This is a genomic window from Chromobacterium sp. LK1 (genome assembly GCF_001043555.1).
Classification (GTDB): Bacteria; Pseudomonadota; Gammaproteobacteria; order Burkholderiales; family Chromobacteriaceae; genus Chromobacterium; species Chromobacterium aquaticum.
In genome coordinates this window covers 1-112,876 of sequence record NZ_LDUI01000030.1, presented here as the reverse complement: position 1 = coordinate 112,876, position 112,876 = coordinate 1, and the positions used below count along the sequence as shown (strand labels likewise).

Below are 112,876 nucleotides of genomic sequence, written 5' to 3'. Positions count from 1 at the left end.
CCGGCGCTGCCATCGATGAAAGCCAATATCCGCAATCCGCTGGTGATCAATCTGCAAAGCCGCGTCGGCCTGCAAAAAGTGGGGCTGCAGTGCGACATCCTGCTGCATAACCGCTGATGCCGGCGCCCGCCCGCTGCGCCTGGTGCGGCGACGACCCGCTCTACGTCGCTTATCACGACCAGGAATGGGGACGGCCGGAGCGCGACGATAGCAAGCTGTTCGAGATGCTGATCCTGGAGGGCGCCCAGGCCGGCCTGTCCTGGATCACCATCTTGCGCAAGCGCGAGGGCTACCGCCGCGCCTTCCACGGCTTCGATCCGGTCAAGGTCGCGGCGATGGACGAGAACGACGTGGAGCGGCTGATGCAGGATGCCGGCATTGTGCGCAACCGTTTGAAGATCCGGAGCGCCATCCGCAACGCCAAGGTGTTCCTGCAGATGCAGCGGCAACACGGCAGCTTCGCCGGCTGGCTGTGGGCGCATGTGGACGGCCGGCCGCTACTGCGCCGCCACGACGACGAGCGGGTGCCCGCCAGCACCGAACTGTCCGACCGCGTCAGCAAGGCACTGAAGAAAGCCGGCATGAACTTCGTCGGCAGCACGGTGATCTACGCTTATCTGCAAGCCTGCGGCGTGGTCAACGACCACATGTCGGACTGCTTCCTCTGCCCCGATCGCGGCTGAACCCTCCAGATGCTAAAAAAGCCCGGAATCCCGGGCTTTTTTAGCGGCGGACCTGCGCTCAGGCAAAGCTCAGATGGCCGTCCCGCGCTTCCACCAGGATGGTGGATTTCGGTGGGTATTTGCCGGCCAGGATAGCCTTGGCCAGCGGGTTTTCCAACTCGCTCTGGATCGCCCGTTTCAGCGGCCGCGCGCCGTAGACCGGGTCGAAGCCGACTTCGGACAAGAGCGCCAACGCTTCCTCGCTGACCTGCAGATCCAGATCCAGCTTGGCCAGCCGGCCTTCCAGACTCTTGAGCTGGATGCGGGCGATGGATTTGATCTGCTGCTCGCCCAGGCCGTGGAACACCACCACCTCGTCGATGCGGTTGATGAACTCCGGCCGAAACTGGGTTTTCACTTCCACCATCACCGCCAGCTTGATCACCTGGTAATCGTCGGTATCCATGGTCTGGATCTGCTGGCTGCCGATATTGGACGTCATCACCACCACCGTGTTCTTGAAGTCCACGGTACGGCCCTGGCCATCGGTCAGCCGGCCATCGTCCAACACCTGCAGCAGGATGTTGAACACGTCCGGATGCGCTTTTTCCACCTCGTCCAGCAGGATCACGCTATACGGTTTGCGGCGAACCTGTTCGGTCAGATAGCCGCCCTCCTCGTAACCGACATAGCCCGGCGGCGCGCCGATCAGCCTGGCCACCGAATGCTTCTCCATATACTCGGACATATCGATGCGGATCAGATGATCTTCACTATCGAACATGAAGCCGGCCAAGGCCTTGCACAGCTCGGTCTTGCCCACCCCGGTCGGCCCCAGGAACAGGAAGGAGCCGTAGGGCTTGTTGGGGTCGGCCAGGCCGGAGCGGGAGCGACGGATGGCGTCGGCCACCGCGCTGACCGCCTCGTCCTGCCCCACCACGCGCTGATGCAGCACCTCCTCCATGCGCAACAGCTTGTCGCGCTCGCCTTCCAGCATCTTGGACACCGGAATGCCGGTGGCGCGGCTGACCACTTCCGCGATCTCCTCCGCGCCCACCTGGGTGCGCAGCAGGCGGTTGGGCTTGGCCTGCTCCCCAGCGCCTGCCGCTTCCGCGTCCTGCAGCCGCGCTTCCAGCTGTGGCAGCTTGCCGTATTGCAGTTCCGCCAGCTTCTGCCAATCGCCCTTGCGCTTCAAGTCCTCCATGTCCAGCTTGAGGCGCTCGATTTCCTCCTTGATGCTTTGCGAGCCCTGCTGCGCCGCCTTCTCCGCCTTCCAGATTTCATCCAGGTCAGCGTATTCGCGCGACAGCTCGGCGATCTCGTCCTCGATCAGCTTCAGCCGCTTTTGCGAGGCCTCGTCGCTTTCCTTGTTCACCGCTTCGCGCTCGATCTTCAATTGGATCAGCCTGCGGTCCAGCTTGTCCATCGCCTCTGGCTTGGAATCCAGCTCCATCTTGATGCGGCTGGCGGCCTCGTCTATCAGGTCGATGGCCTTGTCCGGCAGGAAGCGGTCGGTGATATAACGCTGCGACAGCTCGGCCGCGGCGACGATGGCCGGGTCGGTGATGTCGACGCCATGATGGATCTCGTACTTTTCCTGCAGGCCGCGCAGGATGGCGATGGTGTCCTCCACCGAGGGTTCGCCCACCAGCACCTTCTGGAAGCGGCGCTCCAGTGCCGCGTCCTTTTCGATATATTTGCGGTATTCGTCCAGCGTGGTGGCGCCGATGCAGTGCAGCTCGCCGCGCGCCAGCGCCGGCTTCAGCATATTACCGGCGTCCATCGCGCCCTCGGCCTTGCCGGCACCCACCAGGGTGTGGATCTCATCGATGAAGATCAGGGTCTGGCCGTCGTCCTTGGCCAGATCGTTCAGCACCGCCTTCAGCCGCTCTTCAAATTCGCCGCGGAATTTGGCGCCGGCGATCAGCGCCGCCAGATCCAGCACCAGCAGGCGCTTGTTCTTCAGGCTTTCCGGCACTTCGCCGTTGATGATGCGCTGCGCCAGGCCCTCGACGATGGCGGTCTTGCCGACGCCGGGCTCGCCGATCAGCACCGGGTTGTTCTTGGTGCGCCGCTGCAACACCTGGATGGCGCGGCGGATTTCGTCGTCGCGGCCGATCACCGGATCCAGCTTGCCCAAGCGCGCGCGCTCGGTCAGGTCCTGGGTGTATTTCTTCAGGGCTTCGCGCTGGCTTTCCGCATCCTGGCTGGACACGCTGGCTCCGCCGCGCACCGCGGCGATGGCGGCTTCGATCGCCGCCGGCTGGCCGCCGTGTTCCTTCAGCAAGCGCGCGGCTTCGCCCTTGTCCTGGCTCAGCGCGGACAGGAACAGCTCGCTGGCGATGTATTCATCGCCCAGCTTCATCGCCGCCTTGTCGCTCAGGTTCAATAAATTGGCCAACTCGCGCGACACGGTGATCTCGCCGCCAGTGCCCTGCACTCGCGGCAGCCGTTGCAGCGACTGGTTCAGCCCGGCCTTGAGCGCGGGCACATTGACGCCGGCGCGCGCCAGCAGGCCGCCGATGCCGCTGTCGGCGTCATCCAGCATCGCCAGCAGCAGATGCTGTGGCTCGATATAACCGTGATCGTGGGACAGGGCCAGGCTCTGGGCATCCCCCAGCGCCTGCTGGAACTTGGTGGTCAGCTTGTCGAATCGCATGGAGTGGCTCCTTCGGAACGTTGATAAGCTCTATCTGGGCATGACCAGTTGCTTTTCAAGTCCAAGGACCGCGCAGCGACGCCGCGCGGCCGTGGCCGGTCGCTCAGCGCAGCGAGCGCACCACCGAGCTGACCACGCCCCAGATTTCCGCGCCGTCCGCGACCGGCAGATCGGCAAAGCCAGGCTGGGCGGCGCGCAGGCAGGCCCGCTCCGGGCTCAAGTGCAGCCGGCGAACCAGGAATTCCTCGCCGCGCGCCGCGATCACCACATCGTTGTGGCGCGGCGTCAGCAGGCGGTCGACGATCAGCAGATCGCCATCGAAAATGCCGGCCCCGCTCATCGCGTCGCCGGCGACGCGGACGAAAAAGCTGGTGTCCGGGTGCTGGATCAGGAAATCGTTGAGATTGAGCGGTTGCTCGAGATAATCGTCGGCCGGCGACGGGAAGCCCGCCGCCACGCTGCCGTCAAACCACTGGATGTTGGCGCCGACGGCGCCGGAACGGCGCGCGCCGCCCACGCGCCCGGGCGCCAGCCGCGCTAGTTGCGCCAACGGCCGGTCGCGGGCCGCCAGCTTCAGTTCCTTCATGCCCGCGGCTCAGCGCACGACGATGCGGGCATCGCCGGCGGCCAGACGGCCGATCTTGGCCGCATAATCGAAGCCGGCCTCACGGAAACGCGCCAAGACTTCGTCTGCCTGCTCCGGCGCCACCGCCGCCAGCAAGCCGCCGCTGGTCTGCGGATCCGCCAGCAGGCGCAACTGCCATTCCGGCAGCCCGGCGCCGAAGTCCACGTGCGCGCCGAAGCTGGCCAAGTTGCGCTCGATCGCGCCCGGTCCATAGCCCTGCTCGGCAAACGATCTGGCCTCGGCGATCACCGGCACCTGCTGCATATCGATGTGCGCGGCCAGGCCCGCGCCCTTGCACACTTCCAGCGCATGGCCAAGCAGGCCGAAACCGGTCACGTCGGTCAGGGCGTGCACCCCGTCCATCGCCGCCAGTTCGGCGCCCACCGTGTTCAGCTTGGTGGTGGAGGCGATCAAGGCCTGGTAGCCGTCGTCGCCGAGCACGCCTTTTTTCATCGCCTGCGCCAGGATGCCGACGCCCAGGCCCTTGCCCAGGATCAGCACATCGCCGTCGCGCGCCTCGCTATTGCGCTTGAGCTGGTCCGGATGCACCACGCCCAGCGCCACCAGGCCATAGATGGGTTCGGGGGAATCGATGGAATGGCCGCCGGCGAGCGGAATGCCTGCCGCGTGGCACACCGATTCGCCGCCATCGAGGATCGCGCGTATGGTTTCCACCGGCAGCAGGTTCACCGGCATGCCAACGATGGCCAGCGCCATGATGGGCGTCGCGCCCATCGCATAAATGTCCGAAAGCGCATTGGTGGCGGCGATGCGGCCGAAGTCGCGGGCATCGTCGACGATGGGCATGAAGAAATCCGTCGTCGCCACAATGGCCTGGGAGGCGTTCAATTGATACACAGCCGCGTCATCGCTGGTTTCCGCGCCCACCAGCAGATTGGGGAAGGCCATCTTTTCCTTGGCCGTCGACAGAATGGATTCCAGTACCGAAGGCGCGATTTTGCAGCCGCAACCGCCGCCGTGAGACAATTGCGTCAATTTGATATCAGCCATTTGCGGACTCCGCCATATTTATGCTTTTCAAGGTCGCGAACGTATCACAGCTGGGGCAGTTTGACGAGATCATCGACGTGCGCTCCCCGGCAGAATTTGCCGAAGATCATATCCCCGGCGCCATAAACTGTCCGGTTCTGGACGATGAGGAGCGCATCCGCGTTGGCACCCTGTACAAACAGGTGTCCCCGTTCGAAGCGCGCAAGGTCGGCGCCGCGCTGGCGGCCAAGAATATCGCCCGCCATATCGAGGAGCGCTTCGCCGACCGTCCCAAATCCTGGCGGCCGCTGATTTGCTGCTGGCGCGGCGGCCAGCGTTCCGGTTCGATGGCGCTGATCTTCGCCCAGATCGGCTGGCCCGCCCATCAACTGGAGGGCGGCTATAAAGCCTACCGCCGCCAGGCGCTGCAATGGCTGGACGAACTGCCGGGCCAGCTCAAGCTGCGCGTGATCTGCGGCCCCACCGGCTCCGGCAAGAGCCGCTTGCTGCAGGCGCTGGCGCGCGCCGGCCATCAAGTGCTGGACCTGGAAGGTCTGGCCAATCACCGCGGCTCGGTGCTGGGCCGGCTGCCGGACCTGCCGCAGCCGCCGCAAAAGTGGTTCGACACCCTGCTCTTGCAGCAGATGCGCGGCCTGGACCTGGAACGCCCGGTGTTCATCGAATCGGAAAGCAAGAAAGTCGGCTTCGTCTCCCTGCCGGACGCCTTGTACCGCCAGATGCACCAAGGCGATTGCCTGCTGCTGGAGGTGCCGCTGGCGGAGCGCGTGCGCTTCCTGCTGGAGGACTATGACTTCTATCTGCAAGACCCGGAAGCGCTGATGCGCCAGCTCGGCTTCCTGAAAGGGCTGCATTCCGGCGAGCAGCTGGAGGCCTGGAACCAGTTGATCCGGGCCGGGCACTTCGACACGCTGGTGGCGGAGCTCCTGGCCAAGCATTACGACCCGCTGTATTACCGCTCGCTGGGCAAGCACTATCCGCAACTGGCCACCACCGCGCCACTGATGCTGGACAGCCTGGCGCCGGAACGGCTGGACCTGGCCGCTGCGCGCATAATCTGAACGGGCGCCGCGGCGGCGGCGCTCATCAGCGGCGCAAAACTGCGGTATCATCAGGACATCCTAATTCATCCGCGGCGCCGCGCCGCGCCCCGACTCCGCGCGCATGACCCCACACGCTCAACTCGACTGGCAAGACGGTCAACCCGTTTCCCTCGCCTTTGGCGATGTCTATTTCTCCCGCGCCTCCGGGCTGGACGAAACCCGCCATGTATTCCTGCGCCACAACCGCTTGGCGGAGCGTTTCGCCGCCTTGCCGGCGCATGGCCAGTTCACCATCGCCGAAACCGGATTCGGCACCGGTCTGAACTTTCTATGCGCCTGGGAGCACTTCCTGGAGCGGGCGCCGGCCGACGCCAGGCTGCATTTCATCAGCGCGGAAAAATTCCCGCTGACGCCACGCGACCTGGCCCAGGCATTGGCGCTGTGGCCGCAGCTGGCCGGGCTGGCTCAGCAATTGCTGGCCCAATACCAGTCGCTGCCGCCAGGTTGGCACCGGTTGCTGCTGAATCAGGGACGCGTCACGCTGACCTTGCTGATCGGCGATGTGCTGGAGGTGCTGCCCGAGGTGGACGCCCGCGTCGACGCCTGGTTCCTGGACGGCTTCGCCCCCTCCAAGAACCCCGACATGTGGCAGCCGCAGCTGTTCCAGACCATGGCGCGGTTATCCGCCCCCGGCGCCACCTTCGCCACCTTCACCAGCGCCGGCTTCGTGCGCCGCGGTCTGAGCGAAGCCGGCTTCGCCGTCAGCAAGACAGCCGGCTTCGGCCACAAGCGCGAGATGAGCCACGGCCATCTGCAGACACTGCCCGACGGCGGCTGGTCGCCTCCGTGGTTCGCGCGCCCGGCGCGCCGCCACGGCGAGCGTAGCGCCATCGTCATCGGCGGCGGCATCGCCGGCGCGGCCAGCGCTTACAGCCTGGCCTGCCGCGGCTGGCAGATCACCGTGGTGGAACGCCTGCCGGAACTGGCGCGCGGCGCCTCCGGCAACCCGCAAGGCGTGCTGTACGCCAAGCTGTCCCCGCATTTCACCCCGCTGACCCGCCTGATCCTGTCCGGATACGGCTACAGCCTGCGCACGCTGCGCGCCCAGTTGCCGGAAGACGATGCTCATTGGCGCGGCTGCGGCGTGCTGCAACTGGCGCATGATGCGGCGGAAGCGGAACGACACGACGGCCTGGCCGGCGCCGGCTTCAGCCCCGATGTCCTCAAGCGGGTCGACGCGCAAGAAGCCAGCGAACTGGCCGGCGTGGAACTGCCGCACGGCGGCCTGTTCTTCCCGCAGGGCGGCTGGGTCAATCCGCCGGCCCTGGTGCGCAAGCTGGTCGAACATCCCAATATCCAGGTCCGCACCAGCCGCACCATCGTCGAACTGGATTACAACCCGCTGGACAAGAGCTGGGTCGCCATCGGCGACGAAGGCTCGGTGGCGATAGGCTCGGTGGTCATCCTCGCCGGCGCGGCGGAAACCGGCGCCTTCGACGCCACCCAGCACCTGCCGCTGAAGAAAATCCGCGGCCAGGTCACCGTCGCCCGCGCCACCACTCAAAGCGAGGCGCTGCGCACCGTATTATGCGGCGAAGGCTATATCTCGCCCGCGCGCTTCGGCGAGCACTGCCTGGGCGCCACCTTCAAGTTCAATACCGAGGACCTGGGCGTCAATCTGTTCGAGCACCAGGAAAACCTGCACATGCTGGCCGGGCTGGCGCCCTGCCTGTACAAGGCCTTGGGCGGAGAAGCCCTGCTGGAAAAAGCCTTGTCCGGCCGCGCGTCGCTGCGCTGCACCAGTCCTGACTATCTGCCCATCGTCGGCCCGGTCGCCCACGCGCAAAGCCTGATCGACACCTATCTGCCGTTGAGCAAGGACGCCACGCTGCAATTGAACGACGCCGCGCCATGGATAGACGGCTTGTACGTCAACACCGCCCATGGCTCGCGCGGCATGATCACCGCGCCCTTGTCGGGTGAAATGCTGGCGGCGCTGCTGGAGGATGAGCCGGCGCCGGTGGCCCGCAGCCTGATGCAAGCCACCCATCCCAGCCGTTTCCTGATACGCGACCTGATGCGCAACAAGCTGCCACCGCGGGGCTGACGCCAGTTCCTCAGACGGAAGGCGCCGCAGCGTCAATCGCCGCGCGGATATCGTCGGGAATCGATACCGACTTGCCGGCCTGGTAATCCACCCACACCAGCGTCACCTCGCCGCTGGCATAGACCACGCCGGGATCATCCCGCCGATAGAAATGATGGCGCAGCTTCAGGCTGCTGCGGCCCAGCTTTTCCAGCTCTATGGTGATGTCCAATGTGGCGGGATAAGTGATTTCCTTGCGAAACACGCAGGCGGTGCCGGCCAGCACCGGGCCGCAGCCGGAAGGATCTATGCCATGGCCCAGGCTTTCCAACCAGTCCAGCCGGATCTGTTCCAGATAACGGAAGTAATAAGTATTGTTCAGATGCCCGACGGCATCCATATCGCCCCAACGCATCACGATGCTGCGGGTATCTATCACCGGATAATGCTTGTCCACACTGTTTCCCTTGGCTGTGCGGCCGCACCGGCCGCCTTCATATCATTTGCACCGCAACATGATAACGGCCAATCGGTCTCGGGTCACATAGCGTCACATAAAACACAACAAATCCAAATATCCCGCTTAGGAATGAATGGGCATACTGGTTTCCGTCAGCAGCCGGGACCCCGACCAAGGGTCCTGTATCTGGCAGGATCGACGCGCCTGTTTTGTTGGAAATTACCTACCCCTTCTGGCTGGCGCGTCGGTCTCCTGAGCGAAGGTGCAAATTGGGGCCCCGATCCGGGGCTCTTTTTTTGTCTGTTTGTTGCGCAAAGGCCAATTCATTGCGCAAGTGTTAAGCCCGCCTCGATTTCATCACAGCCCGTCACATAAGCCCCAACTAATCACTCTATTTGAGCGCTGTCGGCCGGCGCATACTGCGTCCATCGAATCCGCTCTCCCCCGAGGGCGGTTTCGATACGATCGAACATCTGCTTGTTGTGGATACACGCCCGCCGGCAGTCACGTCGATCACCTGAGCGAAGGTGCAATTCAGAGCCCCCTAAACCGGGGCTCTTTTTTTATCCACTGCCTCGCCAGCCCTTACCGCGCCCGCTCGGGCATGCACCATCAGGCCATGCCGCCGCCGAGCGGACAAAAAAAGAGGCCGCGCAAAGGCGGCCCAAACGGGGATTTCAATTCACCAACTCCAAGCCTGGGCTTGGCACGACAAAAATAGAGAAGGACGAACTACGTCAACTCGATGCCGGAAACAACGGAGAGGCGGCCAAACACTTCACAGTAATGCGTAGCGCCAGCGTGATCTCCCTGTAGGCTCCAAAGCTGTATGACTCGTATACTAACGATTCAGTCGGCGGACAAATATAAGATTATTCTTAAAATTCCATAGATTTCAGCCAAGATCGGCACGCTACCCCGCCTTGCGCCGGCGCGGCCTTTCTTGACAAGCGCCGCCAACGCTTTTCTAATCGCAAACTTCCCGCCATGCCGCAAGCGGCGGCGGCCCTCACAGATCACCACAGGAAACCTCCATGACCATTCGAGTCAACGGCATTGAAATCACCGAAGACATGGTGCAGGCAGAACAAGCCCACTACGCCGACGCGCCCAAACCGCGCGATGCCGCCGCTCAGGAATTGATCCTGCGCGAACTGCTGCTGCAAAAAGCCCAGTCCCTCGGCATCGACACCGCTGACCAAGGCGCAGCCATCGGCGCGCTGCTGGAGCGGGAGCTGCATGTCGACGCGGTGGACGAGGCCGCCTGCCTGGCCTTCTATAATCAGTATCCCGAGCGCTTCAGCAGCGGCGAATCCGCCGTTGCCAGCCACATTCTGTTCCCGCTGGGCGAAGGCCTGGCCGGCAGCTTGGCCAAGGCCAAGGCCGAAGGCGTGCTGGACGAAGTCAAGGCCAACCCGGCCCGCTTCGCCGACCTGGCGCGCGAGCATTCCACCTGCCCGTCCGGCCAGCAAGGCGGCAGCCTGGGCCAGTTTGGCCGCGGCCAGATGGTGGCGGAATTCGAACAAGCGGTGTTCAGCACCGCCGCCGGTGAAATCGCGCCGCAGCTGGTGCAGACCCAGTTCGGCTACCACATCATCCAGGTGCAGGAACGTCACGAAGGCGGCAAGGTGAGCTTTGAAGAGATCAAGGACCGCCTGCAGCAGTACCTGAACGATATGGCCGGCAACAAGGCGATGCAGGCCTATCTGGGTCAGCTGGTCGCCGCCGCCCAGATCGAAGGCTATGAGATGCCGGCGCTCTAAGCCACGATTCAAGCTCATCGAAAAACCGAGGCGCAGACGCGCCTCGGTTTTTTTTGCGCGCTTCAGTTACGGCCGCGAAGTGACGCGCCCACCGGCCGCGAGAATGGGAAGCCATCCTTGCGGTCCCAGTTGATGGACCAGCTCATCACGCCGCGCAAGCTGGGATAGGCCTGGCTCGGCTTGACGCCGCCGCAGTTTTTCATTGCCATCAGGCAATCCAGCGACTTGATCACGGTATCGGCGCTGACAAAGCCGGAATTGGCGGAACTGCGGCCGGAAGGCACGCCGAAGGCCACCTGGTCCGGCCGCAAGCCCTTGAAGCTGCCGGAAGCGCCATAAGCCAGCGGGAAGCCCTCGATCAGCATCTTGCTGCCGCCCACCAGCATGTCCACGCTGCCTTCCGCCAGCGCGGCGGTGGAATACGGCGTGTTCAAGCCGCCATTGTTGTAGTACTGCACATGGATCACGTTCAAATCCTCGCGCAGCGCGTCGATGATGGGCAGATAGGCGCCCCAGATGCTGCCGTAGGCGACATAGCCGCCCTGGACATAGGGATGCTCCGGCGCCATCGACAAGTAAAAGCCGGCCCCCAGCTTGGCCTTGAGCTGCCGCACCCCGCTGATCAGGTTGCCGATGATGGGCGCGCCCTGCGAGACTCCGCTTTCCAGGTCCAGATCTATGCCGTCGAAACCGTACTTGGCAATGATGGCGTAGAGGCTGTTGACGAAATTCTGCGTCTGTGCCGGCGAATTCAGGGTGACCGAGCCATTCTGCCCGCCCAGCGACAGCACCACTTTCTTGCCCTTGGCCTGCTTGGCGCGGATGTCTTGAATGAATTGCGCCTCGGAACCGGCCTTGGGGTCCAAGGTGAAGCTGAGATTGCCATTGCCGGCGTCGTCGGCGAATGCGACGACGATCACATCCCAGTCATCGCTGACCTGGCTGAGCGGATACGTATCGCCGCTGGGATTGGTGAAGTTATGCCAGTAGCCCACCAAGGCGTGCTTGGCGAACGGAGCGGACGGGCCCGGCTGCGGCGGCGTAGGATCCGGCCCCGGCGTCGGAGGCGCGCCGCAGCTCCCTCCGGCCTGCCACAGCGTGGGCGTGGCCGGCGGGTTCCAATTGGCGCCGACATAGGCGGTATGGGCGGCGCGCGCGGTGTAATTGGCCGCGGCATAGGCCACCACATCGCCCGTCTGATAAGTTGCGCCTTCCCGCCAGTCCGGGCACGCCGCGGCGCTGGCCGGTCCAGCACCCAGGGCCAGCGCGCACACGGGCGCCAACAGCATGGTTTTCCAATTCATGAGCATGCAGCATCCTCCTTTGGATTCGCGGCGGCGCATCGTCGCGCGCTGGCTGCGCGCCTCTTGTTGAGCCACCGGACCAGATCACAGCTGGTATTTGATTGGTATTACACCAAACCGACAATGTCAAAGGCATTTTTGAGCCGCCAAGCAGCAGGTCAATTTTCTACAATACGCCCTCGCTCCATCTGGCTACTGTGTCCGCATTGCCCACCCACCAGGAAACATCATGAATCAGACTCTCGCCATGGCCGGTTTCGCGCTGGCGGCCTCCATCACGCCGGGGCCGGTCAACCTCATCGCCCTCAGCGGCGGCGCCCAATATGGCGCGCGCGCCGCCATGCGCCACGTCGGCGGAGCTACCGCCGGCTTCACCTTATTGCTGCTGCTGACCGGATTGGGATTGGAACAGACCTTGCGGCAATGGCCGACGCTGACGCATGGGCTGCAGTGGGCGGGCGTGGCTTTCCTGCTTTATATGGCTTATCAATTGGCGCGCAGCGACGGCAGGCTGGAGTGGGAACAGAATGGCGCCCAGCCCAGCTGGTGGCGCGGCGCGGCGATTCAATGGCTGAACCCCAAGGCCTGGATCGCCGCGCTGGCCGGCTGCGCGGCGTTCACCTCGGGTCAGGACACCATGGCCTTATGGCGTTTCGCCGCGATCTACTTTCTGATCTGCTACGCCTCGGTGGCTTGCTGGGCGCTGGCCGGCGCCTGGCTGGGCCGGCAATTGAACTCGCCCAATCGGCTACGCCGCTTCAACCAGTTGATGGCCGCCCTATTGGGACTCAGCGCGCTGGGGCTGTTGACACCGGTCTAGCCCGCGCGGTATTGGCCCGGCGTGGCGGCGACATACTGCTTGAACACTTTTTGCAGATGCGCCTGATCGGAAAAGCCGGCATCCTGCGCCACTTGCGCCAGCGGCAAGCCGCCGCGCACCAGCCGACGCGCCAGCGACACGCGCTGGCTCAGCAGGAAGCCGTGCGGCGTCACGCCGTAGCGCTGTTTGAACGCGCGGATCAAGTATGAAGCCGACAAGCCGGCCTCCCGGCTGATGTCTTCCAGGCGCAAGGACTGCGCGCAATGGGCGGCGATATATTCCGCCGCCCGCTCCAGGCGCAGATTGGACTCCGCCACCGCCGGCGCCAGGCCCAGCAAGGGATGCAGCTCGCCGAAGAAAGCCGCCGCCGCAATGTCTTTTTCCAGGGGCTCGCGCCCGGCATCGCACAGCAGCGTGAACATGGCGTTGAAGCCGGAGAACAAGCCAGGGTGGCGGCTCATCGCCGCGTCCAGCGGGCGGAAGCCGCCGACCTGGTCTACGCCTAATGCCTGCTGCATCCGCCCCAGCCAGCCCACATCCACGTATAGCATGCGGTAGGACCAGGCCTGGTCGGCCACCGGATTGCAGGCATGGGTATCGCCCGGGTTCATCAGTACCAGGGCGCCCTGTTCGCTGCGGCGGATCTTGCCGTTGAAGTAATCGCAAGCGCCGGCGGTGATCGCGCCTATAGAGAAGGTTTCATGCGCATGCTTGGCGTAACAGACTTTGCGGCCGTCGGCCACCGAGCGCGCCTCGAATTGCGGCAAGGCGGCTTCGCGCCAGAAGCGATGCGTCACGGCAGGTTCCGACATCGGCTTACTCCCCTTTCAAACGGTAGAACAATATGCCCAGCCACTCGCGCAAGGCGGAATGGCACTCCTGCATCGCCCGTCCACTGGGCAGATACCACGCGATGCCGCCGCCGTCGTAGCGGATGAAACCGGTGGGCGCGGCGCTCACTTCCAGCCCTTGCCGCTGGAACATCGGCAATGCGCGCCGCAAATGCCAGCCCTGGCTGACCAGCGCAATCCGCTCTACTCCGTCAGCGCGCAACATCGCCGCCGCATAGCGGGCATTTTCCAGCGTGGTGTCGGAGCGCGTTTCCACCCAGCGCGGCGACAGCCCGTAATCCTGGCGCAACACCCGCGCCATCACAGCGGCCTCGGCCTCCCCGCCCTGCGGCGCGCCGCCGCTCAGCAATAAGGGCTTGCCGCTTTGGCGCGCCAGCCGCGCGCCATAGCGCAGCCGCGCCAGCGAGTCCGCTCCCGGTTCCATGCCGCCATACTCTGGCGCCGGCTTCTTGCCGCCGGACAGTACCACGATGGCGTCCACGCGCGCCAATTGCCCGGCGTCCAGCGCCGGGTAGACTTCCAGGCCCCGGTTCAGCCACATCGCCAGCATCGGTGTGCTCAAGGCATACAGGCCCGCCATGCCCAGGGCCAACAGGGCGCCGCCCAAGCGCGGCCAACGGCGGCGCAGGCCCAGCCCAAAAAGCATCATCAGCAGCAGATTGAGCGGCGGCAACAACAGGGAACCCAGCAGCAAATGGCTCAGAACTTGCGGGGACATCGTGACGGTCATGAAATCGGCATCAAATTGGGTGAGCGCCAGTTAAACACGCGCAGGCGGGCAAATCAATGGCGGGGAAACCAGATGGCGGCATAGGCGTTGCGATAGCCATTGGCCGGATCGTAGCCGATGCTCAAATAGACCTCGCGTATCGTCGGCCTGGTCAGCAGATGCGGCTGGGTGACATAGAGGCTGGCTGGCCGGCCGGCAAACGCGCGGTTCAGTTCATCGGCCAGTTGCCAGCCATGCAGATGCAAGGGCTCGGCGATGGTCGCCACCTGCATCAGACCCGCGCGGATGCGCCGCATCGCGGTGAAGGAGCCGTCGCCCAGCGACACATTTGCCACCTCCGCGCGCAGCCGTCCCAGTGGATAGCCTATGGAGTCGTAATACAGATCATTGATGCCTATGCTATGGGTCCAGCTGGCGCCATAACGCTGATACAAGGCGCTCACCCGCGCCGGCAACAGCTGCTGCACCCGCGCCAGGGAAATATCCTCCACCGCCAGCACCTTGCAGCGTCGGCATGCCTGCAATTGGCGCTGCGCTTGCCTGGTCTTGGCGCTGGCGATGGCGAAGCGGCTGTCGGTGAACAGCACCACGCCTATCGGGCCGCTGCGGCTGGCGATGACATAATCGGCCGCCGCCTGGGCGGCGGCCAGCGGATCGGTGGAGATATTGGTGAACAATAGGCCCGGTGCCGGCCCCGGCTTGTCGCCGGCATGCCAGCCCACCACCACCACGCCGGCGGCGAGCAGGCGCTGGATCTGCGGTTTGAATTCCTTGGCGTCGAAACCACCCAACGCCACCGCGGCGGGGTGTTCGCGCGCGGCGCGTTCTAGAAAGCCGCGCAGCGAGTCCTGCCGCCCCTGCCCGTCCAACAGCGTCAGCCGCCAGTCTAGCAAGCGGCCGGCCTCTTCCAGCCCGCGGTAAACGCCGACCACGCCGCCATTGCGCAGGTCCGATGCCAGAAACCACACCTCGCGGCCGGTTTGCGCCGCCGGCCCGTGCAGCGGGCCGTCCCACTCGGTCCATTCCCGCGCGGGATCGGCCGGCCTGGCCGGCGCAGGCTTGCCTGCGGCCAGAACCAAGCCGGTCAGGCACAGTAGCAGCGCGAACAGTCGAATCATGCAGACACTATAGACCACCGCTGCCACGGGCCGGAGCGGCCGCGCCGCCCGGTTCAGCCAGCAGTTGGCCGGCCACTTCCGCCGCCACCGCGAACAACAGCGGCGACAAGCGCTGTGCCTGCAGACCGGTGGCGCCATGGCGGCTGATGGCCAGGCCGCGCCACGGCATCCGCTCGCCGATCAGGCAGCCGCGCAGCGTGCCGCCGCCGCGCGTGACCGCCGCGACGATCTCGGGCAGCCGTTGTCGCAAGGCCACGCACGCCTCGGCCGGCGCCGCAAACGCCAGCGCCACCCCATCCGCCACTCTCCGAACACGCAGGCAAAACGCGCCTATGCCCGGCGCGGTCAGCCACAACACAAGGTCAAGATCATCCTGCTCCGATTCCGGCTCCCGCTCCAGCGCATCCTCCACGCTCAGCGTCAGCGCCGGGCCGCCCCACAGCCAGAACGGCAGCGTCAGCGGCAAGGGCGGCTCGCCGGCGGCATTGCGCACCCCCGCCAAGGCCAGTTCCGGCAATTGTTGCAGCAAGGCTCCAGGCAGATGGCTGCCGCCAGCCTGCTGGAATTGCGCCGCCGCCTGCGTCAGCCGCCCCAGCAAGGCCTGCCGCCAGGCCTGAGCCAATTCAGCGGCGGCCGGCAGCGGCTTCGCCAGCCTGGGCATGGCTGCCTGCTCCAGCTGCCATGCGCGCGCCGGCGTTTCGCCCTCAGGCTCCGCCCCCTGACGCTCCAACTGCAGCGACAACTGCAGCCGCGGCTGGGTGGCCAGCACCAGCACTTTCAGCACCGTGCCGGGGCTCAGCTCGGCCGCGCCTGGCGGCCAGGCCGGCAACGCCAACTGGATGCCGTCGCCGCTCAACAGCGGCCGGCCGTCGGCCGCTTGGCTCAGCACCGCCTGCCATTGCCGGCCCGGCGTCAGCTCCGCGCCCGGCTGCGCGCCCGACGAGAGCGGCGCGCTCGGCGTGACCGGCGTCGCCGCGGTAATTGCTCGAATTGAAATGGCCCTGCTCCTTCAACAGAATCCAAACTCACGACGCAAAAAAGCCAGCCGCATACGCAGCTGGCTTCGGATTCGCGCCGGATCGACGCCGAATCGTTATTACTGCAGCAGGGACATGGCCAGGCTGCTCATGCTGCCGCTTTGCTTCAGCATGGAGGTGCCGGCTTGCATCAGCATTTGCTTGGAGGTCATGCTGGCGCTTTCGTTGGCGTAGTCGGTATCCATGATACGACCCTTGGCGGCCAGGGTGTTGTTGTTGACGTTGGCCAGGTTGTTGTTCACGTGGTCCAGACGGTTGGCGTTGGCGCCCAGGGAGGAGCGAACCGAACCTACCGAATCCAGAGCGGCCTGGATGGTGTTGATGGTGTCGGTCTTGCCGATTTCATCGCCCTTGGCGGCTTTGTCCAGAGCGGCTTGGCCGTCTTGCTGAGCCTTCAGCGCGGTTTCGTAAGCGGTTTTCTTGGCGCCATCGGTCGGATCGGCATCGTAAGCCGTTTTAGCGGTGTCGGTCGCGGTCACCAGGGCCGGCATCGCATCGGTAGCGGTCTTGACGGCGGTGGCGTAGGCGGTACCAGCGGCATCATCCTTGAAGAAGGTCTTGGAAACGCTGCCCAACGCATTGTTCAGCGCGGTCATGCCATCCTTCATGTTCACCGTCATGGATTCGTCGGCCGACGCGCCGATCTGGAACTTCATCTCATCGGTCAGCTTGCCGCCTTGCAGCAGTTTCTCGCCGCCGAAGGAGGTGTTCTTCATGATGTTGGTCAGTTCCTTGCCCAGTTCGGCGAATTCGGACTGCATCGCGCTCTTGTCGGCCTTGGTGGAGGTGGCGTTGGCGCCTTCGGTGGACAGGTCCTTCATGCGCTGCAGAATGTTGGACACTTCGTTCAGCGCGCCTTCGGCGGTTTGCAGCATGGAGATGCCGTTCTGGGCATTCTTCATCGCAACTTGCATGCCGCGGCTTTGCGCGTCCAGACGGGTAGCGATCTGCAGGCCGGCGGCGTCGTCCATTGCGGAGTTGATGCGGAAGCCGGTGCCCAGACGGGTCATCGAGGTGGACAGCGCGGTTTGGGTGCCGGTCAGGTTGGACTTGGTGTTCAGTGCGGCGATATTGGTGTGCAGGCTCAGCATAGCTTTTGCTCCAGAAGTCAGGTTGGTTGGTCCGGCATCGCTGCCGTCACCCTCACAAGGCGGCCGTCGCGCGGCAAACTTAAATGCGGGAGCGATGTGAAAAATCACATTGCTTGACGCATGGGCGCTGGCTGTTGAAAGATCAACGTCATAAACACTGCCGCCACACCGCCATGACCACACTGAACGGCCAACAAGCCCTGACCCAGCTCTGGGCCGCCGCCGCCCTCGACCCCTCCGCGCTGGAGCGTGCCCAGCTGCCGGCGAGCGAGGCGCCGCTGCCCTCCTCTTTTGCCATCGGAGCCTTGGCCCAGGCCAGCATTGCCGCCAGCGCGCTGATGGCGGCCGAATTCTGGCGCCTGCGCGGCGGCGCGGCGCAGAAGGTCTCGGTCGAGCTCGCCCACGCCGCCGCCGAATTCCGCAGCGAACGCTATCTGCGCGTCGACGGCGCGCCGGCTCCCGAACTGTGGGACGCCATCGCCGGCCCCTATCCTTGCGGCGACGGTCGCTGGGTACGCATCCACACCAACTTTCCCCACCATCGCGACGGCATCCTGCAGCTGCTGGACTGCCGCCACGACAAGGACAGCGTGGCCGCCGCCTTGCAAGGCTGGCAGGCTTTCGAGTTCGAACAGGCTGCCGCCGAACGTGGCCTGGTCGCCACGGCGATGCGCAGTTTCGACGAGTGGGACCGTCATCCGCAGGGACAGGCCGTCGCCGCGCAGCCCTTGCTCAGCATAGAGCGCATCGGCGACGCGCCGCCGCTGGCCCGGCCCTTCGCGCCGCGCCCCTTGCAGGGCATACGCGCGCTGGACCTGACCCGCATCATCGCCGGCCCGGTGGGTGGCCGGGTGCTGGCAGCTCACGGCGCCGATGTGTTGCGCGTCACTTCGCCGCTGCTGCCCTCCATCCTGCCGCTGGACATCGACACCGGCCGCGGCAAGCGCAATGCCGAGCTGGACTTGCGTCAGGCTGTCGATGGCGAACAGCTGCGGCGCTTGCTGAGCGAAGCCGATGTCTTCATCCAGGGCTACCGGCCCGGCGGCCTCGCCGCGCTCGGTTTCGGCCCGGAGCAGGCCGCGCGTCTGCGCCCGGGCATCGTCTACGCCTCGCTGTCCGCTTATGGTCACGCCGGCCCCTGGGCCGAACGGCGCGGCTTCGATTCCCTGGTGCAGACCGCCAGCGGCTTCAATCACGCGGAGGCGGCGGCTTTCGGCGGCGTGCAGCCGCGCACGCTGCCGGCCCAGGCGCTGGACCATGCCGCCGGCTATCTGCTGGCTTTTGGCGTCATCGCCGCGCTCTCTCGCCAAGCGCAAGAAGGCGGCAGCTGGCAGGTGCGGGTTTCGCTGGCACAAACGGGACACTGGCTGCGCCAGTTCGGCACGGACCACGCCGGCTGCGCCGTGGCGGACCCCGGTCTGGAACAGGTCGCGCCCTGGCTGGGCGATTATGCGTCCGGCTTCGGCGCCTTGCGCGCCGTGCGCCACGCGGCCCAGCTGTCCTTGACGCCGGCACATTGGACGCTGCCTTCGATGCCGCTGGGCAGCCACGCCGCCGAATGGCTGCCGCGCTGAAGCGGCGGTGGCGCGCGCCAAAGCAACTTGCTATCGTCGGCACACCGGCCCTAGCGCCTATGGAGCATTCATGGATATTTCGTTCACCGATCTGATTGGCCAGTACTGGTCCACCCCCAAGTGGGAAGTCAATCTGTTGATCACGCTGAACCTGCTGGGCGGCCTGCTGCTGGGCTGCGTGGTGGGCTACGAGCGCTGGTACAACGGCCGCGCCGCCGGCATGCGCACCTACGGCCTGGTGGCCATGGCCTCCGCCGCCGCGATCAGCATCATCGGCTATTCCGGCTACTGGTATGGCGGCCAGCATCCCGACATCACGCATGGCGACATGACCCGGGTCGCCCAGGGCGTGCTGACCGGCGTCGGCTTTCTGGGTGCCGGCATGATCATGAAGGAAGGCCTGTCGATCAGCGGCCTCACCTCGGCCGCGTCGATCTGGATGTCCTCGGTCATCGGCATCCTGGTCGGGGTCGGCTTTTACGCCGCCGCCATCGCCATCACCCTGCTGTGCGTGCTGTGCATGCTGTCGGTCAATCAGGTGGAAAGCCGGCTGCCGCGCCATTTCAGCCTGTTCATCGTCATCCGCTTCAAACCGGAGCAGCAATGGACGGTGCAGGCCTTGAGCGCCGGCCTGCTGGAACTTGGCGTGCGACTGCATGAGGACAGCATCGCGCTGAACGCCGGGCCGGACGCCACCGAGTGGAGCTTTCTGGTGTCGGCGCAAAACCGGCGCGACCTGATCAATGTCGTCGATCTGTCGCGCGAGATCATGAAGATAGACCGACTGGAAACGCTGAGCATCCAGCCGGCGCGCAACTGAGCCGGCGCCAAGCCGGCTAGGTGTTTTCACACCATCAAGTTTGCGCTCCCATTGCCGATATCGGTTTACCAATACTTCCAAATCCTGGAGCCTGCAATGCGAGTCGCGTCCATGGCGCTGTCGATGAGCAGCCAATACAGTTTCAGCCAAAGCATCAGCGTTCAGCAAAAAATCAGTTCCTGGAGCCAGCAGCCGGCCGCTTCCGCGCCGGCCTCACCCTCCTCCGATGTCAGCCTCAGCCCCGGCGGTGTCAACGCCAGCGCCAAGGATCAACAGCTGGCCGACGGCATGACGCCGATGCTGGGCTTGATCAAGGACATCCTGGAGAAAGTGCTGGGCGTCAAATTCAAGGTAGTCGACGGCACCTTGCAAAAAGACGACGGCAAGAGCGGCGATTCTAACGCCAGCGCCCCCACGCCACAGAATGCGCCAACCGCCAGCGCGCTGCCGCGCTTCGGCGGCTCGATCCAGCAAAGCTACGATTACAAGGAAAGCGAGAGCATGGGTTTCTCGGCCAAGGGTTCGATCAAGACCCAGGACGGCCGCGAATTCAATTTCTCGCTGGACGTGCAGATGAGCCGCAGCTTCGAATACCACAGCAGCAGCAGCTTGCAGTACGGCAGCGGCGGCAGTCCCACCGACCCGCTGATGCTGACGCTGGGCGATGAAGCCGGCAGCTTCAGCGGTGCCAGCGTCAGCTTCGACCTGCAAAGCAATGGCCAGAAAACACAGCTGCCGTTTATCGATCATGGCGGCTGGCTGGCGCTGGACCGCAGCGGCGACGGCAAGATCAACGACGGCAGCGAGTTGTTCGGCACTCAGTCCGGCAATGGCTTCGCCGACCTGGCCAAGCTGGACAGCAATGGCGACGGGGTGCTGGATGACGGCGACCCGGCTTTCGCCCAATTGAAGCTGTGGTCCGGCCGCGATGCCGACAAGGATCAACTGATGGGGCTGAAGGAGCTGGGCATTGGCGCCATCCTGCTGCCCAGCGTGGACACGCCGTTCAGCATCAAGGACGCCAACAACCAATCCCAGGCCGATGTCCGCCGCTCCGGCGTTTATCTGACCGAGGACGGCAAGGCCGGCCGGGTCAGCCAGGTGGATGTCTACGGCTGAATCCGCCAAGCGCAAATAGCAAAGGCCGCTGACGCGGCCTTTGTCGTTTCCAGCGAATGCCGGCTCAAGAGATGTAGTTGAACAGCGACAGCTGAGTCACCTTGTTGTAAGTCAGCTGGCTGTACTTCAGCGAGGTCTGCGCCAAGGTGAAATCCGAAATCGCCTGCGGCATGTCCAGATCCTGCAAATCACCGATGCTGCTGGCGTACTGCAATTTCAGGCTGCCGCCGACATTCTGCATATTGTCGTTCTGCTGGCCGCGGGCGCCGATGGATGCCAGCGACAGAGAGAACTGCTGTTGCGCCGAGTCGATGGCGTTGATCGCGCTGTTCAGCTGGGTGCCGAAGTTGGCCGGCTTCGGATTCTGGCCCAGCAGGGTATTCAGTTGCAGCAAGGCGTCGAAGGCGGCGGTGGCGCTGCCCCCCGGCGTGCCGAACACGGTGCTGCCAGGGTCGGAAATCGTCATCTGCTGCGAGGCGCTGATCTGCACGCTGCGCTGGCCGGTATCGCCCTGATAAGTGGCTGGCGGCACCGCCGACAGGCTCACCACATAGGGCACCGTGTCGGTCTTGTTGCCGCTGAACAGGTAGTTGCCGCGGCCGTCGGTGGAGTTGGCGTATGTCGTCAACTCGGTGATGCCTTCCTGCAACTGCTTCTGGATCGCCTGCAATTCGGTCGAGCTCAGCGCGCCGCTGCCGGCGGAGATCGCCAGACTCTTCATGCTGGCCATCAGGTCAGAGGAGCTCTTGACCGCGGTTTCCGACAGCGACAGCCAGGAACTCACCGCCTGGGTATTAGTGATGTACTGGCTGTTCTGGCCCTGCGACTGGCTGAGCAGCAGGATGCGCGCCGCGGCCACCGGGTCGTCGGCCGGCGTCACCACCCGCTGCTGGTTGTCGATCTGCATGGTGAGCTTGTAAATGCTCGCCTGCAGATCCTGCATATTATTCAAGCCGGACTGGTAAATGGTGTTGGAGCTGATTCGCATCACTCTCTCCTTAACCCATCAGATTCAGAATGCTGGAGAAGGTGGTTTGCGCCACTTGAATCACCTTGCTGCATGCCTGATAGGACTGTTGGTACTTGATCAGATTGGCCGCTTCCTGGTCCAGGCTGACGCCGGAAGTATTGGACAGGCTTTCGCTGGCTTGCTTCAGATTGGTCTTCATCGCCGCCGACTGCAATTGAGCGGTATTGGTCTGGTTGCCCACCGAGGCCACCAGCGTCGAGTAATAGGAACCATAGGACTGGTTGCCCATCAGCTTGAGGTTCTGCTGCGCCAATAATTCGCGCAGATTGGAGTTGTCGCCCGGCGGCGGCTTGGTGCCGGCCGGCGCCGGCCCCACGGTGAAGGTCTGACCATTGGCCGGCGCGCCGGATAATTGGAAACTGATGCCGACATCCACCGGCGGCACCGCCGTGGTCTGCAATTTGAAGCCGTTGCTGACGCTGCCGCCCAATGGCACCACATTGTAAGGGCCACCGCCATTGGGGCCGGTAATGGTGGCCGTCATCGTCGCCGGGCTGCCGGTGGCGGTGATGGTCATGCCGGTCATGCCGACCGATGGATGCGTCGTGCTGCTGGGAAACACCGGCGGCACCGAGTTGATGCTGCCGCTATAACCGCCTGGCAAAGAGGCCCAGACGCCGCTCATGGTCACGCCGCTGCCGCCGGCCCCGCCGGTGGACACCATATTCGACGCGGTGGCCAGCTTATTCGGATCGGTCATCAGCACTTGCAGATTGCTGGCCGCGTTTTGCGGATTGGAAGCATAACTGGACAGATCATTGAAAATGGGCTGCCCCGCCACGCCGCCGTTGTCCACCCCCAACTGGTTCTGGTAATTGACCGTGGCGGCGAAATTGATCGCCAGCGTGCCCAGTTGCTGACGCGCCTGCAACAGCGGGCCATCGCGGAAATTCAGCAGACCGCCCAATTGGCCGCCGGTGATCAGGCTGTTCGGAATCGCCGTCACCGTGCCGTTGGGATTGTTGAACACCAGTTGCAGGGTATTCGGATCCGTGGGCAAGGGCTGGGTGGCCAAGGTATTGGTCTGGGCATTGGTGACCAGGGTCTGGCCATTGCCGATATACACCGTGTAAGTGCCATCGGACTGCGGCACCGCTTTGGCGCTGACCAGCTTGTTCAATTCCAGCATCGCCTGGTCGCGCTGATCCATCAGCGTGTTCGGCTGCGATCCCAATTGGTTGCCGCCGGTCAGCGCGGCGATCTGGGTATTGAGGCTGGCGATCTGCGAGGCCAGCGAATTGATGCTGTCCACCGTGCTCTTGATCTGGCCGTTGGCGCCGGACTGCATCTGCTGCAGCTGCCCGTCCACGGTGGCGAACTTGGTGCTCAGCGCCTGGGCCATGTTCAGCACGGTCTGCCGGCTGGGAATCGAGTCCGGCTGCTGCGACAGTGTCTGCATCGCGCCGTAGAAATCCTGCAAGGCCGGGATGATGGAAACATCGGTGGACGCCATCAGATTATTGATCTGATTGAGCTGCTTGACCTGGGTATCGTAATAGCTGCTATTGGTCTGCGCGGTTTGCACCTGACCGGACAGGAATTTGTCGTAGGTACGCAGCACATTGGTGATGTCCACGCCCTGCCCCAGGAAGCCGAAGCCCTGGTATTGCGGCGAGCGGCCGGCCTGGGTGACATACTGGACGTTGTAACCGGGCGTGGAGACGTTGGCGATATTGTTGCCGGTTACCGCCAAAGCCGTCTGCGCCGCGTTCAGCCCGCTCACGCCGATCGAGAAAATATTGGAACCCATGATTCACCTCTGTTTGCTTTATCGGCCCGGCGCGTCAAAACTTGATGCCGGATTCGACGCTCGCTGCCGGCGTCCGCTCAACTGCGCACCGTCTGTTGCGCCAAGCTCGCCGCCACGTCCACCAGCTTGCGCGCGTAGCGCGGGTCGGTGGCATAGCCGCCCGACTGCAACGCATGCGCGAAGCCATACATATTCTGCCCCTGGTTCAAGGCGCCCTTGTAGCGCGGAGAATCCTTCAACAAGCGCGCGTAATCGCCGAAGGCCTCGGCATAAGAGCCGTAGGCGCGGAATTTCTCTACCCGCTTCTGAGCGACGCCGCCTTCATATTCGGTGGTCATCACGCTGACCGTGCGACCCTGCCAATCGCCGCTGGCCTTGATGCCGAACAGATTATGGCTGTCGCTGCCGTCCGGATGGCGGATCGCGCGCTTGCCCCAACCGCTTTCCAGCGCGGCATGGGCAACCACCGCCTCCGGCGCCACGCCCAGTTGCGCGGCGGCGCTGCGCGCGTGCGGCAGCATGGCCACGGCGAAATCACGGCTGCCGCCCTTGCCCGTTGCTGCCGTCTCGGTCTTGGCCGGGCTGGCCGGCGCCGTCAGCACCAGCGCCGCGCCGGCGGCCTGCTGCGCCTCTTGGTAAGCCAGCAAGGCCTTGCCGCCGCCGTGGGCGCGAACGGCCAGTTGCGGGCCGGGCGCCGAGTGAACCGTGTGCATGCTCTTGTCGTCCGGAGCGAAATTCGACTGTTTGGCGATTTGCCGATACAGCATGTCGCCCAGGCCAAAGCCGCCGCTGGAGCTCAGCGCCTGGGTCAGCTGCTGGTCGTACAAGCCTTGATAAGTGCTCAGGCTATTGGATTCGCCTTCCGGGTCGAACTTGGTTTCGCGCATGCTTTTCAACAACGTGTTCATCATCAAGGCCTCGAATTGCGATGCCACCTGCCGGGCCGCGCCTTTCGGGTCCTTGATCGCCTGCGCGCGCAGATCGTTCAACTGGTTGGGATCCACGGCCAGTTGCCGGTTTAGCAAATCGTTGGCGCTCACGGCGCCGGCACTGAGGGACTGAATCGTCATTTCTCGCTCCTGGAATCTCGTTAAAAGCAAGATTCGGGCCAGAATAAAAAAGACGGCCGTGTGGCCGTCTTTTGGTCCTGCCGCCAAGCCGGCGTCAGATGATTTGCAAATCCGCTTTCAACGCGCCGGCGGACTTCATCGCCTGCAGGATGGAAATCAGGTCCTGGGCATTCGCCCCCAGCGCGTTCAAGGCCGCCACCACCCGCGACAGATTGGCGCCGTTGGGCAGGCTGATCAGCTTGCTGCCCGGGGTGTTGATGCTGATATCGGCCTGGTTGGTCACCGTGGTCTTGCCGCCGGACAACGGATTGGGCTGACTCACCTGCGGCGTATTGCTGACGGTGACGGTCAGATTGCCATGCGACACCGCGCACGGCGCCAGCGTCACCGCCTGGTTCATCACGATGGAGCCGGTGCGAGCATTGATGATGACGGTGGGGGAAACATCTGCCGGATCGACGGCAATATTTTCCATCTTGGCCAAAAACTGCACGCGCTGATCAGGATCGAACGGCGCGCGCACCTCGATCAACCGACCGTCCACCGCGCGCGCGGTACCCTGGCCAAAGGATTTGTTGATCGCCTGCACCACGCGGTTGGCGGTGGTGAAGTCGGACTCACGCAATTCCAGATTGACGAACTCGCCAGAGCCCAGCGCGGTCGGCACTTCGCGTTCCACCGTGGCTCCGGAGGGGATTCTGCCGACACTGAGTTGATTGATCTGGGCCGAACTGCCGCCCGCCGACGCGCCGGCGCCGCCGACCACCACATTGCCTTGCGCCATCGCGTAGATCTGCCCGTCAGCGCCTTTCAGCGGCGACAGCAGCAAGGTGCCTCCACGCAGGCTTTTGGCGTCGCCTATCGACGAAGCGGTCACGTCTATCGCCTGCCCCTGCCGCGCGAACGGCGGCAGCGTCGCGGTCAGCGTGACTGCGGCGACATTCTTGGGGTCGAGCTTGGTGCCGGGCGGCACCTGCACTCCCAGCTGATTCAACATATTGGACAACGCCTGGCCGGTGAACGGCGACGAAGTCACTTTGTCGCCGCTGCCGTCCAGGCCCACCACCAGGCCATAGCCTATCAACTGGTTGGGGCGCACGCCACCCACATTGGTCAAGTCCTTCAAACGCTGCGCCGCCATGGCCGGAGACACGGCCAAGACCAACAGCATCGCAAACATCCATCGCTTCATATTCTCGCCCGCTTTCAGCCCGCCACGCCCGCCAGATGGCGGCGCCCAGGCCGGTAATCCGTTATATCGGCAATATACTCATGAAGAACTTGGCAAGCCAGCCCGGTTCGTTATACAGCCGGTGAGTGCCCTTGGTCTGTTGCTCGACGCGGGCATCCGCCACCTTGAGCGAGGACACGCTGCGGTCGGCGGCGATGTCGCGCGGATTGATCACGCCGGACAGGCGGATGGATTCGGTGTCGCTGTTCACCCGCACCACTTTCTCTCCGCTGACCACCAGATTGCCATTGGCCAGCACTTCCAGCACGGTGACGGTGATGGAACTGACAAAGGAGGTCGCCACCTTGTTGTCGCCCTTACCCGTGTTATTGGCCGAGCCCGTCGCGCCGAAGCTGGCGCCGTCGAGACCCGCGGCCGCGCCGCTGGGCAGGAAAGGCACTTTCATGCCGGCATTGATGCTGCTGTTCAGGCCCGAGGTGCGGGTATTGGTGGTCTGCTCCGACGCCGAGGTCGACGATTTTTCCTGGATGTTCACCGTCAGGGTGTCGCCGACATAGCCCGGCATGCGGTCCTGGAACAAGGGCCGGTAGCTGGCGGTCTGGAAAATTGAGCCGTTGCTGGGCATGCTGACCGGCTGCGGTTGCGGCCGCGCGCTGGTGGGCTGCTGCACCAGCGGCGGCTCCTGGGTCACGCAAGCGCTCAAGAATGCGGCCAGCAAGGCCGCCATCGCCATCGCCTTCATGATACACCTCGTCTTTTCATCGCTATCGGCCGCCAGACGGCGGCCGTTCTTGCATTACAACTGGCTCAGCTTCTGCAGCATCTGATCCGCGGTGGTCACCGCGCGCGAGTTCATCTCGAACGCGCGCTGCGCGGTGATCATATTCACCAGTTCCTCGGTGACATTGACGTTGGACGCCTCCAGAAAACCGGATTGGATCGAGCCGCGGATATCGGTCTGCGGATCGCCGTCCTGCGGGTCGCCCGACGCGGCCGATTGCAGATACAGGTTGTTGCCCACGCTCTCCAGACCCTGCGGGTTGATGAAGGTGGTCAGCTGGATGGTGCCCGCGGTTTGCGGCGCCGGATTGTTGGGCAGGTAGTACTGCACCACGCCGCCGGTGGACACCGTGATTTGGTTGGCGGTACCGGGGATGTTGATATTGGGGTTCAGCGGATAACCGTCCGGGTTCACCACATCGCCATTGGCGTTGCGCTTGAACTCACCGTTGCGGGTATAGGCAGTGGTGCCATCCGGCAACTGGATGCGGAAGAAACCCTCACCGGAAATCTGCATATCCAGCGGCTGGCCGGTCTGGTTTGGATTGCCCTGGGAGTGGATGCGGGCGGTGGCCACCGCAGCCGAACCGGTGCCTACCTGCAGACCGGTAGGCGTGGTGTTGCCATTGGCCAATTGCGCGCCGGGCTGGCGCAGGGTCTGGTAGTACAGATCCTCGAAAATGCCGCGGCTGCGCTTGAAGCCCACGGTGTTGACGTTGGCCAGGTTGTTGGATACCACATCCAGTTGAAACTGGCTGGAATCCATGCCGGTCTTGGCAATATAAAGTGCGCGCATCATAGCTTGTTTACCCCGTCTCCAGAGCCGCCTTGCCTTAATCCAGGTGGCGGCTCGCATATTATTTTCAGCCGTTGGTGGACAGTAATTGCGCTGCCTGTTGGTCACCCTGCTGCGCGGTCTGCATCAGCCGGACATTGAGATCGTACTGGCGCGCATGGGAAATCATCTGCACCAGGCTCTCCACCGAGTTGACATTGCTCGCTTCCAGCGTTTCCGGCACTAGCTTGACATTGGCGTCCGCGGCAGCATTGCCGCCGCCGTTGATGCGAAACAGCCCATCCTCGCCCTTGTACACTTCCTTGGGACCCGGATTGACCATCTTGATCTGGCCGACCAATTGCGGCGTGCGCACCGTGCCGGACTGTGGAGTCGCCACCACCGAGCCATCGGCACCCAACTGGATGCGGGAACCAGTGGGCACCACGATGGGACCACCATCGCCCATGATGGGCAGGCCGGAGCGGGTGCGCATCATGCCGGTGGCGTCCAGCACATAACCGCCATCGCGGGTGTAAGCTTCGCCGCCGTCCGGCGCTTGCACCGCGAAAAAGCCCTTGGAGCCGATGGCGAAATCGCTGGTATTGCCGGTGTGCATCAAGCTGCCCTGGCTGAGGTCGTGACCCACGGTGTTGTCCACCACATAGGTCCGCGTCGGCGCGCCCTCGCCCACCACCGGCAAGGCGCGGAAGGCCACCACATCGGCCTTGAAACCGTTGGTGTGCACATTGGCGAGATTGTTGGCGGTGGTGGCTTGCTGCCACATCACGTGTTTGGCGCCGTTCATCGCCAGGTAAAGCATTCTATCCATCGCGCGCGCTCAGCTCATCAGATGTTCAGCAAGGTCTGCACCAGGGTGTCCTGGGTCTTGATGGTCTGCGCATTGGCCTGGTAGTAGCGCTGCGCGGTGATCATATTGACCAGTTCCGAGGTCAGGTCGACGTTGGAATCCTCCACCGCGCCGGACTGTATGGTGCCGGTATTGCCGGTGCCCGGCACGTTATAGGACGCCGAGCCGGAGTCAAAAGTCTGCGACCACAGATTATTACCCTTGGACTGCAGACCCTGCGGATTGATGAAGTTGGCCAAGGCGATCTGGCCTATGGTCTTGGTCTGACCATTGGTGAAAGTTGCCTGGACAATGCCCGACGCCGAGATATTCACGCTCTTCAGGCTGCCCGGCGCGAAGCCGTCGATGATGGGCGGCGTGGTCACGCCGAAGTCCTGGCCAGTCTGGGTGGAGCCGTTGAACTTGAAAGCCACCGTCTGCGGCACCGCCGAACCATTTACCGGCACCGGGGTGAAGTTCACGTTGAACGGTCCGGGCGTGGTCAGCACGCCGGAGGTGTCGAACACCATGGAGAAGGTATTGCTGTTGGGCGGCGTGTTATTGGCCGGATTGCCGTCCACATAGGCGGTCGCGGTCCAGGTCCGCCCGGCGGGGGTGGCCGCGCCGGCGATATAGTACATGGTCACCTGGTGCGGATTGCCCAGCGAGTCGTACACGGTATTGGTATTCGACCAGTTGTAAGTCGCCGAATTGGTCGGGTCCAGCGGCGTAACTGTGGGCGAGGCCTTGCGCGAATCCAGGTTGAGGCCGAGCGTGGCCTGGGTGGTGGGCTTGGGCGACACCAGATTAGTGTTGAGCTGCAGCTTGCCCACCGGTCCCTGGGTGACGTTGCCGGAGGCATCCGCCTGCCAGCCTTGCAGGAAGTTGCCGTTGTTCACCACATAGCCCTGGTTGTTGACCTGGAACTGGCCGTTGCGGGTATAGGCCAGGGTGCCGTCCGGCTGGGCCACGGTGAAGAAGCCGCCATTGTTGATCGCCAGGTCCAGGCTGCGGCCGGTGGGGGTGATATTGCCATTGCTCATGTTCTGCGTCACCGCGGCCACCTTGACGCCGATACCCGGCGTGGTGGTGGAGATGCCGTACAGGGAGCTGCCATACATATCGGCGAATTCGGTGCGCGAACCCTTGAAGCCGACGGTGTTGGCGTTGGCCACGTTGTTGCCTATGGTGTCCAGCTGGGTGGAGGCGGCGTTCAAGCCGCTCAAGCCTTGTTGAAAGCCCATGATGTCAGTCCTTGAAGTCGAATGAGGTCGGCGGGGTTCAGGCGGTCATTTGCGCCACATCGCCCAGCTGAGCGCGCGTGCCATCCGGCAGCACCAGTTCCGGCACACCCTGATCCCAGGCCACGGCGGTCACCTTCTTGGTGTTGTAAGCCACTGCCTTGGTGCCGCCATTGGCGCTGGCCTGGGTCACATCGGCGCTGAAGGTGTATTTGCCGACCGGAACCGCCTCGCCAGCGTCGTTCTTGCCATCCCAGGTGAAGGTGTTGACACCGGCCACCGGCTTGGCCACATTCATCACGCGCACCAGATTGCCATTGGCGTCCTTGATGCTGATCTTCACCGTTTGCGCCGGCCCGTTCAGCAATACACCAGCCGTGCTGCCGCCGCCCGCCTCGTTCACTGGCAGATCGTTGCCGGCCACCAGGACTTTCTTGCCTATCATGCTGGACGCCATCAACGACTGCGATGCCGCTTGCGCGCCGACCAGGGCTTGCATCGACTGGTTCAGCTGCTGGATGCCACCCACCTGGCTGATTTGCGCCATCTGGCTGGTCATCTGGCTGTTATCCATCGGGTTCATCGGGTCCTGCGAGCGCAGCTGGGCGACGAACAGTTTCAGGAAAGTATTCTGGATATCCGTCGCGCTGCTGCCGACCACGCCCGAGTTGCTGCCGCCATTGACGCTGCTGTTCGGGTTCGCCTGGGTCTGGGTGTTCAGTACGTCATACGGGTTTGAGCTAGCCATCGCTTAGTCCTCTCCACTCACTGGCCCAGCTGCAGCACTTTCTGCTGCAGGGTCTTGGCCGTATTCATGATTTCGACATTGTTCTGATAGGCGCGGGAGGCGGCGATCAAGTCCGCCATCTCCTCCACCGGATTCACGTTAGGCAGCGTGACGTAGCCGCGCTGGTCCGCCAGCGGATTGCCCGGATCGTATTTGAGCCGCGGCGGGGTCTGGTCCTCAACCACCGCGGTCACGCGCACGCCGGCCACTTGCGGCTGCGCCGCCGTCACCGGAGTCGCGGTGAACACCGCATGGCGGCCCTTGTAAGGCTCGCCGGTGGAGCTGGTCGAGCTTTCCGCGTTGGCGATATTGCTGGCCACCAGGCTCAGGCGCATGGACTGCGCCGACATCGCCGAACCGGCTATGGAAAACACATTGGACAAGGACATCAGCTATTGCCTCCCTGGCCCTGGATCGCCGAACTCAATCCGCTGATCCGCTTGCTCAAAAAAGTCAGCGTGGATTGGAAACGGACCGCGTTGTCGGCGAAGGCCGCGCGCTCCACGTCCATGTCCACGGTGTTGCCGTCGACGCTGGGCTGCACCGCCGCGCGGTATTGCAAGGCCGCGCCATTGCCGTTGCCGCCGCTGGCGCCAGCCAGGTGATGGGCATCGGTGAGGTTCATTGCCAAACGACCCTGAGCGTCGGTCTGCGCCTGCAGCGCCTTGCCGAAATCAAAATCCACCGCCTTGTAGTTGGGGGTTTCGTCGTTGGCGATATTGCTGGCCAGCACCTCGGTGCGATAAGCCCGCAAATTCAGCGCCCGCTGCTGAAAGTCGAAATGTTTGGCAATCTTGTCTAGCATGCTAGCCTCCTTGGGACAGCACTAAAGCAGAAACCGTGCCAGGACGAAAACCACAGCCAAACCATTGATTTGTATCTACGCGAATCAAAACCCGCCGCATAGAAGCGCCCAGCGGCAAACCTGGCCGGCAAGATTTGCCGCCACGGCGGACACAGGACAGATTTCACTTGCCGCACTACGTAATTCGTGCCAAACCATCATAAGAACCATTGAAGACGCGCCGAGAATCACCGACACTCGTGCAAGAAGCCGGCACAGGCGGCCGGCTTTATAAAGAGAATGGACAGGCGGGGGAACAAGCATGCTGGAAGTACAACATTTGATCATCGCGCTGGCCGAGCCATCGCATGTACAGGCTCAGATCATCAGCAGGGCGCTGGGCGAAATGGGCATTACCCGGGTGGAAACCCATGCCGACGGCGAATCACTGCTGTCGCATGCGCGCCAGTCGCGCCCCGACCTGGTGATCAGCGCCTACTATCTGCCGGACATGACCGGACAACAGCTGTTGCAGCAAATGCGCGAGAGCACTGACCTGAGCGGCATGCCCTTCATTCTGGTTTCCAGCGAAACCAATCCGGAGCGGCTGGAACCTATCCGCCAGGCCGGCAGCCTGGGCATCCTGCCCAAGCCGTTCACCAGCGCCCAGTTGGATGAGGCGCTGGCCAATGCGCTGGACTTCATCAACACCGAAAGCCTGGCGATGGAGGTGGACACCGATCTGGCCAATGTCAGCATTTTGATCGTCGACGACAGCCTGACCTCGCGCCGCCATGTGCGCGCCGTGCTGGAACGCCTTGGCTTCGAGCATTTCACCGAGGCGTCCAGCGGCGCCGAGGCGCTGCCCATGCTGGCCAACGACAGCTTCCAGCTGATCATCATCGACTACCACATGCCGGGCATGGACGGCTGCGAGCTGGCGCGCCACATCCGCCAGGACGGCGCGCAGGGACGCGCCCCCATCCTGATGATCACCAGCGAGACCGACCGCGACCGCCTGGCCGAGGTGGAAGCGGCGGGCGTGTCCGCCTGCTGCGACAAGCCCTTCTCCACCAACAAGCTCAGGGACACCATCCGCGAGCTGCTACAGGAATACTGAGCGCAGGCTCGCTCCTATTTGGGCGCCACCCACACCAGGCGCGAATTGGCCTTGGCCTCGCCAAAGGCTTGGCGACGCCAATAACCCTGGGTCGCGTAAGCCTCAGCCGCGCCCAGCTCGGTGATGCGGCAATAGCTCACCTCGCTGAAACCGGCCTTCAACAGCTGGCTGCGGCCGCGCTGCCGGGTCTTGACGCAGCTCGGCGCTGCGGCCTGTTCCACCCATTGCTGCGGCGCGCCGGCCTGCCAGGCCAGCTCCAGTTCCAGCTTGGGCTGGGTCATCATCGCCAGCCCGTTCAACACCGAGGCCAGCAAGGGCTGCCAGCGCTCCGCCACCGCCGCGATCTGTGGCGCCAACTCGCCCGGGTAGCTGACCGCCAACGCCTCGACGCCATCCGAGCCTTGCAGCCACTGCGCGGCCTCCAGGGAAAAGTCCGCGCCCACCAGAGTCAGCAACAAGACCTTGCGCTCCGGCTGATGCACGACAAAGGCGCCGCCACCGGCCGGCACATGCAGGAAGAAGGCATCCGCGGGCAGGATCAAGGTATCCGGCAAATGGGAAGGCAGGCGGGTATGGGCCAGAGCCTGAGCCAAGGCGTCGTCCAGGTGGGAGATCACGCGGCCATGGCGCGCAAAGTAGCCCCAGGATTCCGCCAGCGCCAGCTCGGCGACTATGGTCTGCTGCCGCACTTCAAACACTTGGGCGGCGCGCTCCAGCTCACGCTTGATCACTTCCTTCATTTCCTTGCGCGCCGCGGACGGCTGCGCGGCCTGCGCATACAGTTGACCGATCCGCTTGGCCCAAGGACGGGAGGCCGCATAACGCTGCACGGCATACACCATTCCTACCCCTTTCCTGAAACAAAAAAGGGCGCATTGTAGCAAAGCGGGCCCCGGCGCCCAAGCGAACGGCGGCGATCAGCCCTCGCCGCCGGTTTTGCCGGGAGGCCGGCCGCGGCTTTCGGCGATGCCGGAATACAGCCATTGCCGGAAATGATTCAAGGTCATCGGCTTACCGAAATAAAAGCCTTGCAGATATTCAAACCCCTTGACGTTGAGATAGCTCTGCTGCCCCTGGGTCTCCACCCCCTTGACGATGACCTGCACCCCCATCTCATTGGATGACAGCAGCAGGCCGTCCAGGATATTGCCCTTCAGGCTGTCCTGCCCCAGCGCCGACACATAGCCTTTTTCCACTTTCAGATAATCAAAGCCCCAGCGGCTCAAATACGCCTTGTCGGCATAGCCGGCGCCAAAATCGTCCAGCGCCAGCCTCACCCCCATCTGCCGCAGCCCATTGATCACCTTCTGCGCGCCAGAGGCCTCCTGCAGCGGCGCGCGCTCGGAAATCTCCAGCACCAGCTGCGCCTGCTTGTCGCGCAGCAGATTGACCAGCGCGCGGCAATCGTCCAGCAATTCGGGCAAGGCCAGGTGCTCGGTGGAAATATTGATGCCCACCATAAAGCCCGGCGGCAACACGATCTGCTGCAGCTCCTCGGCCACGCGCCGCAGCAGATAACGCGTCAGCGCCACGATCAGGCCGGCGTCGATCGCGGTCTGGATGAACACCTCGGAACGCACATTGCCCTGCACCGGATGTCGCCAGCGCGCCAGCACTTCCACGCCGACGCACTCGCCATTGCTCGCGGTGACGATGGGCTGGTAATGCGCGAAGAATTCCTTCTGCCGAATCCCCTCGGCAATCTCCCAGCCGGTCGCCTTGCGACCGCCGCCGCCTCGGCGCACGCCCCAAGCGATGCCGCAGCCTAGCGCCGCCGCCAGCAGCAAGGCCAGCCACTGCGTCCGCAAGACCTGCCAGACCAGCGCCGACCACTGTGGCGCGGCCAGCACGCCGATGCGCTCGGGCGCCGACGGCAGCCAGCTCGCCTCGCCAACCGGCTCCGCGCCCAAGGGCCTCACCTCGCCGCTGGCGACCAATACCTCGCCGCCCACCTGCAAACTCATCTTCAAGCTTTCGCGCTCGGCCAGCGCCAGCTGCGCCACCAAGGGGCCCGCGTCCAGCTCCAGCATTCCTGCCGCATTCGCCAGCCGCAGGCCCGGCACCATCCGGCCATTGCCGGTCGGCAGCAGCCGCGCGCCGCTCTCGAACGGCTCGGCCACCACGCCCCGCCGCGATGCGCACACCACGCCGCCCGCGCCTCGCGCCGCCGCGAAACGCGCCAGCGAGGTGCGCTGTACCAGTTCCGCCAACTCCTGCGCCTGTGCGCCGCAATCCATCCCTGGCGGCAAGGCATCCAGCCGCGCCAGCGCGGCGAAGGCCGGCGATAGCTGCCAGTTCAACTGTCCGGCGACGAATTCCGCCCTCTCCCCCGCCAGCCACTGTGCCCGCAAACCCGTCGCAAGCAGGGCCAAGCCCAGCGTCAGCGACAGCAGCAATCCGGCGCAGACGGCATACGCCGCGCCGGCGGAACTGGACAACAGCCAGGCGCGGCCGCGCCCGGCACTTGCAAATCGGTTCTTTCCACCCATTATCAGCCCTCAACGGCGGCATTCCGCCCAAGCCCAGGTCCAAGCTCAAGTCTGTATTGAAGTGTAGTTAGAACCGCGCAAATCTCCACAAGCCGCCGCCGCGAAACTACTCAGCGACCACCGCCAGCACCGCCGTTGCATGGCGTTTTTTTACAAATCCGCCGCCGCAAGCGGCAAACAATCAAATACTTAGCCGGCATGTTTTTAAAAAACAGTTGTAAACCCGTCTGATTTACCGTATAGTCCGGCCTCTTGTGTTTCCACCGGGCATTCCAAACCACGCCTCGGCCCGTGTGAGATTGTTTCATCGTCCCTGACCATTTCCAGGCTTCGTCCACGCTTATAATGTCGCATCAGACTGGACCGCTGTTCGCCGCTTGTCAGGTTAGTGCCGATGATTTACGGCTTAAAGGCGCCGTATAACCGACCGCCACCAACCTGGCTACAAGTGACGCCGGCAGTATCCGGCTTGAAAGGACATCATGCATTTTTCCGATCTGGGCATCGCCCCGACCATCCTGCGCGCGCTGGAAGCAGCCGGCTACTCTTCCCCTACCGAAGTACAAGCCCAGGCAGTTCCCGCCGCCATCGCCGGCCGCGACCTGCTGGTATCGGCCCAAACCGGTAGCGGCAAGACCGCAGCCTTCCTGCTGCCGGCGCTGACCAAGCTGTCCGAGCGCTCCACCGGCAAGGGCCAGGGCCCTCGCGTGCTGGTGCTGTGCCCCACCCGCGAACTGGCTCAGCAAGTGGAAAAGAACGCGCTGGAATACGGCAAGGACCTGCGCTGGATGAAAACCGTCTGCCTGGTGGGCGGCTCTTCCTTCGGCTACCAGACCCGCGCGCTGTCGCGCCCGGTAGACCTGATCGTCGCCACCCCCGGCCGTCTGATGGACCACATGCGCTCCGGCCGCATCGACTTCTCCCGCCTGGAAATGCTGGTGCTGGACGAAGCCGACCGCATGCTGGACATGGGCTTCATCGAAGATATCGAGACCATCGTCAAGGCGACTCCGGAAACCCGCCAGACCGTGCTGTTCTCCGCCACGCTGGACGGCACCGTCGGCCGCATGGCCGAGAAGATGACCCGCGATCCGCAGCGCATCGAGATCGCCCGCACCGAGACCTCGGGCGGCACCATCGAAGAACATCTGCTGTACGCGGACGACCTGAACCACAAGCATCGCTTGCTGGATCACATCCTGAAAGAGTCCGGCTTTGACCAGTGCGTGATTTTCTCCGCCACCAAGGCCTACTCCGAAGAACTGGCCGACAAGCTGTCCGACCAGGGCTACTCCGCCGCCTGCCTGCACGGCGACATGCCGCAAAGCTGGCGCAACCGCACGCTGAACGATCTGCGTCGCGGCCGCATCAAGATCCTGGTGGCCACCGACGTGGCGGCGCGCGGCATCGACGTGCCCACCATCACCCACGTGGTGAACTTCGACCTACCGAAACAGGCTGAAGACTACGTGCACCGTATCGGCCGTACCGGCCGCGCCGGTCGCAACGGCACCGCCATCACCCTGGCGGAGTCCAAGGAATTCCACAAGGTGCGCCGCATCGAGCAATACCTGAAGCGCCAGATCACCGAAGGCGTGATCGAAGGCATGGAACCCACCCGTCGTCCGCCGAAAGGCCCGCGTCGCAATAGCAACGGCAAAGGCGGCTACGGCGATCGTCGTCCGGGCAGCGGCGGCCGCGGCAGCTACGGCAATCGTCGCGAAGGCGGTTACCAGGGCCAGCGTCGCGAGGGCGGCTACCAAGGCAACCGCGGTCCGCGCAGCACCCAGCAGCAATAAACGCTTACGGCCCCAAGGGGCCGTTCAGCTCAAACGCCATCGGCTCGCCGATGGCGTTTCGCATTTCACGCCGTCCCGCGGCGCAGCGACAACGCCAGGAACAGCCAGGCGCCATGCGGCAGCCATTGCTCGGTCCAACGCCAGGATTGGCTGATATCGGTCTGCTCCGGGCTCAGGAAGGCGATGCCCTCGTCCGCGCCCGGCGCGGCGGTGATGCCATTGCACACCCCGCCGCAGGCATTGTAATAGCCCGGCTCATAGCGCGGGTTATTACGGCCCCAGCCCTGCAGCATGCAGACATCGAAGGGATTGCGCCCCAGAATCCAGTCCAGCGCGCCCTGGGCGTAAGCCGACAACTCCCCGCCTTCTGGTCCCTCAAGCGCCGCCAGCCCGCTGGCCGCGGCAGCCAACGAAGCCAGCCGCGCATTCTCGCCCTGCCACCAATAGCCGCTGCCATTGCGCTGCGGCATGAAAAAACGCGCCGCGCCCGCCGCGCCGTCCACCGCCACCCACTGCCGCGGGTAGGCGAAGGGATTGCCCGGCGCCGCCGTCAATGCCATCTCGGCCTGCAAGCCACGCCGCACCGACTGGCGCGCGGCGCTCGCCAGCGGCGATGCCGGCAATACCGCGGCGAAGCGCAACAAGGCCAGATAAGGCAAGCCGGCCTCGACCGCGTGAAAATAACTCTGCCGCCGCTGCCCGTCCATCCAGAAACGGCCAACCTCGTCCTGCTGCGCCAACATGCGCCGCGCGCGGCGGTCGGCGGCATCGGCGAACACCGGCTCGCCACTGGCCGAGTACAATTCGCAGGCGGCCAGCAAGGCGCAATAATCATCGATGAAATTCTCGCAGCCATCGTCCAGATAGCGCGTATTGTGCTGCTGCAGATGAGCGAAGCCGCGCCGCGCCGCCGCCAGATAATCGCCGCGGCTGAACTCGCCGTCGCGCGGCAGTTCCGCCGCTCGCGCCAGCGCGGCGATCGCCAGGCCGCCGCCCTGGCGGAAGCCGGCCTGGAAGGCCCCCGACCTGATGCCGCGCTGCGTGGTGAAGGCGCACAGCTCACGCTGCTCCGGCGCCTTGCTCCAGCCGTCGAACAGCGTCATATAGAAAAAGCCGGACGAGTGCTGCATGCGCAGCAGAAAATCAGCGCCATGCAAGGCCTCGTCCACCATGCGCTCATCGAACCAGCGCGGCTGCGCCGGCAGGGCGGCGCGGCCGGCCATCAAGGCCCAAGCCAGCAGCGGCGTCTGCTGGGGATTCATGAAATTGGCGTAGGACAGATGGGACAGGTATTTGGAGCAATCGCCGGAGGCGTCGAACCAGCCGCCGCTGACATCGCGGCGCGCGCCGCCTCCCCACTCCGGCGCCGCGCGGTCGGCGCGGTCGTACAGGCCAGTACAACGCTGCGACTTGAAGTGATTCAGCAGATCGGACAGCATCTGAGCGCCCAGACAGTCAGATGCCACCGTGAATTCATGGCTGAGCACCGGCGGCGCGCTGTCCGGCAGCCATAGCCGATACTGGCCCGGCTGCGTCCAGGCGCTGAAATCGGCTTGCCAGTAATGCCACTCCGGCCAGCCTTCGGCCATGCCCAGCGCCTGCAAGGCGATCTCCTGCACCGGGCGGGACTCGCGGTCCAGCAGGATCAGCGCCTGCGGCCGGTCGGCCACCGAGGCTTGCAGCAAGGCCAACTTGGGTGCTTGCGGCTCGAAACCGACGTGATTCAACAGGATCTTCATGGCGCGGCTCCCGGTAAATAAATAAAGCGTTTTGCTTTAATGTCGGGCAATATTTACGCGTCGCGGCGGCCAGGTCAAGCCATTGACATAAAAAGACGCCGAATCAGGCCTTGAGCAGCACTTCGTACTGCGGGTTGAATTCGTCGAAGATGGGCAACGCCGCCGCGCCCAGCGCCACGGTATCGCGGCCGGCGCCACCCAGCAGCACCCGCGGGCCGCTGCTATGGCGTATCGATACCGGCAGCGGATGCAAGCGCTGTTCCAGCTGCTCCAGCAGATCCGCCGGCAAGAAGCCGCCTATCACCACCGCCTCGATATCCAGCAGGCTTTCCAGGATGTTGACCGCCTGCCGCAGCGGCGCCGCCGCGATCGCCAGCCAGCGCTCGATGCCGTAGCAGATTTCCGGCGTCGGCTGCCGCAGGCTGCGGGCGGCCTGCTCGGCGTCGTCGGCAAGGCCCAGCGTTTCGTACAGCGCGCGCAGCGACACATAGCGTTCCAGGCAACCATGATTGCCGCAATCGCAGGGCCTGCCGTCCGGTATCACGATCATATGGCCGATTTCGCCGGCATTGTGCTTGACCCCGGCATACAGCCGCCCGTCCAGAAACAGGCCGGCGCCCAAGCCGGCGCCGATGAACAGATAGACGAAATTACGCAGCGCGGCGGCGCGGCCATACAGACGCTCGCCGATGGCGGCGGCGGTGGCGTCCTTCTCCAGCCGCACCGGCAAGCCCAGCCGGCGCTCCAGTTCCGCCGCGGCATCCACCTCCTCCCAGCCGGGCAAGGTGGTGGGGCCCACCGAACTCATGCCCTCCACTCCAAACGGACCCGGCATCACCAGGCCCAGGCCAAGCACCCGCGTCCAGTCTATGCCTGAATCGGCGCGCAGCCGCGCCACCACATCCTCGATCAGCGGCAGCGCCTGCTGCGGACCCGGCCGCCGCACCGGCGCCTCCACTCGCGCGCGGCATTGACCGGCCAGGTCCACCGCCACCGCGATCAAGGACTGGGTGTCCAGCTGTATGCCCAGAGAATAAGCTCCGTCCGGGTTGATGCTCAGGGGAATCGCCGGCTGGCCGCGCGCGCCTTCCCGTATCGGCTCGCCGGCCAGCAGCATGCCACCGTCCAGCAGCTCCGCCGCGATATTGGACACCGTTTGCGGCGTCAGCGCGGTCAGGCGCGCGATTTCGGCGCGAGTCAGCTGCCCGTTCAGGCGTATGGTTTCGATCACCGCGCGGCGGTTGTGCGCGCGGGCATGCTCCAGATTGGTTCCCGCCACCGTGCGCGGATCCTGGCCTGCCGAAGTGGATTTCATGCCGGCAGTATGGCGAGCCGGACCCAGCCGGACAAGAGCGCCGACCGGGTCTGTTGCACCGGCGACGACAGCGCGGCGGCATTGTCACCACAATTAAATAAATCAACTTGACGAAATACCAATGTAATGATTGAATGCCAAAAAATTCTAATGGCATCGCTGAATTCTCGCGCAAGTCGATGATGTAGCACGGATTTGCGCCGAGCATCGCATTTGACCAAGGACAGCACCGTGACTGAAGCTTTTGAGTACCGCTTGGGTGTCGATGGCGGCGGCAGCGGCACCCGCGTCTGCCTGAGCGACGCGCGCTCCCGCCCGCTGGCCCATGCCGAGGGCGGGCCTTCCGCCTTGTCGCGCGGCGTGCCGCAGGCCTGGGCCGCGGTGGGCGAAGTCATCGCCCGCGCCTTCGAACAAGCCGGGCTGGCGCCGGCGCCGCCGGCGCGATGCGCGATAGGCCTGGGCCTGTCCGGCGTGCACAACAGCGCCTGGGCCGAGTCCTTCCACGCCGCCGACCCAGGCTACGCCCGCCTGCGCCTGGCCACCGATGGCTACACCACCTTGCTGGGCGCCCACGGCGGCCGGCCCGGCGTGATCGTGGCGTTGGGCACCGGCAGCATAGGCGAGGCGCTGTATCCGGACGGCAGCCACCGCGAGGTCGGCGGCTGGGGCTATCCCAGCGGCGATGAAGCCAGCGGCGCCTGGCTGGGCCAGCGCGCCGCGCAATACGCGCAGATGGCGTTGGACGGCCGTCTCGACGCGACGCCGCTGACGCGGGCGGTGCTGGAACATGTCGGCGGCGACTGGCAGGCGATGATGGCCTGGAACGGCCGCGCCACGCCGACCCTGTTCGCGCAGCTGGCGCCGCTGGTGGTGGCCAATGGCCGCCGCGATTCGCTGGCCGCGGAGCTGCTGCGCCAGGCCGGCCGCGACGCCTGGGCCATCGCCAAGGCGCTGGACCCGGAACAGCAGTTGCCGGTGGCGCTGTGCGGCGGCCTGGGCCGGGCGCTGCGCGACTGGCTGCCGCCGGAATTCGCCGCCCGCCTCAGCCGGCCGCAAGGCGACGCCTGCGCCGGCGCGCTGCTCTTGTTGGCCGACTGATCACCCTCCTCACCGCAAAGGATTTTCCATGCGCCTCTCCCCGCTGCTGCTCGCCGGCTTGCTGGCCCTGGCCGGCCCCGCTCGCGCCGACAAAATCGTGGTCGAATACTGGACCGACTCGCTCAAACCGCAGTTCGACGCCTACTTCGCCGCCGCGAAAAAGCAGTACGAGGCGCAAAACCCCAATGTCGAGCTACGCTGGGTGGATGTGTTCAACGAGGGCTTCGAAACCAAGCTCAACGCCGCCATCGCCGCCGGCCGGCCTCCGGCGCTGATCAACCACGACGTGCCGCGGCTGTACAAATACGCGCAGAAAGGCGCGCTGTTGCCGCTGGACGCGACCTTGCCGGCCGACAAGGCCGGCTATCTGCCCAATGCGCTGAGCGATCTGAGCGTGGGCGGCAAACTCTACGCCTACCCCTGGTACAACAACGTCAATGTGCTGGTGCTCAACGGCGAGCTGTTCCGCAAGGCCGGCCTGGACCCGGCGCGCAAGCTGGACAGCCTGGAACAGCAGTTGGCCGCGGCCAAGGCCATCCGCGCCAAGACCGGCGTGCCCGGCCTGCTGCCGCAGTTGGGCCAGATCGACGGCATCATGCTGGGCCGCGGCCTGCCCTTGCTGCAAAACGGCAAGGCGGTCTTCAACAGCCCGGCGCACGCGGCGCTGCTGCGCCAATACGCCGACGCCTACAAAGCTGGCGCGCTGGCCAAGGAAAACCTGTTCGCCGACGACAACTACCAGGCCAGCGTCAAGCTCTATAACAGCGGCCGGCTGGCGATGATGGAAACCGCGCCCACCGCGGTGCGCCGCACCCAGAGCGACGCCCGCGCCATTTTCGCGGTCAGCCGGGTGCAGCCGGCGCCGCTGGGTCCCACCGGCATGGTCCAGGGCGGCTACCAGTTTGGCTGGGCGGTGTCCAAGGGCCTGCCCGCGGCCACCCAGGCCGAGGCGATCAAGTTCGCGCGCTTCCTCACCAGCGACGCGCAACAGCTGGCGTTTTCCAAGGTGACCGGCGCCACCTTCCCCTCCACCCGCGCCGCGCTGCGCGATCCCTACTTCACCCAGGCCGGCGGCAGCCTGGTCGATGCCGCCCGCGTCCAGGGCGCCAAGGTTGCACCGGACATCCGCACTTTCAGCCTGAGCGGCGTGCCGCGGCTGGCGGACTTAAAGAAAAAGCTGGTGGACAGCGTGGAAGCCGCGGTCACCGGCCGCAAGGACGCTCAGTTGGCGCTGGACGAGGCCGCAGCGTTCTGGAACCGGCAGTTGCGCTAAGCGCTTTCCCACGATGCGATCCAGCGCCCGCAACGCCTGGCTGTTCCTGACTCCGGCCCTGCTGCTGATGGCAGTGTTCACGTTCTGGCCGCTGCTGTTCGGCAGCTATCTGGCCTTCACTCGCTATGATCTGCTATCGCCGCCGCAATGGGCCGGGCTGGAGAACTTCGATTATCTGTTGCAGGACGAGGTGTTCTGGCGCGCGCTGCGCAATTCCCTGCTCTATCTGCTGGTGGTGCCGGCCATCCAGCTGGCCGCCATCGCGCTGGCGCTGTTGGCCAACCGGCCGCTGCGCGGCATCAAGCTGTTCCGTGCCGCCATCTATCTGCCGGTGATCACCACCGTGGCCGTGGTCGGCATCATGTGGAACTGGATGTATGCCGATTACGGCGTGCTCAACAGCGCGCTGCGCTGGCTGGGCCTGCTGGCGGCGCAGCAGGAGATCGGCTTTCTCAGCGACGAGGACATCGCGCTGTTTTCAGTGATGTTCGTCACTTTCTGGCGCGGCATCGGCTATTACATGGTGCTCTACCTCGCCGGCCTGCAGGCGATCCCGGCGGAGATGCAGGAAGCGGCGCGGCTGGACGGCGCCAATGCCTGGCAGCGTTTCTGGCGCATTACCCTGCCGATGCTGAAGCCCACCATTCTGTTTTGCAGCCTGATCTCGACGCTGGACGCGCTCAAGGCCTTCGAGGAGGTGCTGGTGATGACGCGCGGCGGGCCGCTGAACTCGACCTACACCGTGCTCTACTACATGTTCCACCAGGGCTTCGATCAACTGGACTTTGGCCGCGGCGCCGCCGCCGGCCTACTCTTGACCGTGGTCTGCCTGCTGCTGGCCGGCCTCAATTTCCGCCTGCTGCGCCCAGACCACCGTTAGGCCCACCCATGTCAGCCAAGACTTCCGCCGTCATGCCCCCCCTTCGTTCCAGCGCCGTCGCGCGATCGCTGCGGCGGCTGCCGGACTATCTGCTGTTGCTGGCGCTGGCCGGCGCCGCCTGCTATCCCTTTGTGTGGACGCTGGCGATTGCGCTGGGCGACGGCGAGCAGGTATTCGATTTCCCGCCGCGGCTGCCGGACGCTTGGTCCCTCGCCCACTTCGCCGAAGTCTGGCAGCAGATCCCGATGGGGCGGTTTTTGTGGAACTCGGCGCTGATTTCCGGGCTGACCACCGCCGGCACGCTGCTGGTTTCCAGCTGCGCCGGCTTCGCTCTGTCGCAGCTGCGCTTCCGCGGCCGGCAATGGGTGTTCTACGCCATCATCGCCACCTTGCTGCTGCCCAGCGAGACCAATGTGCTCAGCAACTACGTGACCCTGTCCTGGCTGGGCCTGGACGACAGCCGCGTCGGCGTGGCGCTGCCGGCGCTGGCCGGCGCTTTCGGCATCTTCCTGATGAAGCACGCCTTCGAGGAGATTCCCGAGGAAATCGTCGCCGCCGCGCGCATGGACGGCGCCGACGACTGGCAGCTGTTCTGGCGCATCTGCCTGCCGCTGAGCCGGCCCTATCTGGCCACGCTGGCCATCTTCACCCTGGTGTGGTCTTGGAACAGCTATGTCTGGCCCAGCGTGGTGCTGAAAAGCCCGGAGCTGTATCCGCTGTCCGTCGGAGTGCAATACCTGAAAGGCGCGTTCGCCACTTCCACCCGCATGGTGGCCGCCGGCGCGGTGCTGACCATCGCGCCGGTGCTGCTGGTCTTCCTGTTCTGCCAGCGCTATTTCATGCGCGGCATGGACGGCGCGGTCAAATAGCGCCGCACAGCTCGGCCAGCCGCTGCGGCTGCGCCACCAGGAAATTGCCCTCGCCCTGCAACTGCACGATGCGCGCGTCGCGGCGGCGCTCCCAGGCATCCACCGGATACTGGCGCGCCCAGGCGCACATCAGTTGCTGGTCCTGCCGGCTCATGCGCAGTTGGTAGCGGGCATGCATGTACAAAGTGATGCGCGCCGCCGCGCCGCGCACTTCCTCGCGCGGCTGGAAGCGCTTGTTGCCGAAATCCGTCACCGATTGGCATTGGCCGTACATGGTCGCCGGCTTGCGGCTCCACGCGCCGTAGGCGAAGTTGGCGCGGTCGCCGTTGACCTCGCCCACCGCCGGCACCAGATTGTTCAGATCGCCTTCGGCCATGCGGAACACCGGGTCGCTGGACGCGCAGTTCTTGCGGCCGCCCTGCTGCCAGCATTGCAGCTGGTGGCCCAGGTTCCAGGCCGGCACCACGTGCTCCCACTCGATGCGGCTGGCGCGGGTTTCCGATTTGCGCGGCGCATAGCCGCAAGACTTCCAGTTCACCGCCTTGTCGCGGTAATCGCAGCCGCAGTAGAAATCCTGCTCCATGCCGGCGAACACGCGTGGCAGCACTTTCTTGGCATTGGAAAAATCGCGGTGCCCCACTTGCTTGCTGCCGCTGACCAAGGTTGCGGCCTGTACCCGGCCCGGCGCGGCGGCGTCGGCCGGCCGCGTCGCCTGCTCCAGCTGGCGCAGCGCGGCTTCACCGGCCTTGGCCAGCGCCTTCACTTCCGCGGATTGACTGATTTTGGACAGCTCGGCCGCGTCACAACCGGCCAGCAACAGAATGATAGGGATTAGGATCGAATAAGGCATGGCGGGCAGTGTAAGTACCCATCCAATTCACGACAAGGTGATGTAAAAAATATTACAAATGAGAAAATGTATTTAATCAAATAAAAACAACAACGTCATTACTTGACGCCAGGCGCCAGCCGATGCAGCCGGATGATGGCCTCACCGGTGGGCGCGGCGATGATGTCACGCAGCGTGTATTGGTCCAGCGTCTGGAAAAACGCCGCCAGCGCCAGATCCAACGCGCCTTTGAGCCGGCAGCCCGGCCGCAGCGCGCACGGCGGCTCGGCGCAGTCTATCAACTGCGACAAGCCTTCCAGCGCGCGCACCACCTCGCCGACGCGGTACTGCTCCGGCGCTCGCGCCAGCGCCAATCCGCCGCCCTTGCCGCGGCTGGTTTGCAGCCAGCCCTGCTGCGCCATGAAGTGGACGACCTTGACCAGGTGATTGCGCGACACTTCGAAGCGCTCGGCGATTTCCGGGATGGTGGCCAGTTGGCCATCCTCCTGCCAGGTCAGATACATCAGCACGCGCAGGCCAAGATCGGTGAAACGGGTCAGTTGCATGGTCCGGGACCTAGAGGGAAACCGCGGCAGCATACGCCGCCTGCGCCGCTGACTCAATGGGGACGCGGGCGGCGCGCCGCTCAACCGGCGACGGCGTTGGAGCCGAACACTTCGAAATGCACCCGTTCCGCCGCCACGCCCAGGTCCAACAGGCTGGCGCGCTGCGCCAGCATGAAGCCCACCGGGCCGCACAGGTAGTAGTCGGCGTCGTTCAGCAGCGCCAGTTCGCGCAGTTGGCTCAGTTGCAGCCGGCCCTGCTGCTGAAAGTCGCGGCCCAACTGGTCTTGCGCGCGCGGCGCTTCATAACACACATGGGCGCGCAACTGCGGGTGGTTCTCCGTCATTTGCCGCACGCCCTCGCGCATCGCGTGCGCGCCGCCATGACGCGCCGCGTGCAAGTGGCGGATTTCACGGCGGCTGCCGGTTTTCAACAAATGGCGCAGCATGGACAGCATCGGCGTCTGGCCGACGCCAGCGCTGATCAACACCACCGGGCCGCTGCGCTCCTCATGCAGGAAAAAGTCGCCCTGCGGCGCGCTCAGTTCCAGGACATCGCCCTCTCGCTTCTCCGCGTGCAGCAGGTTGGATACCCGTCCCGCCGGTTTGTCCTCGCCGCCGGCCTCGCGCTTGACCGAGATCCGCAGATACTCGCCGTTGGGCGCGTCAGACAAGCTGTACTGGCGCGGCTGGGCCAGGCCCCATTCCTCAATGAAGCATTTGACCGACACATATTGGCCAGGCCGGAAACCAGGCACCGCGCCGCCATCGGCCGGCACCAGATAGAAGGAAGTGATTTCCTCGCTCTCCGCCACCTTGCGTTCGATACGGAACGGCCTCCAGCCGGCCCAGCCGCCCTCGGCATTGGCGGCGGCGCGGTACAACTCGCGCTCCTCGGCGATCAAGATATCCGCCAACTGTCCGTAAGCGGCGGCCCAGGCCTCGACCAGCTCCGGCGTGGCCGCCTCCCCCATCACCTCCTGGATCGATGCCAGCAGATGCTTGCCGACGATGGGATAGTGCTCGGCGCGAATGCCCAGGCTCACATGCTTGTGCGCCACCCGGGTCAGCACCGGCGCCAGCGGCGAGGGGTCATCGATATGCTGGGCATAGGCCAGCACCGCCATGGCCAGCGCCTGCTGTTGCTGGCCGGAATGCTGATGCCCCTGGTTGAAAAGGTTCTTCAACTCCGGGTTGTGGCTGAACATGCGGCGATAGAAATGACTGGTCAGCGCCACCCCATGCTGTTGCAACACGGGAACGGTGGCCTTGACCAACTGGCGGGTGGTGGGACTCAACATGATGGCTCCTTGAAGATGTGTGTGAAATACATATTATTCGCGCCAAAAAATGCCCTTCCGGGCCGCTGCGCTTTTAAAGATGTAAAAATAATACATCTTTAATGCCGCGCTGTCATGTCGGTATCGAAATATTCGTTCCGGGTCGGCTTGACCCAGGTCAAGACCCCAACCATACCAGCTGCATAATATTGCGCCATTCTTACGGCATACGCGGCGACACCGCGCCCGCCACGCTCGCGGGCGCGTTCGAGCAGACAAGGCAGCTCATGGCATTGGTGCTTTACGACGACGGCAATCACAAATGCGTGGCCTTCACCGAACTGGTGCAAGGCGAAGGCATTCAGTCCAATCAATTCGCCATCATCGATCAGGGCGAAGGCATCCTGCTCGATCCCGGCGGCAATCTGACCTACAAGCATTTGATCGCCGAGCTGGCCGATTACTTCCTGCCCTCGCACACCCGCTACATCTTCGCCTCGCACCAGGATCCGGACATCATCGCCTCGGTCGGCGGCTGGCTGCTGATCACCGACGCCCAGGTGATCATCGCCGAGGAATGGACCCGCTTCCTGCCCCATTTCTGCATACGCGGCGCCACCGCCGGGCGCCTGGTGGCGATTCCGCCGCGCGGCATGTGGCTGCGCCTGGGCGGCGCCGATCTGCAAATCGTCCCCGCCCACTATCTGCACACCGTGGGCTTCTTCCAGATCTACGATCCGATCAGCAAGATACTGTTCTCCGGCGACATCGGCGCCTCGCTGATGGACGGCCACGCCGCCGGCCTGCCGGTCAGCGATTTCGACTCCCATCTGCACGATAGCCACATGCTCGCCTTCCACCGCCGCTATATGACCAATAACAAGGCCTGCCGGCTATGGGTGGACATGGTCCGCCAATTGGACGTGGAATGGATAGTGCCGCAGCACGGCGGCTCCTTCCAGGGCAAGGCGATGGTGAAGCGCTTCCTGGACTGGTTCGAAACCCTGGAGTGCGGCACCGACCTGATCGGCCCCGCCGACTTCACTCCGCCGCCGCGGGAGGCCATCCCCCATGGCTGACTGGCTGCCGCAGGGCATGGAGCTGATTCCCGGCCTGGCGCTGGCCATGGGCCTGCTGACGCTGCTGGCCGCCTTGCGCTGGCGCTCCGGCCGCGCCGGCTCCGGTCGCGAGGATGTCGCTGACACTAGGGAAATAGAGTTGGACGGCCCGACAGATGCCGCCGGCCAGCCCTACCAGGTGGACGAAGTCGACTTGCTGACCGAAGTCGACATCTTCATCGAGTTCGGCTACCTGGGACAGGCGGCGCAGGCCTTGCGCCATTATGTGGACCGCCTGGCGCCGCATTCGGCCAAGCACTTGCAACGCCTGACCGGGCTGTACCTGCAAACCGGGGCGCTGGACGACTACGGCGCGATGCTGGAACGCCAGCATGACCTGGCGTTGATCGGGCGCGAGCAACTGGAACAGGCGCTGGAAGCCGGGCTGCGCATCGAGCGCAACCATCTGGCGCTGCGCGTGCTGGCCGAGCAAAGATTGGGCTGGGACCCCGAGGCGATTCGCCTGCGCCTGGGCGACGATACGCCGGCGCTTGAAGCATCGGCCGCGCCGACTGCGCCGGCACAAGCCGCGGACGTCGGCGATCTGGAACCCTGTCCATTGCGCCCGCAAACACTGCTGCAAGGCTGCGCGCCCTTGTTTCCGCTGAACGAGGCGGAAAAGGATGCCGTCGCCGCCCTGCTGCCGGCAGAACGCCAGGCCCGAGTCTGGCTGCGCTGGCAGGAATACACCGCGGCCGCGGTCGCCTTGGAGCAGGCGCTGGCACTGCGCCCGGATTCGCTCTCCCACCTGCTGGACCTGCTGCATGTGCATTACCGGCAGCGGCAGTTGCAGCGCTATGTGCGGGTATTGTGGCAATTTCATCTATTGCTGGACGGCCACGGCGCCGACCTCAAGGAACAGCTGATCCACGCCGGCTGGCTGCTCGGCGTCCATCCGGCGCTGGATCTGCTGGCGCTGCGCCCAGACCGGCCGGAACTGGAGCGCATCGGCCGCAGCCTGGGCCTCAATATCGCCGCGGTCGGCTCCGCGCCGCAGCGTCTGCCGCTGGTGACTCGCCATGCCGCCGCGGCCGAGCTGGCGGCGACAGATCCCCGCGCCGAAGCCGACGCCTATCTGAGCGACGGCCAGGTGGACATGGCGATTCATATCCTGGAACAAGCGGTCTTGGCGCAGCCGGACGACGCCGCCAACTATCCGCCGCTGCTGCAACTCTACCGCCGCCAGGACGACCCGGCCCGCTTCCAGTGGCTGCTGCGCCAACTGCGCGGCCATGCGCCGCGGCTGCCGCTGGAGGTCAGCGCCCATCTGGCCGGTTTCGACACCGAGGCCGGCCCCAGCCACCGGCGCATGTTGGCCGCCTGATCCGCCATGCCGAGCCAAGATCTCACCGCCATCGATATAGCCGTGCTCGCCGTCGGCATGGACGAGCGCAAGCTGGCGCTGCTGCGCATGGCTTTCCGCCTGCATCGCAGCCTGTGCTACCGCCTGCTGGAAACGGGCGCGCCCGACTCGCCGCCGGACCTGGCCATCGTCGACATCGACAGCGCCATCGGCTGGCGAGCCTGGGAGGACTTCCGCCAGCGTCATCCGGACTTGCCGGCGCTGATAGTCGCCTCCAGCGCGCCGACGCAAGCGCCGGCGCCGGTGCTGGGCAAGCCTCTGCGAGTGGAAACCCTGTTTCCGCAACTGCAGGCGCTGCTGGCCAAGCCACCGCGGACAACACCATCCCAGGGCGGCAGCGCGCCCCAAACCACCTCAGTTGCACCGCCCGCGGCAAATAGCGCGCCTCCGATCGCAGCGCCGGCCGCGCTCGCCGAACCCCGCGCGGTTCCGGATATCGCGCCCAGCGCCGCTCCCGCCGCGCCGCGCTCGGTCACCGTGCGGCGCTTCGACCCGCGCCGCGGCCTGCTCGGCGCCGCCGCGCGGCTGGCGCGTCAGCCGCGGCCAGCGCTGTTGCTGGCCGACGGCCAACCCTTGCTGTGGCTGCGACCGGACTGCGCGCAAGCGCAATGGCTGCAACCGGCGGAGCAGCTGCGCGAACTGTGCCGCCAGGACGCGCCGGCGCTGCGCGCGCAGGCCGCCGGTGCCACACCCGGCGTCCTCACCCAGCCGCTGCCGGCGCTGCTGTGGCAGTTGGCGATCTGGAGCAGCCAGGGCCGCTTGCCGGCCGGCATCGGCGCCGACACGCCGCTGCGGCTGCGGCAATGGCCCAATCTGACCCGGCTGCAGGCCTTGCCGGACGCGACGCGCTTGAGCGCGCTGCTGACCAAGACCCCGGCCACGCTGCGCATCATGGTGCGGCTGCTGCGCGTCGAACCCGAGCACGCTTGCGACTTCCTCGCCGCCACCCACGCCATTGGTCTGCTGGATTGGCGCAGCGACGCGCCGGCCCTGAAAGTGATCTCCAGCGCGCCGGTGCGCCCCGGCGCGCCGCAAACCGAGGCCGCCGCGCCCGAACGCGCCGGCCTACTGTCCCGGCTCCTGCAAAAAGTGACCAGCTTGTGAGCCTTACCTGATTCCCATCATGCGCAGCCAAGACAATAAAATCCTGTTCGCCGGCCCGGTCGGCGCCGGTAAGACCACCGCCATCGCCGCCATCAGCGATATCGCGCCCATCCGCACCGACGCCAAGGCCAGCGATATGACCTTGCATCGCAAAGCGCATACCACGGTGGCGCTGGACTACGGCATGCTGCGGCTGGACGCCGACACCAAGGTGCATCTGTATGGCACGCCCGGCCAGGAACGCTTCGACTTCATGTGGGAAATCGTCAGCCGCGGCGGCATCGGCCTGATCCTGCTGCTGGATCACAGCCGCGCCAACCCGATGCAAGATCTCGCCTTTTTCCTGCGCGCCTTCGAACCGCTGCTGCGGCGCGCGCCGCTGGCGCTGGGCGTCAGCAAGACCGACCTCAAGCCGCTGCCGTCCACCGCGGTCTACGCCGAGGCGCTGGCCGCCCACGGCCTGAACGCGCCGGTATTCGAAGTGGACTGCCGCCGCCGCGAAGACATCAAGCAGCTGTTGCTGGCCCTGCTGTTCTCTATCGACCCCGGCCTGGGAGAAGCGCAATGAACGATGAGCTGCGCCTGAGCGGCCCGCTCTACCCGATGGCGACGCCCGCCGGCGCCTTCTACGCCGTCGCCGGCGCCGAAGCCGACCTGACCCGCCGCCTGCTGCTCAACATCCTGCGCCTGGGCCACACCGTGCCGCTGAGCGAGGCGCTGCTCAGCGAATGGTGCGACGACGAGCTGGAACAGGCGCTGGCCACCCTTTACCGCCTGCAGCGGCTGGAATTCGTGCACGGCACCGCCGCGCCGCGGCCGGCGGCGGCCGGCAATCTGGAAAGCCAGCTGCCGGAATTGCTGGCGGCGCTGTCCGGCAGCGGCCAGGCCCTGCTGGCCGACGACAACGGCCTCTATTACGCCACCGCCGGCTTCCGCCACGAAACCGCGGAGGAGATCGCCGCGCTGGCCGGCGACCTGATGTCGCTCAGCCGCCGCCATCACCTGCTGCTGAAAAACCACTTGAACCTGGGCAGCGCCGCCTGGGCGGCGGTGGACCCCGCCGGCCGCAGCCAGCTGGCCTTCTACCCGCTGCACGTGGCGCAGCAGGCTTTCGCGCTGATCATAGGCGGCGCGCCGCAGTTGCAAAGCGAGGCCTTCGTCGGCCTGGTGGAGTTGCTGGTGCGCCGCTACGCCTGAATCCCGGCCGCGCGGCGGCCGGCGCATTGAACAAAACCGGAGAACAACCATGCGTGAACAAATGCTCAAGTCCATCCTGAGCGATCTCAACGGCGCGTCCGCCGACATCGAGGCCTCCGCCATCATTTCCGCCGACGGCCTGACCATGGCGGCGCTGCTGCCGCAGGAGGTCGACGAAGACCGCGTCGGCGCGATGGCGGCGGCGATGCTGTCGCTGGGCGAGCGCACCGCGCGCGAACTGGCGCGCGGCGGCCTGGAACAAGTGATGGTCAAGGGCGAACACGGCTACATCCTGATGAGCCATGCCAGCCCTGACGCGGTGCTGACCGTGATCGCGCGGCGCGAGGCCAAGCTGGGGCTGATTTTTCTGGACGCCAAGCGCGCGGCGCGCAGCATTGCCGAAATCCTCTAGCAAGCCAATCTATACTTGGCGGCGCCTGGCCGGCACAATACGGTTTTGCTTTCGTGCCAGACAAGCTCCATGTGGAAAACCATACTCGCCATCTCGATGGGCGCCGCGCTGGGCGCGCTGCTGCGCTGGGCCTTGGGCGTCAAACTGAACAGCCTGTGGCCCAGCCTGCCGCCCGGCACGCTGGCGGCCAATCTGATCGGCGGCTACATCATCGGCCTGGCGGTGGCCTTCTTCGCCAGCGCCCCCGGCGTGTCGCCGCTATGGCGGCTGCTGGTGATCACCGGCTTTTGCGGCGGCCTGACCACCTTCTCCACCTTCTCCGCCGAAGTCGTCACCTTGTTGCAGCAACAGCGGCTGCTGCCGGCGCTGACCGCCATCGCCGTCCATGTCTGCGGCTCCTTGCTAGCCACGCTGGCTGGCATCGCCAGCTGGCAGTGGCTGCGCGCGCTCAAGAGCTGAGCGCGGCCTCGACACCGACGTCAAGCGGCCAAGGCGGAATGACTTCTAATGCGTCGTTCCGCCGGTCTCGGCAATGTCCGTCGTCGCCGTCAGCGCCGTCTCCAACGCCAGCGTCAAGCCGGCGCTGATGGTGTCCAGGCTCATGCTGGGCGCGCCCGGATGCGCGGCCGCCTGTTCCGGCAGATACGGGATGTGGATGAAGCCGCCGCGCGCCGGGCCGCCCGCCAGCGCGTGCATCAGCCCGTAGAACACATGGTTGCAGACAAAGGTGCCGGCGCTCTGCGACACCGCGGCCGGAATGCCGGCGCGGCGCAAGGCCGCCGTCTGCGCCTTGATCGGCAGCGTGGAGAAATAGGCGGCCGGCCCGCCGGCGACGATGGGCCGGTCTATCGGCTGGCGGCCGGCATTGTCCGGTATCCGCGCGTCGTCGATATTGATCGCTACCCGCTCCAGCGACAGTTCGGCCCTGCCGCCGGCCTGGCCCACCGCCACCGCCAGCGTCGGCCGCAAGGCGTCCAGCTCCCGCCGCAGCGCCGCCAACGCCGCGCCGAACTCGCAGGGCAGTTGCCGTGCATGCACCCGCGCGCCGGCCAGTTCCACGCCGTCCAGCCGCCGCGCGGCCTCCCAGGATGGATTCAGGCTCTCGCCGCCAAACGGTTCGAACCCTGTCAACAACACGATCTTGTTCATTCTCCTGCTCCCTGATCCAGCGCCAGCATGGCGAAAGTCGCCAGCCAGTGTTCGCCGGTGTAATGGCCGCTGGCCACATGCGGCAGGCTGGCGGCGATCTGCGCTTCCGCCGCGGCGCCCAGCGCCGGCCGCCAAGCGTCGTCCGGCGGCAAAGCCGCCGCCAACTGCCGCAAACACCAGCCGCGGCTGAGATTCAAACCATCCAGATGGCCCAGCTTGGGGTCGGCGCGGTCGCTCACCCGCGCCGGCGCCAGCAAGTGGACACGCCGCGGCAAATCCGGCAGAAAAGCGCGCAACCAGTCCCGGAACGCCATGGCCGGCAATAACCGGCTCAGCAGCAGCGCCTGACACAGGGCCGGCGACAGGAAATCGTCGCCGCCCGGCTCCCATTGCGATGGATAGTCGGCATCGGCCAGAAAATAACGCTCCGCCGCCGCGCTCAATCCATGCGCCAAATCCCTGTCTCCCACCGCGCGCGCATGATCCAGGCTCAGCAATAACGCGAAGGCGGTATTGCCATGGCCGCCCGCGCGCACCGGATAATCCTGCAACGCCAAAAACGCCAGCCAGCGCTCGCGGATCAAACCGGTCAGCGGCCGCATCGCCTCTTGCCAGCCGCTAGCCTGCGGCAACGGCCAGCGTCCAAGCTCCGCGGCCAGCGCCAGCAGCCAGGCCCAGCCATAGGGCCGCTCATAGCTGCCGCGGCCGGGCGCGGAAAAGTACTCGGCCTCGCGCAGGAAAGCCCGCGGCGTGAAATGCTCGGCAAACAACCGAACGATGGCCGGCTGCTGCGGCAGCGCCGGAAAGCGCCGCGCCAGGCGTGCCAGCAGCCAGAAGCCATGCACGGCGGAATGCCAGTCATAGCAGCCGTAAAACACCGGATGCAGCTCGCGAGGCGCGGCCAGGTCCTGCGGGCCATTCAACAAATGGGCCAGCAGATTCGGATACTCGCGGCGCAGCCCGGCCAGCGGCAACTCCGCCAGCGCCGACGCCTGCTCGAGACTCAAGACCATGGCCGCCTCCTCAACGGAACACGATGAAGTACATCAGCAGAATATTCGCCGCCAGCAGCAGCAGCGCGGTCGGCAACTGAGTCTTGATCACCAGGTATTTGTCTTTCAATTCCAGCAAGGCCGCCGGCACGATATTGAAATTGGCCGCCATCGGCGTCATCAGCGTGCCGCAGTAGCCGGAATACATGCCGATAGCCACCAGCGGCGCGGCGGCGGCATGCTGGCCGACGATCAGGAAAGGCAGCGCGATGCCGGCGGTCATCACCGGAAAAGCGGCAAAGGCGTTGCCCATCACCATGGTGAACAGCGCCATGCCGACGCAGTAGATCACCACCAGCAGCAAGCGATTGCCCGGATCGACGAACAGGCTCACCACCTGCTGCACCGCCAAGCCGGTCTTGGCGGCGACGAAGACGCCGCCCAGCATCGCCAGCATCTGCGGCAGGATGGCGGCCCAGCCTATGGTGTCCACCAAGCGCCGGGATTCGCGCACCGCCTGCAGCGGCGTGCCGCCGGTCAGCCCCCAGCCCAGCAGGCATGCCGCCAGGCAGGCCGTCGCCAGCGAGGCCAGGGTCAGGTGCTTCTGGTCCAGCAGATAGCTGTCGCCCAGACGCACGCCTTTCAGCAAGAGCGTGCAGGCCACGGTGAGCAAGGGAATCAGCAAGGCCGGCAGGAAGATGCGGTTGCCCAGCCGCCGCGCCGACTCCAGCCTTTGCTGCGCGCTGCTGGGGCGGTAGCTGCCCAGCGCCAGCCGGCCGGTTCCCGCCAGCAGCGCGATGACAATCACCGCCACGCCGACCAGACGATAGGCCTGAGGCTTGCCCAGCCAGGACAGCAGCAGGTCGCCAAACAAGAAGCTGGCGCCGAACAAGAACCAGAACAAGGCAGTGGTATAGCGCTTGGGGTTGCCGCGATCGCGCAGCGTCATGCCCACCAGCAGCATCACCACGATGCCGATCAGATGATAAACATCGTGGATATCGAACCAGGCTTTCATGCCGACGCCTCCCTCCGAGCGCGCCAGGCGGCGACTTCGCGCTGCAAGCTGGCGTCAAGCCGCGCCAGCCGCGACATGTGGATGAGCAAGGCGCACAGCGCGGTGGGAATCGCCCATAGCCCGATATGCAGCGGTTCCACATCGGTAATGCCGTTTTCCTTGAGAAAGGCGTCCATCAAGAGCACCGCGCCGAAGGCGATGAAGATGTCCTCCCCAAAGAAGACCGCGACATTGTCGCAGGCGGCGGCATGGGCGCGGATGCGGTCGCGCAGCGCCTCGGGCAACTCGCCCAGCCGATTGGCCGCCGCCCCTTCCGCCATCGGCGCCAGCAAGGGGCGCACCGTTTGCGCATGACCGCCCAGATTGATCAGGCCAAGCGCCGCCGTCGTCTCCCTCACCACGAAATACAGCATCAGGACGCGGGCGGTGGTGGCGCTGCGTATGCCGGCGATCCACAGCTGCGCGCGCTCTTTCAAGCCATAGCGCTCCAGCAGGCCGATCACCGGCAAAATCAGAATGAACGTAGCCAACTGCCGGCTATTGAGGAATTTCTCGCCGAAGGTTTCCAGCAAGACGCCGATGTCCATGCCCACCGCCAGGCCCGTGGCCAGGCCGGCGGCGGTGACCACCAGCAGCGGATTGAAGCGCAGCGCGAACCCCGCCACCACCACGGGGATGCCCACCAAGGGTAAACATGATGCCAGCTCCATACGTTTTCTCCTGTGCAGAATGGGAGGCCGTCTTGAGGCGGCTCTTTTCCCGATAGACAGCGTTGCCGATACCCCTTGCAGGGCGCCGCGGCAAATGCTGCCGGCGGAGCCAAAACATTAAACCAATGCCGCGACAAGCGGCGGAACATGAGTAGGCCTCTTAAAGAACCTGCTCTAAAGTCTGCTGCGCTTCGTGAGATGTGACACGGTGAGTACAGCTTCGAAATGCTCATGCAGCGAATGTACATTCCGCTTTTCGCTGGTTTTCGTCTTGTCTCGCCTTAGCTCTCGAGATCGTAAACAGGTTCACAGAGCCGCGACCGTCACACCCTCCCGCTCCAGTCCTTCCCTCAGCCCTCTGGCGAAGGCCAGCGCCTGTGCGCCATCGCCATGCAGACAAACACTGTCCGCGCGTATCGGCAGATACTCCCCGCTCACCGCGCGCACCTGGCCGCGCAGCACCATGCCCAGCGTCTGCTCCAGCGCCGCCGCCGCGTCCCTTATCACCGCGCCAGCCTCGCCGCGCGGCGCCAGGCTGCCGTCGGCCAGGTAACCGCGATCGGCGAACACTTCCTCCACCACGCGCAGCCCATGACGCCGCGCCGCGACGATGGAGGCGCCGCCGGCCAGGCCGAACAGCCGCAAGCCGGGATCGAAATCCTTCACCGCGCGGGCGATGGCCTCGGCCAGCGCCGGATCCCGCGCCGCCTGGTTGTACAAGGCGCCGTGCGGCTTGACATGGCGCAGGGCCACGCCGGCCGCGCGCGCCAGGCCGGCCAGCGCGCCCAATTGATACAGCATGTCCTGGTACACCCGCTCCGGCGCGCGCGCCAGCGGCCGGCGGCCGAAGTTTTCCCGGTCGGGAAAACCGGGGTGCGCGCCCGCCGCCACTCCGCGCCGCGCCGCCGCCTGCAGCGCCAACCACATTGTCTCGGCATCACCGGCATGCCAGCCGCAGGCGATGTTCACCGAACTGACATAGTCCATGATCGCGGCGTCGTCGCCGCAGCCTTCGCCGATATCGGCGTTCAGATCGATCTGCATGCCTGGCTCCAATCCTGTGCCTGCAATAATTGGCGCTGACGCAAACGCGCCGCCGTCGCCTGCTGCGCATCCACCATCACAAAGTGTAGCCTGACGCCTGGACGCGCCTGCGCCAACTTCCACAGATCCGCTTCGATCACGCAGGCGATGCGTGGATAGCCGCCAGTGGTCTGCGCGTCGGCCAGCAATACGATGGGCTGGCCGCCAGGCGGCACTTGCACCACGCCGGGCAGCACCGCGTGCGACAAGGACTCGCCGCCGGAGGCGCACGCCAACTCCTCGCCCAGCAAGCGGTAGCCCATGCGATTGCTTTGCGGCGACACCGTCCATTGCTGGCGGCAAAACGCCTGCCGTGTCGCCGGAGTGAACGCATGCCAATCCGGGCCCGGCAGGCAGCGCAACTCCGGCGACCAGCCCAGGCCACGGCGGCCCAGCCGACCGGACAGCGGCGCGGCCGCCCCCAGGGGCAAGCGGTCGCCGCCTCGCAACGCCCGCCCCTGCCAGCCGCCCAGCCCGGTTTGCAGATCCGTGGCGCGCGCGCCCAGCGCCAGCGGGACGGCGATGCCGCCAGCCAGCGCCAGGTAGGCGCGCATGCCGTGACGGCCGCCGCTCAACGTCAGCTGCTGCCCGGCGCGCGCCGGATAACGCCAGCCACTCCACACCGGCTCGCCATCCAATTCCGCGCCGAAATCCGCGCCGGCCAACGCGAACCAGGCATCACGGAGAAAACGCAGGCGGAACGGCCCCGCAACCACCTCGATGCCGGCGGCGTCCGCCGCATTGTCCAGCAGGCGGTTGGCCATGATCAGCGCCGGCGCGTCCAGCGCGCCGCACTGAGCCACGCCCAGATGGCGCAGACCGCGGCGCCCCAGGTCCTGCACCGTGCTTTGAACGCCGGCCTGAATGACTTCAATCATCCTCGCCCTCCTGCGCCGCGAAGCTCACACTGTCGCCGGGCAGCAGCAACGATGGCGGATCGCGGCCAGGATCGAACAGCTTGAGCGCGGTGCGGCCTATGATCTGCCAGCCTCCGGGGCTCGCCGCCGGATAAATGCCGGTCTGGCTGCCGCCTATACCCACCGAGCCGGCCGGCACCGCCAAGCGCGGCTCGGCGCGCCGCGGCGTGGCCAGGCATGCCGGCAAGCCGCCCATATAGGCGAAACCGGGCTGGAAGCCCAGGAAATACACCTGGTATTCGGCCCCCGCATGAGCGGCGACGACTTCCCGCTCGCTCAAGCCGGTATTCGCGGCCACCGCCGCGAGATCCGGCCCATGCCGGCCGCCGTAGCGCACCGGCACCGTCACCTGGCGCGGCTGCGGCGTCGCCCGCCGCGCGCGCGCCCATTCGCGGCGCAGCCGCTCAAGCCAACCAGCGCCGACGTCGGCGCCTGCATCGGGATCGAAAACCACGGTCAGATTATTCATGCCCGGCACCACCTCGATCAGGCCGGCCTCTTCCGCCAGCGTCTGCGCCAGCCACCAGATGCGGCGTTGGCAATCCAGGCTCGCCGGCGGCGGGCTTTCCAGCACCGCGGCGCGTTCGCCCAGCAGGTAGTAACGCATTGCCAAATCATTCGGCATTGGCATTGCCTTTCCGGCGCTAAAACAATGGGATTATTTTCGCTTATCCACCATGTCCAAGGCAAACGCCAAAGCGGCGGGAAAAACGCGAGGCCCGCCGCGGCGGCGAACGCTCACGCCAACGGCAAGTCCATGAAAATTAGGCTATTCATCTATTATCAAGCCAAGCCATCTCCAATAAACAATCGATATAGTTATCAAAAACATTGAACAATTTCCAATGGGATGATAAAAACGCCATACAGCTGAGCGCCTGCCGGCAGCGCCCATCGGCCGCCGGCGCGGGTCCATCGCAGGATTCGCGCGCCGGCCGCAGCGGAGGAACTGCCAACACCCCGCTTGGGCTTGTAGCCGCGTCTTACTCTATTCACCAGCCGGAACCGCCATGAGGCCGAATACCGCTAATCGACAGCTGCTCTTTGTCGTACTGCCTTTCCTGCTGATTGTCATCATGCAGGTGGCGCTGAGCGCGTTCAGCCTGTATGTGGTTTCCACCGCCCGCGCCTATGTGGCGGGTGAAGGCTTGTGGTCGAAAGCGCAGAAGGATTCGATCTACTATCTGACCCGCTACGCCCAGACCGGCGCCGACCATGACTTCCAACGCTACCAGCAGGCGATCGCCATCCAGTTGGGCGATCATCAGGCACGGCTGGCGCTGGACCGCTCGCCCCCCAATCTCGACGCCGCGCGCCAAGGCTTCCTCAACGGCGGCAACCATCCCGACGACATTGAAAACATCATCCGCGCCTATCTGTGGTTCCGCCATGTCAGCTATCTGGCGGAGGCCATCCACTATTGGCGAATAGGCGACTACTATCTGCAGGAGATCCAGACCCTGGGCGAGCAACTGCGCCAGGGTCATGCCGATGGTTCGCTGAGCGCGGCGGACAAGAGCGCCCTCACCTTGCAGATCGCCCAGATCAACGAGGCGGTCAAGGCGCCGGCCCAGGCCTTCTCCCGGGTGCTGGGCGACGCCTCGCGCGAAGTGAGCCAGGCGGTGTGGAGCGTCAATCTGCTGGTGGGCCTGTTGCTGGTGCTGCTGACCATCCGCCAGATCCGACGGCTGATCCAGGCCTCGGACAATTACAAGGCCGCGCTGCAGGCCGAGCAGCAACGCGCCGAAATCACGCTGCAATCGATAGGCGACGCGGTGATCACCCTGAATATGCGCGGCGTGGTGGTCTATCTGAACCACAGCGCCAAGCACATGCTGGGCCATTTGGAGGTGGAAGGCCTGGGCCGGCACTTCGATGAAGTGTTCAATCTGGTCACGCAGGGTCCGGAACCGGAAAGCCTGCTAAGTTTCGCCGAACTCAGCGGCCTGAGCGAGCCCAGCCGCACTTACCCCAAGCTGCACATGCTGCGCCACAACGCGATCCCGCTGCTGCTCAGCCTGGTGGCGGCGCCGATACGCGACAGCCAGGGCGAGCAATACGGCATCGCGCTGGTGCTGCACGACAACACCTCGGAACAGCAATACATCAACGAGCTGTCTTGGCAGGCCAGCCACGACGCATTGACCGGCCTGGTCAACCGCCGCGAATTCGAAGCCCGCGCCAACAAGGCGATCAAGCAGTTGGACCAGGCCGAGGCCTCGCTGGCGCTGATGTTCATCGATCTGGACCAATTCAAGCTGATCAACGACACCTATGGCCACGCCGCCGGCGACGAGCTGCTGTGCCAGATCAGCCGCGCGGTGTCGCGCCGGCTGCGCGCCTCGGACACCCTGGCGCGGCTGGGCGGCGACGAATTCGGCGTGCTGCTCGGCAATAGCTCGGTGGAGGCCGCCATCGCCAAGGCCAACAGCCTGCGCCAGGCCATCGTCGAGTGCCGCTTCCAGTGGGAAGGCAACCATTTCTCGATCAGCGCCAGCATCGGCCTGGTTTGCGTGTCCGACGCCGACACCTCGCTGGCCGAGGTGATGCGCTCCGCCGACATCGCCTGCTATATGGCCAAGGAAAAGGGGCGCAACCGCATCCAGCTGCACATCCCGCACAATTCCGAGGTCTCGGCGCGCTTCCACGAACTGGACTGGGTGCAGCGGCTGCGCCAGGCGCTGCGCGACAACCGCTTCACCCTGTACGCGCAGGACATCATCCCCTTGTCCGCCACCGCGGACAACGGCCGCTATATCGAAGTGCTGCTGCGGCTGAACGGCGACGATGGCAGCCAGATACCGCCTGGGCTGTTCGTGCCCATCGCGGAACGCTATGGCCTGATGACAGAGATCGACCGCGTCGTGGTGGAAAAAGTGTTCCAGGAACTGGCGCAGCTGCGCCGCGCCGGCAATCTGGACATCCAGCACTGCGCGATCAATCTGTCCGGCTCAACCTTGTGCGACGACGGCTTCCTTGCCTTCGTGCAGCAGCAATTCCTCCGCAGCGGCGTGCCGCCGGAAATCATTTGCTTCGAAATCACCGAGACCAATGCCATCGCCAATCTGGAGGCCGCCCAGCGGCTGATCCACGAGCTGCGCCAGATCGGCTGCCTGTTCTCGCTGGACGATTTCGGCACCGGCATGTCCTCCTTCGCCTACCTGAAGCACCTGCCGGTGGATTTTCTGAAGATAGACGGCAGCTTCGTTCGCGAAATGGCTTCCGACCCGATAGACCACGCCATGGTGGAAATGATCAATCACATCGGCCATGTGACCGGCAAGCGCACCATCGCCGAATTCGTCGACAAGCCCGACATCGTGGTCGAGCTGCGCAAGCTGGGCGTCGACTACGCCCAGGGCTTCCACCTGAGCCAACCGGAACCATTCGGCTTCCGCCACGCCGCCAGCCCCGGCCGCGTGCGGCAGCAATAGCTTACCGGCCAGGGCAAGGGCCGGATCACGGCGGCCGGCCTGGCCGCGGCGTCTGACCGGGCGAGTCCGGCCACTGCTTCAAGGAAAGGGGAAATAATGAACAAAGAAACCGGTTTTACCAGGAACGGCCCGCTGATGGACATCCGCAGCTATCCGGAATGGACACGGGAGCTGGTCGCCCATTGCGACGAGCACAAGCGCCGCGTGGTGGAACATGAACTATTCCTGAAAATGCGCGACGGCATGCTGCCCACCTCCATCCACCAGGCCTTTCTGCGCGGCGGCTGGCCGGTGATAGAACAGTTCCCGCAATACATGGCCAGGAATTTGCTGAAGGTGCGCTACGGCAAGCACCGCGGCCACGATATGGCGCGGCGCTATCTGATCCGCAATATCCGGGTGGAGCAGAACCACGCCGACCACTGGGTGCACTGGGCCGCCGCCTGCGGCGTGGACAGCCATAGCCTGCTGCACGACGGCCAGGCGCTGGAAACGCTGACGCTCAGCCACTGGTGCCATCAGGTCTGCGACCGCGAATCGCTGGAGGTGGCGATGGCGGCCACCAATTACGCGATAGAAGGCGCCACCGGCGAATGGTGCTCCGCCGTCTGCGCCAAGGAGGATTACGCGCGGCAATTCCCCAAGGAGAAGCGCGCCAAGGCGATGAAGTGGCTGGCGCTGCACGCCCATTACGATGACGAGCATCCATGGGAGGCGCTGGACATCATCGTTACCTTGGTGGGCGTGGACCCCACCGCGCATCAGGTGGCCGAGTTGCGCCACGCCATCTGCCAGAGCCATCGCTATATGCGCCTGCTACTGGACCACTATATGACGCAGTACGTGCCCGACAGCAATAACGAGCACGCCGCAGGCATGGTGCTCGCCTGAACACGCCGCCAACGCAAACCGCCCCGCGGCCTTAGCCGCGGGGCGGTTTGTTCATCAAACGATGCGGGTCGAGGCAGCGCTTAGCCGCGCAGGCGGCGCAACACCTCATCCTTGCCGATCACGGCCAGCACCGCGTCCACCGACGGCGTCTGGGTGGTGCCGCACACCAACACGCGCAGCGGCATGCCCAACTGGCCCATCTTGATGCCCTCTTCCGCGCAGAAGGGCTTGAACAGTTCGTGGATGGCTTCCGCCGACCACGCGTCAAGCGCCGCCAATTTGTCGGCGAAACGACCCATGCGCGCGACGGCGTCGCCGGACAAATGCTTGTCCACATCGGCGGCGAGCGGCTCGCGCTTGCGGTAGAAATAGTCCACTTCCAGCGCCAGCGCGTTCAGGTCCTGCACCCTTTCCTTGACCAGGGCGATCACGTCTTCGATGGCGGGCCCGCCGGCCAGCTCCACGCCGGCGGCGGCCAGGCGTGGCGCGATCAGTCCGGCCAGGCGGCCGTTGTCGGCGCTCTTGATGTGCTGGGCGTTCAACCACATGAATTTTTCATGGTTGAAACGGCTGGCGGACGCGCTCACCGCTTCCAGGCTGAACCACTCGACGAACTGCTCCATGCTGAAGAATTCATCGTCGCCGTGGCCCCAGCCCAGACGCGCCAGGTAGTTGAGCAGCGCCTCCGGCAGGATGCCCTTGTCGGCATAGTCCACCACGCTGACCGCGTCGCGGCGCTTGGACATCTTCTGGCCGTCCTCGTTGAGGATCATCGGCAGATGGCCATACACCGGCAGCGGCGCGTTCAGCGCCTTCAGGATATTGATCTGGCGCGGGGTGTTGTTGACGTGGTCGTCACCGCGGATCACATGGGTGATCTGCATGTCCCAGTCGTCCACCACCACGCAGAAGTTATAGGTCGGGCTGCCGTCCGGGCGGGCGATGATCAAGTCGTCCAGTTCCTGGTTGGCGATCTCGATGCGGCCCTTGACCGCGTCGTCCCAGGCCACCACGCCGTCCAGCGGGGTCTTGAAGCGCACCACCGGGGTCACGTCGGCGGGGATAGCCGGCAGGGTCTTGCCGGCTTCCGGGCGCCAGCGGCGATCGTAGCGCGGCTTCTCGCCGCGCGCTTCCTGCTCCGCGCGCATCGTTTCCAGCTCGTCCTTGCTGCAATAGCACAGATAGGCATGGCCGGAATCCAGCAGTTGCTGGATCACGTCCTTGTAACGGTCGAAACGGTGAGTCTGGTAGAACGGACCTTCGTCATAGTCCAGGCCCACCCAATGCATGCCGTCCAGAATCGCTTTCACCGATTCCGGCGTCGAACGCTCCAGGTCGGTGTCCTCGATGCGGAGCACGAACACGCCGTTGTTCTTGCGGGCATAGGCCCAGGAAAACAGCGCGGTGCGCACGCCGCCGATATGCAGATAACCGGTGGGGCTGGGAGCGAAACGGGTACGGATCATGGTGACTCTGGCTCGAAAACGTAAAACGGCTATTGTACGCCGGCTGGCGAAGCGGCAGCAAACCCTAAGCCGGCCAGCGCCGGTGCAGGCTGGCCGCCACCAAGGCGTCGCTCTCGTCCGGCCGCCGCCCCTCCAGCAGACCCAAGGCCAGCTCCAGACTGCGCGCCGCCATCTCGCGGCTGTCCTGCACGATGGCGTCGACGCGCACCGGCAGGCAGTCCAGCAGGGAATGATCGTCGAAAGTCAGCAGCCGCAGCGGCGCATTGCCCAGCCCGCAGTGCTGGTTGATGAAGGCCAGCGCGCCCTCCAACAGCGACACCGAGGCGGTGAACAAGGCCTGCGGCAGCCGCTGGCGCTGCTGCTGCCATTGCTGCATCAGTTCGAAGCCGGAGCGGCGCAGGTAGTCGCGGTGGCAAACCCAGTCGCTCCCCTCGGCCACGCCGCGGCTCGCCAGCGCGCGACGATAGCCCAGCAGGCGGTCGCGGCTGGGCGACAACTCCGGCTGACCGCCGAAAAACACCACTTCGGACACCCCCTGCTCCAGCGCGTCGCCCACCAGCCGCTCCACGCTGGCGCAGCCGTCGGTGACCACCGAAGGAATGCCGCTGCCGTCCACGCGACGGTCGACGAACACCAGCGGCAGCCGCCGCACCCATTTCTGGTAGGACTTGGCCTCGTGCGAGCACGGCACCACGATCATCGCGTCCACCTGCCGCGCCACCAGGTGGGCCATCACCTCGGCCTCGCGCCGCGGATCTTCGTCGCTGGTCACCAGCAGCATCTGGTAATCGCGCTGGCGGCACAATTCTTCCATCGCCTGGGCCAGCGCCGCATGCGCGGAGTTGGTCAGGTCCGGAATCACCAGCCCCACCGAGTTGCTGCGCCGCGAGCGCAGCGAGCGCGCCGACTGCGACGGATTGAAATGCTGCTCGCGCGCTACCTTCTCCACCCGCTCCACCGTGGCCTGGGAGATGCGGTAGCGCTCGGCATGGCCGTTGAGCACCATGCTGGCGGTGGTGCGCGACACGCCGGCCAGTTCGGCGATGTCGTCTATGGTCAAACGCTTGTAGCCGCTCATCGACAGCCTATTCCTCATGCGGCGGCGCGATGCCGGCCGCTCGAAACTCGATTGCAAAACAGCCCCGGCCTGCGCAAGCGCGGGACGGGGCCGCCGATTGCTGGCCACCTTACCTCAAGCGGGCCGCCGTCGCCAGCGCGATGGCGGCCGCTCGGGCTTACTGCTTGACCAGGTTCAGCGGCACCGGAATGAACTTCTCCACTTGCTGGCCATCGATCAGCTTCTTCGCGGTCTGCACACCGTATTGGCCAATCAGCTCCGGCTGCTGCTGCACGGTGGCGGCCAGGCCTCCGGCCTTGACCGAGGCCACCGCGTCGGCGGTGGCGTCGAAGCCCACCACCGCCACATTCTTCAGGCCGGCGGCCTGGATCGCCTTCAAGGCGCCCAGCGCCATCTCGTCGTTGTGAGCGAACACGCCCTGCACGTCCTTATTGCCCTGCAGGATGTTCTCCATCACCGACAACCCCTTGGCGCGGTCGAAATCGGCCGGCTGCTTGGCCACCACCTTGACCTCGGCCTTGCCGTCGGTCACCGCGTGGAAGCCCTGGCCGCGCTCGCGGGCGGCGGAAGAACCGGGAATGCCCTCCAGCTCAACCAGGCGGCCCTTGCCGCCCAGCTTGGCCAGCAGGAACTCGGCCGCCATCTTGCCGCCGGCAACATTATCCGAGGCAATATGGGCGCTGACCTCGGCGCCGTTGACGCTGCGGTCCAGCGATACCACCTTGATGCCCTTGCTCAGCGCTTCCTTCACCACATTGGCGACGGCGGAGGAGTCGGTGGGATTGATCAGGATCACGCTCACCTTTTTCTGGATCAGATCCTCCACGCTGGCCTGCTGCTTGGCGGAATCATCCTGCGCGTCCACGGTGATCAGGCGCACGCCCTCCTTGGCCGCCTCGTCCTCGGCGCCCTTGCGCAGCGACACGAAGAATGGGTTGTTCAGCGTGGACACCGCCAGGCCCACCACCGGCTGGCCGGAAGCCGCTGCCGGCGCGCTGGCGCCCGCGGCGGCATCGGCCGGGCCTTGCTTGGTGCAGGCGATCAGACTGGCCGCAATGACACTGAAAACCAAAGGCTTGATTAAGCGTTGCATATCGGAACTCCCCTTGTGTAATGGTCGCTTGGCGAGCCCGCCGGCTGCGGGCCCGCCCTCACTTCTTGCCGCTGCGGTCCAGCAGCACCGCCAACAAAATCACCACGCCCTTGATCACCTGCTGGTAGAACGAGGACACGCCCAGCAGATTGAGGCCGTTGTTCAACACGCCGATCAGCAAGGCGCCGATCAGGGTGCCGAAGATCCAGCCGCGGCCGCCGGTCAGACTGGTGCCGCCCAGCACCACCGCGGCGATGGCATCCAGCTCGTAACCGGCGCCGGCGGTGGGCTGCGCCGAATTTAGGCGCGAGGTCAGCACCACGCCGGCCATCGCCGACAGCGCGCCGGACAGGGTGTAGACCCAGATCTTGACCCGGTCCACCTTGACGCCGGACAGACGCGCGGACTCCTCGTTGCCGCCGGTGGCGTAGACATGGCGGCCGAAAATGGTTTTCTTCAGCACGAACCAGAGGCCGGCGAACAGCAGCAGCATCCACACCACCGGCACCGGCACCACGCCGGCCACATAGCCGCCGCCCAGCATGGAGAACATATCGCTGCCGAAGCCGGTGATCGGGCTGCCGTTGGACGCCACCAGCGACAAGCCGCGCAGAATGGTCATCGACGCCAGCGTGGCGATGAAGGGCGCCACCTTGCCCTTGCTGATCACCAGGCCGTTGCAGCAGCCCATCAGCGCGCCGGACAGGATGCCCAGCAGCGTGGCCAGCAGCGGATCGACGCCGGCCTGCAGCAGCATTGCGGTCAACACCGACGACAGCGCCAGGATGGAGCCCACCGACAGATCGATGCCGCCCAGCAGGATGACCAGGGTCATGCCGAAGGCGATCAAGGCGTTGATCGACACCTGGCGCATCACATTGAGCAGATTGCCCATGGTCAGAAAATCGGCGCTCAGCGCCGACAGGCCGGCGCAAATCGCCAGCAGGGCGATGAAGGGCCCGAGTTTTTGCAGCGTTGCTTTGTGTTGCGGGGTCATCTTGCTTACCGTTTCCCTTGCTTGCGCCCTAGAGGCTTTGAATATTCAATGCGCGGCCGCGCCGGCCGCCGCGGCCATGATGTCTTCCTGGCTGACCGCTCCGGCATCGAACAAGCCGGCCTGGCGGCCTTCGTGTATCACCAGGATGCGGTCGCTCATCGCCATCACTTCCGGCAGCTCGGACGACACCATGACGATGGCCACGCCGGCCGCGGCCAGCTGATTGATGATGTGGTAGATCTCCGCCTTGCCGCCGACGTCGACACCGCGCGTCGGCTCGTCCAGCAACAGCACCTTCGGCGGCTCCGCCAGCCATTTGGCGAACACCACCTTTTGCTGATTGCCGCCGGACAAGGATTTGACGTCCAGTTCCGCGTCACGGGTGCGGATGCGCAGCTGTTCGATCAGCCGCCCGGCTTCTTCGCGCTCGGAGCGGCCGTTGATCACCCCCAGCCGCGCATGGCGGCGCAGATGCACCAGGCTGGCGTTTTCGCGCAGCGACATGCCCAGCACCAGGCCCTGGCTCTTGCGGTCTTCGGTCACGTAGGCGATGCCGGCGGCGATGGCGTCGCCGGGCTGACGGATGTTCAATTCCACGCCATCCAGCCTCACGCTGCCGCGCCGACGCGGCTTGACTCCGAACAACACATTGAGGATTTCGCTGCGACCGGCGCCCATCAAGCCGGCCACGCCCAGCACTTCGCCGGCGCGCGCGTCGAACGCGATCCCTTCGATACGGCCATCGTCGGCCAGCGCCTCCACCTGCAGCCGCACCGCACCCGGCGCGACATCGCGCTTGGGAAAGCGGTCGCCGATCTCTCGCCCCACCATCAACCGCACCACTTCGTCGAAATCGGTGGCGGCGATCTGGCGCTCGCCGACAAAGCAGCCGTCACGCAAGATGCTGATCTTGTCGCAGACGCGGAAGATCTCCTCCATCCGGTGCGACACATAGACAATCGCCACCCCACGCCGTTTGAGCTGTTCCATGAAGGCGAACAAGGCTTCGATCTCGCGCTCGGTCAGCGCCGCGGTCGGCTCGTCCATGATCAGCAGCTTGGCGTTCAAGGACAGGGCCTTGGCGATCTCCACCATCTGCTGCCGGCCTATGGACAGCTGACCGGCCTCCTGCTCGGGATCGATCTGGCCAGCACCCAGCTGCTGCAGGATCTGGCTGGCTTCGCGCCGCATGCTGGCGCGATTGATCACGCCGCAGCGGCTGTGTTCGCGCTCGCGGCCAAGAAACAGGTTCTCCATCACCGACAACTGCGGAATCAGGTTCAGTTCCTGGTGGATGATGGCGATGCCATGGGCCTCGGCGTCGCGGGTGGAGCGTATCGTCACCACCTGGTCGTTGATGCGGATCTCGCCGGCATCGGCCTGGTAGACGCCGGACAGAATTTTCATCAAGGTGGATTTGCCGGCGCCGTTCTCGCCCATCAGCGCGTGCACTTCGCCGCCCCGCACCGAGAAATCCACCGCCTCCAACACCTTAACCGGGCCAAAGGCCTTGCAGATGCCACGCATGCTTACCTTCATCGCCCGCCCCTTCAGAAGATCACGCCGGAGTACAGAATCACATTGGCGTATGGCGTGCATTCGCCGGTACGGATCACCGCCTTGGCCTCGCGGCAACGCCGCTTGAATTCCTCGTGCGGCGCGTATTCCACCACCACGCCGTGCGCCGCCATATCATTGGCCAGCACTTCCACCGCCGGACTGTGCTGCTGACACTCGACGGCGAACAGCGCGCGCTCGGCCTTGAAGTCCGCCAGGATGGAGTCCAGCACCGCAGGAAATTCCGGCACGCCCAGGCGCAGGCTCAAGTCTATGCACTCGACCCCGGGCGGGATCGGCAAGCCGCAATCGGCGATCACCAGGCTGTCGGTATGCCCCATGCCGGCCAATACCCGCGCGATATCGCGGTTCAAATGCCCCAGCCGTTTCATGCCTGCTCCTTCATCATGTCTTGCAAGGCCGCCAGCGTCGGCATGCCACTCTGCGCGCCGGAGCGCGTCACCGACAGCGCCGCGGCGGCGCAGGCCAGCGCCATCGCCGCCTCGATGCCTTGCAGCCAGAACGCCGCCAACGCGCCATTGAACGTGTCGCCGGCGCCGGTGCTGTCCACCACGGACACCGTGAAGCCGGGCTGGTGGTGCAGGCCGCCGTCGGCGCGGCAGAAATAGGCGCCGTCCTTGCCGCGCGTCATCGCCACCCGCCCCGGCAGCCGACGCAGCAGCGCTTGCCAATCGCCGCTGTCGGCATCCAGCGTCAAGGCCAACTCATGTTCGTTCGGCGTCAGCAAGGCCGTCCGCGCCAGCAATTCCGGCGGCAGGCTGCGGGCCGGCGCCGGGTTGAGCAGGAAAGGCTTGCCGTGGCGCTCGGCCAGCTCGGCCGCGCGCTCCACCGTGGCCAGCGGCACTTCCATTTGCGCCAGCACCACGTCGGCGTCGCGGAAAGCCTGTTCATCCTGGTCCAGGTGCTGCGGCAGCAACTGATGGTTGGCGCCGGGCACCACCACGATGGCGTTGTCGCCCTCGGCCAGGGTAATCGTCGCCAAACCGGTGGCCACATCCGCCTCGCGCAAGCGGCTGATGTCCACGCCCTCGGCCCGCAACGCGTCCTTGAGCTGGGAGCCGAACATATCGCGGCCCACGCAGCCCAACAAACTCACCTGCGCGCCCAGGCGCGCGGCGGCCACCGCCTGGTTGGCGCCCTTGCCGCCCGGATAGGACGCAAAGCGCTCGCCAAACAAGGTTTCACCCAGCCGTGGATAGCGCTCCGCTTCCACCACCAGATCCATATTGATACTGCCCACCACCAGGACCCGGGTCATAGTTTCCTCGTCGTCATTCAGCGGCGTCGGCATGCGAATGCGCCGACGCCAGTTGCTAAAACGTAATCAGCCCACGCTTTATAACAGAGCGACGAGCAGGCCGGAAGCGCCAAGCCGCGGCTGTCCGACAAATGCAACAGTTGCCTCCAGCCGGACAATCGCCGCTTGACGCCGCGCCGGCTTCAATGTAGCGCCGTCACTACACGCCAAACTCCAGACGTAAAAAAAGCTCCCCTAGGGGAGCTTTTTCGAACCCGGCCAATGATGGCGGTCGGGGCATCACGGCGGATTTAAATCAATCTTCCAGCACCGCCGAGGTGTACACATCCTGCACATCGTCCAGGTCTTCCAGCGCGTCCAGCAGCTTCTGCATGCGCGCGGCGTCGTCGCCGGCCAGTTCGGTTTCATTCTGCGGCTTCATCGTCACCTCGCCCATCTCGGCCTTGAAGCCCTTGGCTTCCAGCGCCTCCTTGACGTCGGTGAATTCGTAGGGGCCGGTGATCACTTCCATCGAGCCATCGTCGTTGACGACCACGTCCTCGGCGCCGCTTTCCAGCGCGGCCTCCATCAAGGCGTCCTCATCCACGCCCGGCGCGAACACCAGGTAGCCGCAATGGCTGAACTGGAAGGCCACGCAGCCGTCGGTGCCCATATTGCCGCCGTACTTGGAGAAGGCGTGACGCACATCGGCCACGGTGCGGGTCTTGTTGTCGGTCAGGCAGTCCACCATCACCGCCGCGCCGCCGATGCCATAGCCTTCGTAGCGGCACTCCACGTAATCGACGCCGTCGAGCTGGCCGGTGCCGCGCTTGATCGCGTTCTCGATATTGTCCTTGGGCATGGACTCGGCCTTGGCCTTGTCCACCGCCAGGCGCAGGCGCGGGTTCATATTCGGATCGCCGCCGCCCATCTTGGCCGCAACGGTGATTTCCTTGATCAAGCGGGTGAAGATCTTGCCACGTTTGGCATCCTGACGACCCTTGCGGTGCTGGATGTTAGCCCATTTACTGTGACCTGCCATAGTTGCCTCTGTCTGTTGTCCGGTCCACGACGGACCTTTCAGTCAAAATTGGCGCTTATTTTAGCAGAACTTGAATCTGGACAGGAGGGGCGGCCGCTCACTTGGCCTTGAGCATCGCCAGCATCATCTCGAAGCCGGCGCGGTACATCTGCTCCAGCACCGGCACCATCATCGGCAAGGTCAGATAGATGCTGATGAAGCCTATCATCAGCGTCAGCGGAAAGCCGAAAGTAAAGATGTTGAACTGCGGCGCGGCGCGCGTCATCACCCCGATGGCCAGGTTGGTAATCAGCAGCGCCGCGATCACCGGCAGCGACAACCAGATGCCCCACTCGATCAGATGACTGCCCCACAGCACCAGCGCCTTGATGCCCTGGGCCGGCATGTTCATGCCTATCGGCAACACCCGATAGCTTTCCACCAGCGTGGACAGCACCACTTGGTGGCCGTCGAAGGACAGGAACAGCAGAAAGGTGAACAGGGTCAGCAGCTGCGACACCACCGGCACCTGGGCCGAGTGCATCGGATCGAAGAACATCGCGAAACCCAGACCGGTTTGCGAGCCCATGATGAAGCCCGCCACCTCCACCGAGGAAATCACAATGCGCATGACAAAGCCCATCGCCAAGCCGATCAACAACTGCTGCAACAGGATGGCGATGCCCTCGGCCGACACCAGCGGCACCGCTGGCAAGGGCGGCAGCAAGGGCGCCAGCATCACGGTGAGAATCAACGCGAAACCGGCCTTGAAACGGCGCGGCACGCCGCGATAGGCGAACACCGGCTCCGCCAGCAGCAGGCCGATGATGCGCGCGAACGGCCAGACGAACATGGCCACCAGCGCATTGATCTGCGCATCGGAAATGCTCAGCATCAGCCGATCACGTGCGGAATGCTCTGGAACAGCCGCGTGGTGTACTCGATCAGCGTGTTCAGCATCCACGGCCCGGCCAGCACCAGCACCAGGAACATCGCCAGCAATTTGGGAATGAAGGTCAGCGTCATTTCGTTGATCTGCGTCGCCGCCTGCAGCACGCTGACCAGCAGGCCCACCAGCAGCGACACCAGCAACACCGGCGCCGCGACGATGATCAGGATGTACAGCGCGTTCTGCACGATATTGATGATCAGCTCCGGACTCATTTCCCCTCCCGATCGCCCACAGCCGCCGGCTCTTGCCAACCGCCTTTGCTCAACAAGTCATTATCCAGCGTCACCCCTTGGCGGAGCACGCGATTGGGCCGCAATAGCCGATAGCCGGCCCGTTCGAACACCGGGCGGGACGCAGCGCTAGCCCACGCATGCAGCGCGACCACCCCGGCCGCGGCCGCCTGAGCCTCCAGTTCCGCCAGCATCCGGCTGGCGCCGCCGCGGCGCTGCGCCCAGGGCGCGACAAACAGCATGTCGAATTCGCCGTCATGGCACAGCCAGGCGAAGCCCGCCAAGCGGCCGTCGTCCGCCAGCCAGCGGCAGCCCCAGGAGCGCGCCAGACGCGCTTCCCAGCCTTGCGCCAACTCCGCCGTCCACGGCCCTCGCGGCGCCCAGGCCTCGCATTGCCGCTCGCTATACAAGGCGCCGGCCAATGCCCAAACGCTGTCGAGAAACACCGCGTGGCAGTCGGGCAAATCGGCGGCGCGCAATGGCTGCAATAACATACACCCGCCCTCAGCCAGTATAGAAGCTCTGCACCAGCGACCCCATCAACAAGGTCCAGCCGTCCACCAGCACGAACAGCATCAGCTTGAACGGCAGTGAAATCGTCACCGGCGACACCATCATCATGCCCATCGCCATCAGGATGCTGGCCACCACCAGATCGATGATCAGGAAGGGGATGAACACCATGAAGCCGATCTGGAACGCGGTTTTCAGTTCGCTGATCACATAGGCCGGCACCAGGGTCTTCATCGACACATCGGCCTTGGTCTGCGGTTTTTCCGACTGGGAAATCTCGATGAAGAAGGCCAGATCCTTCTCCCGAGTCTGACGCAGCATGAAGGCCTTCATCGGCTGGCTGGCCTCATCCAGCGCCTGCTGAAAGCTAATCTTGTCGTCGGAGAACGGCACCCAGGCCTTGGTGTACACCTGATCGAAGGTAGGCCCCATCACGAACAGGGTCAGGAACAGCGACAAACCGACTATCACCTGGTTGGGCGGGGACTGCATGGTGCCCATCGCTTGGCGCAGCAGCGACATCACGATGATGATGCGGGTAAAGGCGGTCATCATCAGCATCATCGCCGGGATGAAGGTCAGCCCGGTCATGAACAGCAGCATCTGCAGACTGAGCGAGTAATTCTGCCCGCCGCCGGCCGCAGGCGTGCTGCTCATCATCGGCAGGCCGCCGGCCGCGTCCGCGATCAGCGGCAGCGCCAGCAAGACCACGCCGCCATAATGCACTGCACGCTTCATTGCCGCCCCGCCTTGCCGTTGCGGCCTTTTTCCATCGCCGCCTTCAGCCAGCGCGCGAACGGCTCCGCCGCCGGAGCGGCTTCCTGCTCCGCGCCTTCCGGCCGTGGCAGCTTGCTCAGCAGATTGACTTGCTGCGGCGTCACGCCCAACACCAGCCACTCGCCCTCCAGCTCCACGATCACCACCCGCTCCTTGGGCCCCACCATGGTGCCGCTGACCACCCTGAGGCGGCTGGAGGCGCCCAGCATGCCGCCGGACACGCGCTTGAACAGCCAGGCCAGGCCGACGATGGCGCCCAGCACCACCGCCAGACCGAACAAGACCTGCAACAAGCTCATGAACGGCGACGGCGCCACCGGAGGCGCCACCGGAGGCGGCGGCGCGGCGGTAGCGGCGGCGGCCACTCCGGACACCAAATAAAAAGCGCCCTGCACTGCACGGCGCGTCATCGCAAACATGGCTGGCCTCGTCATTTCTGCAAGCGGCGAATGCGTTCGGCTGGGGTAATGATATCGGTCAGGCGGATACCGAACTTGTCGTTGACCACCACCACCTCGCCCTGGGCGATCAGACAGCCGTTGACCAGCACGTCCATCGGCTCGCCGGCCATGCCGTCCAACTCCACCACCGAACCCTGCGCCAATTGCAGCAGGTTGCGGATGGCGATCTTGGTGCGGCCCAGCTCCACGGTCAGCTGTACCGGAATATCCAGAATCATGTCCAGATTCTGCGGCACGCCGGCGCCGGAAGTGCTCGCGCCCAGTTCCTGGAACAGGTTCTGCGCCGGCACCGGTTCGGGGGCGGACTCCTCCACCTCCTGTTCGGCCATCGCCGCCGCCCAGTCGTCCATGGACACTTCTTCCTCGCCACCTCCCGCGCTGGTGGCTGCAGCGGCCGCGGCGGCTTCGGCCTCCATCTGCGCCGCTTGCAATTCTTCTTCGCTCATTGCTCTTTATCCCCCAGAGGCTCGTGAAAATCATTCGCGCCGGCCAGCACCTGCTCCACCTTCAGCGCATAGCGCCCCTGCACGGTGCCGTAACTGGCCTCGAACACCGGGATGCCCGACACATCGGCCTCCACCCGTTCGGGAATGTCCAGCATCACCACGTCGCCATTCTTCAAATTCAAAATCTGTCCCAAGGTCACCTTGGTCTGCGCCAGCGTCGCCACCAGCTCCACCTCCGCCGCCTGCACCTGGTGCGTCATCAGGTTGACCCAGCGGTTATCCACCTCGGTGCGGTCCGCCTGCATGGTGCTGGACAGCACGTCGCGGATCGGTTCCACCATGGAGTACGGCAGACAGATGTGGAAATCGCCGCCGCCGGCGCCCAGCTCGATGTGGAAGGTCATCGCCACCACCACTTCGGTGGGCGTGGCGATATTGGCGAACTGGGTGTTCATCTCCGAGCGCAGGTAGACGAACTCGATCGGATGCACCGGCTCCCAGGCTTTCTGGCATTCGGTGAACACCACGTCCAGCAAGCGGCGGATGATGCGCTGCTCGGTGGGCGTGAAGTCACGACCTTCCACCCGTACATGGTAACGCCCATCGCTGCCGAACAGATTGTCGACGATCAGGAACACCAGGTCCGGATCGAAGATCAGCAGACCAGTGCCGCGCAAGGGCTTGACGTGCACCAGGTTCAGGTTGGTCGGCACCACCAGGTTGCGGATGAACTCGCTGTACTTTTGCACCCGTACCGGACCGACCGAAATTTCGGCGTTGCGGCGGATGAAGTTGAACAAGCCTATGCGCAGATTGCGCGCGAAACGCTCGTTGATGATTTCCAGCGTCGGCATCCGGCCGCGCACGATGCGCTCCTGCCGACCGATGTCATAGCCGCGGACGCCTTGGGCGTCGCCGCCGCCGGCATCATCCTCGTCCTCCCCGGAGACGCCCCTTAATAGGGCGTCCACCTCTTCCTGGGAAAGAATATCGTCGCCCATGACGCTTATTGCTTCTGGATGATGAAGGAAGTGAAGAGCACGCTTTCCACCGGCTGTTCTTCGCCGGCGTCCATCGACTCATTGATGATCTGCTTGACCTGCGCCTTCAACCGAACCTTGCCGTCCGGCGTGGCCAGTTCCACCGCGGACTTGGACGACAGCAGCAGGATCAGCGCGCTGCGGATCTTGGGCGCGTAATCGGTGAATTTCTTCTTGGCCTCCTCGTCGGCCAGTTCCGCCTGCATGTCCACCTGCAGCAAGGAACCGTCATTGCCGGCCAGATTCACCACGAAGGTATCCAATTTTTCAAAAATCGGCGGACCTTCTTTTTTCTTCTTGGGTTTTTCCTTGGTTTGCTCGGCATGTTCGCCGGCCGCGGCCGGTTTATTCATATTGGTGAACATATAAGCAGCCAAGCCCCCTACGGCGGCCAACACCAGCACCAGCAACACGATGACGATCAGCATCAATTTGCCGCCGCCCCCTGCTTTTTTCTCTGCTTTTTCCGCTTTTTTATCTTCTGCCATATATCTGCCCTGTTCACTGGGGTGTTCATAGTGAAATCTTAAACGATTTCTTCACTATATTTTCTAATTTTAACCGCCAATTGAACAGGGGAGATTATCACAAATGGTCAGGCGAAAATGCTGAGGATGCCCCGAGCGGCCTTGATGCTGCTCAATGCATCCATTGCTTCGGGCTCCTCGCTCTCGCCTTGACGCTGCGATTGCCCGCGCTGGAACGCCTGCTGCTGCTGACCGGACTGACCGCTGGACACCTGCGCGTCGGTCAGCTGGATGCCCCCCGCCGCCAGCATGGACGACAAGCGGTGCATATTGTTTTCCAGCGCCTCGCGCGTGGCCGGCACCGCCGCGGCGAACAACACCTGGGCCTGGTCGTTGCCGTTCATTTTCAAGGTCACCTCGATCGGCCCCAACTGCGGCGGATTCAGCTGAATCTGCGCCTTGTCGGCCTTGAGGCTGACCATATTGATCACCTGCTCGCTCATCGCCTTGGCCCAATTGGGATCGGTTATCGGCTGTTGCACGGTAAAGGTGGGCGTCGGCGCCGCTGGCTTGGCCATCAGCGATTCCTGCGGCTGCAGCGGCAAAAACTGCGGCACCACCTTGCCGTCTTCCGGCAAATTTTGCTGACCCGGCAGCGACAGATCGCGAATCTTGACCGCGGCAGGCAGCACCGCGCCGAGATCCGGCTTCACGTCCGCCAGCTTGGCGCCGCTGAGCACATCGTTATTGCGCGGCAGGGTGACCATCTGCTGGACCGGCTGCGCGGCCGCCATCAGCGGCATGCCCGGCAACGGGGACAGCGCGTCCTGGCCATCCTCGTTCTTGGCCGGCTTGTCCTTGTCCGCGCCGGCGTCCGCCAAGACATCGCTCTTGGCGCCCGGCAGGAAGGAACTGCCCAGGGCGCTCATCTGCACGCCCAGCAGGCTGGCGAACAGGTCACCGCCGCCGGTGTCGCCGGCAGTGGCCAAATTGCCTCCCGGCATATTGGCTTTGCTGCTGGCCAGGCTGGCCGCCGCAGTGTTAACAGGTGTCGTCATGGCCGACTCTCTACAAGGTAAGACGCAGACGTTAAAGCAACTAACGTGCCAAGCAAGCGCCCTTATTCTTCGCCATGATTATTGTCCCAAAAACGCCGGGTAGCGAATTCATCGCTGGCTTTCTGCTGCAGCCGCGCCTCGCGCACGGCGGCGCGCTCCTGCTCGCGCAGCAGCAGCTTTTCATAAGCCTTCAGTTTCTTGTATTCCTGCTGCCAGGCCTGGCGCTCCAGCAAGAAGCGCTGGGTGCAGCGCTCCACCTCGCCCTGCTGCTGCACCATGGCCTCGTCCAGACGGGCGAGGAAACGTTGAAAATCCTGGTACTGCAATGCGCTGATGCCCTGCGCGCCGCGGCTGCTCAGCCGCTGCCGGTATTCGCCGCGAAACGCATCCAGCTGCTCCTGGCGCGAGCGGGCGTCGGCCAGACGGTTCTGCGCCAGCCTCATGCGCTCGCCAGCCGCTTTCTGCCGATCCTCGGCCAGACGAATCAGTAATAGGTATTTGCTTTCCGCCATGGCTCAGCCTCAGGACAACACGGTCTGCAACTGCTCGCAGCTGGCGGAATAGTCCTGCGACTCGTGCATGGGCTGGGTCAGGAAGCCGACCATCGGCAGTTGACGCCGCATCGCCTCGTCCAGCACCGGGTCCGAACCCGGCACATAGGCGCCGACGCTGATCAGGTCGCGGTTGCGCTGATAACGCGAATACAGCTGCTTGAATTGCCGGGCCAGGCTCATCTGCGACGATGGCACCACATCCACCATCACCCGGCTGATCGATTGTTCGATGTCTATCGCCGGATAATGGCCGGATTCGGCCAGCTCGCGCGACAACACGAAGTGACCATCCAGAATCGCGCGCGCCGAGTCGGCGATGGGATCTTGCTGATCGTCACCCTCCGACAGCACCGTATAGAAGCCGGTGATGGAACCGCCACCCTCGGCGGCATTGCCTGCGCGTTCGATCAATTGCGGCAGACGCGCGAACACCGACGGCGGATAGCCCTTGGTCACCGGCGGCTCGCCGATGGCCAGCGCGATCTCGCGCTGCGCCATCGCGTAGCGGGTCACCGAGTCCATCAGCAGCAGCACATCCAAGCCCTGGGCACGGAAATATTCGGCCAAGGCCGTGGCATAGGCGGCGCCATGCAAGCGCATCAGCGGCGGCATGTCCGCCGGAGCGGCCACCACCACCGAGCGGGCGATGCCCTCTTCGCCGAGAATGTTTTCGATGAAGTCCTTGACCTCGCGACCACGCTCGCCGATCAAGCCCACCACCACCACATCGGCCTTGGTAAAGCGCGCCATCATGCCCAGCAGCACCGACTTGCCGACGCCGGAGCCGGCGAACAGGCCCAGGCGTTGCCCGCGCCCCACCGTTAGCAGGCCATTGATCGCGCGCACGCCGACATCCAGCACATCGCGCACCGGCGAGCGATCCAGCGGGTTCATTGGCTGACTGTGCAAGGGAAACCAGGCATCGGGATGGATGGCGCCCTTGCCGTCCAGCGGCCGGCCCAGCGAGTCCAGCACCCGGCCCAACAGACTGAGGCCCACCGGCACCTGGCGGCCGCTGGCGCCGAATGCGCCGGCCTGGGCCACGCTGCGGCCGAACTGCGGCGGCTGCTCCAGCGATAGCGGCATCACCGGAGTGCCCGGCAGCAAGCCATGCACATTGCTCAACGGCATCAGGAACACTTTGTCGCCGGAGAAGCCCACCACCTCGGCCTCAACCAGGCGCTGATCGGCCAAGGCCACCTGACAGGCGCTGCCTACTGGCAGTTTGAGCCCCACCGCCTCCATCACCATGCCGGTGACGCGCACCAGCTTGCCGCAAGGCTGCCACAGCTTGGCGGCGCGCGCGCTGTCCGCGCAATCGCGCAGCCAGCCACGCTGGCGCTCAATCAGATCCTGGCTCATGGTCCATGCCCAAGGCCTTGCGCAGCGCCGCGACACGAGTGCGCATGGTCAAATCCAGGCGCAGCGCGGCGGTATCGATCACGCAGCCACCGCGCTCCACCTCGGGGTCCTCTATCCACTGCCATTGCGTTTCCGGCGTTTCCTGAGCCAGGAAGGCTCGCGCCACCTCCAGATCCGCCGGGTTCAGACGCAGCCGCGCCTGAGTCAGCGTGGCCGGTAGATCTTCCAGCGCCTCGCGCAGCAACTCCTGGATCAGCAAGGGGTTTTGCCGCGCCAGGCCATGGCTTAGTTGCTCGGCCAACTCCAGCGCCAGCGCCAGCCAGTCCTGGGACAGTTCGGACTCGAAACGGTCGATCTGCCGCGTCAAGCTCTCGCTCAATTGCTGCAAGGGCTGCCAGGCGGCGGCGAAACGCGCCTCCTGCTCGGCGCGCACCTCGGCCAGACCCTGATCGCGGCCGGCGGCCAAGCCTTCCTCAAATCCCGCGGCGCGACCGGCTTCCTCACCGACCTCATGCCCGGATTGCCAGGCTTCTTGATGAATGGCTTCCAATTCGGCCGCGGTGGGATAACCGCTGACCGCGCGCGCTTCCAGCTCCGCCTCCGGCTCGGCCGCCGCTTCCGGCTCGGCCGCAACCGCTTCCGGCGCCACAACGGCCTCGCCCTGTTCCTGCTCGCGCTGGCGCCGGCGCTGCTGCGCCAGCTCCATCAATTGCACCGGTGTCAGCTTCTGGGTCAGGCCGTCCAGCGCGTTGGGACTCCAACTGCTCCAGCCCTCCAGCTCTTCGCCGGGAATGATGGGATTACTCGACGAGACCTTCATCACCACCCTTGCTGCCTAGCACGATCTGGCCATCGTCGGCGAGCTTGCGCACCACCTTGAGGATTTCCTTCTGCTCGGCCTCCACCTCGGACAGCTTGACCGGCCCCTTGGACTCCAGGTCGTCGCGCAGCATTTCCGCCGCGCGCTGCGACATATTGCGGAAGATCTTGTCCTTGAGCTCGGCGCTGGTGCCCTTGAGGGCGATGACCAGCGAATCGGACTGCACTTCGCGCAGAATGGTCTGAATCGAACGGTCGTCGATTTCCAGAATATTCTCGAACACGAACATCTTGTCCTGAATCCGCTGCGCCAATTCCGGATCATATTCGCGGATGTAGTTGAGCGCGGCGGCCTCGACATTGGAGCCCATGAAGTTGAGGATTTCCGCGGTCAGGCCAATGCCGCCGGCCGCGCTCTTCTTGATGCGGTCGGAGCCGGACAAGAGCTGAGTCAGCACATCGTTCAATTCGCGCAGCGCCTGCGGCTGCACCCCCTCCAGCGTGGCGGTGCGGATCAACACCTCATTGCGCATCCGCTCGGGGAAATAGGCCAGGATGGAGCTGGACAGGTCCGGCTCCAGATGCACCAGGATGGTGGCGATGATCTGCGGATGCTCGTTGCGGATCAGGTCGGCGGCGGAGGACGGGTCCATCCACTTCAGGCTTTCGATACCGCTGTGATCGTTGCCCTGCATGATCTTGTCCAGCAGGTTGGCCGCCTTGTCCGGCCCCAACGCCTCGATCAGCACATTGCGCAGGTATTCGTCGGACGCGCCGATGCTGGCGCGCGCCGCGCACTCGCCCTTGAATTCGCTGACCACATCGTCAATCTGCTCGTAGCTCAGATTATTGATCGCCGCCATCGCCAGCGAAATCTTCTGCACTTCCTTGGGGCCGAGGTATTTGAACACCTCGACGGCCTCCGCCTGCCCCAAGCTGAACAGCAACACCGCGCTCTTGCGCACTCCGTTCTCACTCATCGGCGCTTATCCATTCCTTGATGATCTGAGCGGCCATGCGCGGATCAGATTTCACCATTTCACGCACAGCTTCCAGATTGGTGGTGTATTGCCGCATCTGCGCTTCGCGCGGATCGCCGCCGCCCGCGGCGCCGCCGGCATGACCGGCCGCGCCCTCCTCGCCCTCTTCGCCGGCCACGCCGAGCAGGCGACCGCCGCCCGCGGCGGCCTGCGCCGCGGCTTCTTCCTCGCTGCCCTTGGCCGGCGCCGGCGGCTTGACCAGGTCGCGCATGATGGGACGCACCACGCCGAACAGCAAGTAGAGCACCGCGATGGTCAGCAGACCGTACTTGATCAGATTGGAACCGTTGCTGGTCACGTAGTCAGTGACTTTCTCCTGCAGCGTGGCCGGCACCTCGGCGTCGGCGAACGCCGCGTTGACCACATTTAGGGTGTCGCCGCGCTGGGTGTTGAAGCCCATCGCCTCCTTGACCAGATTATTGATCTGCTGGACTTCCTGCGCCGTCAGCGGCGTCGGCTTCATCTCGCCGTTCTTGTCCGGCATGCGCCGGTAATTGACCACCACGGCGGCGGACAAGCGCTTGACGCCGCCCTGCGGCATCTTGGTGTGCTGTATGGTCTTGTCGACTTCGTAATTGGTGGTGATGTCGCGCTGCAACGTGCCCGAGGCGCCCATATTCTGCCCGGACAGCGTGGCAGTGCCCGGCGCCGCGCCCGGCGGCAGCGAGATCGGCGCAGAAGCGGCCGACGGCGGCTGGTTGGACAAGGCGCCCGGCACGCCGGACGGCAGCGCCGCGCCGTTGTTCAGCTTTTCGCTGATCTGCTGGCTGCGGGTAGAAGACGGGTTGGGGCTGGAGTTGGGCTTGAAGGTTTCCGACGTCTGCTCCACCTCGGCGAAATCGACGCTGGCGGTGACCTGAGCACGCGAATTGCCCTTGCCGAAGATGGGCTCCAGGATGTCTTCGATACGCTTGACGTAGCTGTCCTCGATCTGGCGCACATAACCCAGCTGACGCTGATCCAGACCGGAGTTTTCATCCGGCCCGCCCTGCTTGGACAAGAGATTGCCATCCTGATCGACGATGGTGACGTTCTTGACCGGCAAATTCGGCACCGAGCTGGAGACCAGATGCAAGATGCCCGCCACCTGACCCGCGTCCAGCAGGCGACCGCGAAACAGGGTCAGCATCACCGAGGCGGTGGGCTGCTGCTGCTCGCGCACGAACACGCTCTGCTTGGGAATGGCGATATGGATGCGAGCGCTCTCCACCGAGCCCACCGCTTCTATGGTGCGCGCCAACTCGCCCTCGATCGCGCGCTGGTAATTGACCTGCTCGGCAAACTGGCTGATGCCGAACTTCTGATTATCCATCAGTTCGAAACCGACGCCGCCGGCCTTGGGCAGGCCTTGCGCGGCCAGCTTCAGCCGTGCGTCGTAAACCTTGTCCGAGGGTACCGAGATGGTGCCGCCCTCGCCCAGCTGGTACGGGACATTCATCTGCTGCAGCGACGCGGCCACCTGGCCGCCGTCGCGGTCGGAGATATTGGAGAACAGGATTTTGTAGCTGGGCGTGCGGTTCAGCACCACGGCGCCCACCACAACGGCGAATATGGCGGCCACAGCCGCCAGGAACAGGACTTTTTTATTGTTGGGAAGCGCCTTGAAGCGATCGGACGCCTCATTCATGCGGCTTCGCCAAACGGGCGTAGCGTTTTCTTCTGCCAGGTCAGCCATACAGTGGTTTTAGGTTCGAGCCCACCGCCGCCGGCTGGTCGGGTCCGGCAGCGCTAGACTTGGGTATTCATGATTTCCTGATAGGCGGTGACCAGCTTGTTGCGCGCCTGAACCATGGTCTGGAACGACAGGCTGGCTTTCTGCAGCGACACCATCACGTCCTGCAGATTGACCCCCTCGTCACCCAATTCAAATTGCTTCTGCATCTCCTGCGAAGTCTGCTGCGCCGAATTCACCTGTTCCAAGGTGGACTTCAGCACAGCGGAGAAGTCCACCTGGGACGCATCCGGGGCCGGGCTGGCGGTCTTGCCCGCGGCCAAGGCCGAGGCGGTGCGCAGTTCGCCCAACAGTTGATCGATATTTGGCACTGACATGGTTACTCCAAGCCATTTCCATCTGGAACCTCCTGACATCCATCGGCCGCGTCTTCATCACGGTAACGCTGCAATTTATAGCGCAATGTGCGCTCGCTGATGCCCAGTTTTTCCGCGGCTAGCTTCTTGACGCCGCCCACCGCGCTCAAGGTTTCCAGAATATGGCGTTTCTCTAACGTTTTCATGTCGGTTTCATCCGACACGGGATTGTCTTTTTCAGACGCTATCCGGGTAACCTGGCTCGCGGCGGAGTCGTGGTCCAACAGCAGATCGGCGGCAAGAATTTCCGCCCCGGCGGCAAGAATCACCGCCCGCTGCACCACATTCTCCAGTTCGCGGATGTTACCCTCCCAACTATAGGCCGTCAAATGACGTTCCGCATCCTCGGAAAGGACCAGACTCCCCCTTCCGGCGGCCTCTGCGTACTTTTTAAGCATAATTCGTGCCAGCGGCAGAATATCATCGCGTCGCTCGGCCAGCGCTGGGATGCGCAGCGGAAACACATTCAAACGGAAATATAGGTCCTCGCGGAATTGGCCGGCCTCCACCGCCGCCTGCAAATCGCGGTTGGACGTGGCCAGCACGCGGATGTCCAGCTTCAGCGTCCTGGTGCCGCCGACACGTTCCACCTCGCGCTCCTGCAACACCCGCAGCAACTTGGCTTGCAGCGACAGCGGCATCTCGGTGACTTCGTCCAGCAGGATGGTGCCGCCCTGCGCCTGCTCGAACTTGCCGGGCAAGGCTTGCGCCGCGCCGGTGAAGGCGCCGCGCTCGTGGCCGAACAGCGTGGATTCCAGCAGGTTTTCCGGAATCGCCGCGCAGTTGACCGCCACGAAAGAACCATCGGCGCGCTTGGAATGGCGGTGGATGTAACGCGCCAGCACTTCCTTGCCCACGCCGCTGGGACCGGAAATCATCACGCTGACGTCGCTGCCGGCCACTCGGCCGGCCAGCGCGAACAGCTGCCGCATCGCTGCGGATTCCGCCACCACTTCGCCGCTGCCCTCGCTGGGCATGCGCAGCAGATGCTTTTCCACCTCGGCGATCAGGCTGGCGGGCTCGAAGGGCTTGAGCAGATAGTGGGCCGCGCCGGCGCGCAGCAGTTCGATCGCCCGTTCGATCACGCCGTAGGCGGTCATCAGGATGAAGGGCACGCCCGGGTAACGCTTCTTCGCTTCCTCGAATAGCGCGTAGCCGTCCATCGGCGCCATCTGGGCATCGGACACGATCAGGCCGACCGGCGCTTCCTTCAATTTAGTCAACGCAGCCGCGCCGTCTCCGGCTTCCACCGTCGGATAGCCGGCCAGGTTCAGGGTGTCGACGATGGCTTCGCGCAGATCGGCGTCGTCTTCCACCACCAGGATAGGGAGATACTTCATGTTTTCTTATTCGATCAAGGGTTGGGTCGTTCCGCCTGCTGCTGCCTTTGCGCGGCCAGCACCGCCAGCCGCGTGGCGATGCTGCCCAGCGCCAGCACCTCATGGGCGCCGCCCATGGCGATCGCCTCCTTGGGCATGCCGAACACCACGCAGCTGGCTTCGTCCTGGGCGATATTCCAGGCTCCGGCCTGCTTGAGCTCCAGCATGCCGCTGGCGCCATCCCGGCCCATGCCGGTCAGGATCACGCCTATGCAGTTCTTGCCCACCAGATTGGCGGCGGAACGGAACAGCACATCCACCGACGGCCGGTGCCGGTTCACCGGCGGCCCGGCATGCAGGCCGATAGCATAGCCTATGGTGGGCGCTGGCTTGACCAGTAGATGGGAGTGTCCAGGAGCGATGTAGACGGTACCGTTTTGCAGCCTTTCATTGTCTTCCGCCTCTTTCACCGTCAGCTTGCACAGGGAGTTCAGCCGCGTGGCGAAGGAGTGGGTGAACATTTCCGGCATGTGCTGGGTGATCAGGATGGGCGGCATGGATGCCGGCAGCGCGGTCAGCAAGGTGCGCAGCGCTTCGGTGCCGCCGGTGGAGGAGCCGATGACGATCACCGCCTGACTGGCCAGCGGCACCTTGCCGGCCTGCTTGGGCAGGATGATGTCCGCGCTATGGCTGGGCACTACGTCCAGCGGCTTGTTGGCGGCGCCCCTTGTCAACTGCCCCATATGCGTCCTTGGCTCTGGTTGAAATTATCGTAAAACCGTATTGCTCGCGGCGGAATCACCGCGCCGCTCGCTCTGCGTCGCCGACGACGCGGAGCAGCCAAGCATCGCAGGCCGCCTCCACCAAGTCCAGCACCCGGTCGAAGCCGTCGGCGCCGCCATAGTATGGATCCGGCACTTCTTGCCCACCGGGCAGCGGCTCCAGCAGCAAATGCAGCTTGCCGCGATAGGATGGCGGACATTTGGCGTTTAACAAAGCCAAATTTTGCCGATCCGCAGCCAGAATCCAATCGAAGCGCGCGAAGTCCTCCGCCGCCACCTGCCGGCCGCGCAGGCCGGACAGGTCGTAGCCGCGTCGCTGCGCGGCCTGGCAAGTGCGGCGGTCCGGCGCTTCGCCGACATGATAGCCATGCGTGCCCGCGGATTCCACTTCAATCCGCGCGTCCAGGCCCGCCGCTCGCAGCTTGGCACGCATCACCCCCTCCGCGGTGGGCGAGCGGCAAATATTTCCCATGCAGACAAATAAAATGGATAGACGCGGCGTATTCATCGGCGATTCAGGCTCTCATATTATTCAGACGGGGGGACGCCAAGGCGCAGCTTCCTGCCCGATCTTATCATTTCCGCGGCGCCCTGCCGCCGGCTCCGGGACTGCCTGGCAGGACAGTTCCCGCGCTCAATCGGAACGCAGCGCCGGCGCGTCCAGGTCCGCCAGGTAGCCGGATTCGACGCAAGCGCGCCGTGTGGCGTTAAACAAGGCCGCGGCCTGCTCCGCCTCCTCCTCCAGCTCCGCATCCGCGGACAGTGCCTGTTGCTCCAGACCGGAGCAGGCTCCGCCCAGCGCGCTGAATCCCAGCGTCAGCGCGGCGCCCTTCAGGTTATGGGCGCGACGGCGCACTTGATCGCGCTGCCCGGCCCGGGCGGCGGATTGCACTTCATCGATGAGCTCACCCTTGCCAGCGAAAAACTGCGTCACCAGTTCCCGGTACTTATCCAGCGTCAGCATCTCCACCATTTTTTCTATCATCAGCACATCCAGCATGGCTGGCGCCTGCGCCGCCCGCCCCTCCGCCGCTGGCGCCACCGCGCCGCCGAACTGGCGTTCCAGCATCGCGCTGAACTCCTCGACATGCAGCGGCTTGGCCAGGAAGTCGTCCAGCCCGCAGTTCAGCACCCTCTGCCGCGTCTCCGGAAACGCATCCGCGGTCAGCGCCACGATTTTCATGCCCGGCGTCATCGCGCGTTCGCGCAGGCGCCGGGACGCCTCGATGCCGTCCATCGCAGGCATGTGCAAATCCATCAGCACTAGCTCGAAGGGTTGGCGGGTGGCGATATCCAACGCCTCCGCGCCATCCTTGGTCACCGTGACCAGGTGCCCCAGCTTTTGCAACATCGCATGCATGTATTTGCGATTGATCGGGTTGTCATCCACCACCAACACCCGCAGCGGACGCATCAACGCGCCGTCGGCGGCCTTCTCCGGCAAGGAGCAGACCTCCGGCGGCTGCATCGGCTGCAAGGGCAGCGACAGCACGAACACACTGCCGGCACCCAGCGCGCTATGCACGGTGATGCCGCCGCCCATCAATTGCGCCAGGCTCTGGGATATCTCCAGGCCAAGACCGCTGCCGCCGTACTGACGCATGGCGGAACCGTCCCCCTGGGAAAAGCGTTTGAACAGCCGCGCCAGCGTGGCGTCGTCCATGCCGATGCCGGTATCCCGTATCGTCAGCCGCAGCGTGGTGCAGCCTTCCGCCGCGGTGTCCGCCACTTCCGCCTGTATGGTGACCGCGCCGATTTCGGTGAACTTGATCGCATTGCTGAGCAGGTTCAGCAGAATCTGCCGTAGCCGGGTAGCATCGCACAACACCCATTCCGGCACGTTCAGATCCAGCGCCATGCGCATGGCCAGGCCCTTGGCCACCGCCTGACCACGCATCAGGCTTTCGCACTGCTGCAGTAACTGCCGCAAATTGCACACCGTCGGCGCCAGGTCCAGCTTGCCTGATTCCAACTTGCTGGCGTCCAACACATCGTTGAGCAGGGCCATCAGGTGCCGGGCGGACTCCTCCGCGGTCTTGATGTAATCGGCCTGCACCGGCGTCGGCGAGCAATCTCCCAGCAGGGACAGCATCCCCAGCACGCCATTGAGCGGGGTGCGGATTTCATGGCTCATATTGGCCAGGAACATGCTTTTGGCCATGCTGCCGGCCTCGGCCTGCACTCGCGCCTGCTCCAGGCTGTCGGTCAGGCCTTCCAACTCGTGGCGGCGGCGTTCCAACTGCCGCAGTTGGCGGACCACGATGACGGCGAAGCCCAGGATCAGCGCCCATTCGAAAACCATCAACCAATTACTGACCAGGATGTGCTGCTGCATGCTTTTATTGCGCGCGTCCACTTGCTCGGCTACGCGCTGGTTCGCCACCAACGACAAATCGCGCAGCGGCCCGCTCAGCACTTCCAGCTCCGCGTCCAGCCGCCGCAAGCCATCGAGATCAAGACCGGCGCCGCCCTGGCGGCCGAAATAGGCGTCGGCCTTGCGAATGAAGGCGTCCAGCTTGGGACGGGCCTGCAAGTATTCCTGGGTGCCGTCCAGCAGGCTGGAGTACAGGCCATGGTCTATCACCCCCACCCGGCTGACAAAGATATCGTAGCGCTCCTGCAGCTCGGTGCGGTCCTGCTCATGGTTCAGCACATGCTCTATCGACGTTTGCAGCCGCATCGCCTCGGTTTCCAGCTGGAAATAGGCCCAGACGATGTTGTCGTCCTCATAGCGCACCGCGGTGTTGAGCATTTCGGACTGGCGCAGTTGGATGTAGACGACGCCGGCGAACACGCAAGCCAGGGTCGCGCCGATCAGGATCAGGCCTCGCCAGGTCAGGTGGTTTCGATGCGGCATGTTCATACGCTCAATGCACCTGCAGCGATTTGAGCTGCCAGGCCGAGCGGTTGTAGTACAGTTCGGAACGCAACTCTTCTCGGCTGTCGTAAGGATAAACGATGAACAAAGGCCCTTTTTCCCGCACCGGCATCGCTTTGTCGTTCATCTGCGTCGCCAGGATCACATCAAAGCGGCTGACATCTTCGAAGGGGATATCGGTCTTGTAATCATTCAGCGCCACCGCTTTCAGCAATTTGCCGCGCGCGCCGACGGCGGCCAGCACATCGCGCAGCAGCGGCCCCGAGAATTTGGTCAACCCTGGATACCAGGGCGTGTGGGTGCTGAAGCTGCGCTGCGGCAAACCGGACAGCATTGCCATGTCGAAGGCGGCAACGTCACCCTGGTTCTTGCGGCTGATGCCGCCGCTGATCAGTAATACCACCTTGCCGTTGGGTTTGGTCAGCGTCTCGGCGGCGGAAGCTGTCAACGGAGGTACCGCCAGAGCCAGCAACAAGGGCAGATACTTGAACAGATTCATGATTTTCTCGCTTTCTTATTTAATGCATCACGACAAGCACTCATTCCGACCGGCCATGTTCAGCTCGGCAGCGGCATCTGCCCGCCGCAACCGGCCAGCCAGGCGCTGAAAGAGGCCTCATCGACGGGCGGGGAAATGAAAGAACCCTGCGCGGCGAACACGCCAAACGTCCTGCACAATGCCCATTCCTGCTCCGACGCCACGCCTTCGGCCACCACGTTCAAACCCAGTCTGCGACCAAGCTCGACGCTGGCCTCGAAGATCGAGCGCTTGGTGGCATGGGCCGCGGCGTCGATCACGAAGCTCTTGTCTATCTTCATTTCGGTGAACGGGATGCGCGACAGCCGGTCCATGCTGGCGAAACCGGTGCCGAAGTCGTCTATCGCCAAGCCGGCGCCCTTTAGCCGCAAGCGGGTCAAAATCTCCAGCGCCCGCGCCGGGTCCGCCATCACGCCGCTCTCGGTCACCTCGAAGGTCACCCGCGGCACATCCAGGCCGGCATCGCCCAAGATGGCGACGAAGGCGGCCACCAGGCTGGAGTCCCTCAGCGACTGCATCGACAGATTGATCGACATATTCAGCCGCTGCCGCGTGGCCAGCCGTGTCAGCGCTTGCGCGGAATCCGCCAGCAGGCGCTTGGTCAGCAGCGTGATCAGGCCGTTCTCCTCCGCCAGTTCGATGAACTGCAGCGGACTGAGCAAGCCCAATTGCGGATGCTGCCAGCGCGCCAGCACTTCCACGCCCAGCACCTTGCCGCTGGCCACCTCCACCTGCGGCTGGAAAAATGGTACCACCTCGCCACGCGCGATGCCTTGCTGCAGCTCTTTGCTGCTCAAGCGCTCCAGCGGCAGGCTGATCGCCTCGCCCGGCTCCACCGGCGCCGCCAGCAAGGCCAGCAATTGCACCGGATCCACCGGCTTGGGCAACACGCCGCACAGGCACAAGGCGTACAAGCGCGCCAGGTCCGCCACGCTGCTCAGCACCCGTCCATCAAAGCCGCTGGTGATCAGCAGCTTGCCACGATAGCGCCGCTCGCCCAGGTGGCGCACAAACTCGATGCCATCCATGCGCGGCATGTCCAGGTCGCAGAAAATCAGGTCGAACACCCGGTCGCCGGCATCCAGTTGCATCAGCGCGTCCAGGCCGTCAACCGCTTCCGAGACCTTGCCCAGGCCAAGCCGCTGCAGCACCGCGATCAGGAATTGCCGGGATACGACCTCATCGTCAATGACCAAGATTTGCGACATTGCCAGCGCTCCTCCTTTTGCGTTCCTGGCCACGGACCGGCCCTTAAAACTGTTCACAGGCCAACAAGCCGGCACGGAGAGGGATTGCGGCCGGGAAAGCGGAATGCACAAGCCCATGAACACTTCGAAGGCGGGTTCTCAGTGTGACGCTCCACGAAACGCCGCGGCGTTGAACAGTTTCTTAAGCGCTTCCGCCACAAAGAATGGTCGCGCATTACCAACGCGTGCAATGAACAAGGCCCGATAAATCTGGACACGTAATATCTAGATAGCCCGCAGCGTCCGGCTTTTCCAGCCTGCCCGCTGCGGCTGGCGCCTCGACGCCGGCCATCCCTTGGACCAGTCCTGGCCCCGGCATTTAACACTTATAATTAGTAAATATATTCACCATATTGCACATATCCAGCACCTGTGTCGGCATCATGGAGAACCATCATGCACAAGACCTATCAATTGAGTCCGGATGGCGGCTATCTGACGGAAGCCAGCCTGCCGGCCCTGCGCCGCTTGCCGGCCCGCTCCGCCTGGCTGCACACCGAGATGGGCCTAATCAAGCGTTCGGTTTCCAGCGTCACCCTGCGCGGCAGAAAACTATGGGCCGATAGAGCGACCGGCACCTTGTTCCGCGCGGGCAACGGTCAGTGCCTGGCCAGCCCAGGCCTGCGCCTGCAGTTGCTGCCGCAGTCCGGCATCAAGCGCCCCAAGCGTCCGGTCACGCCGCCTGAGCCAGTTCCCGCCGCATCTCCAGCGCCAGCCGCCACACCCGCTGCGCCAGCGGCGACAAGGAGCGGTGCGGCCGCTTGATCAACACGATGCGCCGCCGCGCCGCCGGCAACAAGGGCAGCACCCGCAAATCGCTGCCGGCCGGCAAAGGCATCGCCAAACCCGGGCTGATGCTGACGCCCTGACCCGCCGCGACCATGCGGAACACCGACTGAGAATGCCCCAGCTGCTGCGCCACCTCGCAATCAACACCGTGCTGTTCCAGCAAACCGTCTATCAGCCGACGGCTGCCTGAGCTGTGATCCAGCAGCACCAGCGGCTGACCGCTCAATTGCGTCCAATGCGCGGCCGCCTGCCCCGCCAGCGCGTGGTCGCGGCGACACACCAGCCAGAAATCATCCTCCAGCAAAGGTTCGCTTTCCAGCGGCGTCGCCGCGTCCGGCTCCACTACCAGGCCAAAATCCACCAGCCCATTCTGCACTGCCTCGATATTCAGGCGCTGCACCTGATCGTGCAGCACCAACCGCAGTTGCGGGTAATGTTGACGGCAGCGCGCAAGCAACAAAGGCATCAGACTGGCGGACAAGGTGGGACTGCTGGCCACGTGCACCACGCCGTGCGCCTGCGCGCCCTCCAGCCGCGCCGCCTGCAAGGCGTCCTCCAGTTCATCCAATACCCGCGTCAGCTTGCCTTGCAGCCGCAGTCCCGCCGCGGTCGCCACCACCTCGCGGGTGGTGCGGTCGAACAAGCGCAATTCCAATGCCTGCTCCAGCTCCCGCACCGCGCGGCTCACGGCCGGCTGGGTCAGCCCCAGTGCCGCGCCGGCGCGACTGAAACCACCATGCTCGAGCACGGCCTGAAACACCCGCAACTGCCGCAAAGAGACATTCATATCAATAACTCATGAATTAATCAGATAAATGCATTTGTATTGTCAATGATGCTGCGCTTCAATAGCAAGGTCTCGATCATCACCCTGTTTCGCCCCATGCCCCGATTTCTCGATGCCTTCACCCTCGCCCTGCTCGCCACCGTGGCCATGGCCACCTTGCTGCCCTGCTCCGGCGACATCGCCGCCGCCTTCAACCTGATCACCAATCTGGCGATCGCGCTGCTGTTCTTCCTGCACGGCGCCAAGCTGTCGCGCGAGGCGGTAGTGGCCGGCGCCAGCCACTGGCGGCTACATCTGGTGGTGCTGGGCTGCACCTTTCTGCTGTTCCCCGCGCTCGGCCTGCTGCTACAGCCGGTATTGCAGCCGCTGCTGACGCCGCAGCTCTACCTGGGCATCCTCTATTTGTGCATGCTGCCGTCCACCGTGCAGTCGTCCATCGCCTTCACCTCGATGGCGCAGGGCAATGTGCCCGCCGCCATTTGCAGCGCCACCGCGTCCAATATCCTGGGCATTTTCATCACCCCCTTGCTGGTCAGCCTGCTGGTGGTCAAGCATCATGGCGCCGGCCAGGGTTGGGGGCCGGTGCTGGACATCGTGATGCAGTTGCTGCTGCCCTTCATCGCCGGCCAGATCGCCCGCCGCTGGATAGGCGGCTGGGTGGACCGCAACAAGGGCCTGCTGCGCTATGTCGATCAAGGCTCCATCCTGCTGGTGGTCTATACCGCATTCAGCGCCGCGGTGATCAGCGGCCTGTGGCAACAGACGCCGCCACAAGCGCTGGCCGCGCTGCTGCTGGTCAACCTGGTCTTGCTGGGCCTGCTGTTGGCGCTCACCATGCTGTTGAGCCGCAAGCTGGGCTTTTCGCGCGCGGACCAGATCACCATCGTGTTTTGCGGTTCCAAGAAGAGCCTGGCCAGCGGCGTGCCGATGGCCAAGGTCTTGTTCGCCGCGCCGGCCTTGGGCTCCATCGTGCTACCGCTGATGCTGTTTCATCAGATCCAGCTGATGGCCTGCGCCGCCTTGGCGCAGCGCTATCGCCGCCAGCACGCGGAGCGCGCGCGCTGAAAAGCCAACGCCCCGCTCGGACTCGAGCGGGGCGTTGCGCCGACAGCGGCACCGGGCTTAGAACCTGTTTACGATCTCGCGAGCTAAGGCGAGACAAGGCGAAAACGGTTGAAGAAGCGGAATGTACAGGTGGTACATGAGCATTCTGAAAGCGTTTTTAACGCCCTTGTCTAACTATTCCGCCGACGCGCAGCAGATCGTAAACAGGTTCTTACAGATCGTTGACCCAGGCCTGCTCCTTCAAGTGCTTGAGCTGATCGCGCAAGCCGGCCGCCTTTTCGAACTCCAGATTGCGCGCCGCTTCCATCATTTCTTTCTCCAGGCGCTTGATTTCCTTGGCCAGCGTCTTTTCGTCCATCATCGCCACGCGCGCGTTGTCCACCAGCTTCTTGCGCTCGTCTTCCACGCTGTAGACGCCGTCGATGATGTCCTTGATCTTCTTCTCCACGCCCCTGGGCACGATGCCATGTTCGGCGTTGAAGGCCATCTGCTTGGCACGACGGCGTTCGGTCTCGTCCATCGCCCGCTTCATCGAATCGGTGATACGGTCGGCGTAGAGCAAGGCCTTGCCGTTGAGGTTGCGCGCGGCGCGGCCTATGGTCTGGATCAAGGAGCGGTCCGAGCGCAGGAAGCCTTCCTTGTCCGCATCCAGAATGGCCACTAGGCTGACTTCGGGAATGTCCAGGCCTTCGCGCAGCAGGTTGATGCCGATCAGCACGTCGAACACGCCCAAGCGCAGGTCGCGGAGGATTTCCACCCGTTCCACGGTGTCGATATCGCTGTGCAGATAGCGCACCTTGATGCCGTGCTCGGTGTAATAGTCCGCCAGTTGCTCGGCCATGCGCTTGGTCAGCGTGGTGACCAGCACGCGCTCGCCGCGCTCCATGCGCAGGCGGATCTCTGACAACAGGTCGTCCACCTGGGTGGCCACCGGCCGCACTTCCATCTCCGGATCCACCAGGCCAGTGGGACGCACCACCTGCTCCACCACCTGGCCAGCGTGCTCCTTCTCATAGTTCGCCGGAGTCGCGGACACGAACACGGTCTGCGGCATCAGCAGCTCGAACTCGTGAAATTTCAGCGGCCGGTTATCGGCGGCCGATGGCAGCCGGAAGCCGTATTCCACCAGATTGGCCTTGCGCGCGGCGTCGCCCTTGTACATGGCGCCGACCTGGGGCACGGTGACGTGGGATTCATCGATGAACATCAACGCGTTCTTGGGCAGGTAGTCGATCAGCGTCGGCGGCGGATCGCCCGGCCCGCGGCCGGAGAAGTGCCGCGAGTAGTTTTCGATGCCCTTGCAGAACCCCATTTCGTACAGCATTTCCAGATCGAAGCGGGTGCGCTGCTCCAGGCGCTGCGCCTCCACCAACTTGCCGTCCTTCTGATAACGCTCGATGCGCTCGCGCAGTTCTTCCTTGATGTGCTCGCAGGCGCGCAGCACGGTGTCGCGCGGCGTCACATAGTGGCTGGACGGGAAGACCGTGAAGCGCCCCACCCGCTGCTTGGTCACCCCGGTCAACGGATCGAACAGCGTCAGCGTTTCCACCTCATCGTCGAACATGCTGACACGCAGCGCGGTATCGCTGCTCTCCGCCGGATAAATGTCGATCACATCGCCGCGCACGCGGAAAGTGCCGCGGCCGAAGTCGATATCGTTGCGGTCGTACTGCATGGTGGTCAGCCGGCTGATGATGTCGCGCTGCGCCAGGGTTTCCCCTTCTTTCAAATGCAGAATCATCTGATGGTAATCGGAAGGATCGCCGATACCATAAATTGCAGACACCGTCGCCACGATGATGCAGTCCGGTCGTTCCAGAATGGATTTTGTCGCCGACAGCCGCATTTGCTCGATGTGCTCATTGATGCTGGAGTCTTTTTCAATAAAAAGATCGCGGCTGGGCACATAGGCTTCCGGCTGATAGTAATCATAGTAAGAAACGAAATACTCGACGGCGTTTTCCGGGAAGAACTCGCGCATTTCGCTATACAGCTGCGCGGCCAGGGTTTTGTTATGCGCCATGATGATGGCCGGACGGCCGCTTTGCGCAATGACATTGGCCATGGTGTAAGTCTTGCCGGAGCCGGTCACCCCCAGCAGGGTCTGATAGGACAAGCCATCCTCCAGCCCTTCCAGCAGTTGGGCGATGGCGCCGGGCTGGTCGCCGGCGGGTTCGAATGGTTGATGCAGTTTGAACGGGCTGTTGGGATAGGTGCGCGGCATGGCTCGGGACGTCGGAGGAGATGGCCTGATTCTACGCGCTTCGGCCGCCATTCACACCCCCGTTACCGTGCCCTATAAAAAAGCCGCGATTCAGGCTATACACAGTCAAAACATTGTTTAAAATACAGTCAGACTGATATAAATCCATGCCTTGCCGCTAATATGCCGAAGGTTTATTTATTCAGTCCAAGTTTCGTTAAAATCCGCTCTCCCTGGAGTGACGCATGATCAAGAAAATTGCAAGCCTGCTGGTATCCGCGGCCTTAGCCATGCCGGTGCTGGCAGGTTCGCCGTCCGGCGTGATGGTGGCCACTCAGATGGCCGACCAGGCCGCGCCGCGACTGAGTTCTCATTCGGTGCTGGTGCTTAATGGCATTACCGGTGAACCGCTGTATCAGAAGAATATCCATCAACGCATGCCCATAGCCTCCATCACCAAGCTGATGACGGCGATGGTGCTATTGGATTCCGGCGCCTCGCTGGACCAGGAAGTGACGGTATCCGAAGCCGAGATCGACCGGGTGAAGAACACCTCTTCCCGCCTGGCGGTGGGCACCACGCTCAGCCGCAAGGAAATGCTGCTGCTGGCCTTGATGTCGTCGGAAAACCGCGCCGCAGCCACGCTGGCCCGCACCGCGTTGCCGGGCGGCACCGCCACCTTTGTTGAACGCATGAACCGCAAGGCGCGCAGCCTGGGCATGACCGAAACCATATTCCATGACGCCACCGGGCTGGACATGCGCAACACCTCCACCGCCGCCGACTTGGCGCGCATGGTGCGCGCCGCGCATGGCTATCCCTTGATCCGCGCCTTCACCACCACCGAGAAACATCAGATCCAGTCGGTCAGCCGCCGCGTGCTGCAATACAAGAACAGCAATGCGCTGGTGCGCGAGGGCGATTGGGATATCTCACTGCAGAAGACCGGCTACATCCAGGAGGCCGGCCGCTGCATGGTGCTGCAGGCCACGGTGGGCTCGCAGCCGCTGATCATCGTGCTGCTGGCCGCCGGCGGCAGCGCCGCCCGCGTCAACGACGCCAAGAGCATCAAGACCTGGCTGGAGGCGCACCCCGGCAGCTGGCTGGCCGGCTGAGTTCCGCCCGAAACCAACACAGCCCTGCCGTCTAGCGACGACAGGGCTGTGTTCATGATTTTGGCAGCTTACATATAACGCAGGTCGAACTGCGCCAGGCCGTTGGCCGAACCCGGCTGAATGCCGCCCGGCTGCCCCTGCACCGCCGGGCCTCGAGTCGATTCATACATCGCGTTGAAACGCAGGCTGTTGCTGCCATTGGTCAGATTGACCAGCGGAGAGTATTCACCCAGCACAATATCGCTGCCCGTGGGCGACTGCAGCCGTATGCCGACGCCTTCCGCGCTGCCGGTGATCGCCATCAGCGCGCGATTTTCCTGGTCCGGCGCGCCGGAGAAGCGCACCGCCACCGTGGTCAGCGTGTCTATCGAGCACTCGGTCAGGCGGATATTGAACGGCACCGGCTGCGAGCGATCTCCGATGCGCTTGAACATCTGCGAGGACACCAGACCCAGCCCCACTTCCAGCCTTTGGGAGTTCGGGTCCAGTCCGCAGGCGCTCATCACCAGTTCGCCATGCACATCCAGCATGCCATCGGCAGCCTGCGCCAGCGGCGCCGCGCACAGCAGCGCCAGCAAATATGCCCAAGGTTTCATTCTCTATCCTCTCCTGCCATCCTAGGCCTCCGAGCCTGACGCTCAGAGGTAGTCCAGATCAATATTGACTCTGCCGGTGAACGGCCCTTCTTCCACCTGCCCCAGATTGCTAGGCACGATGGTGCCGTACATCGGCACGATCTTCTGCCGGTCGCCTTTGCGGAAGTCGGCAAGATATTCGGACTGATCGAAACGCAGCTTGCGCCCATCGCCGAAGAACAGTTGCAGTCCCAGGCCGCTGTCCTTGTCCCCGCCCTTCCTGACCAGGCGCGCGGTGTAATCGTCCACCTTGCCGTTCACCCCGCGGAAATAGCCGTTGACTTTGACCGGATCGTCACAGGTTTTTTCCAGGCTCAGGGAAAAATCCTTGCGCGGCACCGCCGGATTGAGACCCTTGTCGGTCTTGGTGATGCGGCCGAAATCCAGGGTATTGCTGGCCGGGTTCAGCGCCACCTTGACCGCGCACTGGATGAAGCGGATCTTGTCCAGGCCGGTGACCTTGTACACCAGATTGCTGCCCTTGATATCGTTGATGCCGCCGACCCCGTCGAACTGCATCACTTCAAACTGCGTCACGCCGACATTGCCGCTGCCCGGATACTTGGGCTTGGTGGCGATCACCACCTGGAAATCCAGGTTGAAATCGGTGGTCGGGCAGTTCTTGATATCCGGATAATCCTTCTTGGGACAAGCCGGAATCGTCTTGCCGGTGGCGATTCGCTGCTTGGGATCGAAATAGGCCTGGCCGTTGTACATCACCCCGAACTTCACCCCTTGCGGCGCGCTGTTATTACGCGGATTCGGGTAGAAAAACACATCCTCGGCATTACGGAGTCCGTCGTGGTCCTTATAGCAAGACACGCTGACAGAACGCTGGCTGGAGTGCCAGATGATCTCGCCCTCGCCCAGCGTGACCGGCACCGCCACCGTGGAACCGATGTCCTCGGTGATCAGCACTTGGCCATCACGCCCGTTCTCCTTGCAAGCCAGCGCATGGCTCAGCGCCGGCAGCGCGGCCAGGGCCAGCATCAGCGCCAGGCGCGGCAATCGTCGATTCAACATGGCTCTCCCCTGAATGCCCGTGCTTACTGCGGCTTGTCTTCGCGGTAGCTGCACGCCTGGTTCGCGCAGACGAAGGTGTAAGTGTCCTGCGCGCCGTAATCATTGATATTGGTCAGTTTCAGGCTGGCCGGCAGCGACTTCAGCGCATACGAGGCCTCGCCTTGCGGCGGCACCATCAGGCCATCCAGGTCTCGTGGCGTCTTCTCGCCCGGCAAGCTCATGCCGATCAAGGTGATGTGATAAGGACTCGGATTCTTGAACACCAGCTTGCCGTCGGCATGACTCAGTTGCAGTTTGTTGGCAGGGTTGTCGCCACGCGGCAGCTGCGCCGCCTTGGGACGGTAGAAAACCTTGATCCGCGACTTGATCGCCAGCTGCAACACATTGTCCTTGTCGCTCTTGGGCGGAATTTCCTGCACATTCAGATAGAACAGCGACTCACGATCGGCCGGCAGGCTGTTGTCGGGAATCCGGCTCAAGCGGATCACGCCCTTCTCGCCCGCTTCGATGCGCTGCAAGGGCGGCAGCACCAGGAAGGGCGAACCCAGCTTCTTGCCGGCGCCATCGCTGAGCCAGGACTGCACCAGATAGGGCTGGTCCGGGTTCTTGTTGGTCAGCACCATGCTGACGTTCTTGTCCTGTTCCAGGTAGATCACCCGGGTGCGGTCCAGCAGGATATTGGCCTGGGCCGCCAGCGGCAGCGCCAGGGCGGCGAGCAGGCCCAGGCCGCGTTGCAATGCGTTCATATTGGATTCCTTGTTTATTTCGCCAGCGGCGCGCACAGCGCATCGCGTCCGCCCTGGCTCAAGTCGTAGTCGGCCGGCAGCGCTTCCAGGCGGCAGCTTTGCTGCCCCCAGCTGATTTCCAGCTGCGCGGAGGCGCTCAGACCGGTGACATAGGTCAGGCCGCTGTCGCCCACCATGCCGACATCGTGCTTGGTCGCGAGGTCGGTCACCGCCGCGCCAAGAGGCGGCATTTTGCCATCCGGCAGCCTTACCGTCAGCAACGCCTTGCGGCCAACCTTGACCGGGAACTCGGCCTTGCCCACCGCGCCCTCGGTCAGCACCACGCGACGCACCACCGCGCTGGCCTCCACCGAGTCCGGCATATTGTCGGCGTCCAGGCGCACATCCTGGCTCAGATACGGCCCCATGCCGGAGAGCATGGTGTAGCCGTTGCGATCAGTCAGCGCGCCGCTGCCGTACACCGGCACTTGGGCGACGCCGTCGGCGTTCACCAGCAGGCGGGTTTCGCCGGAAGAGGCGTTGCCCATGGTCAGGCCGCCGGCGTGCAATACCAGCGAGCTGCCCATGCCCGCCGACAGGCTGCTGTAACCACCTTGCTGCTTGCTGGCGGACGCGTCCGCCTGCAGCACGCCGCCGGTGTAATGATAGTCGCCGGCCAGCGTCGGTTTGCCGGTCTGGCTGTCGGTGCTGACCGACATGCTGTAATTGTGGTTGGGCCGGCTGCTGTCGGAGAAGCCGACGCGATGGCTGGTGCTGCCGGCGCTCTGTTGCAGGTCGTAATTGATGCGGCGGTTGTTTTCCAGCGGCATGCTCAGACTCAGGTACACCCGCGAGCTATTGCCGCTCTGGTCCCGCACCGACTGCAGCGACAGGTTGACGCTGACATTGCGCAGCGGGCCGATGTCCAGGTCGCGGTTCAGCGACATATCCACGCGCTGGCTGGCCGCGGCGTTCCAGTAAGTGGACTTTTCCGCCGACAGATACAGCGTGGTGCGACCAAAGGACTTGCTGGCGGTCAGGCCTACGCGCTGCTTGTCGTTGTAATCGGTCAAACCGTCCAGATTGTTCAGATATTGGCCGAGCGAGCGGAAGTTGCGGTCGGAAAAGCGATAGCCGAACAAGCGCACGTCCGCGTCCAGGCGTTCCAGTTTTTTCGCGTAGTTGAAGCGGTAAGAGCGGCCGGAGGTGTCTTGCCCGTTGCGCAGATGCGCATTGGCCTGAGTCACGTCCGCCGATAACGCGCCCCAGCTGCCGACATCCTTGGCGAAACCGAAAGCCAGCGAGCGGTAATCCGCCGAAGCGATGAAACCGCTGTACACCGACAAGGTGTCGGTCAAGCCGTAGGAGATTTCGCCGGTGCCGATATTGGGCTTGGCCGAACTACGACTCTGATCCGCCTGCCCCAGGCCCGCCTTGTAACGCAACATGCCCTTGCGGGTCAGGAAGGGCACCGACGTGGTGTTGACCGAGAACACCTGCTTGCTGCCATCGGCCTCCTCCACCGTCACTTCCAACTGACCCTGGGTGGTGCTGTTCAGATCGCGGATCACGAACGGCCCCGGCGGCACATTGGTGGTGTACAACACGCGGCCCTGGTTGCGGATGGTCACCTTGGCATTGGTCTTGGCCACGCCGTTGACCTGCGGCGCATAGCCGCGCAGGCTCTGCGGGATCATCCGCTCATCGCTGGACAGCGTGACGCCGCGCATGGAGAAGGCGTCGAAAATATCCGAAGTCTTGAAGACTTCGCCAAAGGCGAGCCGCGCCTGCAGGCTGCGCAGATCGCGGTACACCTGGGTGTAGTTCCACTTCAGCTTGCTGCCATTGGAAATACTATTGTCGAACTGGTAATTGGAACGCAGGCGCCACGGGCCGGCATTCGCGCCGGCCACGCCGTAGCTGGTGACCTTGCTGCTGCTCGTGCCCAGACCGTTATCGGTGCGCTGGTAGAACAGGCGGTAATCGAGCATGGCCGCCGGCACGCCGTCGCTCCAGGTCTCAGGCGGCGCGTAATCGTCGTCGCGGTAGGCCAGTTCCGCCTGCGGAACCGATATATCCAGGCGACCGCTGCTCTTGGAATAACGCACCTTGGCCGCGCTGATCGCCGGCAAGTCCACGCACTCGGCCTCTTGCGGCCAGACAATGCCCGGACGCAGGCCCAGCAATCGGATCAGTTCCGGCGGCAAACAGGGGCGCACATCCCCTTCCTGGCCTTCCGCCCGGAAATTGAGCTCAAGCTGCTGCAGAAAACGCTGATTCAGGTAGATATCGACGATGTAGCGGCCGGGAACGATGTAACCGGCTTTCTCGAACTGCTCGAGATTGACGCTGCTATTGGGCTCCAGCTGCAAGAAGGCGTCGTTGAACTCCACCGCATACGCGAAGCAAGGCGTCAACGCCAGTGCGACTGCCACGATGTGAGTGCGAAGCTTGTTCATGCCTGCCAGTTATCCCTTGGATCTTAAGAAAAAGATGAAGCTCGGAAACGGCGCGCACGCCGCGATGGCAAAGGTCCTGCGCCACACGCGCTTTCGCCCATGCAGAGAAATGACCGCCATTGGAGATACGAGGTATCAGCCTCATGCCCTGGTTTGCAGACTACTCATTGCTGACAGCGGACAAACCAGGCCGGGAATCGCTTATGGATTCAGACCGTCAGGGCACAAGGAAACAAAGACCGGAACATAGCGATGCTCCGTAATGGAACGCCTGCGGCTTACTTGTATTGCAGGTCGAATTCGGCATGACCATTCGCAGTACCCGCGCTAACGGTGGCGTCGCCGGCAGCGGAGCCGTCAGCTTCGTAAGCGGCGGTGAAACGCAGAGTGTTGGTGCCGTCAACCAGGTTGATCGGGCTGCCGTACTCGCCCAGTTTCAGCAGCGCGCCGGTGGAGTTCTGCAGACGCACGCCCACGCCTTTGGCGGTGCCGGTGGTGGCCATCAGTTCTTTGTTGCCAGCGGAGGCGCCAGCGAAGCGGACGGCAACGGTCTTCAGGGTGCCCAGTTCGCAATCGGTCAGCTTCATTTCGAAGTTTTGCGGAGCGGAACGGTCGCCCACTTTCTTGAACACGTGCACCGGCACTTTGCCCAGGTCAACCACCAGCTTGGAGCTTTGCGGATCCAGACCGCAAGCGGAAGTTACGATTTCGCCGTTAACGTCGAGAGTGCCAGCGGCAGCGAAAATAGAGGAAGCAGCAACAGCCATCAGGGAACCGGCAAAAACAAACTTTTTCATGACTTTTATAGACTCCAAACAAAGGTAATCATTCTCAAAACCGCATAGCAGCTTCGCATGCCGCGCAGCGGGCTATCCGCCAGTGCTGACGCGCAGAACTGGAACACGGACGCATAGTATCAAGCCACCGCATTGCGTAGATTTTTTTGTTTCATATTAAATTTTTACTTACAAATATGTACAAAAAGATACACATGGACTTTAAACAACTTGATAAATCAATAATGAATAATTGTTTTACTTCAGGGAGTTGTTAAGACTTAAGCGATATTTGCAAGAAAACAACACTTTGAATGGGAAAAACCCACACGGCCAATGCCATGTGGGTTTTCAGGTATTGTTTGAGCTAGCTCAGCACCGATGCCGGCGCGACTTTGATCAGAAGTAGTTGACCAGCAGCTTGACCGCGCCCGCGTGGGCGGTGGCGCCGCGCAACAACTCGCGGCTGCTGAACTGGTTTTCGCCTTTGCGCACGTTCAAGCTGGCGATCTGGGCTTGCTGCGCGCCGGCTTCGCTATCCAGCGTCAGCTTGGCCGGGCTGGCGCACTCTTTGAGTTCAAGCGCAGGCTTGGTCCGGGCCGCGTCGGCACTGGCCAGTTCGTGGGTTTGAGCACTGCAGCCGCCTTCAACGATGGCGCCGTAGAAGTACACCTCGCCGCCTTGCGCGAATGCTGCGGAAGAAAAAGCCGAAACCAAGGCAGCCAGTCCAAGTGCGTGCAGACGTTTCATGTTCGACCTTCCTTTCCAATCCCACTATTTTAAACAAATCACTAGTTAATTAAGGCTTGTTTAGTAACACCAATCACCTTAATTGCATTCTAGTACATACAGCATTTAAATTGGAAGCACTATTTGATAGTTTTTATTACAAATTAATTGGATTCAGAAGTAACAAATGCTTATTAATAAGAGCAAGTTTTAGAATAGACAATTGATAATATGGGGAAATCAGCTTCCAACTCTCAACACGGGATCAAGGACAGGCCTGATTTTGTTATGGCACAAACAAAACTAAAGCACAGGGAAAGCGAGGAAGAGGAGGAAGGCAAACCGAGCACTCAGTCAACGGCGGCCCGCGGCCTCGCTGTAAATGCCAGTCCGCCCGAGACATGGCGGGTCTGTAGTAGAGATAGCCGCCGCGGTTTCAGGCGGCCCGGCCGAAAGCCCGTGATTCGAACACCGACTTGGCTCAGTTCAAAGCCTCGCGAGCAAGCGCGAGGCAAAGCGACCAGACTTACTCGCCATATCGCGTCTCACGACGCGCGGCAGGCTTTGAACAGGTTTTTAGGGCGTCAACGGCCAGCTGTCACTGCCCTTGCCGTTGTCTTTCCCCGGTGTCGCGGCTGGCTGCTGTCCACGCGCCCGCCCCGGCCGCGCCCGCTTGAAATACTTCTCCAGCAAGGCGTCCAGGATTGCCGAGGTCTCCGTATCCGGCACGCCGTCATAGCGCGCAGGCCGGAAATGCATCTGGAAGGCCGCCACCACATCCTGGCTTTCTTTATCCAGTACCCCGGTTTGCGGCGCCTCATAACCATAGTCCAGCAAACGCTTTTGCAAATCGCGCACATCGCCGCGGTAGGGTGCCAGACGCCGGTAGTACTCAACCGCCTCGCGCTCCGGCCATGCGCCGATGTGATGGTCGCGATACAAGCGCTCCCATGGAAACAACGGCCCCGGATCCACCTTGCGGCCCGGCGACACGTCGGAATGGCCCACCACCTTGTGCGGCAGAATCTGATGCCGCGCGATGATGTCCGCCGCCAGTTGCGCCACCACGGCGATCTGCGCGGGCTCGAAGTCGAACCAGCGCCGCTGCATCAGGGGGAGATCATCTTGCTCCGGCGATGGATAACCCTGATTCACAATCTCGATGCCGATGGAGCTGGAGTTGATCAACCGGTCGCCTTGCCAATAGCTACGTCCGGCATGCCAGGCGCGCCGCTCCTCCGGCACCAGCTGGTACACCGTGCCAGCCTCCAGCAATCCGCCATCCGGCACCAAGTAGTGCGCACTGGCGCCATGCTCGCCATTGGTCAGCTGTTCCAACGATGCGCCAGTCGGCAGCGCCGTATAGTGAAGCACCAGATTGCGCACTCGGGAATCCTGGCTCTCCGAACGCAGGCTGGCATCAATCCGATATTTCTTCACCACCGCGCCAGCGCTGGCGCAGCCGGTGCTCAAGGCGCCGACAGCCAAAGGCGCCAGCAGCGGCAAAACTCCGGTCCAAACCAAAACTTGTCTTCTACTGCTCATTTATATTGACCTCATCAAGACCTGGTCCGGCGCAAGCCAATCAAGCCGCCGGCACCGCGGGTAGAGCTTTTAACCCAATAAAGAGTTCCAATTACATAGAATGCATGATTGATGTCATATAATTAACATCAAATCCAAAAACATCCGCCGCAACGGCTACGCAAGGCTTGCCAGGCCACTTGTCCTGCTTTAGATTGCGCTGCGATCCATGAGAAACGTCCAGTTGCGATATTCGACACTCAGCCCCGGCGCCTGTCTGGCCTTGCTGCTGCTACTGATCTGGCAGGCTCTGCCGCTGGGCGCAGCCACGGCCTATGTAGACGGCGCGCCGCGCCGCGCGCCCGCCGTCTACGCCTTCAGCCAGACGCCAACGCTGGCGGCGCACTCCGGCCATGCCCATTGCGCGGGAGAATCGTATGGCTGCGTCGAATGCCAGCCGCTGCCCAGCCGCGCCCCCGCGCTGCCCAGCGCGGCGGCTCGGTCCGGCTGGCCCGCCTTTACCCCGTCGCAACCGCCCAAGATCGCATACCGTCCTCCACACCGGCCCCCTCGCGCCTGAACGCCGTCATACCGCATAACGGCCCGCCGTGTCGCACGCTCGGGCCAACGCATACGGTCTTTCAAGACCGGCCTGACCCTGCTTTAGAGGCTGCTCAAGGTCTGCTGCGCTTCGTTGAGATGTGGCACGGAGAGTACCGGCATTCAGAATGTCCATGTACCACTTGTACATGCCGCTTCTTCAGCTGTTTTCGCCTTGTCTCGCTCTTGCTCGCGAGACTTTGAATAGGCACTTAGGAACCCTTATGAATGTAATCATTGGCTATGTCGTGGTGATCGGCATGATCTTCGGCGCTTTTATGATTCACGGCGGCGCCATCGGCGCCATTCTCTCCGCGATGCCCACCGAGATGATGGCCATTCTGGGCGGCGCGCTCGGCGCCTTCATCGTCGCCAACCAGACCAAGACCTTGAAAGCGGTGGCGCGCGCGCTGCCCGCTGTGTTCAAGGGCTCGCGCCACAGCAAGGCGCGCGCGCTGGATTTGCTCAGCTTGCTGTATGAACTGCAGGTCAAGGCGCGCAAGGAGGGCATGATGGCGCTGGAGGCCGATGTCGACGCGCCGCAGCAAAGCCCTATCTTCAGCAAGTATCCAGCCATCGCCGACGACCACCACGCCCTGGCCTTCATCCGCGATTACCTGCGCATCATGGTCAGCGGCAATCTGAACGCCTTTGAAATCGAGAACCTGATGGATGTGGAACTGGACACTCATCATCAGGAGGGCATGGCGCCCATCGCCGCCATCCAGCGCCTGGGCGACGCGCTGCCGGCCTTCGGCATCGTCGCGGCGGTGCTGGGCGTGGTCAACACCATGGCTTCGGTCGGCGCGCCGCCGGCGGTGCTGGGTGGCATGATAGGATCGGCCCTGGTCGGCACCTTCCTCGGCATCTTACTGTCCTACGGCATGGTGTCGCCGCTGGGCGCCCTACTGGAGCAGAAACTGGACGAGGACAGCAAGGAGCTGCAATGCATCAAGACCGTGCTCCTGGCCGGCATGCAGGGCTATCCGCCGCCCAGCGCCATCGAGTTCGGCCGCAAAGTGCTGTACTCGACCGAGCGCCCGGAATTCGACGAGTTGGAACAGCGCATCAAGAGCCTGCGCTAGACTCCGCCGGCAGGGGAATCAGCGCCGCGGCGTCCACGCCCAGGCCGAAACGGCCACCAACGCGCAGCTCCGCGCCCAGCGCCGCCGCCTCGCGCGCGGACAACACCAGGCTGAGCACGCCGGCCTGGGCCCGCGCCCGCAATTCAACGCCATCGGCCAACTGCGTCAGCGCCTCTATCCGCGCCGGCGCTTGTTCCGGGCCCAACAGCAGCGCGTGGCCCGGCACCACCGCGCGCTCCAGCACGTTCTGGTAGCCGATGAAGCGCGCCAGCCAAGCGCTGGCCGGCCGCGCCAGCAGCTGCGCCGGCGGCGCGCATTGTTCCACCCGCCCTTCGCGCAGCACCGCTACCCGCTGCGCCATCGCGAACGCCTCGTCCCGGTCATGGGTGACCAAGATGGCGGGCATGCCGGAATCAGCCAGCAATTGCGCGAATTCTTGCCGCAACTGAGCGCGCAAATGCGCGTCCAGGCTGGAAAACGGTTCGTCCAGCAGCAGCAGCCGCGGCTGGGTGACCAAGGCGCGCGCCAAGGCCACCCGCTGCTGCTCGCCGCCGGACAGCGTCCATACCTTGCGGCGCTGATAGCCGGTCAGACCCAGGCGCTCCAGCATGGCCGTGGCGGCATCCGCCGCCTTCCGCCGCGGCACGCCACGCTCGATCAGGCCGAACATCACATTGTTCAGCACATCCAAATGCGGAAACAGCGCGAAATCCTGAAACATCAGCGCAAAGCCGCGCCGCTCCGGCGGCTGGCCGGTAATATCCTCGCCGTCGAAGCGGACGCTGCCGCCATCCAGCGGCAACAGGCCGGCGATGATTTTAAGCAGGGTGCTCTTGCCGCAGCCGGACGGCCCCAGCAAGGCCAGCGTCTCGCCGGCGGCCACTTCCAAAGACAGCTGATCCGCCGCCACCCGCGCGCCGAAACGCTTGTCTATCTGTCTGAGCTCAAGCACGCTCGTCTCCTTTCGCCAACGCTTCCGGCCGCTTCGCTCCGCTTTCGATCACGATGAAGGCCAGTGTCGCCAGCAGCATCAACAGGCCGGACAGCAGCATCGCCGCGTCGGCATTGGCCTGACCCGGCCGTCCCAGCCTCTGGTAAATCAAGGTGGTCAGCGTCAGCCATTCCGGCCGCGACAAGAACAGCGTCACCGCGAACTCGCCCACCGCGGTGGCTGCGGCGAAAGCCAGGCCACGCCGCAACGCGGGTTGCAACAAGGGCCAGGTCACTCGCCTGAACGCGCGCCAGGGACTGGCGCCCAGCGAACGCGCCGCCTGCGCCAGCTGCGCCGGCATCGCGTCCAGCGCGGTTCCGGCCGCCTTGGCGACAAAGGGATAGGCCAGCAGCACATAGGCGGCCAACAAGATCAGCAATTGCCCGCTCCATTGCGGATACAGCAGCAACAGGCCGAAAGCCACGCATACCGGCGACACCACGAAGGGCAGAAAGGCCATTACCCGCAGCCATAGCCAACGCCCGGCGGCCAGCGCGTGGCACAGGCCCAGCGCGCCGGACAGCAACACGGTCAGCGCAGTGAAGCGCGCCGAGTTGAACAAGGCCAGCCGCAGTTCCTCATCCCATAGATCGGCCAGGCCATCCAGCGCGGACAGCGCCTTCCACAACACCGCCAGCAGCGGCAGGCCGGCAAAAAGCAGCAGGATGGCCAGCGCCGCAGCCACCCAGGCGCGCTCGCTCCAAGCCCGTGCCGGCGCCGAAGGCAGCGGCTCGCTGCGCGCCGGCACGCCCAGACGCGCTTCCAGCCAGGCGTAGACGGCGGCGATGCCGCCGGCCACCAGCAGGCTCAGCAAGGCCAGCGCGCCGGCGTCCGCCAGGTTCAGTTCATTCGCCACCAGCGTATAGATCTCGACTTCCACCGTGGCATAGCGCTGGCCGCCCAACAACAGGGCCAGGCCAAAGCCGGAGAAGCAATACAGGAAAATCAGGCATAAATTGGGCAACAGCCAGGGCAGCGCCGCCGGCCACTCCACGCGCCAGAACGCGCGCCAGCGGCTGGCGCCCAGGCTGCGCGCCGCCGCCAGCCGGCTGGCCGGCACCTGGGAGAAACCGTCCACCGCCGCGCGCACCACCAGCGGCAGGTTGAAGAACAGATTGCCGTACAACAACAACCACGGTGTATCCTGCAGATTCAGTCCGCTCAGGCCCTGCGGACCGAACAGCGCCAGCACGCCGACGCCGGCGACCAGGGTGGGCATCACGAAGGGCAGCATCAGCAGGCGCAGCGCCAGGCTGCGCCCGATGAAGTGAAAGCGCGCCAGCGCCCAGGCGGCCGGCACGCCGAACAACAGCGCCAGCAGGCAGGTGGCGGCGCCCTGCAAGATCGACCAAAGCATCCGCCATTGCAAATACGGGTCCAGCAGCAGCCCTGGCGACCACTGGCCGCCCTCCTGCAACAAGCGCGCCAGCGGCGCCAGTGAGAGCAAAAGCAAGAATAGCAAGGGGGGCGCCGCCAGCAGCAGGCGGCTCCGACGACTCAAGATCAAGACCGCGCGTCCTTCAATGGCCAGCAGGCGCTCAGAATGTCCTCGACTCCCTCGTCGTCCGCGCTCTGCCCCACCTTGGCGAAGCCCAGGCCAGCCGCCAGCGCCTGCGACGGCAGATTGTCCGGCGCGATCGACAGCACCAGCCGCGTCGCGCCGGCTTGCGCCGCCCAGCCGCCCAACGCCAGCACCGCCTCGCGCGCATAGCCCTGGCGCCGGAAATCCGGGTAAATCGTATAACCGAGCTCGACATCGCCATAAGCGCCCAGATAGGGATGACCGGGCAGCGAGTGGAAATTGGCATGCCCCACCATCACCCTGTCCTCGCGTCGCAACAAGGCCCGCACCGACCAAGGCGCATACGCCGGGTCCTGGGTGATATCGTCCAGCCGCAGCGCCATCAGCGCTTGTTCGTCCAACCATGCCGCCGCCGGCGGCGTGCCCAACAACTCGGCCGCCGCCGTCAGATCACCGGCCAGGCAATAACGCAATACTCGTGGATCCAGATGCCGCAGCAGCAAGCGCGGCGATTCAATATCGGCAATCATCAAGCGCCTTTCAACACAACTCGGGTCCAGCGCGCCACCCACTGGCGCGAACGTTCGGCAATCACCTTGCTGTCCGGCGTATCGTGCGCGGCAGGCTGCTCCGCGAAACGGTAGACCGGGTCCAAACTGACCTTGTCCATCACCGGATACATCCACATGGTGGTGGTCACATCCTTCTGCACCGCCTCGGAGCGCAGGAAGGCGATGAACTTCTCGCCCAACGCCGCTTCCTTGCCGCCCTTGACCAGGGCCGCGCCCTCCACCTGGCGGAACACCCCGCCCTTCAGCGGCAGATTGCCGGTGGGCGCGTCGTTCAGCTTCTGCTTGCTGTAGAACACTTCGGCGGCCGGGCTGGTGGCATAGCTGACCACCAGCGGCCGACTGCCGCCGTTTTTGGAAAAGTCGGTGTAATAGGACTCGCTCCAGCCCTTGCTGACCTTGAGCCCGTTATCGCGCAAGCGGCCCCAGAAGGCGAAGGCCTTGTCCTCGCCCATGGCGGCGATGGTGGACAGCAGGAAGGCTAGACCAGGGCTGGACGTGGCCGGATTCTGCACCACCAGCAGGTTCTTGTAGGCCGGCTTGGTCAAATCCTCCAGCGTCTTGGGCAACGCCAGCTGGCGCTGGGCGAACCAGGCCTTGTCGTAATTGAGGGTGACATAGCCGTAGTCTATGCTCACCGCGCCGGGCAAGGCGGCCTTGCCGCCCTGGGCCAGCGCCGCCGGCACCGGCGCCAACACGCCAGCCTGCTGCGCCTTGCCGATCAGGCTGTTGTCGATGCCGAACACCACGTCGGCGATGGGATTGGCCTTGGTCAGAATCAGCTTGTTCAGCATCTCGCCGGCATCGCCGGCCTTGATGATGGACACCTTGGCGCCGTTCTGCTTCTCGAACTCGGCCAGCAAGGGCTTGGACACGGTGAAAGAACTGTGCGACAGCACGCGCAGCTCGGCCGCCGACGCGGCCAGGCTGGATGCCGCCAGCGCGACGGCTATCAAAGAGGAAAAGCGCTTCATGGACATCTCCGTACACGATGGGCCGGAGCAAGCGGAATGCGGGCCCAGACCCGCGCATCACGCTCCCTCCGCTGGCATGACCCAGATCAGGTTGCAGGGTATTTTCTCAGCCCGCGCCGCGGGCACCCCTGGTGACAGCGCGCCAGTATACCGCAGCGGCCGCCCGCTGACAGCCAACAATCCTTAACAGAGTGGCTCCGAGCCTTAACACGCCGATGACATGCGCGTTCTAAGCTGAAGTCATCATTTTCGCCAATACTTGACCGCGGCGGGGAGAACAGGCGTGAAATTCATGTTGACGATGGACCGGCGGCGACGCACCGCCGCAGACTTCGGCGCAGCACACAAAGCCGGCCGCCGCGCCGTGGCCGCCGGATGGCTGTTGGCGGCGCTGATCCTGCCTGCGCTGGCCCAGGCCGGCATTGGCGAAGCCGGCGCGCGCCACTTGCTGTCCCGCACCGGCTTCGGCGCCAACCCGGCGCAGATCGCCGTCTACGCGCCGCTGGACCGCGAGGCGGCGGTGGACCGCTTGCTGGCGGGCAGCCGCGCCGTCGCCGCCACGCCGCCGCCGAGCTGGGCCGGTGAGCCTTTCGAGCGCCCCGGCCAAGCCAATCTCAGCGAGGACGAGAAGAAAGCGTTGCAGAAACTGCGCGCCGAACACGCGGTGGAGCTACGCGGCTGGTGGTTGAACGAAATGCGCTACACCCCATCTCCGCTCAGCGAAAAAATGACCTTGTTCTGGCACAACCATTTCGTGTCCGCGCTGGACAAGGTGCGCTCGCCGCAAATGATGTATCAGCAGAACCTGTTGCTGCGCCGCTATGCGCTGGGCAATTTCGGCGAAATGCTGCACGCCGTCGCCCGCGACCCGGCGATGATGCGTTACCTGGACACCGCCAATAACCGCAAGGGCCAGCCCAATGAGAACTTCGCGCGCGAGGTGATGGAACTGTTCACCCTGGGCGAAGGCCATTACAGCGAGCAGGACATCCGCGAAGCCGCGCGCGCCTTCACCGGCTGGGGCCTGGACCGCGACGACCATTTCGTCAATCGCCCCAAGCAGCACGACGACGGCGACAAGCTGATCTTCGGCCAGCGCGGCAACTTCGACGGCGACGCCGTGCTCGATCTGCTGCTGCAGCAACCGGCCACCGCCGAGTTCATCTCCGCCAAGCTGTGGAAGGCCTTTGTCTCGCCCAAGCCCGACCCGGCCGCCGTCAAACGGCTGGCCAGGAATTTCCGCAACAGCCGCTACGAGATCAAGCCCTTGCTGCGCGCCTTGCTGCTGAGCCCACAGTTCTGGAGCAGCCAGGGCCAATTGGTGAAATCGCCGCTGGAGCTGACCATAGGCACCCTGGTCACCTTCGACCTCAGCCCGCCGGACTGGCACGCGCTGGCCGGCCTCAACCGCCAACTGGGCCAGGATGTGTTCGCGCCGCCCAACGTCAAGGGCTGGCCCGGCGGCGAGGCCTGGATCAATAGCGCCACCTTGCTGAGCCGCAAGCAGTTCCTTGACCGCATCGCCCACGACGCCGCGCCGGCGCGCAACGCTTTTGCATTGCCGGACGGCGGCATGGATGAAATGAAGGGCCGCGAGGCGCGCATCAACCGGCTGGTGGCCGCCGGCCTGCGCTCGCTCAAGCTGCAGCCGGACGAATGGAGCGCCATCTACCAGGTGCGCAGCGCCCAGGACTCCGCCAAGCTGCTGCTGGCGCTGCCGCCGGCCAACCCTTTGCCCGAGTCGCTCAGCGGCGCGCAAGCGATCGCTCCGCTGCTGCTGGACCCGGTTTACCAAGTCCATTGAGAGCTCCCGCCATGTTCCAACGACGCCAATTCCTCAAAGCCATGGCCGGCGGCCTGATGGTCTCGGTACTGCCCAATCTGAGCTGGGCGCTGGCGCCCGCCGGCTACCGCCGCCTGCTGGTGCTGATCGAGCTCAAGGGCGGCAACGACGGCCTCAACACCGTGGTACCCTACGCCAGCGCCGATTATTACCGGCTGCGCCCCGGCATCGCCATTCCCCGCGAACAGGTGATCCCGCTGAGCGAGCAAGTGGGCTTGCACCCGGCCATGACTAGCCTGCGTCCGCTGTGGCAGCAACAGGAACTGGCGGTGCTGCAGGGCGTCGGCTATCCCGACCCCAATCTATCCCATTTCCGTTCCATCGAAATCTGGGAAACCGCATCCAGTAGCCAGCAATACCTGAGCGAGGGCTGGCTGACCCGGCTGTTCCGTGAGCAGCCGACGCCTCACGACTTCGCCGCCGACGGCGTGGTGCTGTCCAGCCAGGTGCTGGGGCCGCTGGACGGCGGCGCGCGCGCAGTGGTGCTGACCAGCCCGCAGGACTTCGCGCGCCAGGCCAAGCTGGCGGCGGATCAGGGGCACGCCGGCACTGGCGGCGCGCTGGGCCACATTCTCAAGGTGGAGGGCGATATCCGTCAGGCCGCCGCCGAGCTGGGCCAGCCGGCCAAGCCGATAGCCGCGGCGGATTCGCCGATGGCGGCGCCCCGGCCGGCCGGCGCCTTCGCCCAAGCGGTGTCCACCCTGGCCGACACCCTGTCGCGCGGGGTGTCCATCGCCGTGGCCCGCATCACCCTGACCGGCTTCGACACCCACGGCAACCAGCCGCCCACCCAGGCGCGTCTGCTTGCCGAGCTGGCCGATGGCATCGCCTTATTGCGCACGCAATTGCAGCAACAGGGACGCTGGGACGACACCCTGGTGCTCAGCTACGCCGAGTTCGGCCGCCGCCCGCGCGAGAACGGCAACCGCGGCACCGACCACGGCACCGCCAACGTCCATTTCGCCAGCGGCGGGCGCGTGCGTGGCGGCCTGTACGGACAGAGTCCGCAACTGGCCGGCGTCAGCGACGGCAACCTGCCCTACGCGATAGACTTCCGCCAGGTCTACGCCACCGCCATTCAGAGCTGGTGGGGCAAGGACGCCCACAATGCGCTGGGCGGCCGCTTCACTCCCCTGCCCATTCTGAGGACATGAAAAAAGCCGGCCCCCAGGGGCCGGCCGTCTACTGCGCTCAACTCAGCGATTTACTTCCAGCTGGACGCCAACACTGGCTGCAAAGCCGCCTGGTAGTTGTCCGGCAGGTTGATCTGGCCCGCTGTCGGCGGATTGAACGCCGCCATTGCGTTGACCAACGCCTGCACCTGGCTGGCCGCCAGCGCCTTGCCGTCGCCGGACTGGAGGGTCTCGATCTGGTTCGCCGCATTGCCGAACCAGTTGTTAATCGACACCTTGTCCTCAGTGCCGATCACGCTGACCTCCAGGCTGGCGCCCTGGCGCTTGAACCACAGCTGGTCGGCATTGACGCCTTGGCCGAACTTCAACACATCCTGGCCGCCAGCGTCGGTAATGCCGTCCTGGCCATCGCCGCGCTCGAACAGATAGGTGTCGTCACCGACGCCACCATCGAGCACGTCATTGCCGAGACCGCCACGCAAAGTGTCGTTGCCCGCTTCTCCGTACAGCCCATCGTCGCCCGCCCCGCCTTCCAGCAGGTCGTTGCCGTTGCCGCCATACAGCGAGTCGTTGCCGCCGTTGCCCTGGATCCAGTCATTGACGTTGCCGCCGCGCAGCGTGTCGCCCAGTTCGGAACCCACCAAAGGCACGCCCTGCTGCATCAACTGATCCGCCGTCCACTTCACGCCGCTAGCGAAGGTGATCTGCTCGATCCAATACACTCGATCGGCGAACCAGTCCTTCACCGTCACGCTGTCCTGGCCATTGACGTGGCGGAACACCATGTCGTTGCCGCTGCGCAGCACCTGGATATCGCTTTCCTTGATGTCGGCGCCAAAGCGCAGTTCATCGCGGTACTCCTCACGCGCAATATCCGCATCCGCCTTGTCGATGATGACATCCTGACCATCGCCCAGATTGAACAGATAGGTGTCACGCGCATAGCTGCCGGTCAGCGTGTCGTTGCCGCTGCCGCCTTCGAACACGTTGTCGTACCCTCTCCATCCGGCAAACAGCTGGTCGTTGCCAGCACCACCACGCAAGGTATCACCCTCAACGCGCCAGTTACCGCCATCGCTACCGCCGTAGATCACGTCGTCGCCGTCACCGCCTTCCAGCAGATCCGCGCCGTTGCCGCCATACAGCGTGTCCTTGCCTGCGCCACCCCGCAGGGTATCGTTGCCTTCTTCGCCATACAGCCCGTCGTCGCCCGCCCCGCCTTCCAGCAGGTCGTTGCCGTTGCCGCCATACAGCGAATCGTTGCCGCCGTTGCCCTGGATCCAGTCATTGACGTTGCCGCCGCGCAGCGTGTCGCCCAGTTCGGAACCCACCAGAGGCACGCCCTGCTGCATCAACTGATCCGCCGTCCACTTCACGCCGCTAGCGAAGGTGATCTGCTCGATCCAATACACTCGATCGGCGAACCAATCCTTCACCGTCACGCTGTCCTGGCCATTGACGTGGCGGAACACCATGTCGTTGCCGCTGCGCAGCACCTGGATATCGCTTTCCTTGATGTCGGCGCCAAAGCGCAGTTCATCGCGGTACTCCTCACGCGCAATATCCGCATCCGCCTTGTCGATGATGACATCCTGACCATCGCCCAGATTGAACAGA

The 112,876-nt window shown here is 64.3% G+C and carries 109 protein-coding genes and 1 riboswitch (1 of these 110 cut by a window edge); of the genes, 31 read left to right on the top strand and 78 right to left on the bottom strand.

Features of this window, described 5'->3' with window-relative positions; genetic code table 11:
• Positions 1–117: the 3' portion of a flagellar assembly protein FliW gene (gene fliW, locus VI26_RS13575; protein WP_048410279.1), read on the top strand. The gene continues 318 nt to the left of window position 1, outside the view; only the last 117 of its 435 coding nucleotides appear in the window; its start codon lies off the left edge, out of view; the stop codon is at positions 115–117.
• On the top strand, positions 117–683 hold the full coding sequence (locus VI26_RS13570; protein ID WP_048410278.1) for a DNA-3-methyladenine glycosylase I: 567 nt from the start codon (positions 117–119) through the stop codon (positions 681–683). The genes fliW and VI26_RS13570 overlap by 1 nt, the downstream gene beginning before the upstream one ends.
• Before the next feature lie 58 nt (positions 684–741).
• Here the strand turns inward: VI26_RS13570 and clpB are convergent, their stop codons facing one another.
• The 3 genes from clpB to selD form a co-directional block, all read right to left on the bottom strand.
• On the bottom strand, positions 742–3,321 hold the full coding sequence (gene clpB, locus VI26_RS13565) for an ATP-dependent chaperone ClpB (protein ID WP_048410277.1): 2,580 nt from the start codon (positions 3,319–3,321) through the stop codon (positions 742–744).
• Between the two features lie 103 nt (positions 3,322–3,424).
• Positions 3,425–3,907, bottom strand: a complete 483-nt coding sequence (locus tag VI26_RS13560) for a LexA family transcriptional regulator (protein WP_082151060.1) — start codon at positions 3,905–3,907, stop codon at positions 3,425–3,427.
• 9 nt (positions 3,908–3,916) lie between these two features.
• Complete coding sequence (gene selD / locus VI26_RS13555) at positions 3,917–4,957, bottom strand: selenide, water dikinase SelD (protein ID WP_048410276.1); 1,041 nt, start codon at positions 4,955–4,957, stop codon at positions 3,917–3,919.
• 20 nt (positions 4,958–4,977) lie between these two features.
• Between selD and mnmH the strand changes: the two genes are divergently transcribed.
• Together mnmH and mnmC are read left to right on the top strand one after the other, a co-directional pair.
• Positions 4,978–6,015, top strand: coding sequence for a tRNA 2-selenouridine(34) synthase MnmH (gene mnmH, locus VI26_RS13550; RefSeq protein WP_048410275.1), 1,038 nt, complete (start codon positions 4,978–4,980; stop codon positions 6,013–6,015).
• Between the two features lie 103 nt (positions 6,016–6,118).
• Positions 6,119–8,104 carry a bifunctional tRNA (5-methylaminomethyl-2-thiouridine)(34)-methyltransferase MnmD/FAD-dependent 5-carboxymethylaminomethyl-2-thiouridine(34) oxidoreductase MnmC gene (mnmC, locus tag VI26_RS13545; protein ID WP_048410274.1) on the top strand — a complete coding sequence of 662 codons (1,986 nt, stop codon included), beginning with the start codon at positions 6,119–6,121 and terminating at the stop codon, positions 8,102–8,104.
• 10 nt (positions 8,105–8,114) lie between these two features.
• On the opposite strand, the gene VI26_RS13540 is transcribed toward mnmC, so the two are convergent.
• Positions 8,115–8,540: a thioesterase family protein gene (locus VI26_RS13540; protein WP_048410273.1), complete on the bottom strand. Its 426-nt coding sequence runs from the start codon at positions 8,538–8,540 to the stop codon at positions 8,115–8,117.
• A 1,037-nt stretch (positions 8,541–9,577) separates the two neighbouring features.
• Here VI26_RS13540 and VI26_RS13535 point away from each other — a divergent pair.
• On the top strand, positions 9,578–10,306 hold the full coding sequence (locus VI26_RS13535; protein ID WP_048410272.1) for a peptidylprolyl isomerase: 729 nt from the start codon (positions 9,578–9,580) through the stop codon (positions 10,304–10,306).
• A gap of 62 nt (positions 10,307–10,368) precedes the next feature.
• Here VI26_RS13535 and VI26_RS13530 read toward each other — a convergent pair whose 3' ends face one another.
• The gene (locus tag VI26_RS13530) at positions 10,369–11,616 is read right to left on the bottom strand and encodes a chitinase (protein ID WP_369799208.1); all 1,248 of its coding nucleotides are present in this window, start codon (positions 11,614–11,616) and stop codon (positions 10,369–10,371) included.
• Between the two features lie 223 nt (positions 11,617–11,839).
• Here VI26_RS13530 and VI26_RS13525 point away from each other — a divergent pair, with 223 nt between their 5' ends.
• On the top strand, positions 11,840–12,430 hold the full coding sequence (locus VI26_RS13525) for a LysE family translocator (protein ID WP_048410271.1): 591 nt from the start codon (positions 11,840–11,842) through the stop codon (positions 12,428–12,430).
• Here VI26_RS13525 and VI26_RS13520 read toward each other — a convergent pair.
• The 5 genes from VI26_RS13520 to VI26_RS13500 all read right to left on the bottom strand — a co-directional run bounded on the left by VI26_RS13520 (position 12,427) and on the right by VI26_RS13500 (position 17,257).
• Positions 12,427–13,242 (bottom strand): AraC family transcriptional regulator, encoded by an 816-nt coding sequence (locus VI26_RS13520; RefSeq protein WP_048410270.1) that lies wholly within the window; start codon positions 13,240–13,242, stop codon positions 12,427–12,429. The genes VI26_RS13525 and VI26_RS13520 overlap by 4 nt on opposite strands.
• A gap of 4 nt (positions 13,243–13,246) precedes the next feature.
• Positions 13,247–13,999 carry a YdcF family protein gene (locus VI26_RS13515; RefSeq protein WP_231581024.1) on the bottom strand — a complete coding sequence of 251 codons (753 nt, stop codon included), beginning with the start codon at positions 13,997–13,999 and terminating at the stop codon, positions 13,247–13,249.
• A gap of 65 nt (positions 14,000–14,064) precedes the next feature.
• Entirely contained in the window at positions 14,065–15,129 is a 1,065-nt protein-coding gene (locus VI26_RS13510) for a substrate-binding domain-containing protein (RefSeq protein ID WP_053074414.1), read from the bottom strand.
• A gap of 7 nt (positions 15,130–15,136) precedes the next feature.
• Positions 15,137–16,018: a hypothetical protein gene (locus VI26_RS24815; protein WP_053074413.1), complete on the bottom strand. Its 882-nt coding sequence runs from the start codon at positions 16,016–16,018 to the stop codon at positions 15,137–15,139.
• Positions 16,019–16,225: 207 nt separating this feature from the next.
• Positions 16,226–17,257: a flagellin gene (locus VI26_RS13500; RefSeq protein ID WP_048410267.1), complete on the bottom strand. Its 1,032-nt coding sequence runs from the start codon at positions 17,255–17,257 to the stop codon at positions 16,226–16,228.
• Between the two features lie 173 nt (positions 17,258–17,430).
• Between VI26_RS13500 and VI26_RS13495 the strand changes: the two genes are divergently transcribed.
• From VI26_RS13495 to VI26_RS13485, 3 genes are all read left to right on the top strand, one after another.
• Positions 17,431–18,831, top strand: a complete 1,401-nt coding sequence (locus VI26_RS13495) for a CoA transferase (RefSeq protein ID WP_048410266.1) — start codon at positions 17,431–17,433, stop codon at positions 18,829–18,831.
• A gap of 70 nt (positions 18,832–18,901) precedes the next feature.
• On the top strand, positions 18,902–19,651 hold the full coding sequence (locus VI26_RS13490) for an MgtC/SapB family protein (protein WP_048410265.1): 750 nt from the start codon (positions 18,902–18,904) through the stop codon (positions 19,649–19,651).
• 96 nt (positions 19,652–19,747) lie between these two features.
• Positions 19,748–20,770 (top strand): hypothetical protein, encoded by a 1,023-nt coding sequence (locus VI26_RS13485; protein WP_156183875.1) that lies wholly within the window; start codon positions 19,748–19,750, stop codon positions 20,768–20,770.
• Between the two features lie 64 nt (positions 20,771–20,834).
• Here VI26_RS13485 and flgL read toward each other — a convergent pair whose 3' ends face one another.
• From flgL to flgB, 11 genes are all read right to left on the bottom strand, one after another.
• The gene (gene flgL, locus VI26_RS13480; RefSeq protein WP_048410264.1) at positions 20,835–21,758 is read right to left on the bottom strand and encodes a flagellar hook-associated protein FlgL; all 924 of its coding nucleotides are present in this window, start codon (positions 21,756–21,758) and stop codon (positions 20,835–20,837) included.
• 10 nt (positions 21,759–21,768) lie between these two features.
• Positions 21,769–23,550: a flagellar hook-associated protein FlgK gene (gene flgK, locus VI26_RS13475; RefSeq protein WP_048410263.1), complete on the bottom strand. Its 1,782-nt coding sequence runs from the start codon at positions 23,548–23,550 to the stop codon at positions 21,769–21,771.
• Between the two features lie 77 nt (positions 23,551–23,627).
• Complete coding sequence (flgJ, locus tag VI26_RS13470; RefSeq protein ID WP_048410262.1) at positions 23,628–24,620, bottom strand: flagellar assembly peptidoglycan hydrolase FlgJ; 993 nt, start codon at positions 24,618–24,620, stop codon at positions 23,628–23,630.
• A gap of 94 nt (positions 24,621–24,714) precedes the next feature.
• The gene (locus VI26_RS13465; RefSeq protein WP_304413461.1) at positions 24,715–25,791 is read right to left on the bottom strand and encodes a flagellar basal body P-ring protein FlgI; all 1,077 of its coding nucleotides are present in this window, start codon (positions 25,789–25,791) and stop codon (positions 24,715–24,717) included.
• Positions 25,792–25,873: 82 nt separating this feature from the next.
• On the bottom strand, positions 25,874–26,554 hold the full coding sequence (locus VI26_RS13460; protein WP_048410260.1) for a flagellar basal body L-ring protein FlgH: 681 nt from the start codon (positions 26,552–26,554) through the stop codon (positions 25,874–25,876).
• A 54-nt stretch (positions 26,555–26,608) separates the two neighbouring features.
• Positions 26,609–27,391 carry a flagellar basal-body rod protein FlgG gene (gene flgG / locus VI26_RS13455; RefSeq protein WP_048410259.1) on the bottom strand — a complete coding sequence of 261 codons (783 nt, stop codon included), beginning with the start codon at positions 27,389–27,391 and terminating at the stop codon, positions 26,609–26,611.
• Positions 27,392–27,455: 64 nt separating this feature from the next.
• Positions 27,456–28,199, bottom strand: a complete 744-nt coding sequence (locus VI26_RS13450; RefSeq protein ID WP_048410258.1) for a flagellar basal body rod protein FlgF — start codon at positions 28,197–28,199, stop codon at positions 27,456–27,458.
• 17 nt (positions 28,200–28,216) lie between these two features.
• Complete coding sequence (flgE, locus tag VI26_RS13445; RefSeq protein ID WP_048410257.1) at positions 28,217–29,461, bottom strand: flagellar hook protein FlgE; 1,245 nt, start codon at positions 29,459–29,461, stop codon at positions 28,217–28,219.
• A 37-nt stretch (positions 29,462–29,498) separates the two neighbouring features.
• A complete protein-coding gene (locus tag VI26_RS13440) occupies positions 29,499–30,206 on the bottom strand; it encodes a flagellar hook assembly protein FlgD (protein WP_048410256.1) in 708 nt (235 codons plus the stop codon).
• Between the two features lie 17 nt (positions 30,207–30,223).
• Entirely contained in the window at positions 30,224–30,634 is a 411-nt protein-coding gene (gene flgC, locus VI26_RS13435; protein WP_048410255.1) for a flagellar basal body rod protein FlgC, read from the bottom strand.
• Positions 30,634–31,050 carry a flagellar basal body rod protein FlgB gene (flgB, locus tag VI26_RS13430; RefSeq protein WP_048410254.1) on the bottom strand — a complete coding sequence of 139 codons (417 nt, stop codon included), beginning with the start codon at positions 31,048–31,050 and terminating at the stop codon, positions 30,634–30,636. Before flgB ends, flgC begins: the two co-directional genes overlap by 1 nt.
• A gap of 301 nt (positions 31,051–31,351) precedes the next feature.
• On the opposite strand from flgB, the gene VI26_RS13425 reads away from it, so the two are divergent.
• Positions 31,352–32,149: a response regulator gene (locus VI26_RS13425; protein ID WP_048410253.1), complete on the top strand. Its 798-nt coding sequence runs from the start codon at positions 31,352–31,354 to the stop codon at positions 32,147–32,149.
• Between the two features lie 14 nt (positions 32,150–32,163).
• On the opposite strand, the gene VI26_RS13420 is transcribed toward VI26_RS13425, so the two are convergent.
• Both VI26_RS13420 and VI26_RS23280 read right to left on the bottom strand, forming a co-directional pair.
• Positions 32,164–32,991 carry a hypothetical protein gene (locus VI26_RS13420; RefSeq protein WP_048410252.1) on the bottom strand — a complete coding sequence of 276 codons (828 nt, stop codon included), beginning with the start codon at positions 32,989–32,991 and terminating at the stop codon, positions 32,164–32,166.
• Between the two features lie 75 nt (positions 32,992–33,066).
• Entirely contained in the window at positions 33,067–34,638 is a 1,572-nt protein-coding gene (locus VI26_RS23280) for an EAL domain-containing protein (RefSeq protein WP_231581023.1), read from the bottom strand.
• Positions 34,639–35,120: 482 nt separating this feature from the next.
• Here VI26_RS23280 and VI26_RS13410 point away from each other — a divergent pair, with 482 nt between their 5' ends.
• A complete protein-coding gene (locus tag VI26_RS13410) occupies positions 35,121–36,437 on the top strand; it encodes a DEAD/DEAH box helicase (protein WP_048410251.1) in 1,317 nt (438 codons plus the stop codon).
• Between the two features lie 65 nt (positions 36,438–36,502).
• Here the strand turns inward: VI26_RS13410 and VI26_RS13405 are convergent, their stop codons facing one another.
• Both VI26_RS13405 and VI26_RS13400 read right to left on the bottom strand, forming a co-directional pair.
• Positions 36,503–38,176, bottom strand: coding sequence for a glycoside hydrolase family 9 protein (locus tag VI26_RS13405; RefSeq protein WP_048410250.1), 1,674 nt, complete (start codon positions 38,174–38,176; stop codon positions 36,503–36,505).
• A gap of 103 nt (positions 38,177–38,279) precedes the next feature.
• Positions 38,280–39,491 (bottom strand): ROK family transcriptional regulator, encoded by a 1,212-nt coding sequence (locus VI26_RS13400; RefSeq protein ID WP_048410249.1) that lies wholly within the window; start codon positions 39,489–39,491, stop codon positions 38,280–38,282.
• 231 nt (positions 39,492–39,722) lie between these two features.
• On the opposite strand from VI26_RS13400, the gene VI26_RS13395 reads away from it, so the two are divergent.
• The 4 genes from VI26_RS13395 to VI26_RS13380 are packed head-to-tail and all read left to right on the top strand — an operon-like array spanning position 39,723 to position 43,611.
• Complete coding sequence (locus VI26_RS13395; protein ID WP_048410365.1) at positions 39,723–40,589, top strand: BadF/BadG/BcrA/BcrD ATPase family protein; 867 nt, start codon at positions 39,723–39,725, stop codon at positions 40,587–40,589.
• A gap of 28 nt (positions 40,590–40,617) precedes the next feature.
• Complete coding sequence (locus VI26_RS13390) at positions 40,618–41,862, top strand: ABC transporter substrate-binding protein (protein WP_048410248.1); 1,245 nt, start codon at positions 40,618–40,620, stop codon at positions 41,860–41,862.
• A 13-nt stretch (positions 41,863–41,875) separates the two neighbouring features.
• Positions 41,876–42,742, top strand: coding sequence for a carbohydrate ABC transporter permease (locus VI26_RS13385; RefSeq protein ID WP_048410247.1), 867 nt, complete (start codon positions 41,876–41,878; stop codon positions 42,740–42,742).
• A gap of 32 nt (positions 42,743–42,774) precedes the next feature.
• Entirely contained in the window at positions 42,775–43,611 is an 837-nt protein-coding gene (locus VI26_RS13380; protein ID WP_048410246.1) for a carbohydrate ABC transporter permease, read from the top strand.
• Here the strand turns inward: VI26_RS13380 and VI26_RS13375 are convergent.
• The 3 genes from VI26_RS13375 to hmpA all read right to left on the bottom strand — a co-directional run bounded on the left by VI26_RS13375 (position 43,604) and on the right by hmpA (position 46,304).
• Positions 43,604–44,461 (bottom strand): endonuclease, encoded by an 858-nt coding sequence (locus tag VI26_RS13375; protein WP_082151057.1) that lies wholly within the window; start codon positions 44,459–44,461, stop codon positions 43,604–43,606. The genes VI26_RS13380 and VI26_RS13375 overlap by 8 nt on opposite strands.
• Positions 44,462–44,559: 98 nt before the next feature.
• The gene (locus tag VI26_RS13370; protein ID WP_048410245.1) at positions 44,560–45,006 is read right to left on the bottom strand and encodes an Rrf2 family transcriptional regulator; all 447 of its coding nucleotides are present in this window, start codon (positions 45,004–45,006) and stop codon (positions 44,560–44,562) included.
• 80 nt (positions 45,007–45,086) lie between these two features.
• Positions 45,087–46,304 (bottom strand): NO-inducible flavohemoprotein, encoded by a 1,218-nt coding sequence (gene hmpA / locus VI26_RS13365; RefSeq protein ID WP_048410244.1) that lies wholly within the window; start codon positions 46,302–46,304, stop codon positions 45,087–45,089.
• Positions 46,305–46,570: 266 nt separating this feature from the next.
• On the opposite strand from hmpA, the gene VI26_RS13360 reads away from it, so the two are divergent.
• From VI26_RS13360 to crcB, 7 genes are all read left to right on the top strand, one after another.
• Positions 46,571–47,362 (top strand): MBL fold metallo-hydrolase, encoded by a 792-nt coding sequence (locus VI26_RS13360; protein WP_048410243.1) that lies wholly within the window; start codon positions 46,571–46,573, stop codon positions 47,360–47,362.
• A complete protein-coding gene (locus tag VI26_RS13355; protein ID WP_048410242.1) occupies positions 47,355–48,725 on the top strand; it encodes a FimV family protein in 1,371 nt (456 codons plus the stop codon). Before VI26_RS13360 ends, VI26_RS13355 begins: the two co-directional genes overlap by 8 nt.
• A 6-nt stretch (positions 48,726–48,731) precedes the next feature.
• Positions 48,732–49,868 (top strand): hypothetical protein, encoded by a 1,137-nt coding sequence (locus VI26_RS13350; RefSeq protein WP_048410241.1) that lies wholly within the window; start codon positions 48,732–48,734, stop codon positions 49,866–49,868.
• 19 nt (positions 49,869–49,887) lie between these two features.
• Positions 49,888–50,436, top strand: coding sequence for an ATP/GTP-binding protein (locus tag VI26_RS13345; RefSeq protein WP_048410240.1), 549 nt, complete (start codon positions 49,888–49,890; stop codon positions 50,434–50,436).
• Positions 50,433–51,065 carry a hypothetical protein gene (locus VI26_RS13340; protein WP_048410239.1) on the top strand — a complete coding sequence of 211 codons (633 nt, stop codon included), beginning with the start codon at positions 50,433–50,435 and terminating at the stop codon, positions 51,063–51,065. The genes VI26_RS13345 and VI26_RS13340 overlap by 4 nt, the downstream gene beginning before the upstream one ends.
• 49 nt (positions 51,066–51,114) lie before the next feature.
• Positions 51,115–51,477 (top strand): roadblock/LC7 domain-containing protein, encoded by a 363-nt coding sequence (locus VI26_RS13335; RefSeq protein WP_048410238.1) that lies wholly within the window; start codon positions 51,115–51,117, stop codon positions 51,475–51,477.
• Between the two features lie 69 nt (positions 51,478–51,546).
• Positions 51,547–51,936: a fluoride efflux transporter CrcB gene (gene crcB / locus VI26_RS13330; RefSeq protein WP_048410237.1), complete on the top strand. Its 390-nt coding sequence runs from the start codon at positions 51,547–51,549 to the stop codon at positions 51,934–51,936.
• 45 nt (positions 51,937–51,981) lie between these two features.
• Here the strand turns inward: crcB and pcp are convergent, their stop codons facing one another.
• From pcp to pxpB, 7 genes are all read right to left on the bottom strand, one after another.
• The gene (gene pcp / locus VI26_RS13325; RefSeq protein WP_048410236.1) at positions 51,982–52,626 is read right to left on the bottom strand and encodes a pyroglutamyl-peptidase I; all 645 of its coding nucleotides are present in this window, start codon (positions 52,624–52,626) and stop codon (positions 51,982–51,984) included.
• Positions 52,623–53,639 carry a DUF2891 domain-containing protein gene (locus tag VI26_RS13320; RefSeq protein ID WP_048410235.1) on the bottom strand — a complete coding sequence of 339 codons (1,017 nt, stop codon included), beginning with the start codon at positions 53,637–53,639 and terminating at the stop codon, positions 52,623–52,625. Before VI26_RS13320 ends, pcp begins: the two co-directional genes overlap by 4 nt.
• Positions 53,640–53,649: 10 nt before the next feature.
• Positions 53,650–54,636, bottom strand: coding sequence for a DUF979 domain-containing protein (locus VI26_RS13315; RefSeq protein WP_048410234.1), 987 nt, complete (start codon positions 54,634–54,636; stop codon positions 53,650–53,652).
• Complete coding sequence (locus tag VI26_RS13310) at positions 54,633–55,346, bottom strand: DUF969 domain-containing protein (RefSeq protein WP_048410233.1); 714 nt, start codon at positions 55,344–55,346, stop codon at positions 54,633–54,635. The genes VI26_RS13315 and VI26_RS13310 overlap by 4 nt, the downstream gene beginning before the upstream one ends.
• Before the next feature lie 306 nt (positions 55,347–55,652).
• Positions 55,653–56,390, bottom strand: a complete 738-nt coding sequence (gene pxpA, locus VI26_RS13305; RefSeq protein ID WP_048410232.1) for a 5-oxoprolinase subunit PxpA — start codon at positions 56,388–56,390, stop codon at positions 55,653–55,655.
• Positions 56,375–57,307, bottom strand: a complete 933-nt coding sequence (locus VI26_RS13300; protein ID WP_048410231.1) for a biotin-dependent carboxyltransferase family protein — start codon at positions 57,305–57,307, stop codon at positions 56,375–56,377. The genes pxpA and VI26_RS13300 overlap by 16 nt, the downstream gene beginning before the upstream one ends.
• Positions 57,300–57,953, bottom strand: coding sequence for a 5-oxoprolinase subunit PxpB (gene pxpB / locus VI26_RS13295; RefSeq protein ID WP_156183874.1), 654 nt, complete (start codon positions 57,951–57,953; stop codon positions 57,300–57,302). The genes VI26_RS13300 and pxpB overlap by 8 nt, the downstream gene beginning before the upstream one ends.
• A gap of 403 nt (positions 57,954–58,356) precedes the next feature.
• Here pxpB and VI26_RS13290 point away from each other — a divergent pair, with 403 nt between their 5' ends.
• Both VI26_RS13290 and VI26_RS13285 read left to right on the top strand, forming a co-directional pair.
• Positions 58,357–60,780 (top strand): bifunctional diguanylate cyclase/phosphodiesterase, encoded by a 2,424-nt coding sequence (locus tag VI26_RS13290; protein WP_048410229.1) that lies wholly within the window; start codon positions 58,357–58,359, stop codon positions 60,778–60,780.
• A 96-nt stretch (positions 60,781–60,876) separates the two neighbouring features.
• Entirely contained in the window at positions 60,877–61,671 is a 795-nt protein-coding gene (locus VI26_RS13285) for a TenA family transcriptional regulator (RefSeq protein ID WP_048410228.1), read from the top strand.
• Positions 61,672–61,751: 80 nt separating this feature from the next.
• Here the strand turns inward: VI26_RS13285 and gltX are convergent, their stop codons facing one another.
• From gltX to VI26_RS13140, 29 genes are all read right to left on the bottom strand, one after another.
• Entirely contained in the window at positions 61,752–63,137 is a 1,386-nt protein-coding gene (gltX, locus tag VI26_RS13280; RefSeq protein WP_048410227.1) for a glutamate--tRNA ligase, read from the bottom strand.
• A gap of 64 nt (positions 63,138–63,201) precedes the next feature.
• Positions 63,202–64,233: a LacI family DNA-binding transcriptional regulator gene (locus tag VI26_RS13275; RefSeq protein WP_231581022.1), complete on the bottom strand. Its 1,032-nt coding sequence runs from the start codon at positions 64,231–64,233 to the stop codon at positions 63,202–63,204.
• 139 nt (positions 64,234–64,372) lie between these two features.
• Positions 64,373–65,308 carry a ribose ABC transporter substrate-binding protein RbsB gene (gene rbsB / locus VI26_RS13270; protein ID WP_048410225.1) on the bottom strand — a complete coding sequence of 312 codons (936 nt, stop codon included), beginning with the start codon at positions 65,306–65,308 and terminating at the stop codon, positions 64,373–64,375.
• A 58-nt stretch (positions 65,309–65,366) separates the two neighbouring features.
• Complete coding sequence (locus tag VI26_RS13265) at positions 65,367–66,305, bottom strand: ABC transporter permease (RefSeq protein ID WP_048410224.1); 939 nt, start codon at positions 66,303–66,305, stop codon at positions 65,367–65,369.
• 45 nt (positions 66,306–66,350) lie between these two features.
• Complete coding sequence (locus VI26_RS13260; RefSeq protein ID WP_048410223.1) at positions 66,351–67,844, bottom strand: sugar ABC transporter ATP-binding protein; 1,494 nt, start codon at positions 67,842–67,844, stop codon at positions 66,351–66,353.
• An 11-nt stretch (positions 67,845–67,855) separates the two neighbouring features.
• A complete protein-coding gene (gene rbsD / locus VI26_RS13255) occupies positions 67,856–68,254 on the bottom strand; it encodes a D-ribose pyranase (protein WP_048410222.1) in 399 nt (132 codons plus the stop codon).
• Entirely contained in the window at positions 68,251–69,174 is a 924-nt protein-coding gene (locus VI26_RS13250) for a ribokinase (protein ID WP_231581021.1), read from the bottom strand. The genes rbsD and VI26_RS13250 overlap by 4 nt, the downstream gene beginning before the upstream one ends.
• Before the next feature lie 262 nt (positions 69,175–69,436).
• On the bottom strand, positions 69,437–70,162 hold the full coding sequence (locus VI26_RS13245; RefSeq protein WP_048410221.1) for a YebC/PmpR family DNA-binding transcriptional regulator: 726 nt from the start codon (positions 70,160–70,162) through the stop codon (positions 69,437–69,439).
• Positions 70,163–70,259: 97 nt separating this feature from the next.
• Entirely contained in the window at positions 70,260–71,036 is a 777-nt protein-coding gene (fliR, locus tag VI26_RS13240) for a flagellar biosynthetic protein FliR (protein WP_048410220.1), read from the bottom strand.
• Positions 71,036–71,305 carry a flagellar biosynthesis protein FliQ gene (gene fliQ, locus VI26_RS13235; protein ID WP_019099986.1) on the bottom strand — a complete coding sequence of 90 codons (270 nt, stop codon included), beginning with the start codon at positions 71,303–71,305 and terminating at the stop codon, positions 71,036–71,038. The genes fliR and fliQ overlap by 1 nt, the downstream gene beginning before the upstream one ends.
• A complete protein-coding gene (locus VI26_RS13230) occupies positions 71,302–71,817 on the bottom strand; it encodes a GNAT family N-acetyltransferase (protein ID WP_048410219.1) in 516 nt (171 codons plus the stop codon). The genes fliQ and VI26_RS13230 overlap by 4 nt, the downstream gene beginning before the upstream one ends.
• A 10-nt stretch (positions 71,818–71,827) precedes the next feature.
• Entirely contained in the window at positions 71,828–72,574 is a 747-nt protein-coding gene (fliP, locus tag VI26_RS13225) for a flagellar type III secretion system pore protein FliP (protein ID WP_048410218.1), read from the bottom strand.
• The gene (gene fliO, locus VI26_RS13220; protein ID WP_231581020.1) at positions 72,571–73,032 is read right to left on the bottom strand and encodes a flagellar biosynthetic protein FliO; all 462 of its coding nucleotides are present in this window, start codon (positions 73,030–73,032) and stop codon (positions 72,571–72,573) included. Before fliO ends, fliP begins: the two co-directional genes overlap by 4 nt.
• 11 nt (positions 73,033–73,043) lie before the next feature.
• On the bottom strand, positions 73,044–73,490 hold the full coding sequence (fliN, locus tag VI26_RS13215; RefSeq protein WP_048410361.1) for a flagellar motor switch protein FliN: 447 nt from the start codon (positions 73,488–73,490) through the stop codon (positions 73,044–73,046).
• 26 nt (positions 73,491–73,516) lie between these two features.
• Positions 73,517–74,521: a flagellar motor switch protein FliM gene (fliM, locus tag VI26_RS13210; RefSeq protein ID WP_048410217.1), complete on the bottom strand. Its 1,005-nt coding sequence runs from the start codon at positions 74,519–74,521 to the stop codon at positions 73,517–73,519.
• Positions 74,522–74,526: 5 nt separating this feature from the next.
• Complete coding sequence (locus tag VI26_RS13205; protein ID WP_048410216.1) at positions 74,527–75,048, bottom strand: flagellar basal body-associated FliL family protein; 522 nt, start codon at positions 75,046–75,048, stop codon at positions 74,527–74,529.
• 107 nt (positions 75,049–75,155) lie between these two features.
• Positions 75,156–76,085, bottom strand: a complete 930-nt coding sequence (locus VI26_RS13200) for a flagellar hook-length control protein FliK (RefSeq protein WP_082151055.1) — start codon at positions 76,083–76,085, stop codon at positions 75,156–75,158.
• A gap of 62 nt (positions 76,086–76,147) precedes the next feature.
• Positions 76,148–76,597 carry a flagellar export protein FliJ gene (fliJ, locus tag VI26_RS13195; RefSeq protein ID WP_048410215.1) on the bottom strand — a complete coding sequence of 150 codons (450 nt, stop codon included), beginning with the start codon at positions 76,595–76,597 and terminating at the stop codon, positions 76,148–76,150.
• A 9-nt stretch (positions 76,598–76,606) separates the two neighbouring features.
• Entirely contained in the window at positions 76,607–78,001 is a 1,395-nt protein-coding gene (fliI, locus tag VI26_RS13190; protein ID WP_048410214.1) for a flagellar protein export ATPase FliI, read from the bottom strand.
• Positions 77,982–78,821 carry a FliH/SctL family protein gene (locus tag VI26_RS13185; RefSeq protein ID WP_048410213.1) on the bottom strand — a complete coding sequence of 280 codons (840 nt, stop codon included), beginning with the start codon at positions 78,819–78,821 and terminating at the stop codon, positions 77,982–77,984. The genes fliI and VI26_RS13185 overlap by 20 nt, the downstream gene beginning before the upstream one ends.
• Positions 78,802–79,800, bottom strand: coding sequence for a flagellar motor switch protein FliG (fliG, locus tag VI26_RS13180; RefSeq protein WP_048410212.1), 999 nt, complete (start codon positions 79,798–79,800; stop codon positions 78,802–78,804). Before fliG ends, VI26_RS13185 begins: the two co-directional genes overlap by 20 nt.
• Positions 79,793–81,487 (bottom strand): flagellar basal-body MS-ring/collar protein FliF, encoded by a 1,695-nt coding sequence (fliF, locus tag VI26_RS13175; RefSeq protein WP_231581019.1) that lies wholly within the window; start codon positions 81,485–81,487, stop codon positions 79,793–79,795. The genes fliG and fliF overlap by 8 nt, the downstream gene beginning before the upstream one ends.
• Positions 81,488–81,588: 101 nt before the next feature.
• Positions 81,589–81,909 carry a flagellar hook-basal body complex protein FliE gene (gene fliE, locus VI26_RS13170; protein WP_048410210.1) on the bottom strand — a complete coding sequence of 107 codons (321 nt, stop codon included), beginning with the start codon at positions 81,907–81,909 and terminating at the stop codon, positions 81,589–81,591.
• Between the two features lie 2 nt (positions 81,910–81,911).
• The gene (locus VI26_RS13165; protein ID WP_048410209.1) at positions 81,912–83,288 is read right to left on the bottom strand and encodes a sigma-54 dependent transcriptional regulator; all 1,377 of its coding nucleotides are present in this window, start codon (positions 83,286–83,288) and stop codon (positions 81,912–81,914) included.
• A gap of 14 nt (positions 83,289–83,302) precedes the next feature.
• Entirely contained in the window at positions 83,303–84,010 is a 708-nt protein-coding gene (locus VI26_RS13160; protein ID WP_048410208.1) for a chemotaxis protein CheB, read from the bottom strand.
• A 55-nt stretch (positions 84,011–84,065) separates the two neighbouring features.
• A complete protein-coding gene (locus VI26_RS13155; protein WP_231581018.1) occupies positions 84,066–84,482 on the bottom strand; it encodes a low molecular weight protein-tyrosine-phosphatase in 417 nt (138 codons plus the stop codon).
• A 201-nt stretch (positions 84,483–84,683) separates the two neighbouring features.
• A complete protein-coding gene (locus tag VI26_RS13150) occupies positions 84,684–86,906 on the bottom strand; it encodes an ATP-binding protein (protein ID WP_048410359.1) in 2,223 nt (740 codons plus the stop codon).
• Between the two features lie 10 nt (positions 86,907–86,916).
• On the bottom strand, positions 86,917–87,426 hold the full coding sequence (locus VI26_RS13145) for a molybdopterin-dependent oxidoreductase (RefSeq protein WP_048410206.1): 510 nt from the start codon (positions 87,424–87,426) through the stop codon (positions 86,917–86,919).
• A 59-nt stretch (positions 87,427–87,485) separates the two neighbouring features.
• Positions 87,486–88,673, bottom strand: coding sequence for an EAL domain-containing protein (locus tag VI26_RS13140; protein WP_048410205.1), 1,188 nt, complete (start codon positions 88,671–88,673; stop codon positions 87,486–87,488).
• Between the two features lie 435 nt (positions 88,674–89,108).
• Here VI26_RS13140 and VI26_RS24570 point away from each other — a divergent pair, with 435 nt between their 5' ends.
• A complete protein-coding gene (locus VI26_RS24570; RefSeq protein WP_156183873.1) occupies positions 89,109–89,477 on the top strand; it encodes a hypothetical protein in 369 nt (122 codons plus the stop codon).
• On the opposite strand, the gene VI26_RS13135 is transcribed toward VI26_RS24570, so the two are convergent.
• The gene (locus VI26_RS13135; protein WP_048410204.1) at positions 89,386–90,288 is read right to left on the bottom strand and encodes a LysR family transcriptional regulator; all 903 of its coding nucleotides are present in this window, start codon (positions 90,286–90,288) and stop codon (positions 89,386–89,388) included. The two genes, VI26_RS24570 and VI26_RS13135, sit on opposite strands and share 92 nt — an antisense overlap.
• Before the next feature lie 96 nt (positions 90,289–90,384).
• Here VI26_RS13135 and VI26_RS13130 point away from each other — a divergent pair, with 96 nt between their 5' ends.
• Positions 90,385–91,353: a bile acid:sodium symporter family protein gene (locus tag VI26_RS13130; protein WP_048410358.1), complete on the top strand. Its 969-nt coding sequence runs from the start codon at positions 90,385–90,387 to the stop codon at positions 91,351–91,353.
• Positions 91,354–91,564: 211 nt separating this feature from the next.
• Here the strand turns inward: VI26_RS13130 and uvrB are convergent, their stop codons facing one another.
• Entirely contained in the window at positions 91,565–93,577 is a 2,013-nt protein-coding gene (uvrB, locus tag VI26_RS13125; RefSeq protein WP_048410203.1) for an excinuclease ABC subunit UvrB, read from the bottom strand.
• A gap of 224 nt (positions 93,578–93,801) precedes the next feature.
• On the opposite strand from uvrB, the gene VI26_RS13120 reads away from it, so the two are divergent.
• Positions 93,802–94,671, top strand: coding sequence for a serine hydrolase (locus VI26_RS13120; protein ID WP_048410202.1), 870 nt, complete (start codon positions 93,802–93,804; stop codon positions 94,669–94,671).
• A gap of 68 nt (positions 94,672–94,739) precedes the next feature.
• Here the strand turns inward: VI26_RS13120 and VI26_RS13115 are convergent, their stop codons facing one another.
• The 7 genes from VI26_RS13115 to VI26_RS13085 form a co-directional block, all read right to left on the bottom strand.
• Positions 94,740–95,267, bottom strand: coding sequence for a fimbrial protein (locus VI26_RS13115; protein ID WP_048410201.1), 528 nt, complete (start codon positions 95,265–95,267; stop codon positions 94,740–94,742).
• Between the two features lie 42 nt (positions 95,268–95,309).
• Positions 95,310–96,329, bottom strand: coding sequence for a fimbrial protein (locus VI26_RS13110; protein WP_156183872.1), 1,020 nt, complete (start codon positions 96,327–96,329; stop codon positions 95,310–95,312).
• A gap of 23 nt (positions 96,330–96,352) precedes the next feature.
• On the bottom strand, positions 96,353–97,075 hold the full coding sequence (locus VI26_RS13105; protein WP_048410199.1) for a molecular chaperone: 723 nt from the start codon (positions 97,073–97,075) through the stop codon (positions 96,353–96,355).
• Between the two features lie 14 nt (positions 97,076–97,089).
• Positions 97,090–99,513: a fimbria/pilus outer membrane usher protein gene (locus tag VI26_RS13100; protein WP_048410198.1), complete on the bottom strand. Its 2,424-nt coding sequence runs from the start codon at positions 99,511–99,513 to the stop codon at positions 97,090–97,092.
• A gap of 278 nt (positions 99,514–99,791) precedes the next feature.
• Positions 99,792–100,310, bottom strand: coding sequence for a fimbrial protein (locus tag VI26_RS13095; protein WP_048410197.1), 519 nt, complete (start codon positions 100,308–100,310; stop codon positions 99,792–99,794).
• 378 nt (positions 100,311–100,688) lie between these two features.
• Positions 100,689–101,039 carry a type 1 fimbrial protein gene (locus VI26_RS13090; protein ID WP_156183871.1) on the bottom strand — a complete coding sequence of 117 codons (351 nt, stop codon included), beginning with the start codon at positions 101,037–101,039 and terminating at the stop codon, positions 100,689–100,691.
• Between the two features lie 555 nt (positions 101,040–101,594).
• Positions 101,595–102,542, bottom strand: coding sequence for an N-acetylmuramoyl-L-alanine amidase (locus VI26_RS13085; RefSeq protein ID WP_231581017.1), 948 nt, complete (start codon positions 102,540–102,542; stop codon positions 101,595–101,597).
• Positions 102,543–102,786: 244 nt separating this feature from the next.
• Between VI26_RS13085 and VI26_RS13080 the strand changes: the two genes are divergently transcribed.
• Both VI26_RS13080 and motA read left to right on the top strand, forming a co-directional pair.
• Positions 102,787–103,122, top strand: a complete 336-nt coding sequence (locus tag VI26_RS13080; RefSeq protein ID WP_156183870.1) for a hypothetical protein — start codon at positions 102,787–102,789, stop codon at positions 103,120–103,122.
• 244 nt (positions 103,123–103,366) lie between these two features.
• Positions 103,367–104,227, top strand: a complete 861-nt coding sequence (gene motA, locus VI26_RS13075) for a flagellar motor stator protein MotA (protein WP_048410194.1) — start codon at positions 103,367–103,369, stop codon at positions 104,225–104,227.
• Here motA and VI26_RS13070 read toward each other — a convergent pair.
• From VI26_RS13070 to VI26_RS13055, 4 genes are read right to left on the bottom strand one after another with little or no spacing between them, the layout of a single operon-like run.
• Positions 104,211–105,179 carry an ABC transporter ATP-binding protein gene (locus VI26_RS13070; protein ID WP_048410193.1) on the bottom strand — a complete coding sequence of 323 codons (969 nt, stop codon included), beginning with the start codon at positions 105,177–105,179 and terminating at the stop codon, positions 104,211–104,213. The two genes, motA and VI26_RS13070, sit on opposite strands and share 17 nt — an antisense overlap.
• Positions 105,172–106,725 (bottom strand): iron ABC transporter permease, encoded by a 1,554-nt coding sequence (locus VI26_RS13065; protein ID WP_231581016.1) that lies wholly within the window; start codon positions 106,723–106,725, stop codon positions 105,172–105,174. Before VI26_RS13065 ends, VI26_RS13070 begins: the two co-directional genes overlap by 8 nt.
• A complete protein-coding gene (locus VI26_RS24565; RefSeq protein ID WP_053074406.1) occupies positions 106,722–107,270 on the bottom strand; it encodes a GNAT family N-acetyltransferase in 549 nt (182 codons plus the stop codon). The genes VI26_RS13065 and VI26_RS24565 overlap by 4 nt, the downstream gene beginning before the upstream one ends.
• Positions 107,270–108,283: a thiamine ABC transporter substrate binding subunit gene (locus VI26_RS13055; protein ID WP_048410192.1), complete on the bottom strand. Its 1,014-nt coding sequence runs from the start codon at positions 108,281–108,283 to the stop codon at positions 107,270–107,272. The genes VI26_RS24565 and VI26_RS13055 overlap by 1 nt, the downstream gene beginning before the upstream one ends.
• Before the next feature lie 45 nt (positions 108,284–108,328).
• A riboswitch (TPP riboswitch) is annotated at positions 108,329–108,423 on the bottom strand.
• Between the two features lie 152 nt (positions 108,424–108,575).
• On the opposite strand from VI26_RS13055, the gene VI26_RS13050 reads away from it, so the two are divergent.
• Both VI26_RS13050 and VI26_RS13045 read left to right on the top strand, forming a co-directional pair.
• Positions 108,576–110,087, top strand: coding sequence for a DUF1800 family protein (locus VI26_RS13050; protein ID WP_082151050.1), 1,512 nt, complete (start codon positions 108,576–108,578; stop codon positions 110,085–110,087).
• An 11-nt stretch (positions 110,088–110,098) separates the two neighbouring features.
• Positions 110,099–111,280 (top strand): DUF1501 domain-containing protein, encoded by a 1,182-nt coding sequence (locus VI26_RS13045; protein ID WP_048410191.1) that lies wholly within the window; start codon positions 110,099–110,101, stop codon positions 111,278–111,280.
• Positions 111,281–111,330: 50 nt separating this feature from the next.
• Here VI26_RS13045 and VI26_RS13040 read toward each other — a convergent pair.
• On the bottom strand, positions 111,331–112,876 hold a 1,546-nt coding region (locus VI26_RS13040), incomplete at its 5' end, for a calcium-binding protein (protein WP_048410190.1).

What these genes read in the sequence shown, in the direction of transcription:
- VI26_RS13570 (WP_048410278.1), top strand. Translation starts at nt 117, where the DNA reads ATGCCGGCGCCCGCCCGCTGCGCCTGGTGCGGCGACGACCCGCTCTAC.
- clpB (WP_048410277.1), bottom strand. Translation starts at nt 3,321, where the DNA reads ATGCGATTCGACAAGCTGACCACCAAGTTCCAGCAGGCGCTGGGGGAT.
- VI26_RS13560 (WP_082151060.1), bottom strand. Translation starts at nt 3,907, where the DNA reads ATGAAGGAACTGAAGCTGGCGGCCCGCGACCGGCCGTTGGCGCAACTA.
- selD (WP_048410276.1), bottom strand. Translation starts at nt 4,957, where the DNA reads ATGGCTGATATCAAATTGACGCAATTGTCTCACGGCGGCGGTTGCGGC.
- mnmH (WP_048410275.1), top strand. Translation starts at nt 4,978, where the DNA reads ATGCTTTTCAAGGTCGCGAACGTATCACAGCTGGGGCAGTTTGACGAG.
- mnmC (WP_048410274.1), top strand. Translation starts at nt 6,119, where the DNA reads ATGACCCCACACGCTCAACTCGACTGGCAAGACGGTCAACCCGTTTCC.
- VI26_RS13535 (WP_048410272.1), top strand. Translation starts at nt 9,578, where the DNA reads ATGACCATTCGAGTCAACGGCATTGAAATCACCGAAGACATGGTGCAG.
- VI26_RS13530 (WP_369799208.1), bottom strand. Translation starts at nt 11,616, where the DNA reads ATGCTCATGAATTGGAAAACCATGCTGTTGGCGCCCGTGTGCGCGCTG.
- VI26_RS13525 (WP_048410271.1), top strand. Translation starts at nt 11,840, where the DNA reads ATGAATCAGACTCTCGCCATGGCCGGTTTCGCGCTGGCGGCCTCCATC.
- VI26_RS13520 (WP_048410270.1), bottom strand. Translation starts at nt 13,242, where the DNA reads ATGTCGGAACCTGCCGTGACGCATCGCTTCTGGCGCGAAGCCGCCTTG.
- VI26_RS13515 (WP_231581024.1), bottom strand. Translation starts at nt 13,999, where the DNA reads ATGTCCCCGCAAGTTCTGAGCCATTTGCTGCTGGGTTCCCTGTTGTTG.
- VI26_RS13510 (WP_053074414.1), bottom strand. Translation starts at nt 15,129, where the DNA reads ATGATTCGACTGTTCGCGCTGCTACTGTGCCTGACCGGCTTGGTTCTG.
- VI26_RS13500 (WP_048410267.1), bottom strand. Translation starts at nt 17,257, where the DNA reads ATGCTGAGCCTGCACACCAATATCGCCGCACTGAACACCAAGTCCAAC.
- VI26_RS13495 (WP_048410266.1), top strand. Translation starts at nt 17,431, where the DNA reads ATGACCACACTGAACGGCCAACAAGCCCTGACCCAGCTCTGGGCCGCC.
- VI26_RS13490 (WP_048410265.1), top strand. Translation starts at nt 18,902, where the DNA reads ATGGATATTTCGTTCACCGATCTGATTGGCCAGTACTGGTCCACCCCC.
- VI26_RS13485 (WP_156183875.1), top strand. Translation starts at nt 19,748, where the DNA reads ATGCGAGTCGCGTCCATGGCGCTGTCGATGAGCAGCCAATACAGTTTC.
- flgL (WP_048410264.1), bottom strand. Translation starts at nt 21,758, where the DNA reads ATGCGAATCAGCTCCAACACCATTTACCAGTCCGGCTTGAATAATATG.
- flgK (WP_048410263.1), bottom strand. Translation starts at nt 23,550, where the DNA reads ATGGGTTCCAATATTTTCTCGATCGGCGTGAGCGGGCTGAACGCGGCG.
- flgJ (WP_048410262.1), bottom strand. Translation starts at nt 24,620, where the DNA reads ATGACGATTCAGTCCCTCAGTGCCGGCGCCGTGAGCGCCAACGATTTG.
- VI26_RS13465 (WP_304413461.1), bottom strand. Translation starts at nt 25,791, where the DNA reads ATGCTGTTGGTCTTGGCCGTGTCTCCGGCCATGGCGGCGCAGCGTTTG.
- VI26_RS13460 (WP_048410260.1), bottom strand. Translation starts at nt 26,554, where the DNA reads ATGAAGGCGATGGCGATGGCGGCCTTGCTGGCCGCATTCTTGAGCGCT.
- flgG (WP_048410259.1), bottom strand. Translation starts at nt 27,391, where the DNA reads ATGATGCGCGCACTTTATATTGCCAAGACCGGCATGGATTCCAGCCAG.
- VI26_RS13450 (WP_048410258.1), bottom strand. Translation starts at nt 28,199, where the DNA reads ATGGATAGAATGCTTTACCTGGCGATGAACGGCGCCAAACACGTGATG.
- flgE (WP_048410257.1), bottom strand. Translation starts at nt 29,461, where the DNA reads ATGGGCTTTCAACAAGGCTTGAGCGGCTTGAACGCCGCCTCCACCCAG.
- VI26_RS13440 (WP_048410256.1), bottom strand. Translation starts at nt 30,206, where the DNA reads ATGGCTAGCTCAAACCCGTATGACGTACTGAACACCCAGACCCAGGCG.
- flgC (WP_048410255.1), bottom strand. Translation starts at nt 30,634, where the DNA reads ATGTCCTTGTCCAATGTGTTTTCCATAGCCGGTTCGGCGATGTCGGCG.
- flgB (WP_048410254.1), bottom strand. Translation starts at nt 31,050, where the DNA reads ATGCTAGACAAGATTGCCAAACATTTCGACTTTCAGCAGCGGGCGCTG.
- VI26_RS13425 (WP_048410253.1), top strand. Translation starts at nt 31,352, where the DNA reads ATGCTGGAAGTACAACATTTGATCATCGCGCTGGCCGAGCCATCGCAT.
- VI26_RS13420 (WP_048410252.1), bottom strand. Translation starts at nt 32,991, where the DNA reads ATGGTGTATGCCGTGCAGCGTTATGCGGCCTCCCGTCCTTGGGCCAAG.
- VI26_RS23280 (WP_231581023.1), bottom strand. Translation starts at nt 34,638, where the DNA reads ATGGGTGGAAAGAACCGATTTGCAAGTGCCGGGCGCGGCCGCGCCTGG.
- VI26_RS13410 (WP_048410251.1), top strand. Translation starts at nt 35,121, where the DNA reads ATGCATTTTTCCGATCTGGGCATCGCCCCGACCATCCTGCGCGCGCTG.
- VI26_RS13405 (WP_048410250.1), bottom strand. Translation starts at nt 38,176, where the DNA reads ATGAAGATCCTGTTGAATCACGTCGGTTTCGAGCCGCAAGCACCCAAG.
- VI26_RS13400 (WP_048410249.1), bottom strand. Translation starts at nt 39,491, where the DNA reads ATGAAATCCACTTCGGCAGGCCAGGATCCGCGCACGGTGGCGGGAACC.
- VI26_RS13390 (WP_048410248.1), top strand. Translation starts at nt 40,618, where the DNA reads ATGCGCCTCTCCCCGCTGCTGCTCGCCGGCTTGCTGGCCCTGGCCGGC.
- VI26_RS13385 (WP_048410247.1), top strand. Translation starts at nt 41,876, where the DNA reads ATGCGATCCAGCGCCCGCAACGCCTGGCTGTTCCTGACTCCGGCCCTG.
- VI26_RS13380 (WP_048410246.1), top strand. Translation starts at nt 42,775, where the DNA reads ATGCCCCCCCTTCGTTCCAGCGCCGTCGCGCGATCGCTGCGGCGGCTG.
- VI26_RS13375 (WP_082151057.1), bottom strand. Translation starts at nt 44,461, where the DNA reads ATGCCTTATTCGATCCTAATCCCTATCATTCTGTTGCTGGCCGGTTGT.
- VI26_RS13370 (WP_048410245.1), bottom strand. Translation starts at nt 45,006, where the DNA reads ATGCAACTGACCCGTTTCACCGATCTTGGCCTGCGCGTGCTGATGTAT.
- hmpA (WP_048410244.1), bottom strand. Translation starts at nt 46,304, where the DNA reads ATGTTGAGTCCCACCACCCGCCAGTTGGTCAAGGCCACCGTTCCCGTG.
- VI26_RS13360 (WP_048410243.1), top strand. Translation starts at nt 46,571, where the DNA reads ATGGCATTGGTGCTTTACGACGACGGCAATCACAAATGCGTGGCCTTC.
- VI26_RS13355 (WP_048410242.1), top strand. Translation starts at nt 47,355, where the DNA reads ATGGCTGACTGGCTGCCGCAGGGCATGGAGCTGATTCCCGGCCTGGCG.
- VI26_RS13350 (WP_048410241.1), top strand. Translation starts at nt 48,732, where the DNA reads ATGCCGAGCCAAGATCTCACCGCCATCGATATAGCCGTGCTCGCCGTC.
- VI26_RS13345 (WP_048410240.1), top strand. Translation starts at nt 49,888, where the DNA reads ATGCGCAGCCAAGACAATAAAATCCTGTTCGCCGGCCCGGTCGGCGCC.
- VI26_RS13340 (WP_048410239.1), top strand. Translation starts at nt 50,433, where the DNA reads ATGAACGATGAGCTGCGCCTGAGCGGCCCGCTCTACCCGATGGCGACG.
- VI26_RS13335 (WP_048410238.1), top strand. Translation starts at nt 51,115, where the DNA reads ATGCGTGAACAAATGCTCAAGTCCATCCTGAGCGATCTCAACGGCGCG.
- crcB (WP_048410237.1), top strand. Translation starts at nt 51,547, where the DNA reads ATGTGGAAAACCATACTCGCCATCTCGATGGGCGCCGCGCTGGGCGCG.
- pcp (WP_048410236.1), bottom strand. Translation starts at nt 52,626, where the DNA reads ATGAACAAGATCGTGTTGTTGACAGGGTTCGAACCGTTTGGCGGCGAG.
- VI26_RS13320 (WP_048410235.1), bottom strand. Translation starts at nt 53,639, where the DNA reads ATGGTCTTGAGTCTCGAGCAGGCGTCGGCGCTGGCGGAGTTGCCGCTG.
- VI26_RS13315 (WP_048410234.1), bottom strand. Translation starts at nt 54,636, where the DNA reads ATGAAAGCCTGGTTCGATATCCACGATGTTTATCATCTGATCGGCATC.
- VI26_RS13310 (WP_048410233.1), bottom strand. Translation starts at nt 55,346, where the DNA reads ATGGAGCTGGCATCATGTTTACCCTTGGTGGGCATCCCCGTGGTGGTG.
- pxpA (WP_048410232.1), bottom strand. Translation starts at nt 56,390, where the DNA reads ATGCAGATCGATCTGAACGCCGATATCGGCGAAGGCTGCGGCGACGAC.
- VI26_RS13300 (WP_048410231.1), bottom strand. Translation starts at nt 57,307, where the DNA reads ATGATTGAAGTCATTCAGGCCGGCGTTCAAAGCACGGTGCAGGACCTG.
- pxpB (WP_156183874.1), bottom strand. Translation starts at nt 57,953, where the DNA reads ATGCGTTACTACCTGCTGGGCGAACGCGCCGCGGTGCTGGAAAGCCCG.
- VI26_RS13290 (WP_048410229.1), top strand. Translation starts at nt 58,357, where the DNA reads ATGAGGCCGAATACCGCTAATCGACAGCTGCTCTTTGTCGTACTGCCT.
- VI26_RS13285 (WP_048410228.1), top strand. Translation starts at nt 60,877, where the DNA reads ATGAACAAAGAAACCGGTTTTACCAGGAACGGCCCGCTGATGGACATC.
- gltX (WP_048410227.1), bottom strand. Translation starts at nt 63,137, where the DNA reads ATGATCCGTACCCGTTTCGCTCCCAGCCCCACCGGTTATCTGCATATC.
- VI26_RS13275 (WP_231581022.1), bottom strand. Translation starts at nt 64,233, where the DNA reads ATGAGGAATAGGCTGTCGATGAGCGGCTACAAGCGTTTGACCATAGAC.
- rbsB (WP_048410225.1), bottom strand. Translation starts at nt 65,308, where the DNA reads ATGCAACGCTTAATCAAGCCTTTGGTTTTCAGTGTCATTGCGGCCAGT.
- VI26_RS13265 (WP_048410224.1), bottom strand. Translation starts at nt 66,305, where the DNA reads ATGACCCCGCAACACAAAGCAACGCTGCAAAAACTCGGGCCCTTCATC.
- VI26_RS13260 (WP_048410223.1), bottom strand. Translation starts at nt 67,844, where the DNA reads ATGAAGGTAAGCATGCGTGGCATCTGCAAGGCCTTTGGCCCGGTTAAG.
- rbsD (WP_048410222.1), bottom strand. Translation starts at nt 68,254, where the DNA reads ATGAAACGGCTGGGGCATTTGAACCGCGATATCGCGCGGGTATTGGCC.
- VI26_RS13250 (WP_231581021.1), bottom strand. Translation starts at nt 69,174, where the DNA reads ATGCCGACGCCGCTGAATGACGACGAGGAAACTATGACCCGGGTCCTG.
- VI26_RS13245 (WP_048410221.1), bottom strand. Translation starts at nt 70,162, where the DNA reads ATGGCAGGTCACAGTAAATGGGCTAACATCCAGCACCGCAAGGGTCGT.
- fliR (WP_048410220.1), bottom strand. Translation starts at nt 71,036, where the DNA reads ATGCTGAGCATTTCCGATGCGCAGATCAATGCGCTGGTGGCCATGTTC.
- fliQ (WP_019099986.1), bottom strand. Translation starts at nt 71,305, where the DNA reads ATGAGTCCGGAGCTGATCATCAATATCGTGCAGAACGCGCTGTACATC.
- VI26_RS13230 (WP_048410219.1), bottom strand. Translation starts at nt 71,817, where the DNA reads ATGTTATTGCAGCCATTGCGCGCCGCCGATTTGCCCGACTGCCACGCG.
- fliP (WP_048410218.1), bottom strand. Translation starts at nt 72,574, where the DNA reads ATGAAGCGTGCAGTGCATTATGGCGGCGTGGTCTTGCTGGCGCTGCCG.
- fliO (WP_231581020.1), bottom strand. Translation starts at nt 73,032, where the DNA reads ATGTTTGCGATGACGCGCCGTGCAGTGCAGGGCGCTTTTTATTTGGTG.
- fliN (WP_048410361.1), bottom strand. Translation starts at nt 73,490, where the DNA reads ATGGAGGCCGAAGCCGCCGCGGCCGCTGCAGCCACCAGCGCGGGAGGT.
- fliM (WP_048410217.1), bottom strand. Translation starts at nt 74,521, where the DNA reads ATGGGCGACGATATTCTTTCCCAGGAAGAGGTGGACGCCCTATTAAGG.
- VI26_RS13205 (WP_048410216.1), bottom strand. Translation starts at nt 75,048, where the DNA reads ATGGCAGAAGATAAAAAAGCGGAAAAAGCAGAGAAAAAAGCAGGGGGC.
- VI26_RS13200 (WP_082151055.1), bottom strand. Translation starts at nt 76,085, where the DNA reads ATGACGACACCTGTTAACACTGCGGCGGCCAGCCTGGCCAGCAGCAAA.
- fliJ (WP_048410215.1), bottom strand. Translation starts at nt 76,597, where the DNA reads ATGGCGGAAAGCAAATACCTATTACTGATTCGTCTGGCCGAGGATCGG.
- fliI (WP_048410214.1), bottom strand. Translation starts at nt 78,001, where the DNA reads ATGAGCCAGGATCTGATTGAGCGCCAGCGTGGCTGGCTGCGCGATTGC.
- VI26_RS13185 (WP_048410213.1), bottom strand. Translation starts at nt 78,821, where the DNA reads ATGAAGGTCTCGTCGAGTAATCCCATCATTCCCGGCGAAGAGCTGGAG.
- fliG (WP_048410212.1), bottom strand. Translation starts at nt 79,800, where the DNA reads ATGAGTGAGAACGGAGTGCGCAAGAGCGCGGTGTTGCTGTTCAGCTTG.
- fliF (WP_231581019.1), bottom strand. Translation starts at nt 81,487, where the DNA reads ATGAATGAGGCGTCCGATCGCTTCAAGGCGCTTCCCAACAATAAAAAA.
- fliE (WP_048410210.1), bottom strand. Translation starts at nt 81,909, where the DNA reads ATGTCAGTGCCAAATATCGATCAACTGTTGGGCGAACTGCGCACCGCC.
- VI26_RS13165 (WP_048410209.1), bottom strand. Translation starts at nt 83,288, where the DNA reads ATGAAGTATCTCCCTATCCTGGTGGTGGAAGACGACGCCGATCTGCGC.
- VI26_RS13160 (WP_048410208.1), bottom strand. Translation starts at nt 84,010, where the DNA reads ATGGGGCAGTTGACAAGGGGCGCCGCCAACAAGCCGCTGGACGTAGTG.
- VI26_RS13155 (WP_231581018.1), bottom strand. Translation starts at nt 84,482, where the DNA reads ATGCGTGCCAAGCTGCGAGCGGCGGGCCTGGACGCGCGGATTGAAGTG.
- VI26_RS13150 (WP_048410359.1), bottom strand. Translation starts at nt 86,906, where the DNA reads ATGCCGCATCGAAACCACCTGACCTGGCGAGGCCTGATCCTGATCGGC.
- VI26_RS13145 (WP_048410206.1), bottom strand. Translation starts at nt 87,426, where the DNA reads ATGAATCTGTTCAAGTATCTGCCCTTGTTGCTGGCTCTGGCGGTACCT.
- VI26_RS13140 (WP_048410205.1), bottom strand. Translation starts at nt 88,673, where the DNA reads ATGTCGCAAATCTTGGTCATTGACGATGAGGTCGTATCCCGGCAATTC.
- VI26_RS24570 (WP_156183873.1), top strand. Translation starts at nt 89,109, where the DNA reads ATGCACAAGACCTATCAATTGAGTCCGGATGGCGGCTATCTGACGGAA.
- VI26_RS13135 (WP_048410204.1), bottom strand. Translation starts at nt 90,288, where the DNA reads ATGAATGTCTCTTTGCGGCAGTTGCGGGTGTTTCAGGCCGTGCTCGAG.
- VI26_RS13130 (WP_048410358.1), top strand. Translation starts at nt 90,385, where the DNA reads ATGCCCCGATTTCTCGATGCCTTCACCCTCGCCCTGCTCGCCACCGTG.
- uvrB (WP_048410203.1), bottom strand. Translation starts at nt 93,577, where the DNA reads ATGCCGCGCACCTATCCCAACAGCCCGTTCAAACTGCATCAACCATTC.
- VI26_RS13120 (WP_048410202.1), top strand. Translation starts at nt 93,802, where the DNA reads ATGATCAAGAAAATTGCAAGCCTGCTGGTATCCGCGGCCTTAGCCATG.
- VI26_RS13115 (WP_048410201.1), bottom strand. Translation starts at nt 95,267, where the DNA reads ATGAAACCTTGGGCATATTTGCTGGCGCTGCTGTGCGCGGCGCCGCTG.
- VI26_RS13110 (WP_156183872.1), bottom strand. Translation starts at nt 96,329, where the DNA reads ATGTTGAATCGACGATTGCCGCGCCTGGCGCTGATGCTGGCCCTGGCC.
- VI26_RS13105 (WP_048410199.1), bottom strand. Translation starts at nt 97,075, where the DNA reads ATGAACGCATTGCAACGCGGCCTGGGCCTGCTCGCCGCCCTGGCGCTG.
- VI26_RS13100 (WP_048410198.1), bottom strand. Translation starts at nt 99,513, where the DNA reads ATGAACAAGCTTCGCACTCACATCGTGGCAGTCGCACTGGCGTTGACG.
- VI26_RS13095 (WP_048410197.1), bottom strand. Translation starts at nt 100,310, where the DNA reads ATGAAAAAGTTTGTTTTTGCCGGTTCCCTGATGGCTGTTGCTGCTTCC.
- VI26_RS13090 (WP_156183871.1), bottom strand. Translation starts at nt 101,039, where the DNA reads ATGAAACGTCTGCACGCACTTGGACTGGCTGCCTTGGTTTCGGCTTTT.
- motA (WP_048410194.1), top strand. Translation starts at nt 103,367, where the DNA reads ATGAATGTAATCATTGGCTATGTCGTGGTGATCGGCATGATCTTCGGC.
- VI26_RS24565 (WP_053074406.1), bottom strand. Translation starts at nt 107,270, where the DNA reads ATGATTGCCGATATTGAATCGCCGCGCTTGCTGCTGCGGCATCTGGAT.
- VI26_RS13055 (WP_048410192.1), bottom strand. Translation starts at nt 108,283, where the DNA reads ATGAAGCGCTTTTCCTCTTTGATAGCCGTCGCGCTGGCGGCATCCAGC.
- VI26_RS13050 (WP_082151050.1), top strand. Translation starts at nt 108,576, where the DNA reads ATGTTGACGATGGACCGGCGGCGACGCACCGCCGCAGACTTCGGCGCA.
- VI26_RS13045 (WP_048410191.1), top strand. Translation starts at nt 110,099, where the DNA reads ATGTTCCAACGACGCCAATTCCTCAAAGCCATGGCCGGCGGCCTGATG.